Genomic DNA, 115,343 nt, shown 5'->3' on the forward strand with positions numbered 1-115,343 from the left:
GTGACGCCATGGCGTGGCTGATCGAAAAGGCCTCGGAGCGGCAGGCCACCTTCTTCAATCAGCATCTGGCCAGTTGGAGCCAGCGCTGCATGGGCGACCTGGCGGCAGTGGACACTCCGTTCTATGCCACTGTCGGGCAGCTTGGCCAGGTGTTTCTGAACATGGAGACAGAGCGACACGACGCCGCTCTCAGTGCGGTAAGGATCGTTGATCCAGCGCCCACCTGAGGTATGGATACCAGCGGTAGACCCGCTACGCTGTTTAATAATTAAGAATTCATGAGGAGAGACAAACATGCCTGACCAACACAACCCACAGCGGCGTCGTTTTCTGCGTGTGATGGGCATCGGCGGCGCCGCTGCCGGTACCGCTGCCGTAATAGGCAATGTCACGCTGGTCCAAGCCGACAATCCCGCAAGCAAGACCCAGGACGCGCCGCTGCGCTACCAGGAAACCGACCATATCCGCGCCTTCTACGCCACGCTGCGTGACTGACGCCTTCGCGGTTAACGGCCAAGAGGAATGACTCGATGCGCTTGACAAAAAAAGCCTCCACTTCCGCCATCCCGGGGCTGGGCATCTCCCGCCGCCAGTTCCTGAAGCGTAGCGGTGCGACCACCGGTGGCCTCGCCGCCGCGGGGTTCATGGGCAACGGCATGCTGCGGCCGGCCGAGGCCAGCGGCAAGACACCGGTATCCGATGCACCGGTGGAAACCAAACGTACGATCTGTACGCACTGTTCAGTAGGCTGCGGCGTCTACGCCGAGGTTCAGGAAGGCATCTGGACCAAGCAGGAGCCCGCCTTCGACCACCCGATCAATCGCGGCGCGCACTGCGCCAAGGGTGCGTCGCTGCGCCAACACGGGCACTCCACCCGCCGCCTCAAATACCCCATGAAGCTGGTCAACGGCGAGTGGGAGCGCATGAGCTGGGACGACGCCATCGAGGAGATCGGCGACAAGCTGCTCGAGTTGCGCGAGGAGCACGGCCCGGACAGCGTCTACTGGCTGGGGTCGGCCAAGTTCAATAATGAACAGGCCTACTTCATGCGCAAGCTGGCCTCGATGTGGGGCACCAACAACACCGACCACCAGGCGCGAATCTGTCACTCCACCACTGTCGCCGGGGTAGCCAACACCTGGGGCTACGGTGCGATGACCAACTCGCTCAACGACATGCAGAACAGTCGTTCGATCCTGTTCATCGGCTCCAACCCCTCCGAAGCGCATCCGGTGGCCATGCAGCACATCCTGATGGCCAAGGAAAAGAACAACTGCGACATCATCGTCGCCGACCCGCGCTTCACTCGTACCGCGGCCAAGGCCAACAAGTACGTTCGCCTGCGCCCCGGCTCCGACGTGGCCTTCATCTGGGGGCTGCTGTGGCACATCTTCGAGAACGGCTGGGAAGATAGCGAGTATATCGCCCAGCGCGTCTACGGCATGGAGGACGTGCGCGCCGAAGTCGCCCAGTTCACCCCCGAGGTAGTCGAAGATGTCACCGGCGTGCCGGAAAGCGCCATGTACGACACCGCCAAACGCCTCTCCGACAGCCGTCCGGGCTGCGTCGTGTGGTGCATGGGCGGCACCCAGCACACCACCGGCAACAACAATACCCGCGCCTACTGCATCCTCGAGCTGGCGCTGGGCAATATCGGCAAGTCCGGTGGCGGCGCCAACATCCTGCGCGGCCACGATAACGTTCAGGGCGCTACCGACCTGGGCCTCGGCTCCGACTCGCTGCCCGGCTACTACGGCCTGGCCGAAGGCGCCTGGCAGCACTGGGCCAAGGTCTGGGACGTCGACTATGAGTGGCTCAAGGAGCGTTTCGACGACACCGAGTATGCCGACGGCAAGCCGATGTACACCAGCGGCATCACCGTCTCCCGCTGGGTCGACGGCGTGCTCGAGGAGGAGGACAACATCTCCCAGCGCACCGCGCTCAAGGCGATGTTCTACTGGGGCCATGCGGTCAACTCCCAGACCCGCGGGCCGGAAATGCAGCAGGCGATGCAGAAGCTCGAGATGATGGTCATCGTCGACCCTTACCCCACCGTTGCCGCTGTCATGCACGACCGCAGCGACGGCGTCTACCTGCTGCCCGCCGCCACTCAGTTCGAGACCACCGGCAGCGTGACCGCCACCAACCGCTCGCTGCAGTGGCGCGACAAGGTGATCGAGCCGCTGTTCGAGGCCAAGCCCGACCACGAGATCATGTACCGCTTCGCCCGCAAGCTCGGCTTCGGCGATGAGTTCGTCAAGCATATCGAGATGAACGGCGACGAGCCGCTGATCGAGGATATCCTGCGCGAGATCAACCGTGGCATGTGGACCGTCGGCTATACCGGCCAGAGTCCTGAGCGTCTCAAGGAGCATCAGCAGAACTGGCACACCTTCAGCTTCAGTAACCTGCGCGCCGAAGGCGGCCCTGCAGACGGCGACTACTACGGTCTGCCCTGGCCGTGCTGGGGCACCCCGGAGTTCCGCCACCCCGGCTCCCCCAACCTTTACGACACCAGCGTACCGGTCAAGGAAGGCGGCATGGGCTTCCGCGCCCGCTTCGGCATCGAGCGCAACGGCGTGAACATGCTGGCCGAGGGATCGGCGCCAGTAGAGTCGGACCTCACCGACGGCTATCCCGAGTTCACCGCTCAGATGCTCAAGGATCTCGGCTGGTGGGACGACCTGACCGACGAGGAGAAAGAAGCCGCCGAGGGTGAGAACTGGAAGACCGACTTCTCCGGCGGTATCCAGCGCGTCGCCATCGAGCACGGCTGCGCGCCCTACGGCAATGCCAAGGCACGCGCCGTGGTCTGGACCTTCCCCGACGAGGTGCCAAAGCACCGCGAGCCGCTCTACACCACGCGCCGCGATCTGGTGGAACGCTTCCCGACCTGGGACGACTTCGACTCGATCATGCGACTGCCGACGCTCTACAAGACCATTCAGGATCGCGACAACTCCAGCGACTACCCGATCATTCTGACCTCCGGTCGTCTGGTCGAATACGAGGGCGGTGGCGAAGAGACGCGCTCGATGTCGTGGCTCGCCGAGCTTCAGCAGGAGATGTTCGTCGAGATCAATCCGGCCAACGCCAACGATATCGGCATCAGCGACGGCGACGAGGTCTGGGTCGAAGGCGCCGAAGGCGGGCGCGTCAAGGTCAAGGCGATGGTCACCCGGCGGGTCGATCGCAATGTCGCCTTCATGCCGTTCCACTTCGGCGGCATGTTCCAGGGCGAGAGCCTGCGCGATCGCTATCCCGACGGCGCCGACCCCTATGTGATCGGTGAGGCGGCCAATACCGCCACCACTTACGGCTACGACCCGGTGACACTGATGCAGGAAACCAAGTGCACCATCTGCCGGATCGAACGCGCCTGACATCGCGACCCTGACCGCTTGACGGTGCGGCTGGCTAGCCGCGCCGGTATAGGAGAACAACATGGCCCAGATGAAATTCATGTGTGACGCCGAACGCTGCATCGACTGCAACGGCTGCGTCACCGCCTGCAAGAACGCCAACGACGTGGAGTGGGGCATTCAGCGCCGCCGCGTGGTGACCCTCAACGACGGCGAGCCTACCGAGGTGTCGATCTCGGTGGCCTGCATGCACTGTGACGATGCGCCGTGCATGGCGGTCTGCCCTACCGACTGCTTCTACAAGACCGATGACGGTATCGTGCTGCACGACAAGGACCTGTGTATTGGCTGCGGTTACTGCCTCTACGCCTGCCCGTTTGGCGCCCCGCAGTTTCCCAAGCAGAACGCCTTCGGCGAGCGCGGCAAGATGGACAAGTGCACCTTCTGTGCCGGCGGCCCCGCCGACTCCAAGGAGGAAGAGTACGAAAAGTACGGCGCCAACCGTATCGCGGAAGGCAAGCTGCCGCTGTGTGCCGAGATGTGCTCGACCAAGGCGCTGCTGGCCGGCGATGCGCAAACCGTTGCCGATATCTTCCGTCAGCGCGTGGTTCAGCGCGGTCACGAAGACGGTGCCTGGTCCGAGGTCAACCGCCAGGGACCCGACACGGCTGCGGCGCAGATGGACAACCTGGCCTACGACGCCACCCGCCAAGGGTAAGGAGGCCGCCCATGTCCCTGCTCAGACATGCCTGCATCGTGCTGCTGATGACCCTGCTGACGCTTGGCGTCGGCAGTCAGGCCGTGGCCCAGTCGGCCGACCCCAACCGGGAGATCTCTACCTCGGTAGGGACCGCTGATTCTGACATCTGGCGACAGGTCAGAAGCGGTGAGGTCGATGCCAATTACCGTGACACGCGCCATGACTCCAACTACAACCTGATCAACGCCGCCGGTCAGACCTGGCGGGAGATTCGTAACCACTGGGTCACCCCCTTCGGCCTGATCGCCATGGGCGGGATGATCGTCATGATCGCCCTGTTCTACGTGATCTTCGGCCGCAAGAACCTCGATGAACGGCCGACCGGACGCAAGCTGTTCCGCTGGTCGGCAGTCGAGCGCACGCTGCACTGGAGCGTGGCCTCGCTGTTCATCATCCTGGCGCTGTCGGGGCTCAATATCCTCTACGGCAAGTATGTGTTCCGGTCGCTGTTCGGCGATGCCGTGTGGGGCGCGATGATCTCGGCTTCCAAGGTCTCGCACAACTACCTGGGACCGCTGTTCGGGATCCTGCTGCTGATCATCCTGGCCAAGTTCCTGAAGCACAATCTGCCGAAGAAACACGACCTGGCCTGGTTCAAGAAAGGCGGTGGGCTGATCGGCAAGGGGCATCCCGATGCCGGCTTCGCCAACGCCGGCGAGAAGGTCTGGTACTGGCTGCTGGCCACTGCCGGTGTGGCGGTGATCATCAGCGGCCTGGTGCTCAACTTCCCCAACTTCGACCAGTCCCGTGACACCATGATGTGGGCCAACGTTATCCATGCGGTGGCGGCCCTCGGCCTCACCGCAGTAGCGATGGGCCATATCTATATCGGCACGGTGGGTACCGAAGGCTCTCTGGAGGGCATGAAGACCGGCTATGTCGATGAAGCCTGGGCCAAGGAGCACCACAACCTGTGGTACGACGAGGTCAAGGATCAGGCGGTGGATGCCGAGACCCTCGATCAGTCGACCAGCGACGGCGGTGAAAAACCGGCGCCCAGTCAGCCTGGTTAACACTCCGTCTGATTAGCCCTGGCCTACCTAGAGCGAGGGACGCCGGCGACAGGTCGCAGAGGAGGTTCTACGCCATGGATGGCGTAGGTAGCGCCCAGGGACGGGTTCACAGCGCCTCCTCGCAGACCTGTCGGCGGATCAGTCCCGAGCGGCGCTACTGTCTACAGTGGCGATGATGAGAGACCAGCGGACACCGCCTACGGGCGGTGTCTTTTGTTATGCTAAGCCCCAAACGTCCCTGCCGGCACCATACCGGCCCTGTCACAAGGAACACCCCATGCAACATCTCGACGACGCCACCCGTACCGAACTCGAAGCCGCCGCCTTTCGGCGCCTGCTCAACCACCTCGACGAGCATAAGGAAGTGCAGAATATCGACCTGATGGTGCTCGCCGGCTTCTGCCGCAACTGCTTCTCCAAGTGGCTGGTCAACGCCGCCGACGAGCGCGATGTGCCACTCGACCTCGACGCCGCCCGCGAGTACGTCTACCGCATGCCCTACCAGGAGTGGAAGGAGAAGCACCAGACGCCGGCCAGCCCTGAACAACTCGCCGCCCTCGAGGCGCGCCACTCGGACAAGGGCTGAGCCATGAGTGACGAGCGTGGTGAACTGATACCCCTCAACGTCGCGGTGATGACCGTTTCCGATACCCGCACAGAAGAGACCGACCGCAGCGGCCAGGCGCTGGTGGAGCGACTCATAGAGGCCGGCCACCGCCTGGCCGACAAGCGCATCGTGATCGATGACGTCTACCGCATCCGCGCCCAGGTCGCCGCCTGGATCGCCGACCCTGCCGTGCAGGTGGTGTTGACCACCGGCGGTACCGGCTTCACCGGGCGCGACTCCACCCCCGAAGCGGTTCGTGTACTGCTCGACAAGCCCATCGAAGGCTTCGGCGAGCTGTTCCGCCAGCTCTCCTTCCAGGAGGTCGGCAGCTCGACCATTCAGAGCCGCTGTCTGGGTGGTCTGGCCAACGCTACCGTGGTGTTCTGCCTGCCCGGCTCCACCGGCGCCTGTCGTACGGCCTGGGATGGCATCCTTCTGGAGCAGCTGGATAGCCGCCACAAGCCGTGCAACTTCGCCAATCTGGTGATCCCGGAGCGTGGCACCCATGGCTGAGCAAGCCGACGCCCTGCAGTCCATACAGGCCGCGCTGGATGCCCTGCTCGACGGCGTAGCCAGGCTACCCGCAGAGACTCTTCCGCTCGACGCGGCCGGCGGACGGGTACTGGCCAGCGCCGTCAGCGCCCGCCTCGATGTGCCCCCCTTCGACAACAGCGCCATGGACGGCTATGCGCTGAATAGCCGAGACGCCGGTCAGTGGCTACCGGTCACCCAGCGCATCGCCGCGGGACAAGCGGCCAAGCCGCTCACGCCAGGCAGCTGCGCACGCATCTTCACCGGCGGCGAGATGCCGCCGGGGGCAGACAGCGTGGTGATGCAGGAGCGCGTTGAGCTGGACGGAGAACGGGCACTGATACCCGGGGATATCCCGGCCGGTGACAACTTGCGCCGTCGCGGCCGCGACGTCAGCGCCGGCGAGCTGCTGCTCGACGCCGGCCAGATCCTCAATGCCGCAGCGCTCGGCCACCTTGCCGGCCAGGGGTTCACCGAGGTGAGCGTGACGCGCCGGCCCAGGGTCGCCCTGCTCTCCACCGGTGACGAGATCATCGATCCCGGCCAGCCGCTGGCCCCGGGGCAGATCTATAACTCCAACCGGCCGATGCTGCGCCAGCTCCTCGAGCAGTTTGGTGCCGAGGTGGTGATGGCCACGCGCGTGGCCGACGACCTCGAGAGTACCCGACGTTGCTTGGTGGAGGCCGCTCAAGCCGATGTGGTGATAACCACCGGTGGCGTTAGCGTCGGCGAGGAGGATCACGTCAAGGCGGCGCTGACGCAGCTCGGCGAGCTCGACCTGTGGCGCCTTGCAATCCGTCCCGGCAAGCCGCTGGCACTGGGCCGCCTACCGCGAGCTGACGGCAGCGCGGCGCGCTTCGTCGGGCTGCCCGGTAACCCGGTGTCAGGATTTGTCGGCGCCTGGCTGTTCCTGCGCCCGCTGGTCGGTGCGCTGCTGGGCTGCCCAGCGCTTGCCGAGCTGCCTCGCCTGCATGCTCGAGCCGATTTCGCCGCCACCACCCAGGCCCGCCAGCACTATATGCGGGTGGCGCTGACCTTTTCCGCAGAAGGCATCACGGCCCAGGCCTTTCGTGATCAAAATTCCGGGGTGCTGTCCTCCTGCGTGCAGGCTAATGCGCTGGCGGTGATTCCGCCATACAGTGAGGTCCGCAGAGGGGATGCGATCGACTGCCTATGGCTGGGGTGATCCATCGCTGGCCAGCACCTGATGCGCGGCGGGCCATAGCTGACGGAAATCTTGTTCCAGCGCCGGATAGTCGCCATGGAGCCAGGGCACCAGCTCGGCGAGCCGGTTGGGCCCTGACAGGCGTCGCCCAATGCCGGCCACTGCGCGGCAGGTAAAGTCAAAGTCGGCATAGCCACGCAGCCAGTCATTGGCCACCAGCGGCGGCACCATGGTCGCCAGGCGAGCCGGTGCCGAACGCGCCGAGAGCAGACGATAGCAGCGCTCCACCAGCTGCTGCTGCTCGGCCAGTGGTGCGGTGTCACGCGCCAGGAAGTGATCCCACACCAGATCCAGGGCAATGCCGGCATAGCGCCGCTGAGCGCGCGGCGCGCGGTGGCGAGCCGCCAGTACCTGTGGATGGCGATCGACCCAGGCATCGACGCGGCGGTGATGGCGAATGCCTGCCGCCGTGGCAGCGGACCAGTCGGACAGGTCGCTGCCCTTGACGCCATCGGCGATCAGATTGCCGTAAAGGAAGTCGTCGCTGCCATGGCGTGCCAGCCAGGCATGGGCAAGGAAGTTCATCGGCGCTATAGACAGTTGGCGGGCTTGGGTAGCCCGGCCAGTCGTGCGCCAACCTTGGCCGGGCTATCCGGAAACAGGCGCATCAGGTGCAGCGACTTGCCCTTCTCCGGCCCCAGCGCCTGCCCCACCGCCTTGACCAGCGGGCGCATCGCCGGTGAGGCCTCGTAACGGGCATAGAAATCTCGTAGCACCTCGATCACCTCCCAGTGTTCTTCGGTGAGCGTGCGCGCCTCTTCTGCCGCGAGCGCCTCGGCGACCTCTGGCGACCAGTCATCGAGATGGATCAGGAAACCTTCAGGGTCGAGAGGCACCTGGCGCTCTTGGAGCTCAAGATAACGGTATATTTCAGCAGAGGCCATTAGAACCAGCTCACCGTCTTGTCCGCTTCCTCTGTCAGGGTGACGAAACCATCGGCATCGACAACCAGTACCGTGGCATCGCAGCGGCCAGCCAAGCCGCGCGCCTCGAGATCCTCGCGCAGCGCAAACACCCTGCCGGACACATCACCGAAGTGGCGCACCAGCGACGGGAGTGCCCCCTGCACGCCGTCTTCAATCAGCAGCAAGCGATCATCGGGTCCCATCGCCGCCAGTGCCTGACGATAGACACGGCTCTCGGTGGGCGAACGATTCAAGGTGTGCAGGATCATGACAGCCTCCCCGCCATCAGAAATTCAGTACCAGCTCATGCTCCGCCAGCGTTGCCGCCAGTTGAGACGGCGCCAGGGGCGTCACTGGCAGCAACAGGTCCGACGCCGCGAGCCCGCGCTCATCCAGCGCCTGCTGGTCGACCAGCAGTGTCTCGATATCATACATGGCGAGCATCTCCAGCGTCGGCTGAGTGCCCTTCTGCCCCAAGGGCCCTGCGCCTTGCCCCTCCACCAGCGCAGTGACGCCCTCCCCGTAGAACAGCAGCGTCACCTCACGGCCAAAGGCGGCGGCCACCAGAGCCGCATCCAGTCCCTCGCGCAGCCAACTGCTGCCGTGGGGCCCGTGCCGCAGTATCACCAGAACCTGGCTCGACGCCTTGGTAGTGTCGTCCTGCATATCATCCTCAGGGAGAAAAGGTGATGAGTCGATCATGGCTGAGACCGGCATCGATCAATTGGCCAAGCCCCGTGAGTTCGAACGGCGCCTCGAGACTGTGGCCCTGCTTACCGTGGCGAGCCGCTTCGCGCTCATCCAGCAGGCCACGTCGCAAGCCGGCGGCAATGCAGACCTTGAGCTGGGTGCCGTGATCATCGTGCAACGCGCGGAAACGATCGACCAAGTGCGGTTCATCCTGGGGCGGTGCAGCGAGACGTGCCGCGTTATACACCCCATCATGGTAGAAGAACACCGTCTCCAGGCGATGACCGCGGGCGACCACGGCCTCGGCAAAGCGCAGCGCCGAGTGCGCCGCCTGGTCGCTGTAGGGCCCACCCTGAACCAGCAAGGCGTAGCGCATGCCACTTACTCCTCTCACCACTGCAATGTCTCAAAGACCTCGCCCTGAAACACGCAGGCCCCACCGATTAGGCGGGGCCTGCACTCTCGAACACCCTTTGAATCAGTCGCTATTCATGATCCCGAGGATCGACAGCAGGCTGACGAACAGGTTGTAGATCGACACGTACAGCGTGATGGTGGCGAGAATGTAGTTGGTCTCGCCGGCGCGGTGCACGATCTCACTGGTCTGGAACAGGATCGCCGCTGAAGCGAACAGCACGAACCCTGCTGAAACCGCCAGCGACAGCGTCGGGATGTTGAAGACCAGTGCCGCCACCATGGCGAGGATCAGCACGATGGCACCCGCCAGCAGGAAGTTGCCGAGGAAGCTGAAATCCTTCTTGGTGATCAGCGCCACGGCAGACAGACCGATAAAGGTGGCACCGGTCATCGCCAGCGCGTTCATGATCAGCGCCGCGCCATTGGGCATCGCCAGATAGGCACTGAGAATCGGCCCCAGGGTGAAGCCCATGAAACCGGTGAAGGCGAAGGTCGCCAGCAGGCCAGTCGCCGAATTCGCGGTCTTGTGGACCAGGAACATCAGCCCGTAGGCACCGATGAAGAACACGAAGATGTTCATCCGCTCGACGCCCATGGCCATGGCGGCCCCGGCAGTCACAGCGGAGAACAGTAGGGTCATGGCCAGCAAGGCGTAGGTATTTCGCAACACCTTGTTGGTGCTGACAGCGCTCGCCTGGCGCTGTGTCACATGCGACTCTTGGTAAGCCATCGATCAATGCTCCCTGAAATTGTAGATCTTGCGTGAACCAAGGATGCCGTCTCGCGCGTATCGGTGCAAGACTTTCGGTTAACGCTATGATCATCAATGCCTATATGGAGTTCCACTGCAGTTGGACGAACGCGGCTCAGCGGCGTTTGGTCCGCCCCGTTGCCTCAGCGGTCAGAGGGTCTTCCGGCCATGGGTGCTTGGGATAGCGCCCACGCATGTCCTTGCGTACCTCGACATAGCCGTTGGCCCAGAAACTGGCAAGATCCCGCGTCACCTGCAACGGGCGGCGCGCCGGGGAGAGCAGATGCACCAGCGGCGTCACCCGACCGTCTACCAGCCGTGGGGTCGACTGCCAGCCGAACAGTTCCTGCAACTTGGCGGCCAGCAGCGGGTCCTCGCCATCCAGACAGGGCCGGTAGTCGAGTCGTACCGTGTTACCGCTGGGAAGCGTCATACGCTCGGGGGCCAGCGTCTCCAGCCGCTCGCGCAGCGCCCAGTCAAGGGAATCCTGCAGGTAGCGTCCTAGCGGCAGCCGGGCAACCGCATCGAGCCGTGTGATGCCATCCAGATAGGGCCCCAGCCAGATCTCAAGGGTCTCGAGCAGCGTCGCTTGTGACCAATCAGGCCAAGGGTCGCCGAATTCACGACGCACCAACGCCACCCGCCCCCGCAGTTGGTCGGTCGCTTCATCGAAGGTCAGGGTGTCGCTGCGCCGCAGAGCCGCCAGCAGCGCCTCCCGCACCGCGTCGGGAGGAAGCGACATCAGCGGTCGCGACGCGAGCGTCAGGGCCCCCATGGCACGCACCTCCTGGCCGATCAGACGCCCTTCGCTCTCCGACCACTCGACCTTGGCTTGCCACTCCCTCAGCGAGGGAAAGCAAGCCTCGAGACGCGCCTGACTGATCGTGGCGGCGCGGTAGATCCTCGCAGCAGTGGCGTCACCATCCAGTTCGGCGGCCACCAGCAGCTCGGCGTGAGCCAGCGGGTGTCCATCGGACAGCGTCGCCTGTCCGCCCCCGGCCAGCCGAAAGCGCCCCACTGACAGCTGCTGGGCGATGCGCTCGGGAAATGCCAGCGCCAGCAGCTCGCCGATCTCCTCCAGCGAATCCACCGCCAGCGCTACCCCCGCGCTGCGACACAGCCGCCTGGCCTCGCGATGCCACTGGCGGTGCTCATCGGGGCGCGCAAGACGCTGCTCGAGGCTCCGCGCCAGGTCCACTTCTCGCTCGCCGTCACGGCTCTCCAGCAGCGCGATCAGCGCGCAGGCCAGGGCGCTGCAGTGCCGTTCGCCAGCGCACTCCAGCATCACGGCCAGACGCGGATGGGTCGGCCAGCGGACACAGCGACGGCCAAGCGCGCTCAAATGGTGCTGACCATCGAGCACCCCCAGCCGCTGCAGCAGATCCCGCGCCGCGGCGAGGGCCGCCACCGGGGGCGGCGTTACCCAGCGCAGCGTATCGGCGTCGCTGACGCCCCAGCGCGCCAGCTCGAAGGCCAGCGGGGAGAGATCGGCCTGGCGGATCTCGGGTTCAGCGTGGGGGACCAGCGGCTGCTCCTCGGCCCATAGCCGATAGCAGAGACCGGGGCCTTGCCGCCCCGCGCGACCGCGGCGCTGGTCGGCGCTGGCGCGGTTGACGTGGCGGGTGGTCAGGCGCGTCATGCCGATACGCGGCTGAAACACCGGCACCCGCTCGCGGCCGGCATCGATGACCACCCGCACCCCATCCACGGTGACGCTCGACTCGGCGATGGCGGTCGCCAGCACCACCCGCCGACGCCCCTCGGGATCTGGCCGCAGCGCTCGGCGCTGCGCCTCCAGCGTCAGCCGGCCGTGGAGTTCGAACACCGCCAGCGAGGTTTCCCGCTCGGCAAGCACGCTGGCAAGCCGACGAATCTCCGCCACGCCGGGCAGGATCACCAGCACGTCGCCCGCTGCGGCGGCGAGCGCTTCATGCACCACCGCGGCCTGCTGACGCGCCGTGTCGAGAGCGTGCTTCGAGGCGCGCAGAGGACGATAGCGGGTGGTCACCGGATAGCTGCGCCCGGCGCACTCGATAAGAGGCGTTCCGCTGCCCAGCAGTCCCTGGAGGGCTGAGACGTCGAGGGTGGCCGACATCACCAACAGCCGCAGGTCGTCGCGCAGGCCCTGCTGTACATCCAGCGTCAATGCCAGGCCGAGATCGGCGTCGAGGCTGCGTTCATGGAATTCATCGAAGAGGACACCGGCCACGCCCTCGAGCATCGGGTCGGCCTGGATCTGCCGGGTCAGCACCCCCTGAGTGACCACCTCGAGGCGCGTACGCGGCCCTACCTGGCTCTCGCCGCGCATGCGATAGCCGACCGTCTCCCCTACCGCTTCGCCGAGCTGCTCGGCCATGTGCTGGGCCGCTAGCCTGGCGGCCACTCGGCGCGGTTCGAGCAGCAGGAGTCTGCCCTGGCGGCACCAGTCGCTCTCGAGCAGTGCCAGGGGAACCCGGGTGGTCTTGCCGGCGCCGGGCTCGGCGACCAGCAGTGCCGTGTTCGACTCATCCAGGGCGCCGACGATATCCGGTAGCCGCGCCTCGATCGGTAGCGCGCCCACAGGATCAGGCGGGCTGGCCGAAGATCGCCGCCAGATCGATCTGCGCCGCCTTCGGACGCAGATCGAGCAGCCCCTCGAGGCTATCGAGGTGGCGATGAATCGCGGCGCGGGCCGTTTCGCTGTCACCCGCCATCAGCGCATCGCGCAGGCGCGGGTGATCCCCTTCCAGGTAGCAGGAGGCGAGTCCAGCGTGTTTATAGAGGGCGATCACGATAGAGGTGCGCAGGATCAGGTCGGTGAGCATCGCCCCGAGGATGCGATTCGGCGAATGCTCGGCCAGGGTATGGTGCAGCGCCAGCGAGTGCTCGATGCGCAGCGGCTCGTCACCGCGCGCGTGGGCATCCGCCTCGGCTTCGCAGAGCTCGGCGAGTCGTGCGCTCCAGCCGGGAGCTCGATCGGCCGCCAGCAGCGCGACCACTTCTCCCTCGACCAGACGCCGCGCAGCGAATATTTCACGAGTCTCCTCGACGCTGGGCGCACTGACTCTCGCCACCTGATTGGGCTGCTGGGTGATCACGTGATCGGAGGCGAGACGCGTCAGCGCCTTGCGCACCACCGAGCGGCTGACGCCGAATATCTCGCCTAGCGCCACTTCCGGCAGGCGGGTGTTGGGGGGCAGACGCTGCATCAGCACCGCCTGGCGGATGCGCTCGACGATATGCTGGTCACTGATGCGGACGCCCGATGCGACATCGGCGAGTACCTCGTCTTGCCAGCGGCTACTCATGGGGGTTGTCCTCGACTAGTGGGCCATGCACTAGGCATTGTGAATATGTCGTCATGATATGATGCGACACGACTGCCCACCATTACATCATCAATTTGTATACAAAGTCAGCCTTGACTGCGCGCGGTAACCCCACAGCCTTTGAGAATCACCGTGCACAGGAATTCGGTGATCCGCTGGTAGTCCTCCTCGCTGAGCTGGGTACGATCGGTAATACCCAGCACCTGGGCCTCGAAGTCGGCGTAGTGCTGGGTCGATGACCAGATCAGGAAGATCAGCCAGACAGGGTCCACAGGGTCCATCAGACCGCGCTCGGCCCACTGTTCGAAGACCCGCGCCCGCGCCTCGACCCAGTCGCGCAGCTCGCCGCGCAGGTACTCCTGCAGGAAGGGGGCGCCGCCCAGCACCTCCGCGGCGAACAGCCTCGAGCCGCGGGGATGATCCCGGGTCAGCTGCATCTTGCTGCGGATAAACGCCTCGAGCACTTCAGCGGGATCGTCATCGACGCTGATGTCGTCGAGCATCGCGTTCCAGCGCGCCATCATGCGTTCGAGCAGGGTCACGTAGAGTTTCTGCTTGCTGCCTACGTAATAGAGCACATTGGATTTGGGCAGCCCGGCGGCTTCGGCGATGGCCTGAACGCTGGCCCCACGATAGCCGTGCTGGGCGAATATCTGCTCGGCCGCCTCGAGGATGGCTTTCTCGTTGCGCAGACGGGTGGCAGTCGATTCGGCCACAGAGGTCGCGGTCATGGCTCAAGCTCTTGCAAATGGAGCCCACAAGCTTGCCGCAGGCGCTGCCGCCCTGCAATGCCGAGAACATAGCGAGGGACGCCGGGGACAGATCGGAGAGGGGGTTCTATGCCATGGGTGAGGAGCATGCTTCGAACGGGCTGGCCATGGATGGCCAGCACCGGTCCTGCAAGCGGAGCAGGATGCGAGAGCGCAGCAGGGCATAGGTAGCGCCCAGGGATGGTTTACAGCGCCCCCTCGTAGATCTGTCGACGGATCAGTCCCGAGCGGTAGGAGCAGCTGCACTCGTCTGGCCGCGATATTTTCTATTACTGAACCTTGCGCTCCTGCCCGTAATGGGCCACGCTTATTTCAAGTTGACCATTTGGTCAGAACTCGGCAACATCTCCTTGCGTCACCTTTCCAGGCCAGCGCGGCCTGGAAAGCACAACAACGAGCGGATCCTGCGATGATCGACTTCTATCTCAACGGCAAGCGTCAGCGGTGCGACGATGTTCCCGCCGACACCAGCATTCTCGAACTCCTGCGCACCCGCCTGGGCCAGACCGGCACCAAGGAAGGCTGCGCCTCGGGCGACTGCGGCGCCTGCACCGTCGCCATCGGTGAGCCCGGCGACGGCGACACCCTGCGCTATCACGCCGCCAACGGCTGCATTACCCCCGCCCATCAACTCGACGGCTGCCATCTGGTCACCGTCGAGGGCCTGGCCCGCGGCGATGCCCTGCATCCCGCCCAGGCCGCCATGGTCGAGTGCCACGGCAGCCAGTGCGGCTTCTGCACGCCGGGCATCGTGATGTCGCTGTTCACGCTGCACGAGGAGCAGCGTCAAGCCCCCGCACCGCTGAGCCAGCAGCGACTCGAGGAGGTGCTGGGTGGCAACCTGTGCCGCTGTACTGGCTACCGGCCGATCCGCGACGCCGCCCTGAGCATGAACGACTATCCCGACACCCATCCGCTGTGGGCCGACGATCCCGACCTGGCCAACAACGTGGCGCAGCTGCGCTCAGCCAAGGCCAGCGCCAGCGCGGGTGGCCACTTCGCTGCTCCGCGTGATCTCGCCGCGCTGCGTAAGCTCAAGGCCGAGCGTCCCGAGGCCCGGTTGGTGGCCGGTGCTACCGACCTGTGGCTCGAGACCACCCAACAGCTCAAGGCGCTGGATGATCTGATCGACGTTCGCCAGGTGGCAGAGTTGAACACCATCGAGGAGACTCCCCAGGGATGGTGGGTCGGCGCTGCCGTCACCTATTCGCGCCTCGAACCGCTATTCGACCAGCACTTCCCCGCCTTCGCCCACCTGCTGCATCGCTTTGCCTCCAAGCAGATCCGCAACCGTGGGACCCTCGGTGGCAACGTCGCCAACGCCTCGCCGATCGGCGATTCGCCGCCGGTGCTGCTGGCCCTCGACGCCCGGGTGAGCCTCGACGGACCCGACGGCGAGCGCGAACTGCCGCTCGGCGATTTCTTCCTCGACTACAAGCAGACCGCGCTGGCGGCCAACGAATTTATCCGCGCGATCTTCCTGCCGCGGCCCAGCGAGGCGCAGAATCTCAAGGTCTGGAAGCTGTCCAAACGGCGTGAGGACGATATTTCGGCGGTGCTGGGCGCCTTTGTCTGGCGCCTCGACGGTGAGGTCATGCGCGACGTGCGCCTGGCCTTCGGCGGTATGGCGGCGATTCCCAAGCGCGCCGCCGCCGCCGAGGCCGCTCTCGAGGGCCAGGCCCCGGATGGCGCCGCTTTCGCCGCCGCGCGGGCCGCCCTGGCCCAGGATTTCCAGCCGATGAGTGACGTGCGCGGCAGCGCCGAGTATCGCCAAGTGGCGGCGAGCAACCTGCTCGAACGCCTGCGACTGATGATCGACGCCGCCCACCACGCCAACGCCCAACAGGAGGTGACCCTGCATGCGTACGCTCACTGAACTCTCACCCGCTTCAGCCAAGGCGCGCGCCGACCAACAGGGCCGCAACAAGGGCGATGGCCCGCTGGCCCGCGAGATCAGCGATATCGCTCGCCAGGGAGCGCCAGGAACGACCCGCCCCCACGAGAGTGCCATCAAGCATGTCACCGGACGCGCCGCCTATATCGATGACCTCCAGGCCCCGGCCGATACCCTGCACGTGGCACTGGGCCTGTCGCCGGTGGCCCACGGCCGCCTGACACGCCTCGACCTGGAGAAGGTCAAGGCCGCCCCCGGCGTGGTCGATGTCATCACCATCGTCGACGTCCCCGGCCACACCGATATCGGCCCGGTATTTCCCGGTGATCCGATCTTCGCCGACGACGAGATCAGCTACGTTGGCCAGTGCCTGTTCGCGGTGGCCGCCGACAGTCATCAGGCCGCCCGCCGCGCCGTGACCCTGGCCGAGATCGAGATCGACGAGCAGCCGGCCAGCCTCGACCCGGTGGCGGCCGCCGAGCGTGAGGAGTTCGTGCGCCCCACTCACGTGCAGCAGAGCGGTGACTGGCAGGCGGCGCTGAATGGCGCTGCCCATGTCATCGAGAGCGAGCAGTTCGTCGGCGGCCAGGAGCACTTCTACCTCGAAGGCCAGGCCTGCCTGGTGCAGCCCACCGAAGATGAGGGAGTGATCGTGCACACCTCCAATCAGCATCCCAGCGAGACCCAGAAGCTGGTCGCAGAGGTGCTCGACATCCCCTTCCATGCAGTCACCGTGGAGATGCGCCGCATGGGCGGAGGCTTCGGTGGCAAGGAGACCCAGGCTTCGCCGTGGGCCTGCGTCGCCGCCATCATTGCACGGCGCACCGGTCGCACCACCCGCGTGCGCCTGCCGCGCGCCGAGGACATGCGTGCCACCGGCAAGCGCCACCCCTTCCACAACCGCTACCGGCTGGGCTTCGATGACCAGGGCGTGCTGCAGGGCGGCGATATTACCGTGATCGGCGACTGCGGCTACTCACCGGACCTCTCCGAGGCGATCGTCGACCGCGCCATGTTCCATGCCGACAACGCCTACTCGCTGGGCAGCGCGCGAGTCACCGGCCACCGCGCCAAGACCCATACCGCCTCGAATACGGCGTTCCGCGGCTTCGGTGGCCCCCAGGGCATGATGATCATCGAGGCGGCGATGGACGATATCGCCCGGCGTCTCGGTGAGGACCCACTGACCGTTCGCAAGCGCAACCTCTATCGCGCCGGCGAGGAGCACGGCATCAAGCGTGACGTGACCCACTATGGCCAGCCGGTGGAGCAGCTCGGTCTGCTCCACGATCTGGTCGCGCAGATCGAGCAGAGCAGCGACTACTGGGCGCGCCGCGAGGCCATCACCGCTCACAACGCCGGCAACCCGATCATCAAGAAGGGCCTGGCGCTGACCCCGGTGAAGTTCGGCATCTCGTTCACCGCCAAGCACCTCAACCAGGCCGGCGCCCTGCTCCACGTCTATACCGACGGCAGCGTGATGATCAACCACGGCGGCACCGAGATGGGCCAGGGCCTGCACACCAAGGTGTGCCAGGTGGTCGCCCGCGAGCTGGGCCTCGACCTGGAGCAGGTGCGCATCACCGCCACGCGCACCGACAAGGTGCCCAACACCTCGCCCACCGCGGCCTCCAGCGGCGCCGATCTCAACGGCCAGGCCGCCCGCGACGCCTGCCTCACGCTCAAGGCGCGGCTGTTCGACTTCGCCGCCGAGCACTTCGGCACCGATCGCGGCGGCCTCGACCGCGAGGGTATGCGCCTGGAGGGCGGCGAGCTGATCGCCGGCAGCGGCGAGGCCGAGTGTCGGATTCCCTGGGGCGAACTGGTGCAGGCCGCCTACCTGTCACGCATCTCGCTGTCGGAGAAGGGCTTCTACTCCACCCCGCTGATCCACTACGACCGCGAGACAGCCAAGGGCCGGCCGTTCTACTACTACGCCTTCGGCGCCGCGGTGGCCGAGGTCAGCGTCGACACCCTGAGCGGCGAGTACCAGGTGGATCGCGTCGATATCCTGCACGACGTCGGCGACTCACTGAACCCGGCCATCGACATCGGCCAGGTCGAGGGCGGCTTCATCCAGGGCATGGGCTGGCTGACCAGCGAGGAGCTCAAGTGGAACGACGCCGGCCGTCTGGTCAGCGACGGCCCCGCTACTTACAAGATCCCCGCCTTCGGCGACCTGCCGCCGGTGTTCAACGTGGAATTGATGCAGGGCCATCCCAACTCCCAGGCCAGCATCTACCGCTCCAAGGCAGTCGGTGAGCCGCCGTTCATGCTCGGTATCGCGGTGTGGTCGGCGCTGCGCGATGCGCTGTCGAGCCTCGCCGACTACCGCGACTGCCCGCGACTCGACACCCCGGCCACCCCGGAGCGGGTGTTGATGGCCGCCGAAGCACTGCGTCAAGGCGCCAAGGCGCAAGAGGCCGAGCATGGACCGGCCTGAGGCATCGCTGCAGCAGCAAGGCAGCGCACTGCCCTGGCACGCCGCGCTGCATGCGCTGCAGCGCGAGGCGCAGCCCCACGCCCTGGCCAGCGTGGTCGGAGCGGCGGGCTCCACGCCCCGCGAGCCCGGCGCCAAGATGGTGATAACCGACGACGCCGTGCACGACACCCTGGGCGGCGGCAGCTTCGAGTTCCAGGTCATCGCCTGCGCCCGCGAGGCGCTGGTCCGCGGCGAGCATGGCACCCGGCTCGAGGCCTTCCCCCTCGGCGGACGCAGCGGCCAGTGCTGCGGCGGCTACGTCCACGTGCTGATCGAGCTGTTTGCCGGCGCCGAGATGCAGGTGGCGGTCTTCGGTGCAGGTCATGTCGGCCAGGCGCTGGCGGGGCTGATCGCGCCGCTGCCATGGCGCGTCCACTGGTTCGACAGCCGTGACGATGTCTTTCCCGCGGAGCAGCGACCGCGGCTGGCCAAGCACCACGCACCGGATCCCGCCGCCGCGGTGGCGACGCTGCCGCCAGGCTGCCACGCGCTGGTGATGACCCACGACCACGGCGAGGACTGCGCGCTGGTGGATGCCCTGCTGGCCCGCGGCGACTGCGCCTCCATCGGCCTGATCGGCTCGCACAGCAAATGGGCCAGCTTCCAGCGCCGCCTGCGCGATGCGGGCTACGCGCAGGATCGTCTCGATTCGGAGGTGCGCTGCCCGATCGGGGTGGCCGGCGCCAAGGGCAAGCTGCCCTATGAGATCGCACTCTCGGTGGTCACCGAGCTACTCACGCTCAAGCCCGCGCAGAGTCACGAGGACCGACGCGGCGCAGCACCCGAGACCCTGCGCGAGGCGTTTACGCCCCCAACAACCGAGTGACGGCGGGGGCCGAGCCGCCCGCCCAGACGGAGAACGACATGACCAACGCTGGACCCTCAGCGGAACGCGTGCTGCGCGGCCCCGTGGTGAGCTTTCTCAACGACCCGGGTGAAGGCGACACGCCAGAGCCGGGTAGCCTGCTGCATCTGCAGGATGGCGCCATCTGGCTGGTCGATGGGCGCATCCAGGCGGTCGGCGACTATGCCGAGCTGGCCCCGCGTCTGCCCGTCGGCATCGAAGTAGTGGACTATGCCGGCAAGCTGATGATGCCGGGCTTTATCGACAGCCATGTGCACTATGTACAGCTCGATATCATGGCCTCCTACGGCCGACAGCTGCTCGACTGGCTCAACGAGTACACCTTCCCGGAGGAGTGCCGCTTCGCCGAGCGTGCCCACGCCGAGAACGTTGCCGAGGCCTTTCTCGATGAGCAGTTGAGGGTCGGCACCACCACCGCCCAGGTGTTCTGCACCTCGCACCCAGTGTCGGTGGACACCTTCTTCGCCGCCGCCCAGCGCCGCGGACTGCGCATGCTGGCCGGCAAGGTGCTGATGGACCGCCATGCCCCCGAGGCGCTGACCGATAGCGTCGAGAGCGGCGTACGCGACAGCGAGCGGCTGATCGGCGACTGGCACGGCAAGGATCGTCTCGGCTACACCCTGACGCCGCGCTTCGCGCCTACCTCCAGTGCTGCCCAGCTTGATACAGTGGGCGGCATCCTGCGCAACGCGCCGGACCTGCACCTGCAGACCCACCTCTCCGAGAACAAGGGCGAGATCGACTGGGTCGCCGAACTGTTTCCGGACTGCCGCGACTATCTAGGGGTCTACGAGCGCTATGGCCTGGTAGGCCCCCGCAGCACCTTTGCCCACGGCATTCACCTCGATCAGCCGATGCGCAACCGACTGGCCGCCGCCGGCGCCAATATCGCCTTCTGCCCGACCTCCAACCTGTTCCTGGGCAGCGGGCTGTTCGACCGCCTGGCGTGCCGCGACGCCGGCCTCAACACCACCCTGGCCAGCGATGTCGGCGGCGGTACCGACCTGTCAGGGCTTGCCACGCTAAAGGCGGCCTACCAGGTCGGCCAGCTGCTCGGCCAGCCGCTGACCGCCTGGCAGGGCTTCTATCGCCTGACGCTAGGTAACGCCCGGGCGCTGCACCTCGATACGCATATCGGCAGCCTGCGCGAGGGCAAGGAGGCCGACATCGTGGTCCTCGACCCCGCCGCCACCCCGCTGCTGGCCCGTCGCAGCGCCAGAACGCGGAATCTCGCCGAGCAGCTGTTTGCGCTGATGATGCTCGGCGACGACCGCAGCGTCTACGCCACCTGGGCCAACGGTGAATGTGTGCACCAGCGCGAAGCTGCCTCTACGCCCTGATACCGCACACAGGACTCTGTGCCAGGTAGTAAGGCGTTGCGCTGATTGGGCGGCCATCCACGATGGTCGCCCCTTTTTATGCCCCGTTAGCGAGAGATCACTGACGATACCGCCAGGCATCGACCAGTCGAAACACGCACAGCGCCATCAACACTGCCAGCGCCACGCCGGGCCACAGATAATCGGCTCGCGTCAGCACCCAGAAGTGCATGACCCCCAGCCCCGCCGCCACATACACCAGCCGGTGCAACCAGTGCCAGGCGCGGGCGCCCATCGCATGACGCACCGCGGCCGGTGAGGTCAACGCCAGCGGTATCAACAGCAGCAGCCCCGCCAGCCCAAAGCGCACATAGGGCAGGTCGACCATCTCGCGGCGAATCCACGGCCAGTCCCAGTACTGATCCAGCCCCATCCACGCCAGCGCATGGAGTAGCAGCCAGGCGAAGGCCCACAGCCCGATCTGCCGACGCGCCACCATGAACCCTACCCAACGGGTCAGCCGGAAGGCAGGACTGAAGGCGATGGTGGCCAGCAGCAGAACAAGGCCGGTGCGACCGGTCATATGTACCACTGACTCGGCGGGCACAGGCCCCAGATCGCCCCACCACCACTGATAAAGCAACCACGCGCCGGGCAGGCTGCCGGCCAGGAGTACCAGCAAGCGAAACAGCATCACCCCCATCAGTAATGTGTCTCCAGATCCATGTCCGCATAGAGGTCGGCGACCTCGTCGCCATAGCCGTTGAACATCAGCGTTTCGCGGCGTCCACTCTCGCCGATGCGGCGCTCACGGGCCTGGGTCCAGCGCGGATGATCGACCCGTGGATTGACGTTGGCGTAGAAGCCGTACTCCTCCGGATTCTGTTCCGTCCAGGAGGTGGTCGGCCGCTCTTTCACCAGGCGGATCTTGACCACCGACTTGATGCTCTTGAAACCATACTTCCATGGCACCACCAGGCGAATCGGGGCGCCATTCTGGTTGGGCATCGGCTCGCCGTAGAGGCCCACCGCCATCAGCGTCAGCGGGTGCATGGCCTCATCGATGCGCAGCGCTTCACGATAAGGCCAATCGATAATCGAGCGCCGCTGGCCGCGCAGATTGTCGGGGTCATAAAGCGATTCGAAGACGACATAGTTGGCATCCGAGGTGGGCTCATGGAGGGCCAACAGGTCGCGCAACGGAAAACCGATCCAGGGAATCACCATCGACCAGGCCTCGACACAGCGTAGCCGATAGATACGCTCCTCGAGATCCATGTCACGCAGGATATCCTCCAACGCCACGCTGCGAGCCTTGTTCACCTCTCCCTCGATGGTGACCGACCATGGGTCGGTAACAAGGCGATGGGCATACACGTCGGGGTCGCTCTTGCGCGTGCCGAACTCATAGAAGTTGTTATAGGTGGTGATATCGCGACGCGACGTCAGGGCTTCGTCACCGGCCATCTCACGGCTAGGCAGGGAGTCCTCCAAGCGCGACTCGAGCAAGGACGGCCAGGCATTGGCGCGCCGGGGCCAAAGCGCGCCCGGCAGAAGTGCCGCCGCCGCCAGCGCGGCACTCCCGGCAAGAAATCGCCGGCGCTGTTCGAATAGCGCGCGCGGGGTGACCTCGGACTCGGCGATGGCGGGATATCGGTAGCGCCCCATTGACCCTCCTGTAGCTCTCGATGGCTGCTTGAAAATGCTTATCACCGCCCACCATCGGGCACGCCCTGAAGTGTTGTCCAGCGCAATATGCGGCCAATTGCATAAGGCTTGATCCAGCTCAAGGCAGCTCCCTTTGCCGACCCATTACGCTGTGGGTGAAAAACAAATGCCCGAATTACATCAGCAGGTCGGCAAGGCCCGCTACACCAAAAGGCATCGTGAGGGGAACCACCATGATCAAGAAAAGACCGCTAATTACCGCCATCGCCATCGGCTCGCTGATGGCAGTGGCAACATCCGCCAGCGCCGATGATGGCTATGGCGATTACCGAGATCGCTTCGAACCATTGCCTTACTTGCCACCCATTCCCGCCAGCAACTCGCTGACCGAAGAGAAGGTGGAATTGGGCAACATGCTGTTCTTCGAGCCGCGCATCTCCTCGAGCGGCGTCATCAGCTGTGCCACCTGCCACAATCCAGCACTTGGCTGGACCGACCGTATTCCGCGCGCCACCGGCCATGACGGTCAGATCGGTGAGCGCAATACTCCAACGGTGCTCAACTCAGGCTTCCTCGAGTCACAGTTCTGGGACGGTCGCGAACCGGATCTGGAAGGCCAGGCACTGGGCCCCATCGAAGCCGATGTGGAAATGGCCATGGACCTTGATCAGGCCCTGGAGCGACTCAGAGACTTCCCGCTCTACCACGAGAAGTTTGCCGAGGCCTACCCGGACCAGGATGACCCCATTACCGCTGACAATCTGGCCCATGCGCTGGCCAGCTTCCAGCGCACACTGAATACGCCCAACTCGCCCTTCGACCGCTACCTGCATGGCGACCTCGATGCGCTTAGCGAGCAGGAGAAGCGTGGCATGGTGGCCTTCGTCGATAATGGCTGTGCGGCGTGTCACAGTGGCCCGGCCTTTACCGACAGCAATTTCCACCGTATTCAGGTCCCGGGATCCACCGACGTCGGCCGCTACGAGGTCACCGGAGAAGAGAGCGACAAGTATCGCTTCCGGACACCGACACTGCGCAATGTCGGTGTGACCTACCCCTACATGAACAACGGCGCCACCGAAACCCTCGAAGAAGCCGTGGCCATCATGGGGACCGAAATGCTCGGCCGGGAGTTCGAGGAGGAGAAGATCAACGACATCACGGCCTTCCTCCACACCCTCACTGGCGAGATGCCAGACTTTGAGGTGCCGGCTCTGCCCTAGACACCACGTAGTGAAAAACGCCACCGGCGCAGGCCAGTGGCGTTCCCTCAGGTGGCGATCTCACCGCTCGATGGTAGGCTGGGCAGCGACACTCCTCTATCACTGCCGGAGATATGCCGATGACCGTCACCCTCAGCGCCCCTCAGGACACCGACCACGCTGCCTGGACGCAGCTCTACCGCGGCTATGCCGACTACTACGGCATGCCGATGACCCAGGAGACGCTGGATACCGTGTGGAGCTGGATACAGCAACCGGACATGGCGTTCTACTGCCGGCTGGCAAAGGATGAGGCTGGCCAGACGATCGGCCTGATGCACTACCGAGCCATGCCGTCGCCGCTGCGCGGGACCCATATCGGCTTTCTCGACGACCTCTATGTAGATCCCGTCCACCGCGGCAGCGGAGCGGTCGACAGCATGCTCGAGGCGCTGCGTGACGAGGCTCGCGGACATGGCTGGCCCTTCGTCCGCTGGATCACCCGCGAGCAGAACTACCGCGCCCGGGGTGTCTACGACCGCCTCGCCACCCACACCGACTGGCAGACCTATCAGCTGGACACCTAGTCTGCAAGTTGGGAATGCAACATGAACAGGACGTTCACTTATGCAATGGATCAGCGACAATGCCCAGGCGATCAATGCCGTCGCCGGGGTACTAACGCTCTTCGTCTGGGTGTTCTACGCCCAACTGCTCTACAACGGCTACGTGCGTCAGCGCCGGGCGCGGGTCATCATCAACCGCGGCCAGGGCAAGGACATCAACTCGCTGTGCCTGGTCAGCAATATGAGCGCCGAGGCGATCTTCATCCAGCACATCGTGGTACGTATCGAAACCTCGGACAGGCCCCTGTTGCTCGACGTCAGCGATTATCAGCAATCCAATGACGACGGCCAGACCGAGTACCGCAGCCATCAGGGGCCGCTATCATCCGGCGGCTACCTGCATATCGGCACCTTCCAGGAACTGATTCAGCGTGTCGCCGAGGCGCATAAGATCCAGCTCGATGACCATCGGCCGACCGGCGAACTGACCTTCAAGGCCATCGAGCTGAGGGTCATCGCCATCTACGGTTCCGAGGATGAGCCAATTGGCGCCAGACGCCGCTTCGTACTCGATGGCGAAGGTGCAGCCTGCTCGATCACCCCCGACGAGCTCGATACTCGGCGACTGGCTAGCCGGCGCGACCGTCGACTGGTCAAGCAGTGGATGCGCAATCTCGAGTAGCGGTTGAACGTTACGCCATACCGTCAAGACGTGCTAGCAGCTCATGGCGCCGCGCATCATCCATGAACCCTACCTCGATGGCGTTGCGCGCCAGCGTCAGCAGGGTCGCCTCGGACCAGCCGAAGGCACCCTGGCAGGCCAGGAAGTTCTCACGCATGCCGCCGCCAAAATAGGCCGGATCGTCGGAGTTGATGGTCAGCAGCAAGCCCGCGTCGAGCAGCTGTGGCAGCGGATGGTCTTCGATCCGATCGACTACCTTAAGCTTGACGTTGGAGAGCGGGCAGACCGTCAGCGGCATCTTAAGCTTGCGCAGTCGTTCGACCAGAGCGGGATCCTCGAGGCAGCGCACCCCGTGATCGATGCGACACACATCGAGCAGATCCAAGGCCTGCTCGATATAGGCCGGAGGTCCCTCTTCGCCGGCATGGGCCACACGGGCAATCCCCAGCGCACGGGCACGCTCGAACACCTCCACGAATTTCTCCGGCGGATGGCCATGCTCGGCGCTGTCCAGGCCGATGGCATCGAGCATCTCCCAGTAGGGGGCTGCCCGCTCCAGCACCTGCATCGCCTCTTCCGCAGAGCGGTCACGCAGGAAGGCCATGATCAGCGCCGTGCTGACGTCCAGCTCACGCCTTGCCACCCGGCAAGCGCGGGCGAGACCCTCGATCACCACCTCGAGTTTCACCCCTCTCGCCAGATGCGCCTGAGGGTCGAAGTGCAACTCCACATGCACAACGCCTTCGGCGCTGGCACGGCGAAAATAGTCCATGGCCAGATCGAAGAAGTCTTCGGCGCTGCGCAGTACGCTCATGCCCTGGTAGTAGAGATCGAGAAACGACTGCAGATCGTCGAACTGATAGGCGGCATGCACTTCCTCGACGCTGGCATAGGGCAGTGCGACGCCGTTGCGCTCGGCAAGGGAAAACATCAACTCAGGCTCCAGCGAGCCCTCGATATGCAGATGCAGCTCTGCCTTGGGCAAGCGGGTAATGAAATCGTGCATGATAAGTTCCTGATCAAGCAATCGAGCGGATTTACTACATCCTGCGACACTTTGACCGTTTGCGCAAAACCCTGCTGCCCCAATAGGAATTAACGCTCCCCGTCTCTCTTTTCAATCGCTCGACCGTTGCTCAGTAGATAGCTGTCATGCACTCCTAGTGCGGCCAGCGGCTGACCTTCGCGCTGATGGCAGAGCATCAGCAGGCTGCGCCCCACGAGCCAGTCGCTCAGGCGCACGGCGAGCCGCTCGGCCAAGGCCGCATCGAGCCCGGCGAAGGGTTCATCGAGAATCACGATGCGCGGCTCGGCGAGCAGCAATCTGGCCAGACACAGCCGCCGCGCCTGGCCGCCTGACAGCTGCCGCCCGCCCTCGCCGACCCGCGTTTCCAAGCCCTGAGCCTGCTGAGCCCAGCCGTCGAGCTCGACCAGTGCCAGCACCTGCCAGAGCTGGCTGTCGCTGGCCTGCGATGCGCCCAGACGCAGATTGGCCGCCAGGCTATCGTCGAGCAGCTCGCCCTGCTGTGTGAGCAGCCCCACACAGCCCCGCACTGACTCAATCGAAAGCGTCGGCAGCGCCACGTCGGCGAGACGCACCTGGCCCTGCTGGGGATCCAGCAGGCGGGTCGCCAACTGCGCCAGACTCGACTTGCCAGCACCCGAAGCGCCCAGCAGCGCCAGGCGCTGACCGGGCTCGAGGCGCAGCGATACGTCGTCCAACGCCGCGGTGAGCGCCCCAGGATAGCGCAGCGACACCGCGTCGAATTCAAGACTCGGCGTCGTAGATTCCAGAGCAGCAGGCTGCAGGGGATCGCGTATCGCACCCTGGGCGGCCCCCAAGGCGTTGAGGCGTCGCGCCGCCGCTCGGGTGGCACCGAGCTGGGTAAAAGCGCTCGGCAATAGCGCCAGGGTTTCGCCCATGGCCAGCAGGGCCAGCGGCATCATCACCAGCAGCGGCCCGCTCAAGGCGCCGCGGGCATAGGCCAGGCTAGCCAGCCACAGCACCGCCAACAGCGTCACCCCTATGCCGACGCCCACCAGCGCATTGCCGACTGCCGCGCGCCGCCCCAGCAGGCGCTGGTCATCATACAGGCGCCGCTCATGCTGACCCAGCGCCTCACGGTGCGCCGCCAGGCTGCCATAGCCGCTGAGCTCGGCGAGCCCCTGGACATGTTCGATACTGCCACTGCGCAAGCGCTCCAGGCTGGCCACCCGACGCTGGCTCGCCGCCATGCCGAGCCGCGCCTGACCGATGGTGAGCAGCCCCCATAGCGACAGCAGCAGCAGCGCCGCCACCGCACCGGCCGCCGGCAGGAAGATGCCGATCAACAGCGACACGGCGGCGATCGCCACCAGCGCCACCAGCGGTGGCGCGAGCAGTCGCAGATAGAGGCTATCGAGGGTATCGATATCGGCGGTCAGACGGTTGAGCCACTCGCTGGCGCGACGCCGTGACAGCGCCTGGCCGTCGAGGCCGGACAGCACCCGGAACATGCCCCCGCGCAGATCGGCCAGCAGTCGCAGCACGGTATCGTGGTTGTAGAGTCGCTCGAGATAGCGCGCCACGGTGCGCGTCAGGGCGAAGAAGCGGATGCCACCGCCGGGCACATAGACATCCAGGCTTGCCGATACCCCCGCCGCCAGCAGCATGCCGGTTAGCGCGGTGGCGGTGATAAACCAGCCCGACAGCGCCAGCAGCCCGATGCCGGCGAAGGCGGTGATGGCCATCAGCAGCGCCCCCAGCGCCAGCCGTCCGCGACGGCGCCCCAGCAGTCGCAGCCAGGGCCGCAGCTCGCGGTAGAGCGTCGCCACCCGGCTCATGACCCCACCTCATCGACGCGTCTACCCTGCTCGAGGCGTATCACGCGATCGGCCATCGCCATCAGCGCCGGATGGTGGGTGGCCACCACCAGCGTGCGCCCCTCTTCCGTCAACGCTTGAAGGGCCTCGACGACAAAGGCTTCGGTCTCCTCGTCGAGACTGGCGGTAGGCTCATCCAGCAGCAACAGCTGAGCGCGGGAGAGAAACACCCGCGCCAGCGCCAGCCGCTGCGCCTGACCGCCAGAGAGCCCGACACCGCGCTCACCCAGGGCGGTATCGATCCCCGCCGGCAGCGCGGAAAGCAGCTCGCCGAGCCCGGCCCGCTGCAGCGCCAACTGGATCTCATCGTCACTCGCCGCAGGGGCGGCAAGGCGCAGATTGTCGGCCAGGCTGCCATGAATCAGCAGCGGTCGCTGATCCATCCAGGCGATCTCGCCTGCCGCTCTTGTTACCTCACCGCTGTCGCTGTCGACGAAACCGGCGATCAGCTGCAGCAGCGTCGACTTACCGGCACCGGATGGCCCCACCAGCGCCACGCACTCGCCGGGCGCTATCTCGAGATCCAGCGGCCCCAGTACCCGCCCGCGGCCGAGAAAGCTCACACCGGCCTGCTGCAGCGACACTGCTGCAGGCGTCTCACCTACCCGGTTCACAGAGCCCGCCTCCGGAAGCGGCGTATTGAGCAGGTTGACCAGCGCATCCGCCGCGCCCAGCGCCGCGGCACGGTCATGGTAGTGCTGGGACAGGGTGCGCAGCGGCTGGAAGAACTCCGGCGCCAGCAGCAGGATCAGCAGGCCGCTGAACAGGGTCAGCTGCGGCGAGGGGCCGTAGTTGATATAGCCGAGCAGGCCGAAACCGATATAGATCGCCAGCACGGCGATCGCCACCGCGGCGAAGAACTCGAGTACCGCCGAGGAGAGAAACGCCAGCCGCAGGGTGCGCATGCTCAGCCGCCGGTAGTGGTCGGCGGCGGCGTGCACCTCGTCAGAGGCCTGCTCGGCACGGTTGAACAGCTGCAGGGTAGTAATGCCGCGCACGCGGTCGAGAAAGTGCCCCGCCAGTCGGCTGACGGCAGCGAACTGGCGCCGATTGAGCCGCTCGGCGCCGATCCCCACCAGCGCCATGAACACTGGAATCATGGGAGCGGCCAGCAGCAGGAAGAGCGCCGCCAGCCAGTCGAGCCACACCACCAGCGCGGCGATAATCGCGGGGATCGCCACGGCTAGCCGCAGCTGCGGCAGGAAGCGGGCGAAATAGCCATCCAGCGCCTCCACCTGCTCGACCAGCTGCCCGCCGATAGCCGCACTGTGGAGGCCCCCCAGCCGTACCGGCCCCAGGGCCTCGATATGCGTCACGAGTTCAGCCCGCGCCGCCTGGCGGATGCGCAAGCTGGCTTCCAGGCCAGTCACCTCCTGTGCCCACTGGGCGCCAGCGCGCAGCGCCAGCACCAAGACCAGCGCCAGCCCCCACCAGAGCAGCTCCTGGGGCGCCACGCCGTGTACCAGCAAGGCGCTGATCCAGCCTGCCAGCAGCGCCATCTGCACAATGGTAGCCAGTCCGACGGCGAGACCTGCTCCCACCGAGAGCCCGATCAAGCGCCGCTGCTGAGCTGCCAGCCGCTGCAGCCAGCGGCGTGGCGTCAGCGTCTCAGGAGATGCACCGCCCTGTGCCATGCCGCTAGTCCTAGTGATAGCCCTCACCTACCCTGACCTTGCCGCGGAACACCCAGTAGGTCCAGGCGGTATAGGTCAGGATGATCGGAATGACGAACAGTACGCCGATCAGCAGGAACAGCTGCGACTCCGGCGCCGAGGCGGCATCCCAGATGGTGTAGTTGGGCGGCACGATCACCGGCCACTTGCTCACCACCAGCCCGAGATAAGTGAACAGGAAGATGCCCAGGGTGGAGAGAAAAGGCATCAGCTCGCGACGCTGCCGAATCGACATCACCAGCAGCGCCATGCACGCCGTGGCCAGCCCCGGCAGTATCCAGATGACCTCGATATTGCCGAACCAGCGCTGCCAGACGACCGGGTTGACGAAAGGCGTCCACAGACTGATAGCGAAGAAGATCACCACCACCCCGATCAGCAGCTTGGGCGTCAATCGATAGGCCCACTCCTGGATATAGCCCTCCGACTTGAGTATCAGCCAGGTCGTACCCAGCAGCGCATAGCCGATCATCATGCCGATACCGGTGAGTACGGTGAACGGCGTCAGCCAGTCGAAGGCGCCGCCGACGAAGGCGAAGTTCTCGGTCTCGAAGCCCTGAATATAGGTGCCTACCACCGCGCCCTGGGCGAAAGCTGCCACCGAAGAGCCCCAGCAGAAGGCGCGATTCCACCAGCGCCGGTTCTTGCGCGACTTGAAGCGCAGTTCGAAGGCCACGCCGCGAAATACCAGCCCGGCCAGCATCAGAAACACGCCGATATAGAGTGCCGGCAAGAACACCGAATAGACCAGCGGGAAGGCCCCCAGCAGGCCCGCTCCGCCCAGCACCAGCCAGGTCTCGTTGCCGTCCCATACCGGCGCCACCGAGTTCATCATCACGTCGCGGGCGTCCTCGTCGGGCGCAAAGGGGAACAGGATCCCCAGGCCCAGATCGAAGCCATCCATCAACACGTACATCATGATGCCGAAGCCGATGATCAGCGCCCAGATCAATGACAGATCGAACATTTCCATTGTTCAGCTCCTCTCCGCCGGTGCCGGATCGTCGTCAAAAGGAATATGGCTCGCCGACCAAGGGCGCTTGGGTCGTTCGACGTCATCGACCAGCAGCTCTTCATCCTTGGGCACCATGCCGTTACGCACCACCCGGGTCAGGTAGTAGACCCCGGCGTAGAACACCACGCCGTAGACCGCGATATAGCCGAGCAGCGTGAACAGCGCCATGCCGCCGGTCAGCGATGGAGTCAGGCCCTCGGCGTGGGTCATGATGCCGTACACCAGCCAGGGAGCGCGGCCCGACTCGGTGGTGATCCAGCCAGCCAGCACGGCAATAAAGGGGGTCACGCTCATGACTCTGAGCAGCTGCAGGAAGGCACGGTGCTCATAGACGCGGCCGCCGCGACGCAGTACCAGTCCGGCCAGCGACACCGCGATCATCAGAAAGCCGAGACCCACCATCACGCGGAACGACCAGAACACCAGCGCCACCGGGGGCTGCTCCTCTGCGGCCACCTCATTCAGGCCCGGCACCTCGCCGTCCAGGTCGTGGGTCAGGATGAGGCTGGCCAGCTTGGGGATACCGATCTCGAAGCGATTCTGCTGGGCCTCCTGGTCGGGCAGCGCAAACAGCAGCAGCGGGACCCCTTCACGGGTCTCCCAGTTGCCCTCCATCGCCGCCACCTTGGTCGGCTGATACTCCAGGGTATTGATGCCGTGAAAATCCCCCATCAGCGCCTGGGCCGGGGTCAGGAACAGCAGCAGCCAAAGGCACATCGACAGCGCGCGCTTGTTGGCCTCCAAGTCGCGCCCCTTGAGCAGGTACCAGGCACTGACCCCGGCCACCACGAAACCACCGGTGATAAATGACGCCAATGCCATATGGCCAAAGCGGTACGGGAACGACGGGTTGAAGATCGCCTCCATCCACGACACCACGTAGAAGGAGTTGTCGCTGAACTCGACTCCCGCCGGCGTATGCATCCAGCTGTTGGCAGAGAGGATCCAGAAGGTCGAGATAAAGGTACCGATGGCCACCATGATCGCGGCAAACAGATGTACCCCTTGGGGCACCTTACCGCGACCGAATAGCAGCACCCCCAGGAAGGCAGCCTCGAGGAAGAAGGCGGTCACCACCTCGTAGCTAAGCACCGGCCCGAGGAAGTTGGCAGCGGCCTGGGAGAAATTGCTCCAGTTGGTGCCGAACTGGAAGGACATCACGATCCCCGACACCACCCCCATACCGAACACCACGGCAAACACCTTGGTCCAGAAAACGGCCAGGCGCTCCCAGGCGGGATTTTCGGTCTTGTAGAAGAGGCCATGCAGCAGGGCGATATAGGACGCCAGGCCGATGGTAAAGACCGGAAAGATGGCGTGAAACGAGACAACAAAAGCAAACTGGATACGCGACAGGACGAGCGGATCAAGCTCCATCATCATTCTCCCTACGAAGACACTGACTCGGATCGCCGCGATCGATGCGTTGGGGTGACAGCTCGTCACCACGTCTTGTCACTCGGGCCTGGCAAGGCCGTTGCACATTCTTGCGCGACTGGCGGGGTGCCGCAGACCTCAGCCTAGTCGCTAAGCGGCCTGCCAACACCCATGTCCGGCATATCGTTTCACCGGAAGCATCATGTTACGTATAGGAGCCGTACAACTGAAGAAGGTTTCTCCGCTAACGGTGTGTCGCGTTGCCGCAGGGCAGCACGAATCGAGGCCATGCATGCAAAGGCAGCGAGCGCCGCCAGTTTTCGTGCATGGCTTAGATGATGGCGCGCCGAACCCTTACCGACACCCACTCCGAGACCAGTACCGTGACGAAGATCATCAGGAAAATCACGCTGACCTGATTCCACGCCAGGCTGTTGATCGCCGAATTGAGCTGTAGCCCGATACCGCCGGCGCCCACCAGCCCCAGCACCGTCGACTCACGGATATTGATATCCCAGCGGTAGACGCTGATCCCCGCGAAGGCAGGCATGACCTGCGGGAGCACCGCGTAATTCATCACCTGCATGCGACTGGCCCCCGTAGCGCTGATCGCCTCCACTGGCGTGGGGTGTATCTCCTCGATGGCTTCATAGAGCAGCTTGCCGATAAAACCGATGGAGCGCAGCGCGATGGCGATGATCCCCGCCAGCACGCCGGGGCCCAGGATGGTCACCAGCAGCATGGCCCAGATCAGCGAGTTGATCGAGCGCGAGGCGACGATGATCACCAGCGCGATACTGCGCACCAGCGGATGTGGCGTAGTATTGCGCGCCGCCAGAAAGGCCACCGGAAAAGCCATGGCGATGCCCAGCAGCGTACCGAGGGTGGCGATGTTGATCGTGTCCCACATCGGTTTCCATAGGCGGTGGGCGTAGCTCCACTGCGGTGGCAGCATGCGGCTGATCAGATCGCCGCCCTGACGGCCGGCATCCTGGACGAATACCCACATGGTGTTGTCGGAAATCAGCTTCCAGCACAGCAGAAACAGCGACGCGCCTGCCAGCCAGCCGATATATCCCAGCCACTGGGCGCGGGAGGTGCGCAGGCGCCAGATCGGCTGCCCCTGCTCATTGGTCGAAACAGGCATGTATTGACTCCTTGATAAGCCGATGCAATGAGCGAGCGAAATGAAGCGCAAGGCGCTTGGGGCACAAGAACCGGAGCATATGGGTTATATGTGAGGAGTCTTGTGGTTCAAGCAACGCAGCGATTCGTTCGCGCAGCCATTGCATCACTGGGTCCAGCGCCGTACGTGACTGGAGCAGTACTCACACAGCAGCACGATGGCGATGATGATCAACAGAATCGCCGCCGAGGTGTCGTACTCGTAGCGGCTGATCGAGGTGTTGAGGGTCGCGCCGATCCCTCCGGCGCCGACGATGCCGATCACTGCCGACTCGCGGAAGTTGATATCCAGTCGGTACATGGAGAGGCCGATCAAGCGCGGCATTACCTGCGGCTGCACCGCGTGGTTAATGGTCTGCCACCAGCTAGCGCCGGTCGCTCGTACCGCTTCGACCTGCCGCCAGTCGAGGTCTTCGATGTCCTCGGCAAGCAGCTTGGCCATAAAGCCGATGGTGGCAAACGCCAGGGTGATCATCCCCGCTAGCGGGCCGAAGCCGAACATCACCACGAACAGAATCGCGATAATGATCTCCTGAAAGGTGCGCGACACCGTGATGATGCCTCGGCACACCAGATAGATCGGCAAGGGCGAGATATTGCGCGCCGCTCCCAACCCCACCGGAATCGCCAGTGCGACGCCAATTACCGTCGAGGTCAGGGTCATGGTCAGGCTTTCCAGCAGGCCGTTGACGATATCGCTGCGGCGGCTGACGAAATCCGGCTGGGCGAAAGCCGCCAGGAAGTTGAGGCCGCGGCTCATGCCCTCGGCGACCCGCGCCCAGTTGACGCTGATCGAGGCCAGCGCCAGCACCAGATAGAGCAGCACGCCGAGTGCCAACAGCCAGCGCAGTCGCGCATCGCCGATAAACGGCAGCCGTCGCCACTCGCCCTGCTCCGCCAGCCGCTCACGTGGTGCACTCATCGCTCACCTCCCACCGCAAGCAGCGGCGCAGGGGTGGTATTCGCCGGGGTGCTGTCGTCAGCCGTGCCCTCCTCGTCCCCCTCCACACTGCCCCAGTCCTCTTCGCCATAGATGGTGGTGAGGATCTCGGCGTCGAGTTCGGCGGGCGTGCCGTCGAAGACGATCTCGCCGGCACGCAGCCCGACGATACGATCAGCGAACTGACGCGCCAGCGCCACGTCGTGGATATTGATGATCGCCGCCAGATCTCGCTCGGCACACAGCTCGCGAATAAGGCGCATGATCTGGCGGGAGGTCTTGGGGTCGAGACTCGCCGTGGGTTCATCCACCAGCAGCAGACGCGGATCCTGCAGCAGCGCACGGGCGATCCCCACGCGCTGACGCTGACCGCCGGAGAGCGCGTCGGCACGCTTGTCCAGCGCATGAGCCAGGCCGACCCGCTCGAGCAGGCGAAATGCCTCGACCACATCTGCCTGGGGATAGCGGCGCAGAAAGCTGCGCCAGAAGCCGACATAGCCGAGCCGCCCGGACAGCACGTTCTCCATCACCGTCAGGCGATCCACCAGCGCGTACTCCTGAAAGATCATCGCCATGACCCTGCGCACCTCACGCAGCCGCCCAACGGAGAGGCCTGTCAAATCCGTGCCTTCAAGCTCGATGCTGCCACTGCTCGGCTCCACCAGCCGATTGACGCAGCGGATCAGAGTGCTCTTGCCGGCACCGGAAGGGCCGATCAGCGCCATCACCTGGCCGCGGGGCAGCGACAAATGGATATCGTTGAGGGCTAGATCGCCGGTGGCGTAGCGCTTGGTTACCGCGCGTAGAGTTAGCATCAGTGTCTCTCCCGTCATAGCGCACCGCCGGAAGCGTTCATCTCTCGGCGGCGCAGCCATTATCTGATCGCAGCGATCAGTCGCAGTCGTAGGTCACGCCGTTGGCGTCGGCGATGGTACGTATCACCGCCCAGTGCTCTTGATAGGTAATCGGGATGAACTGGGACTCGCCGGAGTTGGCGAACTCCTCCTCCAGCGCACTGCCCTCCCACTCGAAGGTGTCGAATGCTTCGACAACCTTGTCGGCCAGTGCCGGGTGGAGGTTATGGACATGGCCATAGGCGGTAGTGGGGAAGGTTTCCGAGGTATAGATGATGTCGTAGTCGCCTTCGTCGACCACGCCGCGGGAGATCATCCGCGTGGCCACGGAGTTGGCAATAGCGGCGGCGTCGTAATCAGCGTTGACCACGCCAAGAATCGAATTGTCATGACTCCCCGAGAACGCCGCCTCGAAGTCCTCGTCGGCCTCGAGGCCATACTCGGAGCGAAGCAGCGCCGACGGTGCGCGAAAGCCGGAGTTGGACGTCGGCGAGGTAAAGGCCAGATTGCGGCCGGCAAGGTCCTCGACGCTTTCGATCCCGCTACCCGGATAGGTGATGATCTCCATCTCATAGCCGAAGGAGCCGTCCTCGGAGGCCATCATGGTAAAGGGCACGAAGCCCGAGCAGTTGACGGCCACCGGCACGCCACCGGTGTTGAAGCCTGCCACGTGCAGGCGCCCGGCGCGCATCGCCTCTAGCTGGGCGGAGTTGGACTGCACCGGGAAGAACTGCACCCGCTTGCCGGTCACCTCCTCCATATGCTCGAGAAAATCGGCCCAGACTTCGGCATAGACCGCCGGATCTTCCACCGGGGTATAGGCGAAGACCAGGGTGTCCGGATCGACCCACTGCGACTCATCGCTGGGGGCATCGGCCACCATGTCACCATCGGCGTCGCTGAAGCGCGGTGCCAGGTCGGCGCTGGCCAGGGAGGAGCAGAGCACCAGGCCGGCGGCGCCGGTGCTCAGCAGAGTGCGATACATTGCATGGGGAAATGCCATGGGAGTGCCTCGTCGTAATAGGGTCTACGGGGCACTACCCTAGGCGGCCAAGATGACAGCCAGACAACCATCGCATGGCAATTAGACGGCAATCATATGACGATCAGGCGGCAATCACGCTATTCACCAGATAGCCGGTATAGGCAACGAACAGCGCCAGCAGTGTCGCCCCTTCGTAGCGGTTGATGCGCCCCGGACGCCCGCGCCAGCCCATGGCAAACAGCGCCAGTAGCCCGGTCATCAGCGCCATCACCCACCAGTCCCGGGCCAGCACCTCGGATCCTACCTCGATCGGTGTAATCACCCCGGCCAGCCCTACCACCGCCAGGGTGTTGAACAGGTTGGAGCCCACCACATTGCCCAGCACCAGGTCGTGCTCGCGGCGACGCAGCGCACTGATCGACGAGGCCAGCTCAGGCAGCGAGGTACCGACCGCCACTACCGTCAGGCCGATGATCAGATCGCTGACGCCAAAGGCCGCGGCAATGTCCACGGCGCCCCAGACCAGGATCCGCGAGCTCACGATCAGCAGCGCCAGACCGAGTAGCGTCCAGAATAACCCGCGCAGCAGCGACATCGACTGCTGCTCGAGACTCTCGGCGGTATCGCTGGCCAGGGCATCCTCTGCGCCGCGCTGTCGGCTGCGCCAGATACTGAAACCGATAAACAGCGCCAGCGCGGCCAGCAATACGCCGGCCTCAACGGCAGTAATCACCCCGTCACGCAGCTGCCAGGCCGCCAGGAGGGTGACCGCACCCAATATAGGAAGCTCCTGCCGCAGCACCTGGGAGTGCACCGCCAGCGGTGACATCAGTGCCACCAGGCCCAGAATCAGGCCGATATTGGCAATATTGGAGCCGTAGGCGTTACCCAGCGCCAGGCCCGGGCTGCCTTGCAGGGAGGACAACGCCGAAACCATCAGTTCGGGTGCCGAGGTACCGAACCCGATCACCAGCATGCCAATCAGCAGTGGCGACAAGCCCAGGTGTCGCGACGTCGCCACGGCGCCGTCGACGAAGCGTTCGGCGCTCCACACCAGGATCACCAACCCCACCACAACCGCCGCTGCCGGCAGCCATATCGTCATATGCCTATTTCCTATCCTCTGCACCGCGCCCGCGCTTGCACGGTACATTCAAGATTGAATGTTTAACTGTGGTGTCTCAATCGGCATAATGCCATGAATCACCACTCTCCCCCGATTCGCCTGGCTGGTACCGCTGCCCATGACCGACAACGCCTTCGACACGGCTCGAGGATCTCAACCACCGCTGCGTACGCGGCGGCGCCTGCGTGCCTGTCATGAATGCGACCTGGTCGTTGCACTACCGCCGCTGCGCGCCCGAGAGCGGGCCGACTGCCCGCGCTGTGGGCATACCCTCAGCAAGCGCCACCATCGCCCCGCCCAGCGCAGCATGGCCCTGGCCTGTAGCGCCCTGATCGCACTGATGATGGCGGTGAGTTTTCCCTTCATCAGCTTTCAAGTCGGCGGCATCGGCAACCGTATCGAACTCTCCGAGACCGCCTCGACGATGATCGGCTTTCATCAACCGCTGGTGGCGATCGCCGTGGCACTGACCATCATCGTCCTGCCGGCGGTCTACCTGTGCGGCATGATCTGGCTGCAGTACGGACTGCTCAAACGCCAGCCGCTGCCGTTCAGCCGCGGCATCGCACGCTCGCTGTCGCATTTGCACCCCTGGATGATGGCCGATGTCTTCATCATTGGCGCCCTGGTGAGCCTGATCAAGGTCGCCGGCATGGCCCAGATCGAATTCGGCATGGCGTTCTGGGCCTTCTGTGCCTTCGCCATTCTGCTGCTCTACACCACCCAGTCGGTGGACTCGGACTGGATGTGGTTCTCGCTGGCCGGTGAACCGCTGGCGCCACGCGGCGTGCGCACCGGAGAAACTGCCGCCCCGCAGAAAGTCACCGGCTGCCCCACCTGCGGCCTTATCAATCGTCTGACCGCCGAGGGACATGGCCAGTGTCGGCGCTGCGGAGAACGCCTCCACGCCCGCCTGCCCCACAGTCTGCAGCGTACCTGGGCACTGCTGGCCGCCTCGGTGGTGATGTATGTTCCCGCCAACCTCTACCCGATCATGACCACCACCACCATGGGCCATACCTCGGAGTCGACGATCATCGGCGGCGTGGTCGAGCTGTGGCAGATGGGCGACTGGCCGGTGGCCACGGTGATCTTCGTGGCCAGCGTGATCGTGCCGGTGGGCAAGATCCTGGCACTATCCTGGCTATGCCTGATGATCAATCGCAGCGACGAACTCAGCAACGCCACCCGCACGGTGCTGTACCGTATTACCGAGTTCATCGGCCGCTGGTCGATGATCGACGTCTTCGTGGTCGCCATGCTGGTGGCCCTGATCCGCGCCGGGGCCCTGATGTCGATCACCCCCGGGCCCGCTGCCCTGGCCTTCGGTGCCGTGGTCGTCCTCACCATGCTCGCCGCCATGACCTTCGATCCACGCCTGATCTGGGACGACCCGCAGAGTAAACACGCCGACACCGCCGAGCCCGACGCTCCAGGAACCGCCCGATGACCGAAGACCGCCCCGCCGCCCCCGTCCACAAGGCCAAGCGTCGCCGCCAGAGGCGCATCTCGCCGATCTGGATCGTCCCCATCGTGGCCCTGCTGATCGGCCTGTGGCTGGCCTACGACAACTACCTGCAGCGCGGCACCCAGATCACCCTGATGATGGATAATGCCGAGGGAATCGAGGCCGGCAGCACCCTGATCAAGACCCGCAATGTCGAAATCGGTCGCGTCGAGCGTGTGGGGCTCTCCGACGACCTGCGCAGCACTGAAATCATCGCCCGCATCAGCCCCGATGCCGAGCGCATGCTGGTCGACGACTCGCGCTTCTGGGTGGTCAAGCCACGCATCGGCCGTGAGGGCATCAGCGGCCTTGGCACCGTACTATCCGGCGCCTATATACAGCTTCAGCCCGGCAGCAGCGCGTCGCCGCGTCGCGAGTTCGATGTACTCGATCAACCGCCGGTGGCCGCGCAGGACGCCGAGGGCATTCGCATCAATCTGCTTAGCCAACTGGGCAACTCGCTGCGGCTAGGCGATCCCGTCACCTATCAGGGCTACACCGTTGGCCGCGTCGAGGCCACCGAGTTCGACGCCGAGAACCGCCAGATGCGCCAGCGTCTGTTTATCGAGAGCCCCTACGACGTACTGGTCACCGAGAGTACCCGCTTCTGGTCGGCCAGCGGCATCGACCTGCGTCTCGATTCCGAGGGGGTGCGCGTCAACGTCGAGTCCTTCGAAGCCCTGCTCGGTGGCGGCGTGACCTTCGGCGTGCCCGAGGACGTTCCGCTAGGCCCGATGGTCGAGCCCGACACCACCTTCAATCTTTATCCCGACGAGGACAGCGCCCAACAGGGCAGCTTCAATCGCTATCTGGAGTACGTGTTGCTGATCGATGACACTGTGCGCGGCCTGTCCCGCGGCGCCCCGGTGGAGTTCCGCGGTGTACGCATCGGTACCGTCGCCAGCGTGCCTTGGAACTTCAGCGCCACCCAACCGGAGGGACGTGAGGGCTTCGCGATCCCGGTGTTGGTGCGAATCGAACCACAGCGCCTCGCCAATGATGACGACGACGCCAATTTCGACCTCAACGAGTGGGAAGAGCGCTTCGAGCGGCTGTTCGACATCGGTCTGCGCGCCTCGCTCAAGGCCGGCAACCTGCTGACAGGCGCCATGTTCGTCGACCTCAACTTCCAGCGTGACCTGGAGGGCGAGTATATCGCCGAGGTCTTCGAGGAGCGTCGTGTATTCCCCACCACCTCTGGCGGGTTTGCCCAGATCGAGGCCCAGGTCGGCAACCTGCTCGACAAGCTCAACAACCTCGAGATCGAACCGATTCTCAGCGGCCTGGACCGTAATCTGGCGCAGTCCGAAGCGATGCTCGAAGAGGTCCGCGAATTGACCGGTACCTTCCAGGCCATCGCCGACGATCCGGCCACCCGCGAGATGCCGGACAACCTCAATCGCAGTTTGATCGAACTGCGTGAGACGCTCTCCGGTCTGTCGCCAGAATCCGACGCCTATCGCGAATTGACGGGCGCCATGCAGCGCCTCGAGCGTCTGATGCGCGACCTGCAGCCCGCCGCCCGAACCATCAGCGAGCAGCCAAGCGCACTGATCTTCGATCGCCGCAGCGGTGATGACCCGGAACCTCGAGCGCCGCGCGATTGATGAAAACTGACGCACGATAGACCATGATAGCGCCCAGCGGCACGGCCTCGACCGTGCCGCCTGACAGGGAGATCACCACGTGCCGAACCTTCGCTCATGCGACCGCTCCACTCCGCTCAGACCACGCTGGCTTGCCACCGCCACGCTGCTGCTGATCCTCGTCCTGCTGGCCGGCTGCGCCAGCGGCGGCGGCACCAGCGCCCAGCGCTACAGTCTGCCGGAGGGCGCCCAATCCCCCCCGATCAGCCGCGGCGAGGCTCCCAGCCAGCGACTGGTCGTCGCGCGGGTCCGGATCACTGACTACCTCGATGCCGAGGGCATCGTCATGCAGCTCGACGACATCACCCTCAACCGCGCCCGCCAACACCTCTGGGCCGAGGACCTGCCGCGCCAACTGCAGCGGGGTCTCCGCCAGCGGCTCGCCGAGCGCCTGCCGGATACCCAGGTACTGGGCGAGGACGGACGCCGTGACGGCGCCTATGAACTGCGTCTCGACGTCACCCATTTCCAGGGACGATACGATGGGCGCGCCATCGCCCGCGGCGAGTGGCAGCTGCGCGATGCGCAAGGCGAGGTCGTCACCCTGGAACCATTTTCCGCCATCACCACCCTCGATGCCGACGGTTACCCGGCCCTGGTTCGCGCGCTGGGCCACAGCTGGGACGCGGTGGCCGATCAACTCGCCGACCGCCTGCAGGAATTGCGCTAGGCTATTGAGGTGTTCACCACCCCGCCAAAGGACTCATGACATGGACGATCAGCGTCAACAGCAGCACGCCCTGGCCCTCGACCTCAAGGCCCGAGCAGAGCGGGTCGAGCACGCCCTCACCCAGGCCATCGACAGCCAGGACACCACCGAAAAGCGCGCCCTGCTGGGCCAAGCCCTCGAGGACATCGTCGCTCTCGAAGCCTTGACCCAGGCGCACCCCGAGATCCAGCTGCCGCCGCTGGCGCGAATCCGCCAGGGCATGGCCGGTCTGGCCCTGATGCTTTATCAGCAGGGCGCCTGCGATGGCCTGAGCGAGGACCAGCAGCACGCCTTCCTCGACGCCCATGCCGCCCCGCTCACTGCCGTCGACGGTGTCGGTACGGTCACCGCCCGCCGCCTGCTGCTGGCCGGCGTGACCAGCATTGAAGCACTGCGCGCGCTATCGCGTGAGCAGCTGGAAGCCATCCCCGGCATTACCAATGCCACCCTGGCGCGCCTGCAGGCCGGCCTTAGTCAGTAAGGGAGCAATTGCCCCTAAGCGAAGGGCGCCGGGGACAGGCCGAAGAGGAGGTTTCGATGCCAGGGATGGCATCGGTAGCGCCCAGGGATGGTTTACAGCGCCTCCTCGCAGGCCTGTCGACGGATCAGCCCGAGCGGTGCCACCCACCTGCAATAGCATTGGAAACAGCTAATCCTTTAGTGCAAGACAACGCGATGTCTGTCATCATGACGCGCTGCGGCACTTCACGGTCCCTTCTTGCCGCGCCTGTCATCGATTTTTCCCACGATGTGTCCCGGGACTCACGCTTCTCACACCCAGGAGAGGCGAGCGGTCACCTCGTGATATCCGGAGTTTGCATGAGCTTTTCCGACCTCGGCCTACGGGCCGAACTGCTGCGCGCTGTTGACGAACAGGGCTACACCACCCCTACGCCCATTCAGCTGAAAGCGATCCCTGCGGTGCTCCAGGGCCGCGATATGCTCGCCAGCGCCCAGACCGGCACCGGCAAGACCGCCGGCTTCACCCTGCCGTTGCTGCAGCGCCTCGCCGACGGCCCGCGCCCCAAGCCGCGTCAGATCCGTGCGCTGGTGCTGACTCCAACCCGTGAGCTGGCCGCGCAGATCGGCGAGAACGTCACCGGCTATGGCCGCTACCTCAAGCTGCGCTCCCACGTGATCTTCGGCGGCGTCGGCCAGCAGCCCCAGGTCGACGCCATCCGCGGCGGCCTGGATATCCTGGTGGCGACGCCGGGCCGACTGCTCGACCTGCATCAGCAGAAGCACGTCGATCTGTCGCAAATCGAGACCCTGGTGCTCGATGAAGCCGACCGCATGCTCGACATGGGCTTTATCCACGACATCAAGAAGATCCTCCGCGTGCTTCCCAAGCAGCGCCAGAACCTGCTGTTCTCGGCGACCTTCTCCGACGAGATTCAGCGTCTCGCCGGCGGCCTGCTGAACAACCCGGAGATGATCGAGGTGGCGCGTCGCAACACCACCGCCGAGCTGGTCGATCAGGCCGTCTACAAGGTCGACCGCGAGAAGAAGCGTGAGCTGCTGGCCCACCTGATCAGCACCCAGCAGTGGAACCAGGTGCTGGTATTCACACGTACCAAGCACGGTGCCAACCGGCTCGCCGAGCAGCTCTCCAAGCAAGACATCCCGGCCATGGCGATTCACGGCAACAAGAGCCAGTCGGCACGCACCAAGGCGCTGGCATCGTTCAAGGCCGGCGACCTGCGAGTGCTGGTCGCCACCGATATCGCCGCCCGCGGCCTGGATATCAGCGAGCTGCCCCACGTCGTCAACTTCGAACTGCCCAATGTTGCCGAAGACTACGTGCACCGCATCGGGCGTACCGGCCGTGCCGGTAGCGAGGGCAAAGCGGTATCGCTGGTCTGCGTCGACGAGCACGGCCTGCTCAAGGGCATCGAGCGGCTGATCAAGCGCGACCTCGAGAAGCACATCGAACCCGGTTTTGAGCCCGACCCCAACGCCAAGCCCGAGCCGATCGAGAACGGCCGTCGCGGCCAGCAGAAACGCGGCAACGGTGGCGGCCAGCGTGCCAGCGGCAATCGCAACGACCAACCCCGCCGCAGCGCTGATGACACCCGCGCGCCACGCCGTCGGCGCGGCGGTCGCTCGCAGCAGGCCTGAATGGGCTGGATATGCTGATCACACGGCCACCCTCCCGGGTGGCCGTTTTTTTTGAGTGGAAATGCGTTCGGCATGCGAGGCGTTCACCGTGGCCGGCGCCAACGCCCCTTAGTTCGCACTAGCCAAATTGTCAGTGTCGACGGTGACGAGTAGTATCCTACTCATCCCCCAGGATGAGAACGAGGCATGACAGTCCGCCATCGGGGCCCGACCGGATCGAACGCAGGGAACCAACGTGCCATCACGCAGCGACACTCCTCTGGCCAACGCGATCGCCAGCGATGACCTTGCCGAAGACAGCTACTGCATTGCGCTGCAGCCGGTGTGCGATGCCGATTTACATCACATCGGCGACGAACTCCTCTACCGCGCCAGCGCTAGCGACGACAGCGCCACTATCACCGATCCGCTGCTGGCCACCGCTCGAGCCAGCAGCATGGCTATCTACGAGATCGGACTCGACAAGCTGATTGGTGAACGGCTGCTGTTTCTCAAGGTGTCCAGAGAGTGGCTCGAACGGCCGGAGCTGCTGCCGTTTCCGGCCAACAATGTGGTCATCGAAGTCCTTGACGACGGCACGCCACTCAACGACCTTACCAACGCCTTGGCGCAGATCAAACAGCGCGGTTACCAGCTGGCCCTGGACGCCAGCGCCGTGCTTCAGGGAGACATCGAGACCCTCAGCGGTATCGCCGATATCATCAAGTTCCGTCTCGACGAGGGCATCACATCCGAGCGCCTCGACGCCTTCCGCTCCGCCGACTGCCAGCTGCTCGCCCAACGCCTCGAAACCCGCGATCAGATAGACGCCGCGCGTCGGGCCGGCTGTTCGCTACTGCAGGGGTTCTTCTTCGCCCAGCCAAGCAATGTTGCCCCTCCCACCGCGAGCCGGCGCAGCAATCCCAGCATTCAGATCAAGCTGATTCGCGAGCTCTACCGCGAGATGGTCAACACCGAGCGCCTGGCTGACATGATCGCTCAGGACCCACACCTGTACCTGATCGTCATCAAACGCGCCAACTCAAGCTACTACGCCCAGACTGGGGGTAGCAGCCTGCGCAGAAGCCTGCACGTGCTCGGTATCAATGAACTGCGCACCCTGGTCGCCACGGTGATGCTGGCCCAGAACGGCCCGGTGTCACGCCTGGCGCTCAAGCACGCCCTGACCCGCGCCACCATGTGCAAGCATCTGGCCGCGCCCTTCCCCCAGCTCGATCCGGAAGACGCCTTCACCACCGGCCTGTTCTCGCTGATGGACACCATGCTGGGAATCGGGATGAGCGCGCTGCTCGACGAAGTCGAACTGAGCGATTCCATAAACGCCGCGATTCGCGACGGCAGTGGCCAGCTCGGCGCTATTTTGACCATCGCCCGCGACTACCAGGCCTTCGTCGCTCTCGATGCAGAAGATTCAGGGATGCCGCCCAATGCGCAGTTGAGGACGGCCTATCTGGGAGCGCTGCAGGAGACGCAGGCGCTGATGAGCAGCCTGCAGGAGGAGTAGCGGACGTCGCGGTCCGCCAGGGATCAGGTCAGCCGCGCCTTGAGACGCGTCACTGCCTGACTGTGCAGCTGGCAGACCCGCGATTCACTGACGCCGAGTACCGCGCCAATCTCCTTGAGGTTGAGCTCTTCTTGATAGTAGAGGCCCAGGAGCAGTTTCTCGCGCTCGGGGAGCTGTTCAATCGCTTCTACCAATCGCTGGCGCTGCTCGCCATCGACCAGTGCAGCAAAGGGTGACGGCGGTGCGCCCTCGCCGTTCCCCGGCTCCACGCCCTCTGCCACCATCTCCTCGTAGGGCAGCAACTGGCCGCCGTTGGTGTCGCCTAGCAGCTGATGGTACTCAGCAAGTTCGACGCCCATCTCGTCGGCGATTTCCTGCTCTTCGGCGGCACGCCCCAGGCGCTGCTCGGCTCGCCGCAGGGCCTCGTCCAGGGCTCGCGCATTGCGCCGAACGCTGCGCGGCACCCAATCGCGGCTGCGCAGCTCATCGATCATCGCCCCACGAATGCGCTGACTGGCATAGGTGGCAAAGCTCGCCCCCTGCCCCGCATCGAAACGATTGAGACAGTCGAGCAGCCCGACCATGCCGGCCTGGATCAGGTCGTCGAGTTCGACGCTCGCCGGCAACTTGACCTGCATGGCCAGCGCCTGGCGGCGCACCAGCGGCAGATACTGCTCAAGCAGTGCGCCTTGATCGATCTTGCCCTTTGCCGTGTACATCGCTATCGCTGCGACCTCAGTCAACCTGGAAATCGAATCGCACCCCTAGGGGCAGAGCCATCATGCTGGCATTATCCCGCGATGGGGCAAACCGCCATGCCAAGAATAGCCTCACTGCCCGACGGTTTTTTGCGCCTTTGCCTCGACCGGCCGACGATAGTCGACGAACACCTGCAGCTCGCTGATCTGTGCCGGCCGGCTCCCCGCCCCAAGCCGAAAGCGAAACGTCAACGGCTCGCTTGCTGACAGTCCCGCCAGCGCCTCGCTGCGACCCCGCGAGCTGCCAAGACGCATGCAACGCTGCGGATGGCATAGCCAGGCCTGGTACGCCGTGCCCGGTGGCGTGGCGTACTGCCAGCCCACCTGGGAAATCTGCGCCCGCGCCGGGACGCCTGGCCCCGGCGCCAGCGGCCGACTATGCGTGTCGCGACCGGGTACCGCCACTCGTACGCCATCGGTCTCGGCAATCCAGCTGCCCGACACCGCGGCGGTATCCGCCATGCCCCACTGCGCGCAGGCAGCCAGCACAGCCAGCGCACCCAGTCTGGGCACCCACGCCGCCCTCATGTACCGCTCCCCGCGGCGCCGGGCTTTACCAACAACAGACGGATGCCGAGAAACTCGGCGGCGGCCTGACGCAGATTGTTGAGCAGGCCGCGTGACGTGCTCAGGCGTGGATGCAGCGCCATCAGACAGCTCGGCCCGCCACGCTCGGCGAGCTGCTTGAGCAAACGGTAGCTACGCCGAAAGGCCTCGGGATCGCTGTCGATCCATAGCGCCCAGCGCATCTGCTGTTCCGCCAGCACGGGCAGGTGGTGACTGTCAGTGGTCAACGGCACCACTCGCCAGGCACTTGGCTCGCCGACCCAGGCTTGTCCCTGACGCCGCCACGACTCCAGCAGACGGTAGACGGGTGCCGCATCGTTAGCAGGCAGTCCTACCACCATCAGGGTACGCCGGGCCATGGCAGACTCGACCTGCCGGGTACGTGACGCCCCGGGCGGCGATGACGCCACCGGCTCCGCAGCGGAGGATTCACCCGCCCACTGGCGCAACCCTGCCGCCTGATCCTTGAACGACATGCTCGACATCTCAGGCGGCCACCTCACGGAAGACATCCCGCGCCGTCAACAGATGGATCAACGCATCGAGCAGGGACGCCGCCTGCCGGCTGCGTTTACTGCCCAGCAGTGTCAGCAACTGAGCGCGCACATCCATCGCCCACTCGCCCTCGTCCTGAGCCAGATTGAGCGCTACGCAGGCCAAGCCGTAAGCAAGCTGCAAGCGCAGCTCGGCGTCGCCGGCGCCGAAACCGGCGTCGATCACGCCCTGCCAGGCCCGACGCGTCAAGCCAGGCATCTCCGCCAGCATCAGCTGCTGGGCAATCAACGACTGCGGCGGAGTATCGGATGCTAGTGATGTCAGCCAGTAGCGGCATGCCAGTCGCTTACCGCTGTCGAGATCCACTGGTATCGCAGTCAACAGCGATAGCGGCGGCACCTCCAGGCCACTGCGGGCGGCATGGCTGACCGGCAGCTGATGCAGCGCCAGCGACAAGCGTCGCCCCTGATGGCGAATTGTCACCTCACTGTGTGGCGACGCCTGCGTCACCAGCGCACCTACCGGGATCCGCTGGCCGTCGACCAGCACTCGCTGGTTCGGTTTGGTTGCAGCCAACCACGGCAGCTGCCAGGCGCTGAGCCAGCTCAGCGCATCTCCCGTCGGCAAGGAGGCCAGCACGTGGGCCTCAGGCCCCAGCTGCTGAGCGCTCCACTCGAACCGCTCGAGATCCCCCGCCGGAAGGCGTTGGGTCTGCCAGCCGCTGGCCAACAGCCGACCATCGGCGCTGGTCGCTCCACACGGCAGCCGCCAGTCGCAGCCGTTCACCCGCTGAGTGCCCCACAGCAGGGTCAATCCGTGACTGTCACCGGTCTCACGAGCCGCTGCCAGCTGAGCGGCATGCAGTCCATCCAGGGCGCCGCGCTGGCGCTCCAGGGGCTGGCACGCCAGCTGCCAGGCGCCCTCGACCAGCGCAAAGCCGGGCTGATGAGCGCGTAGCGCATCGAGCGCTGCCCGCAGTGCTCGGCCCTGGCCCAACAGCCCCCGCGACAGCGCCGTCAGGCGCTTCTGGCCACTCGCCGCCGGCTCGCGCAGCGCACTGAACTCGGGGGTAAACGGCGAATCTCCCTCGACCCGCAGCGCCTCGGCGACCAGCGCCGCCGCGTCGGCCAGGCTCAGGTCCTCCGGCACCTGCTGACCATGCGACTCATAGTGCAGCGACAGGCCGTGGCGAATCACGCTATCCAATAGCGGCCCCAGCCTTGCCGCCTCATCGCGCTTGGTCAGAATGCAGTCATCGAGGCGATTGTTGGCCGCCCGCGCCGCCTGACGATAGCTGACAATGACGTCCTCGAGCGTATCGCCATGGCTGGCGGCGTTGAGCAACAGCAGCAGCCGCACTCGGCGACCGCTGGCGGAGAGCTGCTCGATCTGTTGCACCAGACGCCCGTCGCGCTGGCTCATGCCGACGGTATCGATGATCACCAGGCGTTTATCGGCAAGCCGCGCCAGGGTCTCGTCGAGCGGCGCGTCGGCGTCCTGTGCGTGCACCTCGACGCCCAGCAGGCGCGCATAGATACGCAGCTGCTCATGGGCGCCGATGCGATAGCTGTCGGTGGTCACCAGCGCCACACCGTCGCTGCCGTGACGCATCACGTAGCGCGCGGCGAGCTTTGCGGTCGTCGTCGTCTTGCCAACCCCGGTGGGGCCGACCAGGGCAATGACCCCGCCTTCATCGAGCAGCGCCGCTTCATCACGCGGTGCGCTGAGGCGTGCGCTGAGCTGACGTGCCAGCCAGGCGTCCTGGGCATCGCTGTCGGTGGCCGCATCCAGCTCGGCCGGCAGTTCGGCCAGCAGCTCAGCCGCCAGCCGCGGACCGACCCCGGCCGACCACAAGCGTTGATACAGCCGCGCCAGGGGGTCGCGATCGCCGTGCTGTTCGCGCTGCTGGCGCCCCAGCATGTCACGCATCTCCTGCATTTCACCGAGCAGGCGCTCGCTGAGCGCAGCAAAATCTGGCTGAGCGGGCGCTGTCGGCTCGGCGGCGGGACGAGTCTGCGGTTCGGCTTGACGCGGCGCTGCCGTGCGCGCCGCCGCCTGGCTGGCATAGGCCCGCGCCTGGCGCGACGCATCGGCGGGAGAGCGCAGCCCTGCCACTGGCTCACGGGAAGACGTCTCAGCGGAGGGCGACGGCGCCTCATTCGGCGAGGTCATCCGGCCATGGGCCTCGTCGGCCAGGGCAAGCACCTCAACGCCACCCTCGACGTCGCGGTTGGAGAGGATCAGCGCATCGTCGCCCAGGGCGGCGCGTACCTGGCGCATCGCCTCGCGGCTATTGACGCCGAGAAACCGTTGAACACTCATCGCACAGTCCTCGCTTGCTGGCATTTAGTGACATGATCGAGCAGGCGGCTCATCCGCGGGCTCCCACCGTGCTGGTGACACGCAGGGTGCGATCGTCGGGAATCTCGGCCTGGGACAGCACCACCAGGTGGCGTAGGCGACGCCGCAGGAAGCGCGCCAGCACCGCGCGCAGGTTGTGCTGCACGACCAGCACCGGCGGCTCGCCGGCCATCTCCTGATGGCTCAGCGCCTGCTCGGTCTCGGCCATCAGGGTATCGGCCAGGCCGGGCTCCAGGGCCCCGCCGTTGTTCATCGCCTGCATAAGCACCTGCTCGAGGTTGGCATCCAGGCCGATCACGTGCAGCTCCTCGTCGCCGGGGAACCACTGCTGTGTAATCGAGCGACCCAGCGCCACCCGCACCACCTCAGTAAGGCTGGCGGCATCGCTCTGCGGACCGGCATGCTCGGCCAGGGTATCGAGAATGGTACGCATGTCGCGAATCGACACATCCTCGTCGAGCAGGTTCTGCAGCAGCCGCTGCAGGGTGGTGAGGGTGATCGCCTTGGGCACCACATCCTCGACCAGCGACTTATTGTCCTCGCCGAGCTTGTCGAGCAGCTGCTGCACCTCGCTGCGGCCAAGCATCTCGCTGGCGTGACGATGCAGCAGGTGATTGAGGTGGGTGGCGACCACGGTGCCGGCATCGACCACGGTATAGCCATACACCTGGGCGTGCTCGCGTTGCGCGGTATCGATCCACACCGCCGGCAGGCCGAACGCCGGATCAGTGGTCGCGGTGCCCTCGACGTGACCCGACACCTGGCCCGGATCGATGGCCAGCCACTTGCCCGGGAAGGCGTCGCCGCGTCCTACCTCGACACCCTTCAGCGAAATCACGTAAGTGTTGGGACCCAGCTCGAGGTTGTCGCGGATATGCACCACTGCCGGCAGGAAGCCGACGTCCTGGGCAAATTTCTTGCGCACGCTCTTGATGCGCCCCAGCAGCTCGCCCTGCTGGCGATGATCGACCAGCGGAATCAAGCGATGACCGACTTCCAGGCCCAGGGTATCGACGAGTTGCACATCGTCCCAACTGGCCTCCGGTGCCTCGGGTGGTGGTGGCGGTGCAGCGCTGATCTCCTGCTCGGCCAGCTCGGTCTCCTTACGCCGCATCAGCCACCAGGCCAGACCGCCCAGTAGCACAGTAAAGAACAGGAACACGAAGTTAGGCATCCCCGGCACCATACCCAGCATGCCCATCACACAGGCTGCCAGGATCAACACCTGGGGATTGACGAACAGCTGACTGATCATCTGCTGGCCGACATCTTCATCGGTAGTGACGCGGGATACCGTCACACCTGCCGCAGTGGAGATCACCAGTGCCGGGATCTGCGCCACCAGGCCATCGCCAATGGTCATCAAGGTATAGGTACGCGCAGCGCTACCGAAATCCATGCCGTGCTGGAGCATGCCGATCAGCAGGCCACCGATGATATTGACCACCATGATCACCAGGCCGGCCATGGCGTCGCCGCGCACGAACTTGCTGGCACCGTCCATGGAGCCGTAGAAATCGGCCTCCTGAGCCACCTCGGCGCGCCGCTTGCGGGCGTCGTCTTCGCCGATCAGACCGGCGTTGAGGTCGGCGTCGATGGCCATCTGCTTGCCGGGCATGGCATCCAGCATAAAGCGAGCGCCGACTTCGGCAATCCGCCCGGCCCCCTTGGTGATGACCATGAAGTTGATGATCACCAGGATCAGGAACACCACCAGGCCAACCGCGAAGTTGCCGCCGACCAGAAACTGGCCGAACGCCTCGATCACCTTGCCCGCCGAGTCTCCACCGCTATGCCCTTCCATCAGAATCACGCGGGTCGAAGCCACGTTCAGCGACAGCCGCAGCAGGGTGGTGAACAGCAGAATCGCCGGGAAAGCGGCGAAGTCGAGCGGCTTCTGGGTAAACATGCTGACCAGCAGCACCATCACCGCTAGCGCGATATTGAAGGTGAAGAACATGTCCAGTGCGAATGGCGGCAGCGGCAGGATCATCATCGACAGGATCATGAGGATCAGGATCGGGCCGGCCAGCAGTTTCATGTGCACGTCGCCCATCCAGTCGCGACGGCCCAGCAGATCAGTCAGCGCTCTCATCGAGGCTCCTCGGTAACATCATTCTCTCCAGATGCCGCGCCATTCGGCGCCTTGGCATCGAGTTCAGCCGGGACCGGCAGGTCACTGGGCGTATCTGGCATTTCCTCCACCCCGTCATGGGCACGCTTGAGGCGGAACGCCCAGGCCAGGACCTCTGCCACCGCGGTATACAGCTCAGCCGGAATCTCACGGTCGAGATCGACATGGTGATAGAGCGCCCTTGCCAGCGGCGGCGCCTCCAGCAGCGGCACCCCGTGCTCCTCGCCTAGCTCGCGGATTCTGCCGGCCACCGCATCGGCCCCCTTGGCCACCACCCGCGGCGCCGACATCAGCCCATCGTCGTAGCTCAGCGCCACCGCGTAATGGGTCGGGTTGGTGACGATCACGTCTGCCTCGGGCACCTTGCTCATCATGCGGTTGCGCGCCATCGACTGCTGCTGGGAGCGGATCCGCGCCTTGAGATGCGGGTCACCCTCGGTCTCCTTGTGCTCGCGCTTGACCTCCTCCTTGCTCATGCGCAGCTTCTTGGCATGGCTCCAGAGCTGGTACGGCACGTCGATCAGGATCACCACCACCAGTGCCAGGATAGCCAGCCCACAGGCCAGCGCCGCCAACTGCATGGCACTGGCCAGGGCCTGCTGGATCGGCTGATCCATCAGGCTCAAGTATCTGCCGCGGTTGGTGTAGAGAAAGGTCAACGCCACACCGCCCACCAGCGCCGACTTGGCGATCGCCTTGAGCAGCTCGATCACCGCCTGCACGCCGAACATCCGCTTGAGGCCCTTGAGCGGGTTGAGCTTTGACAACTGCGGCTTGAGCGACTTGGCCGAAATCAACCAACCGCCGAGTAGCGCCGGGGCCACCAGCGCCACCAGCATCAGCAGCAGGAATAGCGGCAGCATTGTCAGCAGCGTGTGCTGGCCGATATTGAATATGTGCGTCAACATCGGCATTACCTCGAAGGCGTGCCGACGCTCGAACAGAAACGCCTGCTCCATGGCCAGCCCCAGCTGGTCATAGAGCATCGCCCCCATGGTATAGAGGCCGATCACGCCGCCCAGCAGCAGCATGAAGGTGGTCAACTCACGGGAACGCGCGACCTGACCATCATCGCGCGCCTTCTGCAGGCGTCGCGGCGTGGCTTCTTCGGTCTTTTCCTGATCGCTGTTCTGGTCGGCCATGGCGCGTAGGCGTCTTCACGAAGCTGAGGGGTGGACGCTGGCCATTGTCGAGAAAGAGAGGCAAGGGTGATACGCCAAAAAGCGCGGCGAATCGTGGCTTTATTCACGACTACCGCGCTGCGGGCGCTATCTGGGGGAGAGTATCTACTGCCGGCCTAGAAGCCGAGGTCGTCTAGCAGGTCGTCGACCTGGTCCTGGGAACTGACCACGTCGGCACCTTCCGGCTTGATCTGCGGTCCGTTGAGCAATGACTCCTCGCGCTTCTTGGCATCGGCTTGCCACTGACCATCGGCGCGGCGCTGGAGCTTCTCGCGCTCTTCGCCTGCGGGCACGCTATCGAGCAGCACCTGCACCAGCTGATGCTCGATCTCACGGATCATCTCCATCATCTTCTTGATGACCTGGCCCGTCAGATCCTGGAAATCCTGTGCCATCATGATTTCCATCAACTCAGCATTGGTGGCCTGAGTCTGGGCCGGCACCTTGCCGAGATAGGCGCGGGTATCCTGGACCAGTGCCTTGGCCTCGTCGAGCTCCATGGGATTCTCGAACCAGGCCTGCCACTGCTTGTCGAGCGCCTCGGCCTGTTCGCCCATCGCATCCTGAATTGGCTGAGCGCGGTCAATCGCATTGAGCGCCCGTTCGGCGGCCTGCTCGGTCATCGACGCCACATAGCTCAGACGGTCGCGAGCGTCGGGAATTGCCTCCGCAGCACGCTCGATCTCCTTCTCCAAGCCCAGCTCGCGCATGCTTTCGCGCAGCATTCGGGTCAGGTGGCCGATGCGCTGAACCAGATCATCGCTGCCGGCCGCCCCCTGGGCAGACGCACGCTGTGCATCGCTCATAATCGTTTTCTCCTTGAGGCCGGCTAATGGCCCACGGTGAGTGAATTCACCCCGCTCACATACCCAGCTTTTCGAAGATCTTGTTGAGCTTCTCTTCAAGGGTCGCGGCAGTGAACGGCTTGACGACATAGCCGTTGGCGCCGGCCTGAGCGGCGGCAATGATATTTTCCTTCTTGGCCTCGGCGGTCACCATCAATACCGGCAGGTCCTTGAGGGCATCATCGGCGCGGATCTGCTTGAGCATCTCCAGACCATCGAGGTTGGGCATGTTCCAGTCCGAGACCACGAACTCGAAATTGCCGCTGCGCAGCTTCGACAGCCCGTCCTGACCGTCTTCGGCCTCTTCCACGTTGGTGAATCCCAGCTCCTTGAGCAGGCTACGTACGATCCGACGCATGGTCGGAAAATCGTCCACCACCAGAATACTCATGTTCTTGTCGGCCATTGGTCTTCCTCGTTACGTCATGGCGGTCAATCAGGGCCGGCGGCGCCGGCCCGCTTAGGTCATTGCGTCGTTAGCGACGCGATCAGAACTCTTCCCAGTCGTCTTCGGTCACGGCTTCGCGGCGCGAGCGCTTGGCTGGCTCAGGCGCCTTGGACGACGGTTGCGCCAGTCGGGCAGGCGTCTCACGGTCGGCGTCACGCTCACCCACAGGCAGCGCCTGGTGCTGAGCGCCGCCCTGGATGCGGAACACCGCCACCGCCTGCTCGAGACGATTGGCCTGGTCTTCAAGCGATACCGCCGCTGCCGCCGCCTGCTGCACCAGCGCAGCGTTCTGCTGGGTCACCTCATCCATCTGACTGACGGCCTGGCTGACCTGCTCGATACCGTCACTCTGCTCCTGAGAGGCCGCCGAAATCTCATCCATGATATCGGTGACGCGTTTGACCGCGGCCACCACCTCCTGCATGGTCTCGCCGGCCTGCTCGACCAGCGTCGACCCCTCCTGCACCTGGGATACCGAGCTCTCGATCAGCCCCTTGATCTCCTTGGCGGCATCGGCACTGCGCCCGGCCAGGTTGCGCACCTCACCAGCCACCACGGCAAAGCCACGGCCCTGCTCGCCGGCCCGCGCCGCCTCCACCGAGGCGTTGAGCGCCAGAATATTGGTCTGGAAAGCGATCGAGTCGATCACCCCGGTGATATCGGCGATCTTCTTGGAACTGCCGGAGATACCATGCATGGTGGTGATGACACGATCAACCACCTCGCCGCCGCGGCCGGCTGTGCTCGAGGCCTCGAACGCCAGCCCGCTGGCCTGACGGGCGTTGTCGGCATTCTGCTTCACCGTCGCGGTCAACTCTTCCATGCTGGTGGCGGTCTCCTCGAGGGAAGCGGCCTGCTGCTCCGTACGCGAGGAGAGGTCGGCGTTACCGCCAGCGATCTCGCGAGTGCCGACATGGATCGAATTGCTGCTCTGGCGCACGTCGCCGACGATGCGCATCAGACTCTGCTGCATATTGCGCATCGCGTTGAACAGCTGGCCGATCTCATTGCGGCCCTTGACCTGAATCTCCTCGGAGAGGTCCGCCTCGGCAATCCGCTCCAGGCTCTCCACCGCCCGTCCCAACGGTTTGACCAGCAGCGCCCGCAGCACCACGAACAGCACCATGACCAGCAGCGCCACCAGCACCAGCATGGCGATCTCGAACCAGGCAAATAGCTGGGACTGACTGTCATAGGACTCACGCTGCTCCGCGATGCGCTGGTCAGCATGCGTCACAAACGCTTCGGACGCCTCGGCCAGTTGGGCACCGGGCGCTTCCATATCCGCCCTTACCTGGGCAAAGCCACTGGTATCCATCTGGTCCAGGCTCTCGACCTGCTCTGTGGCCATTACCAGCAGCGTCTCGAAATGGGTAATGACAGGCGCGGCCAGGGTCTCTCCCTCAGGGCTCTTAGGCGCGTCGATAAAATTCTGGAGCCGTACCTGAGCGCGCGCCAGGAACTCTTCGGCGGTCTCGCCCGCCTCGCGAGCGTCCCCCATACGGCCAACCATCATATGCCCCAGACCCGCCTCCAGGTTGACCCGCCCCTGGTTAAGCAACGCCTCGGCGCGGTTGAACTCGTTGAGCTGATGATCGCTGACCAGTGTTTGCAGATCGATGGTCTGGTTGGCGCTGCGCGATTCCAGCGTACTCAGCACCAGCAGCGCACCGAACATCACGATAAAGGCGGCCAGTACCACGTTTACCAGCAGGCTGATCTTGAGGTTGCGCAATAATCCCATCATCCCGGCGTTTCCTTAATGGTATTTTTTATGCCAATCCGGCCGCTAAGCGACAGACTGGCGTTGTTCTCATGGGTGGGGCGTACCACCCTATACGCGCTGGGCACGGCCCGACGCTGCCACTAGCGCCATCAGGCGCGGGGCAACGTCATCGAGGCTGACCACCTCGGCGGCACCGCCCAGGGCAATCGCCTCGCGAGGCATGCCAAACACCACGCAGCTCGCTTCGTCCTGGGCCAGGGTCACTGCGCCGGCCTGCCGCATGGTCAACAGGCCCTTGGCGCCGTCCTTGCCCATCCCCGTGAGCAGCACGCCGATGGCGTTGCGACCCGCCTGCTTGGCCGCCGAATCGAACAGCACATCCACCGACGGCCGATGGCGATTGACCGGCGGTCCATCGTTGAGCCGCACTACATAATTCGCGCCGCTGCGCGCCAGCTCGAGATGCTGATCACCGGGGGCGATATAGGCATGCCCAGGCAGCACCCGCTCGCCCTCCTGGGCCTCCTTGACGGTGATCCGACACAGCTTGTCGAGACGCTCGGCAAACGACCGAGTAAACCCCCCGGGCATGTGCTGAGTGATCAGAATCGCCGGACTGTTGGCGGGCAGCGGTTCCAGCACATGCCGAATCGCCTCAGTACCACCGGTTGAGGCGCCAATGATCAGCAGCTTCTCACTGCTGATCAGAGGCGCCTTGAGCGCCTTGGGCGCCGGACTGTCACTGCGTCGCGCCTGACGCGGCCGTGAGCGTGCCGCCGCACGTATCTTGTCGGCGATCAGCTCGGCGTAATCGAGCATCCCACTGCGAATCCCCAGAGCCGGCTTGGCCAGGAAGTCCACCGCACCAAGCTCCAGCGCGCGTAGCGTCACTTCCGAGCCGGCCTGGGTCAGCGACGAGACCATCAGTACCGGCATCGGCCGCAGCCGCATCAGCCGCTCGAGAAAATCGAGACCATCCATGCGCGGCATCTCGACATCCAGGGTCAACACATCAGGGTTGTGCTGCTTGATCAGATCGCGTGCGGCGAGCGGGTCAGGTGCTACCGCGACCACTTCCATATCGTCATGGCTATTGACGATTTCGCTGAGCAGATCACGAATCAACGCAGAATCATCGACACATAGCACCTTGATCTTGGCTGCACTCAAGGCAGACCTCCTTAACAACAACAAGCCGCGGCCACACCTCGTGAGGCACCATGACTCGAGATATCGGCGCGTGTCAGGAAGACTTTAGGCGTTTGCGGAAAATCCGTATGGAAAGTGCGGGGTGAGGAGCCCATTCTGCCCCTAGCGTCCAGGACGAGATGGCCCGCGCCGATGTAAGCATGCGGATTGGGTCTCTACGCCATGGCTTGCGCTGCTTGCTGGTACGGCGCACCCGCCAGGACTGGACCCGATACGGATGCGCAAGCGAGTGCTTGCTATTAATGCATATGAGTCATAGGCGAACGACACATGAGCCGAATGGGGAATAGACTCCACGGCTATCAATCGGTTTGATGATATGGATAGCGACAGCCATTTCATCACCCTCTCGTTCGGACCCTCAACGAATGATAAATATTATCTTGAGTATAATGATCATTCGTTCTTAGAGGGCCAGCACCAGTCTTACGCACGGCTGCAGCACGCTGCGGCAGAGGACTAAACGTGAGGATAAAGAAATTCTTTTACCACGCCGGAGGTAGTGCATGCACTCGCATGAACACCATATGATAACTTCACTTATCCACACCAAACACGATAGAAATACCGCGACTAGCATTCGGAGCTGTGGTGTCTCTTACAAACCTGCGGCAGTGGTATCTGGGCATGTTGAAACTGATCGCCTGCCGGAGAAATCTCGCCCTCTTCCATGATCTGTTATCGTCGGTGATGACGTGGCATCCTCGTCACCACGAGCAGGGGCAGACTCAATAGCGGGTGGAGCTTGAGACCGCCAACCTGTTCATGTGTAGCTCACATTCGAATTTATCAGCTTGCTGCTGTACGCGCCTAGAGGAGGTGGCACGCCAAGGTGCTGCCTTGCCCAGTTGGCCGCCTGAAGACGGTTGTGAACATTGATCTTGCGAAATATGTTATAAAGGTGTGACTTGACAGTATGCTCGCTAACGAATAGCTGATCGGCCATTTCCACGTTGGAAGCCCCAGAGCCGAGCAATCCGATGATCTCTAGTTCGCGCTGTGTAAGTCCACAAGCGGGACGTCGGTAGGAATTAATATGATGGAGACGGTAGTTGTCGATCAATCGTGCCATCAATGAGCGTGACATCCACATGTCACCCACCAGCAGCGTCTCGATTCCCTTGCAGATTAATTCCAGCGTATCATTTCGATAGAACACGCCATGCAAGTTCATGAACATCGAAAGCTCTTGGGCGTGGTCTTCGTCCTTGAGATTCAACGCCGTCAGCATCCATTCAGGATGGTCAAAGTAGGACGTCTGCCATGCTTGCATGACACTCCCTTCCAGATGGTCATGATCCAGAAGCACCACGGTTCTCCCCCCACCACCTACTTCCATGAAATCATTGGTGGATACGATTAGTACGGGGCATTCGAGTTGACGATGAAGATAGTCGACAAATAGTTGTGACTGAGGATTGTGCTCCGTGACCAGCAGGACCGTTCCTTTGCCTTGGCTCATCGTACCTGTCTCCGGTGATGTGAATGTAGCCGGGCTTAGACGCACGGCGCGAGATACACCCCACTAAACGTCATGATGGCTCAGCAACCCATATTAGTAAAGTTATGTTACCTAGCGTGTTTTTACCATACTGCAGTACCACTTTTCTAATACCAGAGTTTTTTCCATTAAAAACATGCAGATAACACGGATCAGCGCAGTGGTGCAATGCAACGACACCCTCCATCATCACTTTTTCGTAACAGATGTGTTAGCGTCGCGTGTTTGACATCCTCTCTATTCAGCAAGTTCGGGGCGCTCTATCGCCGAGCGACATACCGTGTTATCTACCAAAATGGCAATATTGATAATCATTCACAAGCGCCGACGCCGCCATTGTCGTCGGCCCTACGCTGGGGCCGTCTGGGCGATGGGGTGAGTTGCAGTGATGCGGAGAGAGCCGTTAGAGGAGGCAGCCCCTACGACAGAGGGGCCGCCACGCTCAACGCGCCGGGTTGAGCACGTAGACGGTTTGGCCTCGCAGCCGAAACGCCTCGCTGATATAGGAAAAGTTCTCGGAATGTCCTGCAAACAGCAAGCCGTCGGGCTTCAACAGCGGAGCAAAACGCGCCAGGATCTTGGCTTGGGTCGTCTTGTCGAAATAGATCATGACGTTGCGGCAGAAGATCGCGTCGAAGGGCCCCTTCACCGACCAGTTCGGCGCCAGCAGGTTGAGCGGTTCGAAGTCGACCATCTCAGTCAGTTCGGGACGCACCTTGGCCAGGCCAATCCGCTCTCCTCCGCCTTTGAGAAAGAAGCGCTTGGCCCTCGCCTCATCGAGCTTACGCACCTGCTCCATTGGATAGATGCCGGCGCGGGCGCGCTCCAGGGCGTCGGTATCGATGTCGGTTGCCACCACCCGTGCCTCCTTGGCCCGTGGCCCAAGCGCTTCCGTCAGACACATGGCAATCGAATACGGCTCCTCGCCGGTCGACGCTGCCGCGCTCCAGACCCGGACCGGGCCGCTCTGACGCGCCACATGCTCGGCCAGCAACGGAAAGTGATGCGCCTCACGAAAGAACGCGGTGAGGTTAGTAGTCAAGGCGTTGGTGAAGGCCTCCCACTCCTTGGCCGCCGGCTGACGCTCGAGCCGCGCCAGATAGTCCCCGAAGCGCGTAAGGCCGTGATGGCGCAGACGCTTGGCAAGACGACTGTAAACCATCTCGCGCTTATGTTCGGCAAGTACGATACCGGCGCGCTGGTAAATCAGCTCACGGATGCGGGTAAAATCGCTTTCAGTGAGCTCGAGATCCCGCTCCAGTAGGCTACTACTTGAGGCCCAGCCGGATCCGCTGGCCTCCTGTCGCGGCGGCAGTCTGCTCAAAACTCCTCCCAATCATCAGCGGTAGCCGGCTGAGACGCCTTGGCGGTGGGTTTATGCCGTGCCTGGGTATCACGCGCTTCGCCATCATCGATGCGCTCGACCTGACGCTCGATGCGCTCTGCTCGGGCCTCGACGCGCTGTTCCAGATGCTGGAGCGAGGCGTTCGCGGCCTCGGCGCGCTTTACCTCCTCCATACCCGCACCACGCAGGCGGAAGGCTGCCACCGCGTTGGCCAGCATCAGTGCCTGGCTCTCAAGCTCGGCGGCAGCATGCGCCGAGGCCTGAACCCGGGCGGCATTCTGCTGGGTCACTTCGTCCATCTGGGCGATGGCCTGGTTGATCTGGGTGATCCCGCCACTCTGCTCGTCCGAGGCGGCGGTGATCTCACCCATGATGTCGTTGACCCGAGTGGCCGAGGACACCACCTCGCCAATCGACGTCTCGGCACGCTTGACCAGCTTGGCACCGCTGTCGATCTCGGCGTTCGAACCGTCGATCAGCTGGCGAATCTCGCGGGCGGCATCGGCGCTACGCCCGGCCAGGCTGCGCACTTCGCCGGCGACCACGGCGAAGCCGCGGCCCTGTTCACCGGCCCGTGCCGCTTCCACCGAGGCGTTGAGCGCCAGGATGTTGGTCTGGAACGCGATCGAGTCGATCACACCGATGATCTCGCTCATCTTGCGCGAACTCTCGGTGATGCGCTGCATGGTCTCGACCACGTCGTTCATCACCTCACCGGTGCTACGCACGCTGCTGGCATTTTCCACCGCCAGGCCGCTGGCCTGTCGCGCATTGTCGGCGTTCTGGCGCACGGTGGCGGTCATCTCCTCCATGCTCGACGCGGTCTGCTGGAGCGAAGCGGCCTGCTGCTCGGTGCGCGACGACAGATCCTCGTTACCACTGGCGATATCACGCGCCGCCGGCGTTACCACCTTAACGCCCTGATTGACGTCGCCGACGATACTGCCAAGACTCTTGCGCATGGTATCCAACGCACCGAGCAGTCGCCCGACTTCATCGTTGCGGCGCGCCGGCACTTCAGCGGCAAGGTTGCCACCGGCAATCTGCAGCGTGAAGTTCATCGCCTCGCGCAACGGCCTGACCACCGCGCGAATGGTCATCAGCCCCATACCGATCAGTAGCAACAACCCTGCCAACAGCACCCCAGCCTGAGCCACCAACATCATCTGCTGGCCGGCCTCGGCTTCGGCGGCCAGCGCCTGGGCATCGGCCTGCTTGTCGGCAATCAGCGTATTGATATCGCCGGCCAACTCCTGGCCCACTTCGTTACTGATCTCGTTGTGGGCGGTGTAAGCCTGATAGTAGTCGCGCTCTTCCAGATAGTGCACCGACATCATCAGGCCATCTTGCATGACGTGCTCGAGCTGTTCGCCGAACGCTGCCACCTCAGGTGTCTGGTTGATTTCGCGGGCAGTGAATTCGGCCCAGATCTCGTCGATGCGATCAACCACCGCCTGAGTATCACGTCTCGCGGCCTCGACGTCGGCGCTCATGGCGTTGCTGATCGGTCGATCCATGCCTTGCCGCCCCTGGGTCAGCAGCTGGTCGACCTGCTGCAGGCGCGCGACATCCCCGAGACCGTCGCGGTTCAGCGTCTGCAAACGCTCGCCGGAAACCTGCAGCCCGTAGAGCCCCAGGCTACCGCTAGCCACCAGCAGCGTCACCGCCACCACCACCATGCCGGTCATTCTGGCGCGTAGGGTGCGCAGGTTGATCCGCGCCGCCATTCCCGCCAGCCCACGCCGCCGCAGCGCGCCACGCTCCAGGGTCAGATGCTTGCCCTGGCCTTCGCGGAGCTGTCGATAGGCGGTCTCGGCACGCTCGATCGCGTCACGCTCGGCCTTGATCCGTACCGAGGTATAGCCGGCCACCTGGCCGTTCTCGATGATCGGTGTGACATTGGCATCGACCCAATAGTGGTCACCATCCTTGCGCCGGTTCTTGACCAACCCGCGCCAGGTCTCGCCGGCCTGCAGCGTCTGCCAAAGGTTGGCGAAAGCCTCGGTCGGCATGTCTGGATGGCGCACCAGATTGTGCGGCGCCCCAATCAACTCCGCCTGGGTAAAACCGCTGACCTCGATAAAGGCGGGATTGGCGTAGGTAATACGCCCCTTGAGATCAGTGCGCGAAATCAGGAAATGCTCATCGTCGAGCACATATTCACGCTGCGTAACTGGCTGATTATTCTTCATTCTATTTCCCCCGGAACTGCCGCGACGATGATCGTTGACATGGTTTAAAAGGCTTCCCACTCGGTTTCTGGCTGGCGCGAGCTGGCCCGTGGCGACCGCGGCCGCTCCTCGGGCGCACCCAGTGCCGGACGCGAGGCCTCCAGGCGAGCGGTACTGGCCCGCTCGGCCGTCTGAGCCAAGCGGAAGGCCGACACGGCCTCACGCAGCCGGCTCGATTCCAGCTCGAGTTCGCTTGCCGCACTCGCCGCCTGCTGTACCAGCGTGGCGTTCTGCTGGGTCACCTGATCGAGTTGGGTGATAGCCTGATTGACCTGGCCGATACCGTTGCTCTGCTCCTGGGAGGCCGACGCGATCTCATCCATGATATCGGTGACCTTCTGCACCGAGTCGACGATCTCGGTCATGGTCTTGCCGGCCTGATCCACCAGCGTGGTACCCGCCTCGACCTTGCTCACCGAGGCCTCGATCAGCGTACGGATCTCGCGGGCCGCCTCGCCGCTGCGCCCTGCCAGGTTGCGCACCTCACCGGCGACCACCGCAAAGCCACGGCCCTGCTCGCCGGCGCGCGCCGCTTCCACCGAGGCGTTGAGCGCCAGGATGTTGGTCTGGAAGGCGATCGAGTCGATCACCTTGATGATCTCGGTGACCTTGTGCGAGCTCTCACTGATCTCGCGCATGGTGCTGACCACGTCGCCGACCACCTCGCCCCCACGGCTGGCAGTCTGCGAGGCAGTGGTAGCCAACTGGCTGGCCTGGCGAGCGTTATCGGCGTTTTGGCCGACTGTCGAAGTGAGCTCCTCCATGCTCGAGGCGGTCTCCTCGATGGACGCGGCCTGCTGTTCGGTGCGCGCGGAAAGATCATTATTGCCGTGCGCGATCTCCTGGGAGCCGGAGAAGATCGACTGGCTGCTGGTGCGCACACTGCTGACCGTGGTCGAAAGCCCCTCCTGCATATGCTTGAGAGAGGCGAACAGCTGGCCGATCTCGTTGTTGCCGCGCTGCTCGATGGATGCCGACAGGTCGCCCTTGGCGATCTGCTCGAAGTGCGCCACCACTCGCTTGAGCGGACGAATCACATTGACGGTCACACCCCACAGTACGATCACGATGGTCGCGGCCGAGGCAAGCAGCACGGCGATGATGGCGTACTGCACCAGATCCGCGACCCGATTGAAGCCTTCATAGAGAGACGCTCCTTCCGCTTCGGCGGTGTGGAAGAAGGCCACTGAATCGCTGTAGAACCGCTCGGTAAGGCGATTGCTGTCCGCCTGAAGATCGCGATAATCCGCTAACCGATTGGCGGCCAGTGCCGCTTGCTGGGGACGCAGCGCGTCCTCCATCAGGGCCCTGTAGCTGGCCTCGACCTCCTCGATCAACACCAGATGCTGCTCCCGCACCGGCAGTGCCAGAAATTCGTCGAACACCGCATCGACACGGTCAAGCTCGGCAGACATGCCGGCGGCGCGCTCACGGGCCGTCTCGGTCTCACCTCGGCCGGAAGCAGCTTCGAGTGCCTCCCCCACATCCGCCATCGCCAGGCGTGCCGACAGCAGCTGAGAGTTGGCACGATTGAGCGTCGACTGTTGATCGACGTTGACCTGATTGAAGGTCGCCATCGCCCCCTGCCCGTGATTCACGGCATACAGGCCGAGTGCACTAAGCACGCCAACCAGCACCGCAAACACGGCCAGTACCAGGCCCCAGCTCACTCGTACCGTCATGTTGTCGAGTAACTTCACGTCAGTTGTTTCTCCATTTCGACATTACCAACCCCCATCGGCGCTAGCTCGCCAGCGCACAGGCATGCTTAAAAGGGCCACTTATCAACTATCGGCAATAAAGCCCAGGTCTTTAGACTGAAAGGGAAATATCCAAATAAAACAGGAGGCCGAAGCCTCCTGAGGTGGTCACGAGCAGCCACGCTGGTGATCAGGTGGTCGCCTCGGGCAGCTGCAAGCGTGCAGTAGGCTGCCACTGATAGTCGCCAGCCCGCGACTCGGCATCCGCAATGCGAAAGCGTGCGATGTGCTGTCGTAGCTGACTGCTCTGCGCCTCCATGCGCTGGGAGGCCGACGCGCTCTCCTGCACCAATCCCGCATTCTGCTGAGTCATTTGATCCATCTGGGTGACGGCCTCGTTGACCTGCTCGATGCCGTGACTCTGTTCGACAGAGGCAGCCGAGATTTCGCTGACCAAGGTACTCAGTTGAGTGATGCTATCGACCATCCCGGTGATGATGGCACCGGTATCACGGGCTTGCTCGCTGCCTGCCGCGGTCTGGTTATCAGAGTTCTCGATCAAGGACTTGATCTCGCTCGCCGCCTCGGCGCTCCGGCTGGCCAAGTTGCGTACCTCTCCAGCCACTACGGCAAAGCCGCGCCCCTCCTCGCCAGCACGGGCCGCTTCGACCGAGGCATTGAGGGCCAGAATATTGGTTTGAAAGGCGATTGACTCGATGGTATCGACAATCGTGCTCATCTGGCTGGCACTGGCGTTGATGCTCTCCATGGTGGAGACCAGAGTCTCCATGGACTGCCGGCCGCGATGGGCGCTGTGTGACGTATCCTCGGCCAGCGAACGCGCATGCTCGGCGTTCTCGGCATTCTGCTTCACTGTCGCCGTCAACTCTTCCATGCTCGAGGCCGTCTCTGCCAGGGAGGCCGCCTGCTGCTCGGTGCGAGCCGACAGCTCATCGTTGCCTGCAGTGATCTGCACCGCAGCCGAGCTAACGTCATCGGCGCTGCGGTTAATATCGCCGATAGTGCTAACCAGCGCCTCGCGCATGCGGTTGATATCGTATAGCAGACTGTCGCGATCACCCTCTCTAAGTGCAGCTTGATGCGTCAGGTCACCATCTGCGATGAGCGTTACCACTTCAGCCGCATAGCGGGGATCGCCGCCTAGACGCCTGGAAACATCGCGAATCACCAGCCCCATCAGCAGTGTCAGGGGCACCCCGATCGCCAGCAGGATGACTGCCGAGCGCAACAGACCGGTTATGAACGCAGCGTTGATGTCGTCGATATAGACACCGGTGACGACATACCAGTCCCACTCTGGAAAACGCTCTACATAGCTGACCTTGGCCGATTGCTCCTCACCCCCTGCGCGACGCGAGTAATACTCGACGAAGCCGCCCCCCTCACTGCGTGCTATATCGAGTAGATTGGCATAGGTACGGTTACCCCGTGGGTCCTCGAATCCACTCATGTCATCGCCAGCGCTGCGCCTGGCGTGGGACACGATATGCATCTCGCTGTCGAAAGCGAAGATATATTCGTCTTCCCCGAAGCGTACGCTATCCAGATTGGCCAGTGCACGCTGCTGAGCCTCCTCCTCGCTCAGCTCACCGGCCACGACACGCTGCTGCAGCGATTCCAGCTGACTCATGACGCTCTCGATGACGTAGCGTACGCTATCGCGCCGTTCGCTCTCGATCGTCTGGCGATTCTCCCAATTCATCCATCCAACCAGCATCAGCATTGCCAGCCAGATTCCTCCAAGCAAACTCCACAACTTCTTGTTCGTCGTCATCTGCATTACTTCACGATTCCTCTACGACAAGCCGTGACGTTTGCGCCTTACTCGGCGACATGATCGACCAACGCCATCTCTTCACTGGTTAGCAGCTTCTCGATGTCGACCAGCACCAGCATGCGATCCTCGAGACTGCCCAGCCCGCTGAGATAGTCAGACGACAGGGTGACGCCGAACTCGGGTGCCGGCTTGATCTGTTCCGGCGTCAGGCTCATCACGTCGGACACCCCGTCGACCACGATGCCGACGATACGCTCGCCGACATTGACCACGATCACCACGGTCTGGCCGCCGTACTCGACGCTGTCGAGGTGGAATTTGATGCGCAGGTCGACGATCGGCACGATCACACCGCGCAGATTGGTGACGCCCTTGATGAAATCTGGCGCATTGGCAATCCGCGTGACGTTTTCGTAACCGCGAATCTCCTGCACCTTGAGGATATCGACGGCGTACTCCTCTTCGCCCAACGAGAACACCAGAAATTCACGGCTGTGCGCATCGGCGGCAGCGACGTTAGCGGCATTGAGGTTGCTGGTCATGACGGTTCTACCTCCTTGAAAGGCACGGGGGCGTTGACGCCCGCGGGAAAACGTGAGGCGTGACGCGCCTCTTTCTTGGTTCGACTCAGGCGGTGCATGTCGGCGATATCGAGGATCAGCGCAACACTGCCATCGCCGAGGATGGTCGCGGCAGACACGCCGGGGACCTTGCGATAGTTGGTTTCGAGATTCTTGACCACCACCTGCTGCTGACCGATCAGATCGTCCACCAGCAGCGCATAGCGACGCCCCTCACCCTGCACGATCACCGCAATCGACTCGGTGAGCTTGGTTCGCGCATTTTCGACATCGAGCACCTCATGCACGGCGATCACCGGCAGGTACTCATCGCGCACCTTGAGCAGGATGTCGTCGCCGGCCATGGCGTACAGCTCCTCCTCGGTAGGCTGCAGTGACTCCAGCACCGCCCCCAGTGGCAGGATGAAGATCTCTTCTCCGACCTTGATCGACATGCCGTCGAGGATCGCCAGGGTCAGCGGCAGCACGATGCGCGTGGTGGTACCCTCGCCGGGACGTGACAGAATCTCGACGTGACCGCCCATTGTCTGGATATTGCGTTTGACCACGTCCATGCCCACGCCGCGTCCGGAGACGTCGCTGACTTCCTGGGCAGTGGAGAAACCCGGCGCGAAGATCAGCTGCCAGACCTCGTCGTCGCTCATGCTGTCCGATACGCTAAGGCCATTCTCGCGGGCCTTGGTCAGCAGTTTTTCACGATTGAGGCCGGCGCCATCATCGATGACCTCGATCAGGATATTGCCGCCCTGATGCTGAGCGGAAAGGGTCAGCCGGCCGGTGCGTGGCTTGCCTGCCGCCTCGCGCTTGTCGGGCGTCTCGATGCCATGGTCGAGGCTATTGCGGACCAGGTGGGTCAGCGGATCGATGATGCGCTCGGTGAGGCTCTTGTCGAGCTCGGTGGACTTGCCCTCGGCGACCAGCTCCACATCCTTGTCGAGCTTGGCTGCCAGGTCGCGCACCAGTCGCGGAAAGCGGCTGAACACATAGTCCATCGGCACCATGCGGATCGACATCACGGCCTCCTGCAGATCCCGCGCATTGCGCTGCAGCAGGCTCATGCCGTTGACCATCGCCCCATGCGCCACGCCATCCAGCTCACTGGCGGTCTGGTCGAGCATCGACTGTGTGATGATCAACTCACCGACCAGATTGATGATCTGGTCGACCTTGTCGACCGGGACCCGTATCGAGGTCGACTCGCCGGCGCCGCCCTTGGCCTTGGGCTTGCTGCTCGGCGGCTTGGCGGTCACGGTCTTCGCTGCTGATGCAGCAGGTGTTTCGGTTTCGGTTTCGGCCTCGGCCTCGGCCTCGACCTTCGCCGGTGGTTGTGTCGGCGCCGGCGGCGGCGGTGTATCGCCCTGCTCGCCCTGAGCAGCAGCTGCAGAAAGCGTACGCACCTCGACCTGATCGGGGTCGATGATGAAACACATCACCGCCTCGATATCATCGGCGCTGGCACTGGTGTCGAGGGTTACCAGGTAACGCTCGCCGTCGCTGCGCTGTGACAGCACTTCGCCCAGTTGCCCCAGCTCCTCGACCAGCAGCTCACGATCCTTGTCGGCCACCTTGACCAGCGCCACCTCGAGATGGTCGCCGCTTGGCGCCGCATCGCCAGTCTCTTCGGGTTCCGGCTCAGCAGCCGCCGTCAGCGTGGGTTCCGACTTGGCTGCCGGTGCCGGCGCGCCCTCATCCACATCGACGCCCATCTCATCGAGCGCCATCTTTTGCAGAGTCTGACAGATCCGTGCATAAGCTTCGGCGTCAGGCTGTGCGCCGTTTCGGTAGGCATCCAGCTGGTCGTGAAGCATATCCTTGGTTTCCAGAAAGGTGTCGACGATGTCGCGGCGCAGCGCCAGCTCACCGCGACGAGCATGATCGAGAATGTTCTCGAACAGATGGGTGGTGTGCTGCAGCACATCGAAGCCGAAGGTCCCGGCGCCGCCCTTGATCGAGTGGGCGGCACGGAAGATGGCATTGAGCTGCTCGGCGTCTGGATCGTCGAGATCCAGCTCCAGCAGATGCCGCTCCATATCGCCGAGAAGCTCTTCGGCCTCTTCGAAAAATGTGTCGTAAAAGTCGGTGATATCCATGCGCGTTCCCTGAATAGTTAAACCGCTAGTCGTCGCCCAGCGTCTCTTCTAGCCCTTGACGAAACTCCTCGACCGGCGAGGTATCGATCTCATCGGCAAGCCGGGAGGCAGCTGGTGACGGCACGCTCCCCCCACCTGGCAGCCCCTGAGAGCGGATCGCCTCGGCCGAGCGCTCATCGAGCACCACAATGGCGATACGACGATTGACCGGGTCATCGGGTGCCGTGTCGGAAAGCGGCACACGATCCCCCATGCCGGCCACCCGCAACAACTTGTCGGGGTCGAGTCCACCGGCCACCAGCTCGCGACGAGACGCGTTGGCACGGTCGCTGGAGAGCTCCCAGTTGCTGTAGCCGCGGTAACCGCCAACATAGGGCAGACTATCGGTATGCCCACTCAGACTCAGTGGATTGTCCATCTCGTTGAGCAGCGGTGCGATGGCGCGCAGCAGGTCACGCATGTAGGGCGCCACGGCATCGCTACCCACCTCGAACATCGGTCGCTGCTCGGTATCCACCAACTGCACTCGCAGCCCTTCGGGGGTCATGTCGAAGCGGATCTGGCGGCGCAACTGACGCAGCTGCGGATCCCCTTCGATCAGGGTCTCCATACGCTGCTGAAGATTGCGGAAGCGCCGGATCTCATCGCTGCTGCGACTCTGGGTGCGCATGTCGATGCGCATCCGCTCACCCTCTTCATGCGCCGGATCAGGACCACCACCAGGAATCGCGCTGTCGCTGGAGGAGGTGCGATCGCCGCCGGCAATCGCCACCGACAGGGGGGTACTAAAATACTCGGCAACGCTTTGCAGCTGCTCCTCGCTGGCCGTGGCCAGAATCCACAGCACCAGGAACAGCGCCATCATCGCAGTCATGAAATCGGCCAGGGCAATCTTCCAACTGCCCCCGTGATGCGCGTGGACGACCTTCTTGCGCTTGATGATGATTGGGCGGCGATCCTCGCTCATGCGCCCCCCGTACCAGTGCTCTTGGCAGCGCGGACGTGATCTTCAAGCTCATTGAAGGTCGGACGCTCGGCGGTATGCAGCGCCTTGCGCCCGAACTCCACTGCCAGTTGGGGAGCGTAGCCGTTGAGACTTGCCAGCAGCGTCACACGAATGCACTGCAGCATCTTGACCGCTTCATTGACCTGGCGGTCGATGCGACTCGCCAACGGATTGACGAAGCCATAGGCGAGCAGAATACCCAGGAAGGTCCCCACCAGCGCATGCGCGATCATGTAGCCCATCTCATCGGGCCCCGCATCGGCAGCACTCAATGCCTTGATGACCCCGAGCACCGCCGCGACGATACCAAATGCCGGCAGCGCATCGCCGACCTTGGCCAGCGCATCGGCAGGAATATGCGCCTCATGCTCGAACGCCTCGATCTCATGCTCCATCAACTCATCGATCTGGTGCGGATCCATGTTGCCGCTGATCATCAGCCGCAGGTAATCGGTGAGAAAGCCCATGATCATCGGATCGGCCTGAATCTTGGGATACTCCGAAAACAGCGGGCTCTCCTGGGGGTTATCGATATCTCGCTCGATGGCCAGCATGCCGTCGCGGCGGGCCTTGGCCAGCAGCTTGTACTGCAGGGCCATCAGCTCCATGTAGGTTTCCTTGTTGTACTTCACCGTGCGCTTGAGCTTGGAGGTAGTTCGCAGGGTCGCGATCATCGCCTTGCCGTTGTTGGCAGCGATGAAGGCACCTAGCGCCGCGCCACAGATCATCAGGATCTCGGTGGGCTGGTAAAGAGGCCCGAGGTTGCCGCCGGCAAGCGCAAAGCCGCCGAATACGGAGAAAGCAACGATCAAAAATCCAATAGGTATCAGCACGACCTGTATCCTTTGCTACGGCATGGGTGGCTTAAACACAGTTATCGGCATAAACCCGGCTGGCTTGAGGGCGAGTCGATAAAAACTTGTGTCGCTGCAGCCACCTTGGAAACGAAAAGCCCCGCGCCGGAAGGCGCGGGGCTGGCATGGCACCGGGAGAATCAGCGCACGGAGGTAACTATCGCGGAGGGCTCGAATGACGAGACCGCCTTGGCCTTGGCCGCGGCCAGGCGCTTGCGGGTCTTACCCGCCCGCGAGGGGGGCTGGCAGATACCGCATACAAAGTCATGGCATGGGGTATGAGCGTGGGCCACGAAATGGCCACCGCAACTAGTGCAGGGGTTCAGCTCGAGCATTTCGCTCTCGAAGAATCGAATCAGCGTCCAGGCACGAGTCAGACCCAAGACCGGCTCGGCATCGTCCAGCTCGACCTGTTCGAGATAGAGCCGGAACGCTTTGACGAACGCCTCCATTCGATCACAACCGTGATCCTGCTTGAGACGTAGATAGATGTTGTAGAACAGCGAGGAGTGGACGTTGGGCATCCAGGTGATGAACCAGTCAGTGGAGAACGGCAGCATCCCCTTGGGCGGTGACATGCCGCGCACCTCCTTGTACAGGCGAATCAGCCGCGCCCGACTCAGATCAGTCTCGGTCTCCAACACCTGCAGGCGGGCCCCGAGCTCAATCAACTCGATAGCCATCTGCACCTGCCGCATCTCGGTCACCAGGCTCTTGTCCGCCATGACTACCCCTCCCGAAGCGCAGTCAGGCCCGCTGGCGCAGCCGCCATCAGCAGCGCCGCGTGGGTCTGGGAGAGGCCCTGCTCGCGCTGATTATGGGTCAGCTTACGCAGTTGATCGGGATCGTCGTAGCAGAGTCGGCACAGCAACTGATTGGTACGCGACAGCTTGCTCAGCTGCTTGGCTGAGAGTGTCGCCAACAGGTCAGCCATCTCTTCGGTGAGTTTTAAACGGAACATCGCCGATGCACGGTCTTCGCTGATCAGGCGCTGCACCAGCAGCAGGTAGGACAGGTTGAGGTCCTGGATTTCGTCCAGAATGGTGTCGGTAGTCATGTAAGTGTTCCCTGCGATTATTCGTTTTCAGGCCGAGCTCTCGTGGCTCTGGGCAGTTCAGATGCTATGCCCTTATAATTTTTTGCCCTTTAGGCTCCCGCCTCGAGTACCAGCAACTGGTACAGATTAGGATGGACATAGTGTGAGACTTTTTCATGATGCCTTTCAACACCCAGACTCAACGGCCTGATGAAAACGTCGCACGGCTTGACCTGGATCAGATGCTACATAAGGAAGGGAAAACAGGACGTTAAGCGAAATTGCAAAATTTCGCCGTATCGAATTAGCGACATCACGCCTTGTATACAGAGACAATTTATTACAATTTGTCTCCCATCACTGACGCTTTTCTTCCTCCACCGACAGCTCACGGGCCCAGATCAGCAGCTCCGCGATCACTTCATACAGGGTCGGCGGTATCCGCTCATCGATGTCGAGCTGCATCAACAGGCTGACCAACTCCGGGGCGTCATGCACGAAGAGGCCCTGACGCCGCGCCTCGGCAATGATGCGCTCAGCCAGATCACCATACCCCCGCGCCAGCACCCGCGGCGCTCCATCGCTCTCCTGATAGGCCAACGCGACGGCCTGGCGTCGCCGGGGCCTTCCGCGCTCACTCATATCGCTCCTCCTCGTCTACCCGCAGCCGAGCCAGCAGCGATACCTGGCTGAATCCACGCGCGGTCAGGCGATCGTGCAAGACCTCCTTGCCCCCCTCCAGGCGCTCCACCACCTGCTGCGAGGCGCTCTCCAGCGTCAGCGCTACCCGCTCCCCCTTGAGACGCAGGTCGACCTGGATCTCGCCCAGCGCGGGCAGCGTCAGCGACAGCGTAGAGTGCCAAGCCGGCTCCTCATCCGCCTGGCCGGCGTCCTCGTCACCCTGCGAGCGACGCTCACGCTCATCGGGCAGCTGAATCATCAGCGCCATGAAAATGCCCGACCACACATCGCCTTCCCAGCGCAGTACCGGCGTCACCAAGACTTCCAGCTGGTGTCGAATCATCCCCTGCAACAGCTCATTAGCCGACTCGACAAGGCCGCCGCCGGCGCGCATAGCGCTCGGCTCGGCAATCTCCGCGGCCTGGGCGGCAAAGGCTGCGGCGGCTTGGGCCGGCAACATCTGCGGCGGCGAATTGGCACTGAGTGGCGCGCCTGAAAGGCCTTGCTGGACAGACGGAGGCGCCGGCGTAGATAACGGTATATTTCCCATCATGGCGCCTGCGCCAGCGGACGCCGCCCCGCCCTGCTGCGGGGCTGATGCGGCGCCCAGCCCGGCCAGCGTAGCCGGAGTACTCACCGGCAAGAAGGGGCCGCTGAAGACCAGCGCACCGCGCGGCGACTGGGGCGCCGCCGGCCACTGCATGACACTCCCGGGAGGCGTCACCAGCACCGGTGCAGCAGGCACCGCCCGCGCCCCCTGGCTGAGCTGCATCTGGGGCTGGGCCTCGAGCGCCTGGCGCGGCAACTCACCGCGGTACCAGCGCCCGAGGTGAGATTCGTAGAACAGACCGCTCTGGTTGATCGACGCTTTCAGCTGCGCTGCCAGCTGTCCGGCGGAGACGTCTGCCTGCTGAGCCGAGGCGATCAGCGGCACGGCGGGGCGCAGCGCCGAGGGCGGTGCGGGAAACTTCATCAGAATATCGGCAATGGTACGTGCCGACTGGCTGAAGTGGGTATGGGTGGAGGTGGGGGCATTGCCGGTGGGCATCGCCGGCCCGGGAAGGCTAGTGCCTTCGCGCGCGGCAGCACCGCCCAGCCCTGGCAGACCAGGCTGGCGCGAGTCGAGGCGCGAGTCACTATGTACCGCCCGAGTGGCACGACTCGGGTCGGTAGGACGAACCGGCTCATTCAGCTCACGCTGAACCGGCACATCGACGCGCTTGCCCAGCACCTGATGCAGCAGAGTGTCGAGCAGCGGAGTGATGCCACTCACGAGGCGCCTGGCGTTTCACGGTTGCCGACGAACACATACTCGGCGTCGACGACGTTAGTGCCGCTGGCGGTGCGATAGGCCCGACTCAGGTCGCGCCTGCGCTGACTGGTGCCAATCAGTGCTCCCAGCTCGTCACGGCGCGCCACCAGTCGCTCCCGCACCTCGCGGTCACGTTCGAGAATGGCCTCGAGCAGCGCCGCCTTGCGTTGGCGATGAGGGGCGTCGAGCACCAGCTCCTGCTCCATCCGCGACAGGCGCTCCACTTCGATCACATAGCGTGATTGCAGCTCGATGAGCTCTCCCCACGCTTCATCACGCGCCAGCTTCAGCATGTCATCGGCCTGTGCACGCAGCGCTTCATAGCACTTGATGACCAAGGCCTGCTTGTCTGCCGCCGACAACCCATGGCGATCCTGCCCGCTCACTGGCCGCTCGCTTGCATGCCAGGCTGGGTGCCAATATCACGCCAAGCGGTGCCAATATCGTCGAGCAGCTTGGACGCTTCCTCGAGACTCTGCTCATCGTTACGCAGATTGGCCGCCAGCAGCAGGCGGGCAATATAGTCGTAGAGCGACGCCAGACGCTGCGCGACCTCACCGCCGCGTTCGGCGTCCAGCGCGGCCATCAGGCCGTTATTGACGATATCCAGCGCCTTGGAGATGGCCTTGCCCTTCTCTGCCGCATTGCCGTTCTGCATATGAATCCGTGCCGCCCGAATCGATGCCAACGCACCATCGAACAGCATCACGATCAGCTGGTGTGGGCTGGCTGACATCACGCCACTCTCGACGCCGACCTTGGCGTAGGCATTAGCTCCGCGGCCATAGGCGGCCGCTCCACGCATCGCACTCATGTGAGGGTTCCTCTTTATCGATGGCTACCTTTTTACCAGCCTTGCTGACAACCGGTCATGGGAAAAGGCTTGGCGTTGGTGGTCAATTCAAACTATCGGCCCCGCTTCACCGATCTTTAGCCATGTTCGACCACAAATGGCTGCGCCCGGCCAAGGCCGGGCGCAGCGTCACCTCCACCAGCGAGACAACATCAGCCGGGCGTCACCCCACGCAGGCGCTCACCGCGCCGGCGCAGCAGCTCGAGGGTGGTAAGCATCATCATCGACAGCAACACCAGCAGGGTCGCCACGGCCAGAATGGTCGGGCTGATCTGCTCGCGAATCCCCGACCACATCTGGATCGGCATGGTGCGCTGCTCCGGCCCGGCAATGAACAGCACCACCACCACCTCGTCGAAAGAGGTGATAAAGGCGAACAGCGCCCCCGATACCACTCCTGGGGTCACCAGCGGCAGCACCACCTTGAAGAAGGTCCGGGTAGGATTGGCGCCCAGGCTGTGGGCCGCGCGAATCAGCGTGGTATCGAAGCTCGACAGGGTCGCAGTGACGGTAATCACCACGAACGGAATGCCCAGCGCGGTATGTGCCAGGATCACGCCGAGGTAGGTCTGCGCCAGATTGATACGCGAGAAGAAGAAGAACATTGCAGCCGCGGAAATGATCAGCGGCACGATCATCGGCGAGATCAGCAGCGCCATCACCAGGCCCCGAGCCGGCATATGTCGGCTCGACAGCCCCAATGCGGCAATGGTGCCCAGCACGGTTGCCAGGATCGTCGATGCGATACCAATGATAAAGCTGTTCTTGATCGCATTCAGCCAGCGACTGGAGGTGAAGAAGTCCTGGTACCAGCGTAGCGAATAGCCTGCCGGATCGAAGGTCAACATCTCCTGGCTGAAGGTGAAGTAAGGCTGCGCATTGAACGACAGCGGGATGATGATCAACAGCGGGCCGATCAGAAAAAGAAAGATCAGCGCGCAGATCCCACGAAACACGTAGTACCAGATTCGCTCACCGCGAGTGGCATAGGAAGGAATCGCCATGTCTTACCCCAGTTTGACCTTGTCGACGCCGATCAGGCGATTGAAGACCATGTAGAACACCACCACCACGAGCAGCAGAATCGATGCTATCGCTGCCGCCAGGCCCCAGTTCAAGGAGGTCTGCATGTGATAGGCGATATAGTTGGTAATGAAGCGTCCCGACTGTCCGCCCACCAGCGCCGGCGTAATGTAGTAGCCGATCGACAGGATGAATACCAGGATTCCCCCGGCCGCCATCCCCGGTATGGTGAGCGGGAAATAGACGCGCCGAAAGCTGAGAAACGGTTTCCCGCCCAGCGACCTGGCCGCACGCATGTAGCTCGGTGGGATGGTCTTCATTACCGAGTAGAGTGGCAGAATCATGAACGGCAAGAGGATATGCGTCATCGCCACCACCGTACCGATCTTGTTGTGAATCATCTGCCAACGCGCCTCATCGGCAATCACACCGAGGAACACCATCACATCGTTCAACACCCCCTGGGACTGCAGAATGGCGATCCAGGTAGTCGTACGCACCAGCAGCGAGGTCCAGAACGGCAGCAATACCAGAATCATCAACAGGTTGGAGTGTCGCAGCGGGAGACTCGCCAGCAAGAAGGCAATCGGGTAGCCGAGCAGCAGCGTCATCAGCGTGATCAAGCCACTCATCCAGAACGTCCGCCAGAACAGATTGACGTGAATCTGCAGATTGTCAGGGGCTCGGGTAATCTGCCCGTCCGGTGACAGTTGGCGGTCGACTGCCGCCAGATAATAGGAAGGCGTGTACAAGCGCGCCTCGCGCTGAATGATCTTCCAGGTATCCAACTCTCCCCAGCGCGCGTTGGCCTCGATGACGCCCTCGCGATAGGGTGGATCCATGGTCCGCAGCCCCCGCGCCGTGCGGTTGATCGCCGAGCGCATGCCGGAGCGTTCATAGTTGAGGCGGCTGGCCAGCAGCCCCAGATTGCGGGCTTCCTGCCCCTCGAGAAGGTCCTCGACCAGCGCTTCGAACACCGGCTCACCGGGAACGTCCTGGCGGTCCCAGTCTTCCAGCGCTGCAACGGTGCGCGGCAGATGATTGACCACCTCAGGATTCGCCACGCTACGCGAGAGCATCTCGAAGATCGGAATCACGAAGGCAATCATCAAGAACAGCAGTAACGGCGATACCAGCAGCAGCGCCTTGAATTTGGAGCGTCGTACAGCGCGACGCAGGCTGACCTTGAGCGGCACACCATCGGCCGTGGTCAGCGGAGCAGCAGAGTCAGACACGCGGACCTCACCATCAGTCAGTCGGCAGGAAAAAAGACGCCGCGCCACTCGAAGAGTGGCGCGGCGTGAGGTCTTACTGTGCCAGCCAGGCGTCGAAGCGCTGGCTCAACTCGTCGAGGTAGTCGGCCCAGAACTCGTCGTCCTTCTGAATCGCCGTGGCGAAGTTGGGCTCGTAGGTCGGCATGTGGGTTTCCATCTCAATGCCGCTCTCTGCATGGGTCGAGACCAGGTCAGAAGAGGACAGCCGCGCCGGGCCATAAGAGATGTACTGGGCCTGATCGGCCAGCCGCTGAGTATCGGTGGCGAAGTAGAGATAGTCGCGGACCTTGTCCAGCTTGCCGGTAGGCACGACCCAGCCGTCCAGCTCGAACACCTGGGCATCCCAGATGATCTCGAACGGCTGATTCTCGCTGACCATGGCGTCGAAGATACGGCCGTTATAGGCCGAGGCGAAAGCGACCTCCTGGTCAGCCAGCAGCTGTGGCGGCTGAGCACCCTCTTCCCACCAGATCACGCTGTCCTTGATGGTATCGAGCTTGTCGAAGGCGCGCTGAATGCCCTCCTCGGTCTCGAGCATGTCATAGACGTCGTCGCGGTCCACACCATCGGCGATCAGCGCCCACTCGAGGTTATTGATCGGACGCCGCATCAAAGCACGCTGGCCGGGATAATTCTCGAGATCGAAGACGTCCTCGATGGTGCTGGGCTGAGCATCCTCCGGGAACATGTCGCTATTGAAGGCGACAATATTCGAATAGACGATCGAGGCGACAAAGCACTCACCCAACGCGCCGTCGACGAAGTCCTCGCTGGGCGGCGTACCGTCCGGTGCATCGGCCAGTAGCTCGTCGTGATCCAGCGGTTCGATCAACCCCTCGGCGCAGGCGATCATGGCATCCGCCGGCAGCATGTCGACCAGGTCCCAGGTCACATTGCCCGCCTGGGACTGAGAGCGCAGTCCGGCCAGGGCATTGGCGCTCTGGTCGATATTGACGATCTCGTCGCCGGTCATCTCCATCCACGGTTCATGATAGGCGCGCTCCTGGCTCATGCTGTAGGCGCCACCCCAGGAGACGATATTCAACGTCTGCCCTTCGGCATGGGCGGCGACCGCCACTGCCAGCGCCGAGAGTCCGGCAACAGCGACACCGGTACCTTTAACGACACGCTTACGAATAATGCTCTTCATGGTGATTCTCCAATTGTTGTTGTTGCCACTTGCCGCCGGCACCGTTGGATGCCGCATCACGGCGATCGACTGACGCCCCCTCAGGCATCCAGTGCGCGACAGTCGGCGCTCGACCAGCCCACCTGAATCTGCTGACCGGGACGCATGACGCCAAATCCCTGCGCATTGGGCGTCTTGAGAATGAATTCATCGTTGCCACACACCGAGAGGCGAGTGCGCAAGTGATCGCCCAGGTATATGACCTCCTGCACCGTGGCGGTAAACTGATTGTCAAACTGCTCCGCGGCATCGCCGTGCAGGATGCTGACCCGTTCAGGGCGCAGCGACAAGGTGGTACGCGAGCCCACGCCACCTACCGCTACCGGCTTGGCGATCACCGTGTCACCGCTGTCGAGACGCACCTTGCAGTCGTCACCGACGCGTTCGCTTACCTCGCCCAAAAGGCGATTGTTCTCGCCAATGAAATAGGCAACGAAGGCATTCTCCGGCCGCTCGTAAAGTTCATCCGGGGAGGCCAGCTGCTGGACCACGCCGTCGTTGAAGACCGCGATGCGATCGGACATGGTCAGCGCTTCGGTCTGGTCGTGGGTAACGTAGATCATGGTCACCCCGAGGCTGGCATGAATGCGCTTGATCTCGTACTGCATCTCCTCGCGCAGGTTCTTGTCGAGCGCCCCCAGGGGCTCATCCATCAGCACCAGTTCGGGCTCGAACACCAGCGCCCGAGCCAGCGCCACGCGCTGCTGCTGACCGCCGGAGAGCTGCGCCGGCCGACGGTCGCCGAACTCCTCGAGACGCACCATCGCAAGCGCCCGAGCCACCTTCTCCTTGGTCTGCGCCTTGCTGAGATGGCGTACTTCGAGGGGAAAGGCGAGGTTCTCGGCTACGGTCATGTGCGGAAACAGCGCATAGTTCTGAAACACCATGCCGATGCCGCGCTTGTGGGGAGGCAAACCGCTGATCGGTTCGCCCTTGAGAAGAATTTCGCCGTGGGTAGGCGTTTCGAAACCCGCCATCATCATCAGGCAGGTCGTCTTGCCGGAGCCCGACGGCCCCAGCAGCGTCACGAACTCGCCCTTGCGGATGTCCAGGTTGAAATCCTTGACCACCAGTTCGACGCCGTCATAACTCTTCTGGACGTTGGTAAAACGCGCAAAGATTTCGTGGGCGTCTGCCTGGTCAGACGTCGCGGACGCCACCGACTCAGCTTCCGAAGTATCGATCATGCCACTTCCCTGAATTTGTCGTTGTTTTGTAAACCACTGCGTCGACATTAGTCGCAGCCGGGGGGGACCACAACCCCACCAGGGGACAATCAACGTTGAATATTACCTGTGCTGCATTTATGCATGTTGACTAACGAACGCCTGTTTACATCTCGACACGGGTCAGTGCCTTGATGCGTGGTAGAATTAAGTCCCATTTCCGCCGAAGATCTCGCTGCATGCTCGACTGGTTCAAGCGCAACAAGTTACCTGAGGCCTGGGCCGTCAAGCAGATCGACAACGACCTGCTGCATCTCTGTGGCCGTGGCCAGCTCGAGTCCCACGAACGCAACGCCCTCAAGGCACTGCAAGAGAACCGTTTCGACGGTGCAATTCGCATGCACGACAGTGCCCTGGTGCTCAATACCCGGCTATTTGCCGCCCTCGCCCCCGTCGAGGAGCTGACCTTGGTTGGCCAGGATCAGGCCGAGTGGCAGGGCAAACGCTATTGCGTCTCCTGGGTCCCCCAGCGCTGCTGGGTCTACGAGGGCCGACTCACCGTCACCCATGGCCAGATCAATGGTATTCCTCAGCGCATCAGCGTCGAGGACGTCTCGGCGATTCGCGACAAGGCGGCATCCGTCAGTCATGACGAGTCCAACGTCCAGTTCACCTCCCTCGACGCCCTGGAGATACTTCCGCCGCTCGACAAGGACCCCGACCGCCGCCGATGAGTGACGCACCTCTCCCCGCGCAGCGTGGTGCTCACCGCTTGGCCGCTTTCATCGGCCTGATGGTGCTGGTAGGGCTCAACCTGCGACCGGCCCTCTCCTCACTCGCCCCGCTGCTGGGACGTATCCAGCAGGAAGCTGGCCTGACCCCCTTGGGGGTCGGTGCCCTGACGACCCTGCCGGTGCTATGCCTGGGACTATTTGCACCGCTGGCGCCGCGGCTATCACGCCGCCTGGGACCGGAGCGCGCACTCTCCCTGGGCTTGCTGACGCTAGCCGTAGCACTGGTGATTCGCGCCTTGCCCCACCTGTGGCTGCTGTTTATCGGCACGCTGCTGGTGGGGGCGGCTATCGGCGTCTGCGGCAGCCTGCTACCCGGCCTGGTCAAACGTGAGCTGCCTCGCGGCGCCGACCTGATGACCGGCGTCTATACCATGGCGCTGTGCCTGGGGGGCGCTCTCGGCGCCGGTATCAGCGTGCCGCTGGCCAACCTGCTCGGCAGTTGGCAGCTGAGCCTGGCCAGTTGGTCGATGCTGGCGCTGGCCGCCTGCCTGGCCTGGCGACTCGGCATGCCTCAGCCCCGTCCTGTCGCAATCTCTGCTGGCCAGGCAACGGTGCCGATCTCGCTGCTGCGTTCACCGCTGGCCTGGCAGGTCACCGGCTTCATGGGCAGCCAGTCGTCGCTGGCCTACATCGTGTTCGGCTGGCTGCCGGTATTGATGCAGCGACGTGGCCTGAGCGAGGGCGAAGCCGGCTGGCTGTTGGCAATGTCGGTGATGTCTCAGCTGCTCGCCGCCCTGGCTGCCCCCTGGCTGGCCCGCCTGGGGCGCGACCAGCGCCTGGCGGCGCTGCTGCTGCTGGGGGCAAGCGCCGCCGGCCTGCTGATCCTGCTGCTTGGCTCACTGGAAGCACGCTGGCTCGGGGCCGCCCTGCTCGGCATTGGCCAGGGCGGTTGTTTCAGTCTGGCGCTGACCCTCATCGTACTGCGCAGCGGCACCTCCCAGCTGGCCGGCCAACTCTCCGGCATGGTCCAGGGCATCGGCTACTGCATGGCCGCCGCCGGACCGCTCAGCGTCGGCGTGATGCTGCAGTTCGGGGCCAGCAACCGGCTGATCAGCCTGCTGTTGATGCTGATCACCGGCGTCGCCGGGAGCTGCGCGATGCTGGCCGGTCGCCAGCGGCGGCTCGATATCGAGCAGGGCCAGTTGGTCACCCGCCCGGCGCCGTGACCCGTCGCTGCGATACCGCCACCCCGAGCAGGATCAGTACCAGTGCCAGCAGATGATTCCAGGCCAGGCGCTCGGCCATGAACAGCGTACCGATCATCACCGCCCACAGTGGGATCAGATAGTTGATCAATGAAAGAAAGGTCGGCCCGGCAGCGGCAATCAGCTTGAAATAGACCACGCTACCCGCCGCCGTGCTCATGACCCCGAGCAGCACCACCGCCCACAGCGCCGCAGCGGAGGGGTCAGGCATCGGCAGCGCCACGCTCCACACCGGTGCCAAGGCCATCGGCAGCGTCAACAACATTGCCATTCCCAGCACCACCGCCGAGGTGGCATACACGTCGCTTGCCGGCTTGCGCCGTGCCACGATGGTGTTCACCGCATAGCAGATCGAGGCACCCAGCACGGCCAGTTGGGCGATCAGGGTTTCCCCCTGCCCGCCCAGCTCGGCCAGAGCAGCCGGTCCGATCAGCACCACGATACCGGCGAACCCCACCACAAAGCCCACGACTCTATGCCGCGCCAGGCGCTCACCATCGATGAAGAAGTGTGCCAGCACCAGGGTAACCAGCGGCATCGCCGCCATCAGGATACCGGCCAGACCGCTGTCGATCCGCTGCTGCCCCCAGCTGATCAGCAGGAACGGCATGGCGTTGCCGATCACCGCGATGACCGCCATATAGCCCCATACCCGCCGGCCCCTTGGCAGGCCGCGACGCCATACCAGCAGCAGACCACATAGCAGCAGCGCCGCCACCGCATTACGCCCCATTACCACCATTGACGGCGTCAGCTGTGCCACGGCAATCCGCGTCAGCGAGAACGAGCTACCCCACAGCATCACCAGGCTGAGCAACAGCCCCCAGTGCGACCAGGGGCGTCCTGCAGGCGTCACTCAGAGTAGACGCCAGGGGAGCGTCTCACCTGCCAGCAGCGGCACGATCACGCCATCACCGACATAAGGTAGCGTCTCGGGCAGCTGCCAGCTCTCGTGCGCCAGGGTTATCTGACGCGGGTTGCGCGACAGCCCATAGAAGTCCGGCCCGTGGTGGCTGGCGAAGCCTTCCAACTGGTCGAGCTTGCCGGCCTGTTCGAACGCCATGGCGTACAGCTCGATGGCCGCCGGCGCCGTAAACGCCCCGGCGCAGCCGCAGGCCGACTCCTTGTCACCACGCGCATGAGGAGCGCTGTCGGTACCGAGGAAGAACTTGCGGCTGCCCGAGGTCGCCGCCGCCAGCAGTGCATCACGATGCCGCTCACGCTTGAGCACCGGCAGGCAGTAGTAGTGCGGCTTGATGCCACCGACCAGCATATGATTGCGGTTGAACAGCAGGTGGTGGGCGGTGATGGTGGCAGCGATATTGGCCGAAGACTCACGCACGAAGCTCACCGCATCCTCGGTCGTGATGTGCTCGAACACCACCTTGAGTTGTGGAAAGCGGATCAACAGCGGCGCCATCACCCTTTCGATGAAGACCGCCTCACGATCGAAGATATCGATCTCGGGACTGGTCACCTCACCGTGCACCAGCAGCGGCAACCCGACCCGCTCCATGGCCTCGATCGCCCGCGAGCAGTGGTCGATATCGGTCACCCCGGAGTCCGAGTTGGTGGTCGCCCCAGCCGGATATAGCTTGACCGCATGCACGATGCCGCTGGCCTTGGCCCGCTCTATCTCGTCCGCTGGCGTATTGTCGGTGAGATACAGCGTCATCAGCGGCTCGAAGGTACTGCCCTCGGGGAGCGCCTCGAGGATGCGCTGGCGGTAGGCGACGGCCTGTTCGGTGGTGGTCACCGGCGGCGTCAGATTGGGCATGATGATGGCACGGCCGAACTGGCGCGCGCTGTAGGCCAGCACCGCGGCCAGGGCGGCACCATCACGCAGGTGCAGGTGCCAGTCGTCGGGTTGGGTCAAGGTAATCTGAGTCACGGGCGGCCCTTAGTTGAAAAATACGCTGTCGTTATACCATCGCATGGCGAAAATCCGGGCCATTATAGACGAACGCTGTCGCGCTGTTTATCGTCGCGACATTTCTTCTTGCCGCCCTCCTGCCAAGCGCCGCGGCAAGGTGGTTGAATGAGGCCATGAACCCGCTGCAGTGGCTTGGCTGTGCCCTGATCTTTACCGCATTGCTGATCAATCGCTGGCACTGGGTGCGCCGGCTATGGCATAAACGCTCCGCAACATAAGGTAGGCTGGTCGCGATAAGCAGAGACAGGACACGATAATGCTAGCGGTACGCACGTCGGGCGATTTCGTCGCCCTGTTAGAAGGTGGCCTCTGGCTGTTGCTGGCATGGTCGGTCAGTTATTCAGCAGCGATTGGCGAGCCGCTGCCCAGCGTCGCCATGCTCAGCGTCACCGCCACGCTGGTATTCGTCTGCTGGGCGCATCGACCGTTTCGTCTCACCCTGCAGCGCTACCGCATCCGCCGTCGGCGCACCGAGATGCTGATGCACATCATTGCACTGCCGCTGCTGCTGGCCCTGTTCTTTGGTGCATTGATCGAGGGTCTGTTGACGCCGCTCAGTGGCCAGCAGAAAATGCTCATGTACAATGTCTTGGCCACGTCGGGGTGGCTGGTATTCGCCCTCACGCTACTGATCAAGTACCTGCTGTTCCGACTCTCGTCGCGCTAAAGCAGCCGACTGATTGGAAGGTGGCCGCCAAACAGACTAAGGTAGTAGCACTGTGTCGCCATAACGTGACACGCAACGCATACCCGGGTAACCCATGAATAGCTCGCTTCATCGTCTATCGCGCTACGCGCTGATACCGGCCATGGCACTTGCCATGGGGGCCGCCTTGGCCGATGAAGACGCCATACCCCATCACGTCAACGGTGACTTTACCGAGCTGGCGATACTCGACAACGGCGTGGTGCTGGAAGGGGCTGAAATGGCCATGCCGGACGGCGCCACTTCAGGTTTTCGTCTGCTGGCCGGCTACATGCTGCCCAAAATGCCCAACCTAGGCATCGGTGCCGAAATCACCTACCTGGTCACCGACGAGGCCCCTACCGCCATCGACAACCAGCCGGTGCTACTCAACACCACCAGCCTGCAGGGAGCCGTAACGGCCGGCTTGCACCTGGGCAGATTCAGTCTGTTCGCCAAATCCGGCCTGACCGACTGGAGCGGCGACCTGGAGACCACCCTGGCCGGCAGCGACTCCCAGGAAATGGATATGGCCATGGGCGGCACCGCTCAGGTCCACGGCTTCGGCGCACGCATGAACTTCACCCCCCGCACCGTGGCACACCTGCAGTATGAACGCATCGATGCACCGCGCCTCGAGCACCTCAATCTCACCACGGCCATGATCGCTTACCACTTTTAGCCCTCCCCCTTCAGCGTCCCCTGATACGGGAAGCTACCGGCCAGAAGCATCTGCCAACCTGTCAATACATGCATCTATGATCGAGCAGCGGCATCGCCTCGAAGAATAAGTCATAACAATGGCAGGTATTTCAGATGCTCATCAGGCAGCGGTGATCCGCATGCTACCATCGTTTGATTATTACAAATCACACCGCTGGGGACATCACAATGCCACGTATCTCGAAAACATTACTGGTTTCCGCCATTGCCATGACGGCTTCTTTCGGTCACGCCAACGCCGATGAAATCGTCGTAGGCGGGTTAAATTATACCGAGCATTTACTGCTCACTTCGGCTACCGCCCAGTACCTCGAGCATCATGGCTATGAGGTCGATCAGCGCGAAGGCCTTGGCACCAGCGTGCTACGTCAGGCGCAAGAAAATGGTCAGGTCGACCTGTATTGGGAATACACCGGCAACTCGGTGATCCTGTTCAATGAACAACCCCAACCCGAGAACGCCGAAGAGACATATCGCATTGCCAAGGAATTGGATGCCGAAAAAGGGCTGGTATGGCTCGACCCTACCGATACCAATAACACCTACGCCCTGGCCATGCGCGAGGACGACGCCGAGGCCCGTGGCATCGCTACCATGAGCGACCTGGCCGACGCACTGAACGCCGGTGAAGAACTGGTACTCGCCTCGAATGCCGAGTTCTATGCCCGGGACGACGGCCTGCGTCCTCTCCAGGAGGCCTACGGTTTCGAGTTTCCCCGCGACCGTGTGACGAGAATGGACTCCGGCCTCACCTACAATGCCCTGCGCGACGAGAATGCCGATGTCGCGCTGGTATTCGCCACTGACGGCCGTAACGGCGCGTTCAACTTCCGTGTACTCGACGATGACCAGGAATTCTTTCCCGTTTATGCGTTGGCGCCGGTCGTGCGCGAAGAGACTCTCGCCGCACATCCCGAGCTAGAGGAGCTGCTCAACGCCATGGCCGCGACACTCAACGATGACCTGCTGATCGAGCTCAACAGTCGCGTCGATGTCGAAGGCGAAGAAATCGGCCGCGTGGCGGCCAGCTACCTGGCAGAGCACGGCCTGATCGATTGATTGACATGCAATGCCCCAGGGGGCACCGCTTATCGCGCCGCTCCCTGGTCATACGTCCCGGCCAAGAGTCTTATCCCTATGTTCCCCAGCGGTGCTCAACCCGATAGCCGCGAAGTGCAGGCATTCCCCCTGCCGATTACCGAGACCCCCAACCTGTGGATTCCGCTACCCGATGGCACGCGACTGGCGGCCCGGCTATGGCGGCCTGCGGAAGGCTCACCGGTACCGGCCATCATCGAATGCATCCCCTACCGCAAGCGCGACGCCACCAGTATCGACGACGAGCGCACGCACCCCTACTTTGCCGGCCACGGCTATGCCGCGCTACGAATCGACCTGCGCGGCAGCGGCGAGTCCGATGGTGTACTCGAGGACGAATACCTGCCCCAGGAGCAGGATGACATCATCGCGGCCATCGCCTGGATCGCCGAGCAGCCCTGGTGCAGCGGCGAGGTCGGCATGATGGGTATCTCCTGGGGCGGCTTCAATTCGCTGCAGGTCGCCTCGCGACAGCCGCCAGCACTCAAGGCCATCATTGCCGTCGGCGCCACCGTGGACCGCTACCACGATGACGTGCACTACAAAGGCGGCTGCGTGCTCAACGAGAATTTTGGCTGGGCCGCCACCTCGCTGTCATTCATGTCACGCCCTCCCGACCCAGCGCTACGAGACGACTGGCGTGAGCAGTGGCGGCACCGGCTCGAACGCCAACCGTTCGTTGCCGAAAACTGGTTCGCACACCAGACCCGCGACGCCTACTGGCAGCATGGCTCTATCTGTGAAGACTACCGCCGCCTGAAGACGCCGGTCCTGGCCGTGACCGGCTGGGCCGATGCCTACGTCAACTTCGTGGCCGAGCTGATGCAGCACGCCACCTGCCCACGACTCGGCATCGTTGGCCCCTGGCCGCATGCCTACCCGCATGTTGCCATGCCGGGCCCCACCATCGGCTTCCTGCAAGAAGCCCTGCGCTGGTGGGACTACTGGCTGAAAGGCCGGAACACCGGCATCATGGATGAGCCGCTCTATCGCGTATATTGCCAGCAATTTTCCGGCGCAGACCCCGACAGCCTGCACACCCCGGGGCACTGGCTCGGCGAGCCGAGCTGGCCGACGCCCAAGGTGGCCGACACGACCTACCCGCTGGGCGACGGTACTCTGCACGCCACGCCTCCCGACGATACAACCTGTCCACCGCTTACGCTGCGTGCCCCGGCCGACAACGGCCGCCAGTGTGGGGAATACATTCCCCACTGCAGCGGACCAGAAATCGCCGGCGACCAGCGTCAGGACGATGCCCACTCCCTGGTCTTCGATAGCCAGCCGTTAAGCGACACCTTGACCCTGCTTGGCCGTCCACGACTCGCCATGCGCGTCAGCGTGGATCAGCCCCAGGCCAACCTCATCGTGCGGCTGTGCGACGTCTCGCCAACCGGTATTTCACAGCGCATCAGCTACGGCGTGCTGAATCTCTGCCATCGGAACAGTCACAGCGAGCCACAAGCGGTGCCCTGCGACACGCCCCTTGACGTCGAGGTCTCGCTCAACCAGGCCTGCCACCAGCTGGCTCCGGGCCACCGACTGCGCGTCTCCGTGACCACCGATTACTGGCCGCTGGTATGGCCCAGCCCCCGTCCGGTTACCCTGACGCTCTATCCCGACGCGTCGCAGCTTCATGTACCCGAACGCAGCTCGCCCGCGATAGAGATCCCCGTGCACTTTGCGCCAGCAGAACATGGCGGGCCACTACACAGCCGGCAAACGCGGCACGGCAGCCACCGCCGCGATGTCGTGCACGCCCTGGCAGATGGCCACACCCGACACGAAATCGTCGACGACTTTGGCGAGGTCACCTACGACCACGGCCTGGTCAACACCGCCAGCGCCGATGAGCGTTACCTTATCGATCCACGCCACCCGGACAGCGCGCGGATGAGCAAGAGCTGGACCCAGCACTTCAGTCGCGGCGACTGGCAGGCCCACACCGAAACCTGGGCGGCACTACACTGCGACAGCGAGTGGTTCTATCTCGAGGCCCGGCTTCAGGCCTACGAGAACGGCGAACGCTTCATGGACCGGCGCTGGAGCACCAGGCGCAAACGCCACCATGTCTAGAGGGTCACTCTCCCCGTTCCACCCGCGCCCGACGTGCCATCAACGAGGCCACCAAGGGCGTATCGGCATCACGGTGGGTCGGCATGGCAAAACGCGCCGCCTCGATATCGGCCATGTCGAGGTCAGCCGACACCACCCCAACGCCGTCCTCGGCGCGGGCCAGCACCCGGCCGCCCGCATCGACGATACAGCTGCCGCCCCAGAACCAGGCATCACCCTCGGCGCCAGAGCGGTGCGCCATTACCAGCGGCGTGCCGTACATCATGGCGTAGAAGCGCAGGCACATCTGCCAGTTGGCCTGATCATCGAAATCACCATCGACCATGCCAGTGGCCGAGTTGATCGAGGTCAGCAGCACATCGGGCCGCTCGAGCATCGCCGCATGCACCAAGCCGGGATTCCACAGATCCGCACAGATCGTCACACCACAGGCCAGCCCCCGCGAGGTTACCTGCGTAAGGCGCTGCCCCTTGCTGAACACCTTGCCCTCTTCATGCGCCCCATAGGTGCAGAGATTGACCTTGCGATGCACCGCCAGCACCTCACCGTTCTGCACACACGCCACGGCGTTGGCAAACTCACCGCGCCCGATACGTTCGACGAACCCGACTACCGCCAGCATCTCGCCCGCCTCTCGGGCCAGTCTCAGCAGGCGTGGATCATCGGCTGCCATCGCCACCGCCGGTACCCGCGCACCGAGGCCGTAGCCCGTCAGCGACAGCTCGGGGAACACCAGCACATCGGCCCGTTGCGACCTGGCCTCGGCGATCAGTTCACGATGCACCGACATATTGGCCTCGAGGTGTCCCAGCTCGCAGTTCATCTGGGCAGCGGCGACACGGTAGCCTTCGGCGGAGTGGCTCATGGCGGGGTTCCTTCACAAAGCAACTGGCGAATGGGCCCTCTACTTACCACGCCCAGCCATCAGTCGTCACTCACCGCTATCAGGGATGAAGCTCGCCATGCACGTCAATGACATGAATTTCACAGCGATCGACTGGATCCTCAACGTCGACCTGGAGGCCTTGGGCGAAGAGCACCTGGCCCAGGCCAAGCGCGCACTCCTCGACACCCTCGGCGTTGCCGCTGGCGCAAGCCGCACCTCACTGGCAAAGCATGCCGAACGCTATGTGGTCAGCCAGCATGGGGGCAATCGACCGCTGCTGTTCTCCACCGCCACGGCGTCGGCATCCGGCGTTGCCCTCCACGGCGCCTGGATGATCGATGCGCTCGACGCACACGACGGCCAGGTCCTCACCAAGGGCCACTGTGGGGTTGCTCTGGTGCCGGGCATCATGGCACTGCCAGAGGCCGAAAAACTCTCCGGTCGCGAACTGCTGGGCCTGCTGGTGATGGGCTATGAAGTCGCCACCCGCGCTGGCATCGCCCTGCATGCCAGCGCCTGCGATTACCACACCTCGGGCGCCTGGAACGCCATCGGCGTGGCTGCGGTTGCCGCGAGGCTGCTACGGCTCGACCGGCAGCGCCTTCACGAGGCCTTGGGCATTGCAGAGTTCTACGCTCCGCGCAGCCAGATGATGCGCTGCATCGATCACCCCACTATGGTCAAGGACGGTTCAGGCTGGGGCGCGCAAGCAGGCATCGCCGCGGCGCTTCTCGCCCAGGATGGCTTTACTGGAGCCCCCGCTATCACCGTGGCGGGGAGCGATGTCGCACAACATTGGCAGGACCTTGGCAGTCGCTGGTACCTGCACGAGCAATACTTCAAGGCGTATCCGGTCTGCCGCTGGGCACAACCGGCCACCGAAGCCGTGCTCGAACTCGCTCACGACGGCCAGGATCTCGCCGACATCGAGCGCATCACCATCACCACCTTCCATGCAGCCAAGCGGCTCCATGTCGTGCGTCCCACCACCACCGAACAAGCCCAATACAGCCTGCCCTGGTCGGTCGCCTGCGCGCTGGGCTTTGGCACCATCGACGTGCACGCCGTAACCGACGCCCTCGACGATCCTGGCATCCAGGCACTGGCCGAGCGTGTCGAGATCATCGAGTCCGAGCGCTTCAATGCCCTCTTCCCCGCCGAGCGCTGGGCGCAAGTCACCCTCGAGATGCGCGATGGCAGCCGTCACAGCAGTCGCGAACACGAAGCCCGGGGCAATCCCCACAACCCCCTCAGCGATGACGAACTGACGCGAAAATTCCATGCCCTTGCGACACCGGCCATCGGCCGGACTCACGCCGAGGATCTCCACGGGCTGATCATGACGCTTGAGTCGCACTCGGCCAGGCAGCTGCTGGAACGGCTGTAAGAGGAACCGCTAGTAAAAATGTCGCATGATCCTCGAACTCGCTAGCAGTGACCAAGCGTTGGTAACCACTTGAAAGAATTCGACTAGGCTAGGAGCTACCAGAGAATAATAATGGGGAATGGACATGGGCGACGGCTGGCGCAAGAAAAGCGCCCAGGCTTTTATCACCTGGTGGTGTGCCGCTCTAATGGTGAGCCTAACGCTCCCGACCATGTCCGAAACGCTCCCCATCTCCCCCCTCTGGGTTGCCAATGCCCTGGCCTACGGTAGCGTCCTCGCCCATGGCATCCGCCTGGTGCCTGCTTTCGCCCTCGCGGCGCTAGTCTGGAACATCGCTCGCGGAGACACTCCGCAGGATATTCTCGTCGGTACCGGGGCTTTCTTGATTGTAATGCTCTTCGTGGCCGGCTTTTCAACATGGCTGGAGCAGCACATTGATCAGGATCGCGCCCGGCGACTATTACGGGTCCCGATCATTGCCCTGTTCAGCGCCTCGCTTTTCACACTGCTTGGCGTCTGGCAGTTCACAGAGGGTGCTCCCAGCATCGAGTTGATGACGGGGCTATGGCTGTCTGAGGTCACCTCGGTGCTGCTGTTCACGCCACTGGCACGCCAGTGGCATAGCCAGGGACGCAGCCTGTTAACCTTCCGCCCCAGCACGCATGTTGGCCAAATGGCGCTCGCCACCTGGATCATTGGCGCGGTGCTGACCTTGATCATGCTGTGGCTTTTCAGCGCCAGCGAACAAATACCGCAGCGCTGGGTGCCCTATGCGGCACTCTGCGTCCCTATTCTGGCCGTCTATCTGTTGCCGACCGGCCTGTCACGCCTGCTTGTCCCCATTTTCATGCTGGCTTGGACCGGGGTTCATCTATACCTGTTCACCAATGTCCCCAGCGGGTTCGACGACCTCGCCATGCTCAACAGCCAAATGGTCATCTTCACGGCAGCGCTCATCGGCTTTATCGCCATCGAAGCGGTCCACTCCCATGAGATCACCAATCGCCAATTGAAGACCGCCCGTCTACACGATGGCTTGACGGGCCTGTATAACGACCTCGGGCTAACCGCACGAATCCGTCATCATCCTGCCGCCGAGCAATGCGCGATGATCGGCATTCAGATCCCCGATGTCGACGACCTCGCCACCCTCACCGGGGTCGACGAAGTACATCAGCTAGAGCAGCGAATCGCAGACACCTTGCGTTACTGTATTCCGGCCAGCGAAGGCCTGGGAGCGCGGCTTCAGCCCGGGCTCTTTGCGGTGCTGATGATCAGCAAGCAGGGCCCCACTCCGCTGACGCTTACTCGACGTCTACAGCACGCCTTGCACCAGTCCCTACAGCTCTCGTCAGCACGACTGAACATGCGGATCGCCCTGATCGATCATTTGACGCCTGACGACTTTCGCCACCTCACTTCACTGCTGTTGATCAGCTGTCAGCGCACCAGCCAACCTGATCACGCCGGTTTTTATCACCATCAAGCGCCAGCGTCTGAGCTGATCGACCAACACCGCGACACCTTGAATTGGGCGAGTCGCCTGCGTAACGCCCTGGCCGGAGATACCTGCGATGGCCAATTCACCCTCTTCGTTCAGCCCATTCTCGAGTACAAGCATCCCGACAGGCACCGCGCCGAAATTCTGATTCGCTGGCAACGATCAGATGGCAGCCTCGACCAGGCCGACGCCTTCCTGGGTATTGCGGAGACCTTCGGCCTCATGCACCAGCTCGACGAGTGGGTGCTGAATCATGCCCTTGCCAAGCTCGCGAGCCATCCCGGCGGCCAGCAGGTGGCGATGATCGCCATCAACCTCTCGGGCCACTCCATGGCCAGCACCCACCTGCCCGATATCATCGCAACAATCCTGGCAAAGCATGCCTGGCCACCCCAGCAGCTCTGTCTGGAGATCACCGAAACCAGCAACATCGGCGACACCCAAGTCGCTCAGCGCAATATCGAGGCCCTCCAATCGCTGGGGGTCAGCCTCGCCATTGACGACTTCGGCACCGGGCTCGCCACTTTCGATTATCTGAAGCACTATGCCGTGGAAGAGATCAAGATAGACGGGAACTTCATCCGCGATATCGCCACTTCCGGCCTCGACCGGGAGATCGTGCGAAGCACCTGTGCACTGGCCAACTACCTCAACGTACGGGTCGTCGCCGAATTCGTCGAGACTCAGGCCCAGATAGAGATCCTCGTCGGGCTAGGCGTCGACTTCCTGCAAGGATTTGGCATTGCTCGCCCCATACCACTGGATGACTACCTGGATCGGCTTGTCGAGGGGGCTATGGTCACCTCGCCCCCGGAGTGACCACCTCAACGCCCCACCGCATACCCCTGCATATGCCGTGCAGAGGCGCCAGCGTGGAGCATGCCGTCGCGGCGTGCCACAGCGCAGACGCGGCCCAGCGCCCACGCATCCTGGATTGCCAGGTCATGGCCTTTCGCGCGCAGGGCCGCCAGCGTCTGGGCCGAGAAACGGTTCTCGATCAGCACCCGACCCAGTACGCACTCACGCGGATGAAACGAGGCGGGGAAGTGGCGAATCTGGAACTGCGGCGCATCGATCGCCCGCTGCAGATCGTAGCCGTAGTGAACGATCCGCAAGAACGTCGTCAGGCTCCACTGATCCTGCTGATCGCCGCCCGGCGAGCCAAGTGCCATGACCGGCTTGTCATCGCGGGTCACCAGGGTCGGCGTGAGCGTCGTTCGCGGGCGTACGCCAGGCCGCAGGGAGCTGGCCAGCCCCGGGGTCAGCCAGGTCATCTGCGCACGCGTGGAGATCGAAAATCCAAGCCCCGGTACGCTGGGTGAGCTTTGCAGCCATCCCCCGCTGGGGGTCGCCGACACCATGTTGCCGAAGCGGTCGACGATATCCAGATGCACCGTATCGCCCTCGACGCTTGGCAGCGGCGCAAACGTCGGTTCACCGCCCCCGGGCCCGATGGTCGGCTCGCTGCCGGCCAGCGCCATGATCGCCGCCATTCGCTCATCCCCTCCGGCAAGCCCCGGACGGAGCTCGAAGGAGGCCCGGTCGCCGATCAACTGACGACGGCCGGCGTTATACTCTGGACTTAGCAGTGTCTCGAGCGGCACGTCGGCCGCCGCCGGATCCCCGTACCACGCCTCGCGGTCGGCATACGCCAGCTTCGCCGACTCCGCGATCAGGTGGACGAACTCGGTACTTTCCGGCCCGAAGGCCGAGAAATCCACCCCCTCGAGCAGCGCCAACTGCTGGAGAAAGACTGGCCCCTGGCTCCAGGGGCCAGCCTTATGGACCCGATAGCCGGCATGTTCAGCGCTCACGGTGGCCTCATCGGTCGCCGACCAGCGCGCCATATCGTCGCCCGTCAACACGCCGGCATGACGCTCACCGGTACTATCCATCACCGGCTTACGGTAGAAGTCGTCGATCGCCTCGGCCACGAAACCTTGATAGAACGACGCCCGGGCTCGCTCGATCTGCGCCTCACGATCGGGGCCCGCGAGCGTCGCCTCGGCCAGAATGCGTCGATAGGTCAGCGCAATCCCCGGCGAGCGGAACAGCGCATCGGGGCGTGGCGCAGCGCCACCTACCAGCCACTGCTCGGCGGAACTCGGCCACTCCTGCTTGAAGAAGTCGATCACCGGCAGGATTGAGGACACCGCACGGCTCAGCAGCGGAAAGCCTTGCTCCGCATAGCCGATGGCAGGCTCGAGCACCGTCGCCAGCGGCAAGCTGCCGTAATCTCGCAGCAGTTGCATCCAGGCACCGAAGGCCCCTGGCACCACTGCCGGCAACAGCCCGGTGCCGGGCACCATCTTGAGCCCCAGCCCGGCAAAGTGTTCCGCGGTGGCCCCAGCAGGCGTCACCCCCTGGCCACAGATCACTCTCGGCGCCGTATCGTCATGACGCATGGCAATGATCGGCACCTCGCCTCCCGGGCCATTCAGATGAGGCTCGACGATCTGCAGCACGAATCCCGCCGCCACGGCCGCATCGAAAGCGTTCCCGCCTTTCTCCAGCATCGCCATTCCGACGCTGGAGGCAAGCCAGTGCGTGGTACTGACAGCACCGAAGGTGCCCTTGATCTCGGGACGGGTGGTGAACGGCGGCAAGCTGGACATGGTAGTGGGTTCCTTATTGTCAGGCGCGGCGTCGATATTGCGCGGCTCAGGTTGTGCTTGAACTTAGCATGTTTTACAGTCGGTCTCATTAGAGCTATATAGCTATATTTACTACAACAGCAACGACAACTGAATAGCACTCGCCCATGACACTCGACAAGATCGTCAGCGCCTGCCTGCCACACTTCGAGAACGACCGCATCGGCGTACCGAAGTACGCGCGTTTCTATAACGCCATCAAGGAAGCCGTGCATGCCGGCCATCTGATGCCCGGTGACAAGCTGCCTTCTGAGCAGGAACTCTCGGCGCGGCTGCCGGCGAGCCTCGGCACCCTGCAGAAGGCGCTCAAGGCGCTATCCGACGACGGCATCGTGGTACGCGAGCACGGCCGGGGTACTTTCATCCGCGATCAGGAGATCAAGTTCGAGGACATCCGCGTCTTCCGCTTTCTCGATAACGGCCGCCCCCTTCCGCTGACCCTGCAGGGCCTGGCCATTCAAGCCGTGACGCTCGATTCCGAATTGGCGGCATTCTTCGGTCGCCGCGAAGCCGCCGTCGTCAAGCGCCTGGTCCAGGTCGAAGGCGAACCCTGGACATTCAATGAGTTCTTTCTGCCGCTGGAGTACGCCCACGACCTGATGGACAAGCCCGCCAGCGACTTCGATGGCCTCTCGCTCCACGAGCACCTGTTCCAGACTCAGCGCATCCTCACCAGCTACTTCATGCATCGCCTCGGCGTCGCCCCCTTCTCGGCGGATGCTCGGCACTTTCTAGACCTGGCCGACGACGTCCGGCACGGCATGCAGTGGCGCGTGCACGGCTATGATCGGGATGGTCAACCCACCACCTTTCAGCGTTTTGAAGTACAACCCGGCCATCGCGATATCGAACTCAGCACCCAAGCAGGTCAGGGACGCGGCACCTGATGCGATCTGCGTAACGCCGCCATCGGTATGACCCAACCGCTCCACCAACAACAAAGGCAGCAACATGACCCAGAATATCAACCGCAATGCGACTACCCCTCTCGACGCCCGCCGTCGTCAACTGCTCAAGGCCGGTCTTGTCGGTGTCGGCGTCGCCATGTTCCCCGGCATCCTGGCCGCATCGACCACCCGCGAGATGCGCTGGGGCTCGGCGAGCCTGGGATCGACCGGCTATATCATCATCGAGGCACTCGCCCAGGCCGTGCAGCGTAACAGCGACATCCGCAGCACCACCCTGGCCACCTCCGGCGGCGCCGAGAACATGGTGATGGCCAGCCGCGAAGAGATCGAATTTGGCCAGACCACCTCCACCGACTGGCCGCCGGCCACGCAGGGCGAGCGCCCCTTCCCCGAGCCCATCGATGCGCGCCAGATGTTCGCCTATACGGTGTGGAACATTCCGCTTATCGTGCGCGCCGATTCCGATATTCAATCCCTGTCGGACCTCGCCGGTAAGCGCGTGATGCCCTCCACGGCGGGTGGGGCCACCGCCATCATGCACCAGACGATTCTTCAAGCGGCCGGCGTAGCGGACGACGTCGACTGGACCTACGGCTCCTGGAACGACACCTTCAGCGCCTTCCAGTCGGGATCCGTCGATGCGATCCCCTCTACCTTGACCAACGGCCGCGCCTCACCGGCCCTGGCGGAGATCGACAGCAGCGTCGAATTCCGCGTACTGCCGATCGACCCCGAGGTACTGGAGCGTGCCCAGGAAATCAACTCAGGCCTGCTGGCAACCACGGTCAGTGAGGAGCAGTGGGACAAGGTCGACGGCGAGATGTTGATGCCCGCCATCTCGGGCATCCTGGCGGCTCGGCCCGGCGTCACCGATGACGAGGCCTACGCCGTCTGCAAGGCCATCTTCGATGACCCCGAGCAGGTCCGCCGCGTCGGCTCGCAGCTACAGGACATCGGCGTGGAGTTCGCGGTGGAGTACCTGCTGGCGGAGTACCCGGTCAATGCAGGTGCGGCGCGCTACTTCCAGGAGCGCGGCGTGTGGCGCGACGAGCTGATCATTGCCGACCCCGTTACTGCATAACCCTGCCCCCTGCCATGCACTGCGGTGCATGGCAGCCGTTCATCGACGAGGATGAAGGCCCCCATGACAACCAAGCTGCTCAACGAGAAGCGTGGCTATCTCAATACCGCCAATTTGATACTGCTCCTGACACTGGTCATGGTCGCCACTCACCTGATGCAGGTATTCAACTACTACCTGCCGTCAGGCCAGTTCAAGACCCTTCACCTCGGCATGGCACTACTGATCATCTTCACCAGTGCCGCGGGGCATTCGCGCCACTGGCTCGCCCGGCTGGCCTACCTCGGCTGCTTCGGCGTCGCTGCGCTCGCCGCCGGCTACGTGTTCCTGGAGTACGAAGGACTGATCACCGATCGCGTCTTCGGCCCCGAGCCGCTGGATGTGGTGATCGGCTGCCTGCTGATTGCGGTCTGCCTGGTTGCCGCCTGGCAGCAGTGGGGGCTGACCATTCCGCTGATCGGCGTCATCGGCCTGCTCTACGGCTACTTCGGCAATAGTCTGCCGACCCAGCTGCTCTATCACGGCGGGATGGGGCTGGAGCGGTTGGTCTCCTATGCCTCGATTCCCAACTTCCAGGGCGTACTGGGCTCCCTCACCGAGCTCTCTGCCGGCACTATCTTTATTTTCATGGTGTTCGCCGGGCTGCTCAAAGCCACGGGCGGCATCGACTTCATCATGGGGTTCGCCACCAAGCTGGCGGGCAATTCGCGCGGCGGACAGGCCAAGATCGCCGTACTGGCGAGTGCCTTCATGGGCATGATTTCCGGCAGCACCGTCGCCAACATCGCCAGCACCGGCACCATGACCATCCCCACCATGAAGCGCACCGGTTTCAAGGCGCCCTTCGCCGGTGCAGTGGAAGCCGTCGCCTCCACCGGCGGGCAGATGACACCCCCGGTGATGGGCCTTACCGCCTTCCTGATGGTTGGTGTCACCGGTCTGGCCTATGACCAGGTGATTCTCGCCGCAGCGATCCCGGCCGGTCTCTACTATTTCTATCTGATTCTGGCCGTGCATCTGCAGGCGGCTCGCGACGGCCTGGTACCCCACCGACAGGATGAGACGCCTACGCTGCCCGCCAGACAGCTGCTGGCCCGTTACGGCCACCTGCTGATTGCCATCGGCGTTCTCGTCTACCTGCTGGTCAGCCGCATGCCACCCTCCTATGCCGCGGCCTATGGGTGCCTTGCGATCATCGTGCTCGAACTCGCCAGCAGCCTGCTGCGCCAGTACCGCAATCCGTTCAAGGCTCTCGCTGACGCCTTCACCCGCCTGATAGATGGCCTACGCGAGGGCGGCTTCAGCGGCGCCACCATTGCCGTCATCGTTGCCGTGATCGGGATCTTCGTAGAAGTGCTCACCGCTACCGGCTTCGCTCAAAAGCTCTCTTATTTGATGCTCGGCATTGCCGATGGCAGCCTCGGCGTGCTGCTGCTGATTGCCGCCGTCGCCTGCCTGATCTTCGGGCTGGGCCTGCCCACCTCGGCGGCCTACATCCTGGTCGCTCTGCTGACCGCCCCAGCGCTGATCGACATGGGCCTGAGCTTGATGGCAGCCCATATGTTCGTGCTCTACTTCGCGATCTTCTCGGCGCTCACCCCGCCGGTAGCGGTTGCCTCGCTGATCGCCGCCAGGATCGCGGAGGCTCCCTATTTCACCACTGCCATCCAGGCGGTAAAAATCGGCCTGCCGGGGTTCTTCCTGCCGTTCCTGTTCGTCGCCAGGCCCGAATTGCTGCTACTCGAAGGCTCGCCCCTGGATCAGCTCATGGTGGTGGCCATCAGCCTTGTGGCACTCGCCGCACTGAATGTCGCGATGGTAGGCCAAGGCTTTATTCGAACCACCTGGCCGGTTCGACTGATACTGCTGGTCGCCGCTACGCTGACCCTGGTCCCCGGCCTGCTCGGCACCCTGGTCGGCTGCGCCGCCATTCTGGTGGTCTTCGGCTATCAGTTCACAGTGAAGGACAACCAGCCCGTCACCCGCGCCGCCTAGCGAGATGGCGCTGATGCATATGTCAACAGCAGAGTGGCCAAGTACGCCAGGTTGTCACGCCCCTTGCCGATCAGTACCAAGGTTGGCGCCTGGCGACGGAACGTCTGGGTCACAATGGATCCACTAGGCGTCCACTGTATCAATAAGCAGCCATCCGGCGCCTCCTCGCTCAATATGAACCCCTTGGCGCGCAGAAGAATCTCACCAGCGGCATCGAGTAACTGCGCCAATCTGCGAGCGTCAATAGTGCCTGGAAGAGTAAGTGTGAATGTGGCTAAAACACCTGGCACCAGCTGACCTAGTTCCGGGAACACCGACTCGCCAAGGGACGCTTGACGGGGTGTCGGCATGCCAGACTCCCTCGAAGGAGACCAGGATAGCGTCACATCCGGATTCAAGGCCTCCAGCTGCTTTACGCTTGCGTCGCGCTCCCCCTCGTCCAACACGTCCCATCGATTGATAAGGATGACCGGCACCTCAGCGACCTGATAGCGCACCAGCTCTCCCACTGTCGAATCTTCCAATAAACGGCCGATAAGCGATAGATCGACAAGCAGCTCAACCTGAGCCAGACAGTAGCCTGGCGCCGAATTGAATAGCTGCATCAGGGACCTCGGTTGAGCCACACCACTCGCCTCGACCACCAACCGCCGCGGCGGATCAGGCCAGCGGCGTATTTGCGTCAGCTGTGATGAAAGGTTCCCGGACAGCCCACAGCAGACACAGCCGTTGGTCAGCCGTATGACGCCCCCCTCTCTCGAATCGATCAGATCGGCATCGATATTCATACTGCCGAAATCATTGATCAAGAAAAGCGCATCACTGATCTCGCCACTCGCAATCATGTCATTGATCAAGGTGGTTTTACCGCTGCCAAGAAAACCACACACAAGATGCACACCGATAGAGTGATCGCTATCACGCATCCGTTGGTAGCCCCCCGAGCAGGGTGCCATGAACCCGAATATCTTTCAGGGCAATACGCTCATCCAATGGATCGTCATCGAGAATCGCTACGTCCGCCCACTTCCCCGGCTCAAGACTGCCAATACGCTTATCGAGTTGCAGGGTCCGCGCAGCACCCAATGTAATCGCTTCAAGCGCCACATGGCGGTCGATGGCCTCCGCCATACCCAAGACAGTACCGGATGCCGTTTGCCGACGGTGAGCACAGTGAGCCGTGAAGAGCGGCGAGAGCGGTGTGACAGGAGCATCACAATGAATGCCGAATGTGATCCCAAGGCGGCTGGCGCTGGCAGCAGGCTCCAGTCTCTGACAACGATCGAACCCCAGGGTGCGAGACAAGTGAATATCGCCCCAATAGTAGATATGGTTGGCGAAGATATTGAGACAGGCCTCCAGCATTTTTACCCTGTACAGTTGATCCTGACGAATCAGCTGTACGTGTTGCAGGGTATGCCGATGATTCGGACGAGGCCATAAACAGAGGGCTTCCTCTAACGCATCGAGCATCAGCTCAACGGCTTCATCCCCGTTGGTATGAATATGTAGTTGAAAGCCTGCTTGATGATAATGCAGCACCATGTCGTGGAACGTTTGTGGAGGTGCGTTCCACACACCATTGCCCTCAACGTCCAGGTAACCCGGCCACTGTAATCGCGCGGTATAGTTCTGGATCGCGCCATCGGTCACCAGCTTCACAATACCGAAGAACAGTTTATCGTGGCCCTGCGTCATCGCCTTGGCCAGCTGCTTGCTACCCTCCTCGGGCGCCCACCCCAGAGCATTGAGCGCTGGCACCAGACGCACAGGGAAGCTAGGCTCCAAGGTCGTGCTGCGCATCGAATCGATAGCATCATCACTAAGTGGGTTAAGCAGGTCTGTGATGGTCGTGATGCCTTCACGTCGGGCTGCTCGAGCATACTGACGCAGCGCCCCTGGTTGGCTCGCTTGCTCGAAAAAATCGATCCCATAGCGGTCGAAGACCAGGTGCATGGCCGGCATTTCCTGCAGCTCGCCCACACACTCACCGCCAGCATTTCTTACGATACCGTCGATCTCTTTGCTGGCAATATCGGCCTGCTCGATCACCGCCGAATTGATCGTCATGACATGAAGACTCGCATGCATGACGATAATCGGTACCTCATCACTGACCGCATCCAGCAACCGCTTGTCGAGGCGTGCGCCGCTGAAGTAGATGGGATCGAACCCCCAGGCGATCAACGGCGCCCCCGGCGCCAACCTTGCCAGACCTGCAGCCAATCGCTCCTGAATGGAGGCCACATCTCTCAGGCCCTGCCAGTGCTCCCCCTCCGGTGATTGTTTGTCAAACCAGCCCAGATAGACATAATCCCAGATTACGCCTTCCAGCGCGTGGCTGTGTCCCTCCACGAATCCTGGCATCAGCACCTTGTCGGCATAGCGATCATCTACCGATACGTCGCCAAAAGCACTTGCATGTTCCATGGAGCCCACACTCAGCACCCGGCCGTCCTTGACCGCCAAACAGTCGCCTTCTGGCTGAGAGGGATTCATGGTGATAATACGTCGCGCCGGGTAGATCGTAATGGTCATATCAATCCCTTTGTGGAGTCAGTGCAATCAACCGGCCAGTCGACGTTCGACCATGCGTGCCATGATGCTGGCCCCGACAGGCAGAATCCCGTCGTCTAGCACATAACCAGGATTGTGCAGCGGAATCGAGCCTGCATGACCCACCCAGCAGTAAGCCCCGGGAATCACCTGCAGCATATCGGCGAAGTCTTCACTGCCGGTTACCCGGCGATCCACCAGGCGCGCATTCTCTTTGCCAACGATATCCGCGGCCGCGTCGATATAGGCGCTGGCACACTCGGCGTCGTTGACCAGGACATTGAAGATATTGCGCAGGTCGATGTCGATACGCACATCATGGGACAGTTCCAGTCCCTTGCAGATACGACGCATGCGCTCATGAACCATCTCGCACAGCTCATCTTCAAAATAGCGGACAGTGCCCGATATGGTGGCGCTATCGGGTATGACATTGTACGCAGACCCGGCATGGACCTGGGTGACAGAGAGCACCAGAGGACTGGTAGGTGGCGCATTACGACTCACCACCGCTTGCAGCTGCTGGACGAGCTCATTGGCAATGATGATAGGGTCGCGGGATTGATGCGGCATGGCGGCATGTGCGCCGTCACCATGTACCGTAATATCGAAGAAGGTAGCCCCCGCCATGGCGGGACCCGGGGTAATCGTGACCTGTTCCGGCTCACTCGTCGGATCGTTGTGCAGGCCATAGACCTCGTCACAGGGAAAGCGCTCGAAGAGACGGTCGGCAAGCATGCGGCGGGCACCCCCCAGCCCCTCCTCCGCAGGCTGGAAGATCAGTACCACCGTCCCCGAGAAGTTGCGGCTCTCCGCCAGGTACCGTGCTGCCCCAAGCAGGATCGTGGTATGGCCATCATGGCCACAGGCATGCATCTTGCCGGCATGTTGGGAAGCATAGGGGAGCCCGGTCACCTCATGGATCGGTAGCGCATCCATATCTGCCCGCAGCCCGATGCAAGCACCATCGCCACGCCCCTTGATGATTCCCACCACACCGGTGCCGGCGATCTCAGTGTGTACCTCGTCAAGGCCCCACTCACGCAACTTCTCAGCGACCAGGGCCGATGTGCGGGACTCCTCGAAACCGAGCTCAGGATGCGCGTGAAGGTCATGACGTATCTCGACCAGTTCATCCTGGAATTCTTTAATACGACTGATAGTTGGCATGATTCACCTTATTGGCTTGTGATCGTTGTTATCGTCATGGGAGATACGTCGGGATCATGCCGTAAGCAGCTCACAGCAATTGGCAAAATCCCATTCGCGGCCAGGCGCTGCGTCGATAAGCAACCGGGTATAGTCATGGCGTGGTCTCGACAGCACCTCTCTGGCACTGCCATATTCGACGATCGCCCCATGCTGCATGACGATGACCTCATCACAGATCTGGGCGGCGACCCGCAAATCGTGGGTGATGAAGAGAATCGCAATACCCAGTCGTTCCTGCACCTCATCGAGCAGGTCCAACACCTGCGCCTGGACCGACACATCCAGTGCCGACACCGCCTCATCGGCCACCAGCAAGTCCGGGCGCATCATCACAGCCCGAGCAATGGCGATCCGCTGGCGCTGACCACCAGAGAACTGGTGGGGATAGCGCTTTAGCGCATCAAGCGGCAAGTCCACGAGCTCCATCATCTCCAGCGCCCGCTCGTACGCTTCTTGATGAGGCGTGCCAAAGTTGACCGGCCCCTCGATCAGACTGCGACCAACCGTCCAGCGCGGGTTGAGGGAGCGAAAGGGATCCTGAAAGACCACCTGAAAGTGCTTGCGGTGTGGCCTTAGGGCACGCCTAGACAGGGTGGCTATTTCTTTTCCGGCAACCCGGATAGTCCCCGATGTAGGATCGACCAACCGCATGATGCTGCGCGCGACGGTGGTCTTTCCCGACCCGCTTTCACCCACAATACCCAGCGTCTGGCCGCGTTTGACGGTAAAGCTGATATCCCGCGCGGCGTGCGTGCCGGGTTTTCGAAAGAACATGCCGCCCCCGCTGTACACCTTCTGCATATCGCTGACTTCCAATACCGGCTCCGTGCTCTCCTGTGAGCGCGCATCCCTGGGCACCAGACTCGGCACCGAACGCAGTAGCCGCTTGGTATACTCATCCGAAGGGTGGCGAAAGAGCGTTTCGACCGGCGCCTGCTCGACGATCTTGCCATGCTTCATGACATGCACCGCATGGGAGACTTCCGCGACCACCCCCATATCATGGGTAATGAACAGTACCGCCGTGCCGTGCCGCTCCTGCAACTCGGCGATCAGCGACAGAATCTGTGCTTGGGTGGTGACATCCAGGGCAGTAGTTGGCTCATCGGCAATCAGCAACTTTGGCTCCAGCGCCAGCGCCATGGCGATCATGATGCGCTGACGCTGCCCGCCCGACAGCTGATGGGGGTAAGAGCCATAAATACGCGCCACATCAGGTAGATACACCTGCTGCATCACATCCAGCACTCTATCCCGGCAGTCTCGCCTCGATAGCTCGCGATGCGTTTGCAGTACTTCAGCAATCTGATCCCCGACGCGCATGACCGGGTTTAACGCCGTCATCGGCTCCTGGAAAATCATCGCCATGCGCTGCCCACGCAGCCTGCGCATCTGCGACGGCGTCAGCGTGAGCAACGATTCACCGTCCATCTCGATCTCGCCGCCGGAGACCTCCAAGGCCCCCTTGGGCAGAAGCCCCATCACCGCCAGAGAGGTCACCGACTTGCCGGAGCCACTTTCCCCCACAAGGCTAACGGTTTCTCCTTCATGTACCTGCAGGCTGATGTCATCAAGCACCAGGCCATCCGGGCCCTCCTCACCGCTCAGCCGAACCGAAAGGTGGCGGACATCCAGTACCGCTTTAGCACTGCTCTTGTCGTTGTTCTTGAAACGCATCATCAAGCCTCCCGTTTCTTGAGCCGCGGATCCAGCATGTCTCGCGCAGTATCACCCAGCAGGTTGATCGACAGGATGCAAAGCGACAGGATGGCACCGGTCCAGAAGATCAGGCCGGGCTTGACCTGGAAGTAGGTACGACCCTCGGCCATGATATTGCCCCAGGTAGGAATATCGGTACTCACACCAGCCCCCAGGAACGACAGTATCGCTTCGGTAAGAATGGCCGACGCGCATATATAGGTACCCTGGACGATCATCGCCGGCACGGTGTTGGGCATTAAGTGCTGCCAGAGGATCTTAGGCATAGAGCTGCCAAGCGCGATCGCCGCTTCCACATACGGCTCCTCACGCGCGCCAAGCACCACCGAACGTACCAGCCGGACCACCCTCGGCACCTCGGGAATGGTAATGGCAACGATCACCGACCAGACACTGGGTCCGCTCAAGGCAACCAGTGCAATGGCCAGCAGAATGGCGGGGATCGCCATCAGGCTGTCCATAATGCGCATGATCACCGCGTCCGCGGTACGGAAGAAGCCAGACACCAGGCCGATGATCATGCCCACCACAACGCTGAACAGCGCGGCACCGACGCCTATCATCAGCGACACTCGTCCGCCGGTCATGACGCGGCTGAACAGATCCCGGCCATACTGGTCGGTACCCAGTAGATGCTCTGCGCTGGCCGGCTGAAGCCGATTGAGCGAGCCCATCTGCATCGGGTCGTAAGGCACATATAGCGGCGCCAGCAGCGCCGAAAGCACGATCAGGAACAACACCACAGCGGCAATCAGCGGCCCGGCACCGAGGCGCCATTGACGCGGCAGCGACAACATTCCCAGCACGCTCTGCATCGCGGCGGAGGGTTGAGTAGTATGAGCCATCAGTAGCGAATCCTTGGATCGATGATCGTGTAGGAAATATCAATCAACAGATTAACCAGCACATACAGTCCGGCCGTCAGCAGAATCATCGCCTGTATCACTGGATAATCGCGCGCCAAGATCGCATCCACCGTCAAACGGCCCACGCCAGGTATATTGAAGACACTTTCGGTCACCACTACCCCAGCGATCAACAGCGCGAACCCGGTACCAATAATGGTCATGATCGGCACCGCTGCATTGCGTAGCGCATGGCGGAACAAAATCGTACCTTCACGCAGCCCCTTGGCTCTGGCTGTGCGAACATAGTCCTCTCCCAGCACATCCAGCATGCTGGCGCGCGTCATCCTCGCAATCAGCGCCACATAAATAGTGGCTAGCGTAAAAGACGGCAATATTGCTCGCTGTAAAAAACCTATAAAGTCCTGTGTGGGAGCCGTATAGCCCTGTACGGGCAGCCAGCGAAGTTCGATGGCAAAGATTTGAATAAAGATGTAGCCAATCACGAACACCGGCACCGAAAAGCCTAAAACGGAGAAACTCATTACCGCATAGTCGATCCAGCTGCGGTGGCGCCAAGCGGCAAGCACCCCCATTGGCACCGCTATCAAAATAGAAATCGTGATCGTCAGCATGGCAATATTGAGCGTTGGCCAGATGCGCTGTCCTATCATGGTACTGACGGAGGTATTGGAAATCAGGGAGACGCCTAGATCCCCCTGAAGCATCATCTTTACCCACTGAATGAATTGCTCATAGATAGGCAGGTTAAGCCCCAAGCGATCACGTATTCTCTCTAGTTGAGCAGGTGTCGCTGAGTCACCGGCCAGGATGGCTGCAGGATCCCCCGGTGTGAGTCGTAGTATCAGAAACACAAAAAGGGCGACGATAACCATGACCGGAATGACAGCCAGTAATCGCCTGATGATATAGCCAAGCATCCGCGACTCCTTCACATGCAGATGTGATAATCGATCAAAGCATGATAGGGCGGCGAGACGTATCTCGCCGCCCTACTTGGCGATTACTGCTTATCAATATTCCAGAAAACGGGCACCGGCGAAGGAATCATGTCAGTGATATTATCCCGGCGTGCTTGTGGCATGATGTACTGCCCCAGCGGGATATAAATCACCTCATCCAGCGTGTGCACCTGGAGCTTACGTGCGGCCTCCAGCTGCTCTTCATCTGACTCGGCAGCGATAAACTCGCGACGCAGCGCCTCGAGCTCTTCATCTTCAGGCCATCCAAACCAGCCATCCTCACCACGCCCATTGAGCATGACGTTGATCAGCGGCGAGGTAATCTCCGGCACCATCCAGTTGGTAAAGAAGATGTTCCAGCCGCCATCCTCCGGTGCTGCCATGCTTGCGCGGCGATTGACCAGGGTTTGCCAATCCATGGGCTGCATATCTACTTCGAAACCCGCCTCACGCAGCGCCTGAGCGGCAACCACCGGCTGGGCGGAAAGGCTGGTGACATCGGTCGGCTGCATCAATACCACCGGGGTGCCGTCATAGCCGGCCTCCTCGAGCAACTGCTGTGCGGCTTGCGAATCGCCACCGCTGGTCAGCGACTCCGATCCACTCTCATCGGCCAAGGGGGTCCCACAGCCAAAGATGGCACCGCATATCTCGTAGTACTCCGGATCCCCCATCATGGTCGCCAGCACGTCCTCCTGGCTCAGCGCCATGAGTGCGGCTTGACGTATCTGCTTGTTATCAAAAGGCGGATGCTTGAAATTGAGCCGGCCCATGGTTTGATAGCCTAGCGGATCACGATTCTCCACCACCACATCCGGACTCGCTTCGAGAATCGGCAGCAGATCGACCTGCACCTGCTCGATATAGTCGATCTCGCCGGCCATCAGCGCATTGATAGCAGTCTGGGAATCCGGCATGGTCGTCCACACGACCCGGTCGACGTTGACCACCTTGCCGCCCGCCATCCAGCTAGGCGCTTCCTCCCGCGGCACATAGTCATCGAAACGCTCGTAGGTGACGCTCACCCCCGGCTCGTACTCGTCTTCCAGGAAGCGAAATGGCCCTGAGCCGATATGTTCGGAGATCGACGAATCGGCGGATGTCTCCGCAATACGCGCCGGCATGATAAACGCAGGCACCGCAGACTGCTTGGCCAACGTATCGATCAAGGGAGGATAGGGTTCGGAAAGCGTCCAGGTAATCGTCTGCTCGTCGCTAGCCTCTAAACTCTCGGTGACATCGAATATCAGTTGCCCCCCCGAGTCGCGCTCACCCCAGCGCTCAAGAGACGCCACGGCATCCTCCGCAGTAACGGGCTCGCCATCGTGGAACGTCAAGCCGTCGCGCAGCGTCAGGGTATAGGTCAGCGAATCATCGGATATCTGCCAGTCCGCCATCTGCGGCTGAGGATTGAAGTCTTCATCCGATGCCAGCAGCACATCGTAAATCATATAGCCATGATTACGGGTGATATGCGCGGTAGTGATGATCGGGTCCAGCACGCGCAAGCTGGAGTGCATCACGGCGGTTATGGTGGTGTCATCACTCTTGGCGGTCATCGGCAAGGCCAGTGCCACAGCGGTGACCGCTGCCACCGCTGCCGACATGGGCCTGAGGCGTAACGTATTGCGTAGATTGGGTATTGTCATTAGTAGTCCCCCTATGATTGCTTTCCCGTCGTTGGGAATGAAGCCATGTCCTCCATCGTCGGCATCATCAGAAATGCCGCGACTGCAGTCAGTCGACTGGATGGAAGGCATCGCCAAGTGGGCCTAGACGCATGCCGGGCGTCAGATGCTTCCAGGGAAGATCGGAAGGACTGAACGCCATCGGGCCGGGCGCCAGGCAAATCAGGATATGCGCGGCAATGGAAGTGAAGTCGGCGCGAAAGTGCGTAGAGCTCTTGACCACTAAGATATCGGTCGTTTCTGGTTCGATACCCACGAAGCGAAACATCTCACGATCGGCTAGCTGCGCTTTATGGGTCGTCACCACGACTCTGACGCCACCAATCCGCAGGCAGGCAGAAGGGCCGAGATTAAGTGATGCACCGCCGTAGTAGGGGCCTTGTGCGACCAGGCGACCATCCGACAATGTCTCGACGGTTGCTGTCACGTGATAAGGACCATCCCCCACCACCCCAGAGTGACCTCCCAGGTCAAATGCCAAACTCGCTCCTGCGCCAGCCGCATGGGCGTTAAGCGCGGACTCGGGGTCCACCAGGAGGCCCAGCGCGGCATCCGGCGCGTCCGCCTCGATCAGCGCCCGCAGCATCCCGGTGGTATTGGAATCACCGCCAGCGCCCGGGTTGTCCTGAGTATCGGCAAGCACCACCGGCCCCACTGCGCCAGCCTTGACGCGCTGCAAGGCCTCCGCCACCCCTTCTGATGCAGAAAATACCGGCCCCGCAAAGCGCGCTTCAGCCTCAGCAAATTCAGTAGCGAGCTGCTCTAACGCGGCCTTGGCACCAGGACCATAGGCCACCAGACTCGGGCCACACTCGTTAAAATCGGCCGCCGGAAAGCCCATGAATAGCGAAGCACTGATGACGGCCTCACCCTCCAGCTCAGCGAGCCGCGCATAGAGCGACGCGGCCGGCTCGAGATCGGTGGACTGCCAGGGAATGGGAATCAAGTAATCAAGGCGACGAAAGGCCTTGGCGGGCGGGGTACCCGACGTCATCAAATACTCCAGGCCCTCTGCGGCACGCCGGCCGGTTTCCGCCATATCCACATGAGGATAGGTGCGAAATCCCACCAGCATGTCCGCCATCTCCACCATGCGGGCAGTGATATTGCCATGCAGATCAAGGCATGCCACCACCGGTACCGAAGGCCCTACGACCTCTCGTACACGGGCCAGCAACTCGCCCTCACCATCATCGAGGTGTTCACACACCATGGCACCGTGGAGGTCGAGAAACACGCCATCCAGTGGACCCGCAACCGACAAGCGGGTCACCAGTGCATCAGCGATATGCTCGAAAGCATCCTGGGTCACATGCGCTGAAGGAATAGCTCCCGCCCACAGCAGCGGCAACATCTGCCAATCACCCTCACGACCGCGCTCAACAGCGCCGGATATCCCCAGGTTTATCCCCCGGCACGCGCTGAACATGGCGTCGCCATGCACCATTGGCATATAACCACCGCCCTGGACGAAATCAGCATAGGTCGCCCGGGTCGGTGCAAAGGTATTGGTCTCATGCAGGAAACCACCCATTGCTACGCGGTAAGTCATTGTTATTGTTTCCTTTACCTGAAACGAAGCAGCACCTTATCGAAACTGCCACAGCATCAAAGTGGTGATATCGGCAATGGACACACTGTATCTCTCAGCGATACACTCATATTGATTTATCGATCACCATCAACCTTAGTCGCAGCACCACGTTCGTGCAAACATAACGGTAGGAATTATGAAGCGAACCACAAGATCGCTTTTAAATCATAGAGTTATTACTGAAGATCAGAAAAAGGATCCGCTTTTTCTGCAGTCCGTTTCCAGAGCGATGCAGGTCCTCTCGGCGTTTCATTCGGCTGACGGCGCCATGAGTCTCTCGGAGATAGCCAAAGAGGCGGGTATCGACAGAAGCGCCGCACAGCGAATCGTTCACACCTTGCGCGAGCTGGGCTACCTCAGGCGTGATAATGAAGACAACGGCTTTCTTCCTGACATCAGGGTGCTCGACCACACCCTCGACTACTTGAGCCTCAATCCCGTCATACGCAATGCCACCCCCGTACTGCTAGAACTCAGGCGTAATATTCGCGAGCGGGTCGACCTCAGCCTCTTCGATGACACCCGTGTGGTTTACGCTGCGCGCATGCAAAGCAAGCGGGAAACCTTTTATGCCACACTGGTCGGCCATAGCGTGCCCACCTTCTGCAGTTCGGGGGGGCGAGCCATACTCTCGCGCCTGGAGGATGACGAGGTGCGCGATGTCATTGCGCGGTCCCAATTGATGCCAGTCACGCCACGCACGATTACCGACCCCGTCGCCATTCTCGAGAAGGTTCAGGAGGCCCGAGAGCAGGGGTATGCATTGGCGAGAGAAGAAATTCTGATCGGCGAGATCGCACTGGGCGTCGCCATCACCGACAAGCATGACCGCCCGTGCGGCGCCATACATGTGGCAGGCTCGCTCAGTGAATGGACGCCCGAAGCATTTCGAGAGCGCGTCTTCCCTCTTGCTTCGGAAGCCGCCAGGGCCATATCGCGCTTTTAGCCGAGCTACGTCTTCACGCCTTCCCCAGTGTAGGAGCAACTTCAATTGCGATGCCGCACTCAGCGATCTCTTGGCAGACTCACGGAAGACGACCTGCTGAAGCGCCCCAAGTACCGTATTCGCTGCACCGGAAACCCCTCGCAGCCGCTGAAACATTAGTCCGGTGTGAAACGTCATCGATCAGTCACAGCCCCCAGCTTGCCGCTTCGCCAATCCTATGCCAGGGTAAGTGTTGTCAAATAATCAACAAGACAAGGAGGTCCCACCATGGGTACCACTTCATCCAGAGTAGCTATTGCCACACTAATGGCGGCGGCACTGCCGGTCAGCGGCGCCGTTGCCAGCGACACATCCAGCGGCAGTGTACGCAACCTTTACGATGGCAGGCTGATGCCTGACGAACAGGTTAATGCCTACCGCAATATCGATGCTCTCTTCCCTACCAGAGTGGTGCCAGCATCATCCAGTCCGCATAAGTTTGGTGAGCGCAGCGTAACACTCGACGATTTCACCTTTACCGATGATGACACCACCTACGACCTCTACGACTTCATGTCACTCAACCGCGTCAGCGGGCTGATCGTAGTGCACGATAACGACATCGTGCTTGAGCAGTACGCACTGGGTAACGATCGCGACACCCCCTGGATGTCGATGTCAGTGGTCAAGTCCATCGCCTCCACGCTGATTGGCGCCGCGATTCAGGATGGCCATATCGGGAGTCTCGACGACAACGTAGTCCAGTACGTCCCCGAACTGGAAGGCAGTGCCTACGACGGCGTCAGCGTTGAGCATATCCTGCTGATGGCCTCAGGCGTTGCATGGGATGAGACGTACGACGACCCGGATTCCGACCGTCGCGAAATGCTGGAGCGTCAGATTAGCCAGGAGCAGGGATCAATCATCGAGCAAATGGCCACTCTGGAGCGCGTGGGCGACCCCGGCGAAGTGTGGAACTACAGCACCGGCGAAACCCAGCTGCTAGCGGCAATTATCGAGGGAGCCGTGGGCACCAGCGTCTCTGACTATCTCTCCGAAACGCTCTGGGCAAGCTACGGCATGGAGCATGACGCCGAGTGGTGGCTAGACGCCGAAGATGGCCAGGAGATTGGCGGCAGCGGCCTGCTCGCCACCCTCAGAGATTACGCAAGATTCGGGCAATTTATCCTCGATGAGCGGCATAACGACAATGGCCAAGGCGTCCTGCCCGACGGCTGGGTAGACACCGCAGGCCGCACCCACGAGGTCGGCGGTGAGACCGTGCCCTACGGCTACTCCTGGTGGCCAGTCGGCGATGAAGGCGCGTTCGCCGCCGTCGGTATCTTCGGCCAGTGGGTGTTCGTCCACCCCGACAAGAACATGGTGATTGCCATGACCGGTGCACAACCCAAGTCACTCGGCTTCGAGATCGTACCGGTCAGCCGCTTCTTCCACGCGCTAACGGACGTCATTACCGAGTAAGCCTCAACATTATAACCACCCGGCAGCACCATGCTGGCTACCGCTACTTGGCCGCGTAACGCTCGGCGGTAGCCAGCATTTCCGGCAGGCCGATACTCTCGTTGAGCTCGTCGAAGGCTGCCATGCGGTCGCGGAACGGTTCGGTGGTGCCGTGGCGCTTGAGGCTCTCGAAGTACGCCGAGGCCTGGCGAATCACCGCGCGGGCAAGCCCTCCTGGGAAGATCACCAGCTTGAAGCCAAGGTCGGCCAGTTCGTCGGCGCTGCCCGCCGGGGTGCGTCCGCCTTCGACCATATTGGCGAGCAGCGGGACACGCTGCTGGAAGCGCTCGGTGATCATCAGCTGCTGCTGGCGGCTCTGCGGCGCCTCGATGAACAGCACATCGGCGCCCGCGTCGAGATAGCGTTCGGCGCGCTCCATGGCCGCCTCGATCCCCTCTACGCCAATCGCATCGGTACGCGCGATGATCCGTGTCGTGTCGCTGCGGCGTGCGTCACAGGCGGCCTGAATCTTGCCCACCATTTCATCGGCGGTAATCAGCGTCTTGCCACTCAGGTGGCCACAGCGCTTGGGGAAAGTCTGGTCCTCGAGCTGGATCGCCGAGGCCCCGCTACGCTCGAACACCCGCACCGTGCGCTGCACGTTGAGCGCATTACCGTAGCCGGTATCAGCGTCGACGATCAGGGCGATATCGACACGGTCTCGAATCGCCGCGATGCTATCGGCCACCTCGGTCATGGTCACCAGGCCCAGGTCAGGACGGCCCAATTGGGTGTAGGCCAGGCTGGCGCCGGACAGGTAGACACACTCGAAGCCGGCCTGCGCCGCCAGGTTGGCCGTGAACGGGTCGTAGACCCCCGGTGCGACCAGGGCACCCTGGGTTTGCTGGATCAAGTCGGCGAGCGGAGTCATGGCATTTCCTCAACGATGAAAATCACGCGTCCCAGACGCGCTTGTTATTGTGGGTCTTGCGTCCCAACGACATCTGATGCTCGTAGGTGTCGGGGCAGTAGAACCCTTCGATGTACTCGACCGGGCGATCGTCCTCGTCGAACACGGTGCGGCGGATGCAAAGCAGTGCATCACCCGGCTCCATATCGAGGAGGCTGGCTTGACTGGGCGTGGCCAGCTTGGCGGTGATCGCCTGCTCGGCACGAGCCACCTTGGCACCGGCACGCTCCAGTAGCAGCAGCAGCGGCTGGGACGCCATGTCCTGCTCGCTGAAGGTGCGCCCTATCGCTTCCGGTACATAGGTGGTCAACAGCGAGAACGGCGCCCCGCGATGACTACGCACCCGGGTCGCCTTCTGGACGACACTCCCCGCGTCCACTGCGAGGGCTTGTGCCACTTCGGCAGAGGCTGCCACATAGCCAAAGTCGAGCACCTTGACCTCGGTCTTGAGGCCCATGGCGATCAGGTTTTCGATCACTCCAGAGATACTCGCCTGCACCGGCGACGACTCGTTGGACGCCACCGGGAAGGTGCCCTTGCCGCGGTAGCGGACGACCAGACCTTCGCGATCCAGACGCTCCATCGCCTTGCGAATGGTGATCCGCGACACCTGAAACTGCTCGGTCAGCAGTATCTCGTTGGGCAGCGGCTGCTCGGGGGTATAGCGCCCCTCCAGAATCTCCTGGCGCAATACGAGATAAACGCGATGGTGCTTCGGCCAGGGGTCACTGGCATCCCCACTGAGCTGGCGTTTCGAGAGGTCTGTCACTGCGCCTCCTGTAAACCTGAGTGTGCGAGCCACTGGCTCGCGTTTATCGGACTTCATGTCCTATTGACATGACAAAATTACCATGCATGAATAACCCTTGCCAATGCATGATCCATCACAAAGGGCTCAGATACCCATAACGTATACCAAGGACCCTGCATTCGCAGGGCGCAGCGGCACCAGCGCCCACGCCACTGAGACCCTACGTCCAACAATAACGACTCCGGAGACGCCATCATGAACCATCGACACACCCCCCTCACCGCCGCCGTCAAGCGCAGCCTGCCCACTCTCAGCGCCGGTATCTCTTGCCTGGTATTGAGCGTCGGCTTAGCCAGCGCCGCCCACGCCGACTGGCCGCAGGATCCCATCGAGATCGTGGTTCCCTTCGATGCCGGCGGCAGCGCGGACCGCATGGCCCGTGGCCTGGCCGAGCACATGTCACCACGCCTGGATGTACCGATCAGCATCGTCAACCGCCCCGGTGGTGCTGGCGCACTGGGTGCCACCTACTTTCAGCAGCAGGCCGCCGACGGCCAGACCCTGCTGGTGATGCAGGCCACCCCCTACCTCGCCAGCGCCATCGAAGTCGGCGGCGCACCGGTCGAGTGGGAGGACTTCCAACTGCTCAGCGCCCAGTGGAACGACTACGGCATCGTTGCAGTACACAATGACAGCCCCTATCAGTCCCTCGAGGAGCTGATCGAGGCCATGCGCGAGGCCGGCCAAGTCAGCTCCGGGATCATCGTCGGCAACGGCGGTCACCTGCAGACCCTGGTGCTGATGGACGCGCTGGATATCGAGCATGACAACGTGCGCTTCGTCACCTACAGCGGCGGCGCCCCGCTGCGCGCAGCACTGGCGGGCAACCAGGTCGACTTCGAGATCCTCGCCGCCGAAGCCGCGCTCTCGATCAGCGATGAAGTCCGCGCCCTGGCAGTGGTCAATGACGAGCCCAGCGACAACTGGGACGCGCCGCTGTTCAACGACGAAATGCAGAGCCTCGGCGTCGACCCGTTACCGCTGATAGGCGGCAATGTGACGGGCCTGATCGCCCACGCCTCGCTCCAGGAAGAGTATCCAGAGCGCTATGAGCGCCTGATCCAGGCCTACCAGGAAACCCTGGAGAGTGATGAATTCCAGGAGTGGGCAAGTGACGCAGGGATTGGCGCCGACTGGGTTTCGCCCGAGGAGAGCCAGGCGCTAGTGGATGAAGGCTATCGCGCCGTGCAGCAGTACGCCCCGCTACTCCAGTAAACGTGGCCCATCGTCCCAGTCACCTCGGATCGACAACGCGGGAGGCAAGCATGACAACCTCGCCACGACAGCACGGCTTTCCTGTCGGTAGCGTGCTGTTCTCACTGAGCCTCGCGGCCGTCTTCGGCTACTACGCCCACGGGGTCCATGCCGCCGCCCGCGGCGTCACCGACTGGCTACTGATCGTGCCGGCCGCCGGTATCGGCATCACCGCGCTGCTGGTGATCGTCGGCACCAAGGTCATCGACTGGTACCGCCAGCGCCATGCCACCATCGCCGCCGAGGACGACCCCTCGGCGTTACCTGCGGTGCTGTTCATGGGCCTGCTGGCCATCTACGTGGCAGCGATACCGATCATCGGCTTCGACCTCGGCAGCCTGCTGTTCCTGTGCCTGGCGCTTTACCTCCAGGGCGAGCGGCGCTGGTGGGTAATCGTCGGCTTCGGCGTGGTGGTCTCGGCCACCATCGTGCTGCTGTTCATCGAGCTGCTGGGCATTCGCCTGCCGACCCTGCTGCTGTGAGCGCCACTCTCCTAACCGACAAGAGGCATCCTGCGTCATGATCAACGCCGAGGCCTTTCACGCCGCCCTCAGCCTGTTGGGTAACACCCCTGCGGCCTGGCTGGTGGTGCCGCCGGGGCTAATCATCGGCCTGTTCTTCGGCTCGATCCCTGGCCTCTCGATCTCGATTGCCATGGCGGTGTTCCTGCCTGCCACGCTGTACATGGACTTCCTGCCGGCGATTCTGTTTCTCACCGCCATCTTTACCGGCGGCGGCTTCGGGGGCGCGATCCCCGCCATAATGCTCAACATTCCGGGCACCTCATCGTCGGTGGCCACCGCCTTCGACGGCTATCCCATGGCGCGCCGCGGCGAGCATGCCCAGGCGCTCGGCATCGGCCTGGTGGCCTCGGTACTCGGCACCCTGGTCGGCTATCTGCTGCTGCTGTTCACCGTGCAGTCGATCTCACAGTGGGTACTGCGCCTGGGTCCCACCGAAATGCTGGTGGTGGCGATCTGGGGCGTCACCCTGATCGCCGTGCTCAACGATGCCAGCATCTCCAAGGGCATCGCCGCCGGGATCCTGGGCATCCTGATCAGCACCATCGGCTACAGCGACGCCGGCCAGATGCGCGGCACCTTCGGCAGCATGTATCTGCTCGACGGCATACCGGTGATTCCCGCGCTGATCGGGTTCTTCGCCGCCTCGGAGCTGTTCAACCTGGTCGGCAAGCGCTACATCGTCGATGACAGCGCCCTGCGGGTGGTGCGCTTTCGCCATATTCTCGACGGCATGGGCCAGGCCGCCAGCAAGCCGTTTCAGCTAATGCGTGGCGGCAGCATGGGCGCAGTGATCGGCGCCATTCCCGGGGTTGGCGCCAGTATCGCCAACCTCGCCGCCTACGCTACCGCCAAGCAACGCTCCAAGGACCCCGACTCGTTCGGCAAGGGCAACCCCTCGGGCCTGATCGCCGCCGAGTCGGCCAACAGCAGCTCCGAAGGCGGGTCGATGATCACCCTTCTGGCCCTGGGATTACCTGGCGGTGCCGGCACCGCGGTGCTGCTCGGCGCCTTCGCCCTGCACAACGTCACCGGCGGGCCGCGCTTCATCCGCGAGAACACCGATATCGTCTATGCCCTGATCATCGGCAACATGGCCCAGGCAGTGCTGCTGCTGATAGTCGGGGTCGGGTTTATCTTCCTCGCCGGCTATATCGTCAAACTCTCGCTCAAGCTGATGATCCCCATCGTCATGGTGTTATCAGTGGTCGGCTCCTACGCCATCACCGGCAATATGGTCGGCCCCATCACCGTAGTGGCCACCGGCATCATCGGCTGGCTGATGCGTCGCTACGGCTTCCCCGTGGCCGCCACCGTGGTTGGCCTGCTGGTCGGCGGCATGGCCGAAGGCGAGCTGGTGCGCAGCATGCAGATCAGCGGCGGCAACCTAGGCTTCATCGCCGACCGGCCCATCACCCTTGCACTGCTGGCGTTGCTGCTGCTGTCGGTGCTGCCGCGGGTCATCGGCAGCATGCTCAAGCGTCGCCGCGCCACCCCTAGACACTCACCGAGGACGCCGTCATGACTCAGCCCTCCCTCACCCTGTTCGAGAAGATCTGGCAGCAGCACAGGATCGCCAGCGCAGGGGAGCTCGACCTGCTCTGGGTCGACCGCCACTTCGTCCACGAAGGCTCCTTCCACGCCTTCGACAAGCTCGACGGGAGCGGCCGACCGCTGGCCTATCCGGAGCTCACCTTCGGTATCGCCGACCACTACGTGCCCTCCAATCTGGACCGCCTCGACGACGACCCCGAAGTGGCCGGGATGATTCGCCTCCTCGAAGACAACACCACCAAGCACCAGCTCACCTATATGGGCCTCGGCCATGCCGATCGCGGCATCGTGCACGTTGCCGCCCCGGAGCTGGGCCTGACGCTACCCGGCTTGATCATCGTCTGCGGCGACTCGCATACCACCACCCACGGCGCCTTCGGCGCACTGGCCATGGGCATTGGGGCCACCGAAGTGGCCCATGTACTCGCCACCCAGACCCTGT

The 115,343-nt window shown here is 63.0% G+C and carries 102 protein-coding genes (2 of these 102 cut by a window edge); 38 read left to right on the forward strand and 64 right to left on the reverse strand.

Annotation, left to right across the window (positions count from 1 at the left end):
• The 8 genes from IEI94_RS00815 to glp all read left to right on the forward strand — a co-directional run.
• On the forward strand, positions 1–227 hold the end of the coding sequence (locus IEI94_RS00815) for a molecular chaperone (RefSeq protein WP_191164636.1). 400 nt of this gene lie to the left of the window's left edge; the window shows 227 of its 627 coding nt (coding positions 401–627); the start codon falls outside the window, past its left edge; the stop codon is at positions 225–227.
• Between the two features lie 67 nt (positions 228–294).
• Positions 295–495: a twin-arginine translocation pathway signal gene (locus IEI94_RS00820; RefSeq protein WP_191164638.1), complete on the forward strand. Its 201-nt coding sequence runs from the start codon at positions 295–297 to the stop codon at positions 493–495.
• Positions 496–530: 35 nt separating this feature from the next.
• Complete coding sequence (locus IEI94_RS00825; protein WP_191164640.1) at positions 531–3,383, forward strand: molybdopterin-dependent oxidoreductase; 2,853 nt, start codon at positions 531–533, stop codon at positions 3,381–3,383.
• Positions 3,384–3,444: 61 nt separating this feature from the next.
• Positions 3,445–4,080, forward strand: a complete 636-nt coding sequence (gene fdh3B / locus IEI94_RS00830) for a formate dehydrogenase FDH3 subunit beta (RefSeq protein WP_191164642.1) — start codon at positions 3,445–3,447, stop codon at positions 4,078–4,080.
• An 11-nt stretch (positions 4,081–4,091) separates the two neighbouring features.
• The gene (locus IEI94_RS00835) at positions 4,092–5,135 is read left to right on the forward strand and encodes a formate dehydrogenase subunit gamma (RefSeq protein ID WP_191164644.1); all 1,044 of its coding nucleotides are present in this window, start codon (positions 4,092–4,094) and stop codon (positions 5,133–5,135) included.
• A gap of 277 nt (positions 5,136–5,412) precedes the next feature.
• Positions 5,413–5,721 (forward strand): DUF1244 domain-containing protein, encoded by a 309-nt coding sequence (locus IEI94_RS00840; RefSeq protein WP_191164646.1) that lies wholly within the window; start codon positions 5,413–5,415, stop codon positions 5,719–5,721.
• A gap of 3 nt (positions 5,722–5,724) precedes the next feature.
• Positions 5,725–6,255 (forward strand): molybdenum cofactor biosynthesis protein B, encoded by a 531-nt coding sequence (moaB, locus tag IEI94_RS00845; RefSeq protein WP_191164648.1) that lies wholly within the window; start codon positions 5,725–5,727, stop codon positions 6,253–6,255.
• Entirely contained in the window at positions 6,248–7,459 is a 1,212-nt protein-coding gene (gene glp / locus IEI94_RS00850) for a gephyrin-like molybdotransferase Glp (RefSeq protein WP_191164650.1), read from the forward strand. The genes moaB and glp overlap by 8 nt, the downstream gene beginning before the upstream one ends.
• Here glp and IEI94_RS00855 read toward each other — a convergent pair.
• The 9 genes from IEI94_RS00855 to IEI94_RS00895 form a co-directional block, all read right to left on the reverse strand.
• Positions 7,445–8,023, reverse strand: coding sequence for an ACP phosphodiesterase (locus tag IEI94_RS00855; protein WP_191164652.1), 579 nt, complete (start codon positions 8,021–8,023; stop codon positions 7,445–7,447). The two genes, glp and IEI94_RS00855, sit on opposite strands and share 15 nt — an antisense overlap.
• 5 nt (positions 8,024–8,028) lie before the next feature.
• The gene (locus IEI94_RS00860; protein ID WP_191164654.1) at positions 8,029–8,382 is read right to left on the reverse strand and encodes a TusE/DsrC/DsvC family sulfur relay protein; all 354 of its coding nucleotides are present in this window, start codon (positions 8,380–8,382) and stop codon (positions 8,029–8,031) included.
• Positions 8,382–8,672: a sulfurtransferase complex subunit TusB gene (gene tusB / locus IEI94_RS00865; protein WP_191164656.1), complete on the reverse strand. Its 291-nt coding sequence runs from the start codon at positions 8,670–8,672 to the stop codon at positions 8,382–8,384. The genes IEI94_RS00860 and tusB overlap by 1 nt, the downstream gene beginning before the upstream one ends.
• Positions 8,673–8,688: 16 nt before the next feature.
• Positions 8,689–9,069, reverse strand: a complete 381-nt coding sequence (gene tusC / locus IEI94_RS00870; protein ID WP_191164657.1) for a sulfurtransferase complex subunit TusC — start codon at positions 9,067–9,069, stop codon at positions 8,689–8,691.
• Between the two features lie 7 nt (positions 9,070–9,076).
• Positions 9,077–9,469, reverse strand: a complete 393-nt coding sequence (gene tusD, locus IEI94_RS00875; protein WP_191164659.1) for a sulfurtransferase complex subunit TusD — start codon at positions 9,467–9,469, stop codon at positions 9,077–9,079.
• Positions 9,470–9,571: 102 nt separating this feature from the next.
• Positions 9,572–10,240: a Bax inhibitor-1/YccA family protein gene (locus IEI94_RS00880; RefSeq protein ID WP_191164661.1), complete on the reverse strand. Its 669-nt coding sequence runs from the start codon at positions 10,238–10,240 to the stop codon at positions 9,572–9,574.
• A gap of 136 nt (positions 10,241–10,376) precedes the next feature.
• Entirely contained in the window at positions 10,377–12,821 is a 2,445-nt protein-coding gene (gene hrpB / locus IEI94_RS00885) for an ATP-dependent helicase HrpB (protein ID WP_191164663.1), read from the reverse strand.
• A 4-nt stretch (positions 12,822–12,825) separates the two neighbouring features.
• Entirely contained in the window at positions 12,826–13,548 is a 723-nt protein-coding gene (locus tag IEI94_RS00890; RefSeq protein WP_191164665.1) for a GntR family transcriptional regulator, read from the reverse strand.
• Positions 13,549–13,655: 107 nt separating this feature from the next.
• Positions 13,656–14,300 carry a TetR/AcrR family transcriptional regulator gene (locus IEI94_RS00895; protein WP_191164666.1) on the reverse strand — a complete coding sequence of 215 codons (645 nt, stop codon included), beginning with the start codon at positions 14,298–14,300 and terminating at the stop codon, positions 13,656–13,658.
• Positions 14,301–14,748: 448 nt separating this feature from the next.
• Here IEI94_RS00895 and xdhA point away from each other — a divergent pair, with 448 nt between their 5' ends.
• From xdhA to guaD, 4 genes are read left to right on the forward strand one after another with little or no spacing between them, the layout of a single operon-like run.
• The gene (gene xdhA, locus IEI94_RS00900; protein ID WP_191164668.1) at positions 14,749–16,215 is read left to right on the forward strand and encodes a xanthine dehydrogenase small subunit; all 1,467 of its coding nucleotides are present in this window, start codon (positions 14,749–14,751) and stop codon (positions 16,213–16,215) included.
• The gene (gene xdhB / locus IEI94_RS00905; protein WP_191164670.1) at positions 16,199–18,676 is read left to right on the forward strand and encodes a xanthine dehydrogenase molybdopterin binding subunit; all 2,478 of its coding nucleotides are present in this window, start codon (positions 16,199–16,201) and stop codon (positions 18,674–18,676) included. The genes xdhA and xdhB overlap by 17 nt, the downstream gene beginning before the upstream one ends.
• Positions 18,663–19,541 (forward strand): xanthine dehydrogenase accessory protein XdhC, encoded by an 879-nt coding sequence (gene xdhC, locus IEI94_RS00910; RefSeq protein WP_191164672.1) that lies wholly within the window; start codon positions 18,663–18,665, stop codon positions 19,539–19,541. The genes xdhB and xdhC overlap by 14 nt, the downstream gene beginning before the upstream one ends.
• 38 nt (positions 19,542–19,579) lie before the next feature.
• Positions 19,580–20,920: a guanine deaminase gene (gene guaD / locus IEI94_RS00915; RefSeq protein ID WP_191164674.1), complete on the forward strand. Its 1,341-nt coding sequence runs from the start codon at positions 19,580–19,582 to the stop codon at positions 20,918–20,920.
• Positions 20,921–21,017: 97 nt separating this feature from the next.
• On the opposite strand, the gene IEI94_RS00920 is transcribed toward guaD, so the two are convergent.
• On the reverse strand, positions 21,018–21,593 hold the full coding sequence (locus tag IEI94_RS00920) for a sulfite oxidase heme-binding subunit YedZ (RefSeq protein WP_224749848.1): 576 nt from the start codon (positions 21,591–21,593) through the stop codon (positions 21,018–21,020).
• A gap of 8 nt (positions 21,594–21,601) precedes the next feature.
• The gene (gene msrP, locus IEI94_RS00925; RefSeq protein WP_191164678.1) at positions 21,602–22,567 is read right to left on the reverse strand and encodes a protein-methionine-sulfoxide reductase catalytic subunit MsrP; all 966 of its coding nucleotides are present in this window, start codon (positions 22,565–22,567) and stop codon (positions 21,602–21,604) included.
• 281 nt (positions 22,568–22,848) lie between these two features.
• Here msrP and IEI94_RS00930 point away from each other — a divergent pair, with 281 nt between their 5' ends.
• From IEI94_RS00930 to IEI94_RS00940, 3 genes are all read left to right on the forward strand, one after another.
• Complete coding sequence (locus IEI94_RS00930) at positions 22,849–23,790, forward strand: cytochrome-c peroxidase (protein WP_224749879.1); 942 nt, start codon at positions 22,849–22,851, stop codon at positions 23,788–23,790.
• A gap of 119 nt (positions 23,791–23,909) precedes the next feature.
• Positions 23,910–24,356 carry a GNAT family N-acetyltransferase gene (locus IEI94_RS00935; protein ID WP_191164682.1) on the forward strand — a complete coding sequence of 149 codons (447 nt, stop codon included), beginning with the start codon at positions 23,910–23,912 and terminating at the stop codon, positions 24,354–24,356.
• 40 nt (positions 24,357–24,396) lie between these two features.
• Positions 24,397–25,017, forward strand: coding sequence for a hypothetical protein (locus IEI94_RS00940; RefSeq protein ID WP_191164684.1), 621 nt, complete (start codon positions 24,397–24,399; stop codon positions 25,015–25,017).
• Between the two features lie 10 nt (positions 25,018–25,027).
• On the opposite strand, the gene IEI94_RS00945 is transcribed toward IEI94_RS00940, so the two are convergent.
• The 10 genes from IEI94_RS00945 to IEI94_RS00990 form a co-directional block, all read right to left on the reverse strand.
• Positions 25,028–26,023, reverse strand: coding sequence for an adenosine deaminase (locus IEI94_RS00945; RefSeq protein WP_191164685.1), 996 nt, complete (start codon positions 26,021–26,023; stop codon positions 25,028–25,030).
• Between the two features lie 89 nt (positions 26,024–26,112).
• Positions 26,113–27,840, reverse strand: a complete 1,728-nt coding sequence (gene cydC / locus IEI94_RS00950) for a thiol reductant ABC exporter subunit CydC (RefSeq protein WP_191164687.1) — start codon at positions 27,838–27,840, stop codon at positions 26,113–26,115.
• A complete protein-coding gene (cydD, locus tag IEI94_RS00955; protein ID WP_191164689.1) occupies positions 27,837–29,513 on the reverse strand; it encodes a thiol reductant ABC exporter subunit CydD in 1,677 nt (558 codons plus the stop codon). Before cydD ends, cydC begins: the two co-directional genes overlap by 4 nt.
• A 10-nt stretch (positions 29,514–29,523) precedes the next feature.
• Positions 29,524–30,525, reverse strand: coding sequence for a cytochrome d ubiquinol oxidase subunit II (gene cydB, locus IEI94_RS00960; protein WP_191164691.1), 1,002 nt, complete (start codon positions 30,523–30,525; stop codon positions 29,524–29,526).
• A gap of 3 nt (positions 30,526–30,528) precedes the next feature.
• The gene (locus IEI94_RS00965; protein ID WP_191164693.1) at positions 30,529–31,944 is read right to left on the reverse strand and encodes a cytochrome ubiquinol oxidase subunit I; all 1,416 of its coding nucleotides are present in this window, start codon (positions 31,942–31,944) and stop codon (positions 30,529–30,531) included.
• Between the two features lie 331 nt (positions 31,945–32,275).
• Positions 32,276–33,091 carry a phosphonate ABC transporter, permease protein PhnE gene (gene phnE, locus IEI94_RS00970; RefSeq protein ID WP_191164695.1) on the reverse strand — a complete coding sequence of 272 codons (816 nt, stop codon included), beginning with the start codon at positions 33,089–33,091 and terminating at the stop codon, positions 32,276–32,278.
• Positions 33,092–33,235: 144 nt separating this feature from the next.
• Positions 33,236–34,051, reverse strand: a complete 816-nt coding sequence (phnE, locus tag IEI94_RS00975) for a phosphonate ABC transporter, permease protein PhnE (RefSeq protein ID WP_191164697.1) — start codon at positions 34,049–34,051, stop codon at positions 33,236–33,238.
• A complete protein-coding gene (phnC, locus tag IEI94_RS00980; protein ID WP_191164699.1) occupies positions 34,048–34,884 on the reverse strand; it encodes a phosphonate ABC transporter ATP-binding protein in 837 nt (278 codons plus the stop codon). The genes phnE (IEI94_RS00975) and phnC overlap by 4 nt, the downstream gene beginning before the upstream one ends.
• 76 nt (positions 34,885–34,960) lie before the next feature.
• Complete coding sequence (gene phnD / locus IEI94_RS00985; RefSeq protein WP_412030887.1) at positions 34,961–35,926, reverse strand: phosphate/phosphite/phosphonate ABC transporter substrate-binding protein; 966 nt, start codon at positions 35,924–35,926, stop codon at positions 34,961–34,963.
• 103 nt (positions 35,927–36,029) lie between these two features.
• On the reverse strand, positions 36,030–37,007 hold the full coding sequence (locus IEI94_RS00990; RefSeq protein ID WP_191164943.1) for a calcium/sodium antiporter: 978 nt from the start codon (positions 37,005–37,007) through the stop codon (positions 36,030–36,032).
• 145 nt (positions 37,008–37,152) lie between these two features.
• On the opposite strand from IEI94_RS00990, the gene IEI94_RS00995 reads away from it, so the two are divergent.
• The 6 genes from IEI94_RS00995 (at position 37,153) to IEI94_RS01020 (ending at position 44,518) form a co-directional block, all read left to right on the forward strand.
• Positions 37,153–38,484, forward strand: a complete 1,332-nt coding sequence (locus IEI94_RS00995; RefSeq protein WP_191164701.1) for a paraquat-inducible protein A — start codon at positions 37,153–37,155, stop codon at positions 38,482–38,484.
• Positions 38,481–40,148, forward strand: coding sequence for an intermembrane transport protein PqiB (gene pqiB / locus IEI94_RS01000; protein ID WP_191164703.1), 1,668 nt, complete (start codon positions 38,481–38,483; stop codon positions 40,146–40,148). The genes IEI94_RS00995 and pqiB overlap by 4 nt, the downstream gene beginning before the upstream one ends.
• Before the next feature lie 79 nt (positions 40,149–40,227).
• Positions 40,228–40,857, forward strand: coding sequence for a membrane integrity-associated transporter subunit PqiC (locus IEI94_RS01005; protein ID WP_191164705.1), 630 nt, complete (start codon positions 40,228–40,230; stop codon positions 40,855–40,857).
• A gap of 40 nt (positions 40,858–40,897) precedes the next feature.
• Positions 40,898–41,377: a helix-hairpin-helix domain-containing protein gene (locus IEI94_RS01010; RefSeq protein ID WP_191164707.1), complete on the forward strand. Its 480-nt coding sequence runs from the start codon at positions 40,898–40,900 to the stop codon at positions 41,375–41,377.
• A 338-nt stretch (positions 41,378–41,715) separates the two neighbouring features.
• Positions 41,716–43,014, forward strand: coding sequence for a DEAD/DEAH box helicase (locus IEI94_RS01015; protein ID WP_191164709.1), 1,299 nt, complete (start codon positions 41,716–41,718; stop codon positions 43,012–43,014).
• A gap of 235 nt (positions 43,015–43,249) precedes the next feature.
• Positions 43,250–44,518: an EAL and HDOD domain-containing protein gene (locus IEI94_RS01020; protein ID WP_191164711.1), complete on the forward strand. Its 1,269-nt coding sequence runs from the start codon at positions 43,250–43,252 to the stop codon at positions 44,516–44,518.
• A 23-nt stretch (positions 44,519–44,541) separates the two neighbouring features.
• Here the strand turns inward: IEI94_RS01020 and IEI94_RS01025 are convergent, their stop codons facing one another.
• The 29 genes from IEI94_RS01025 to IEI94_RS01165 all read right to left on the reverse strand — a co-directional run bounded on the left by IEI94_RS01025 (position 44,542) and on the right by IEI94_RS01165 (position 77,903).
• Positions 44,542–45,237, reverse strand: a complete 696-nt coding sequence (locus IEI94_RS01025; RefSeq protein WP_191164713.1) for an RNA polymerase sigma factor FliA — start codon at positions 45,235–45,237, stop codon at positions 44,542–44,544.
• A 111-nt stretch (positions 45,238–45,348) separates the two neighbouring features.
• On the reverse strand, positions 45,349–45,804 hold the full coding sequence (locus IEI94_RS01030) for a flagellar protein FlhE (RefSeq protein WP_191164715.1): 456 nt from the start codon (positions 45,802–45,804) through the stop codon (positions 45,349–45,351).
• Positions 45,801–46,319: a hypothetical protein gene (locus IEI94_RS01035; protein ID WP_224749851.1), complete on the reverse strand. Its 519-nt coding sequence runs from the start codon at positions 46,317–46,319 to the stop codon at positions 45,801–45,803. The genes IEI94_RS01030 and IEI94_RS01035 overlap by 4 nt, the downstream gene beginning before the upstream one ends.
• Positions 46,320–46,329: 10 nt before the next feature.
• Entirely contained in the window at positions 46,330–48,660 is a 2,331-nt protein-coding gene (flhF, locus tag IEI94_RS01040) for a flagellar biosynthesis protein FlhF (protein ID WP_191164719.1), read from the reverse strand.
• Positions 48,661–48,709: 49 nt separating this feature from the next.
• Positions 48,710–50,794, reverse strand: coding sequence for a flagellar biosynthesis protein FlhA (gene flhA / locus IEI94_RS01045; protein ID WP_191164720.1), 2,085 nt, complete (start codon positions 50,792–50,794; stop codon positions 48,710–48,712).
• A complete protein-coding gene (flhB, locus tag IEI94_RS01050) occupies positions 50,791–51,975 on the reverse strand; it encodes a flagellar biosynthesis protein FlhB (protein WP_191164722.1) in 1,185 nt (394 codons plus the stop codon). The genes flhA and flhB overlap by 4 nt, the downstream gene beginning before the upstream one ends.
• Positions 51,976–52,130: 155 nt before the next feature.
• The gene (cheZ, locus tag IEI94_RS01055) at positions 52,131–52,820 is read right to left on the reverse strand and encodes a protein phosphatase CheZ (RefSeq protein ID WP_191164723.1); all 690 of its coding nucleotides are present in this window, start codon (positions 52,818–52,820) and stop codon (positions 52,131–52,133) included.
• Between the two features lie 55 nt (positions 52,821–52,875).
• Positions 52,876–53,265 (reverse strand): chemotaxis response regulator CheY, encoded by a 390-nt coding sequence (gene cheY, locus IEI94_RS01060; RefSeq protein WP_191164724.1) that lies wholly within the window; start codon positions 53,263–53,265, stop codon positions 52,876–52,878.
• 82 nt (positions 53,266–53,347) lie between these two features.
• Positions 53,348–55,054 carry a methyl-accepting chemotaxis protein gene (locus IEI94_RS22485; RefSeq protein WP_191164725.1) on the reverse strand — a complete coding sequence of 569 codons (1,707 nt, stop codon included), beginning with the start codon at positions 55,052–55,054 and terminating at the stop codon, positions 53,348–53,350.
• An 87-nt stretch (positions 55,055–55,141) separates the two neighbouring features.
• The gene (locus IEI94_RS01070; RefSeq protein ID WP_191164726.1) at positions 55,142–56,203 is read right to left on the reverse strand and encodes a protein-glutamate methylesterase/protein-glutamine glutaminase; all 1,062 of its coding nucleotides are present in this window, start codon (positions 56,201–56,203) and stop codon (positions 55,142–55,144) included.
• An 802-nt stretch (positions 56,204–57,005) separates the two neighbouring features.
• Entirely contained in the window at positions 57,006–57,704 is a 699-nt protein-coding gene (locus IEI94_RS01075) for a LuxR C-terminal-related transcriptional regulator (RefSeq protein ID WP_191164727.1), read from the reverse strand.
• A gap of 481 nt (positions 57,705–58,185) precedes the next feature.
• Positions 58,186–59,058, reverse strand: coding sequence for a CheR family methyltransferase (locus tag IEI94_RS01080; RefSeq protein WP_224749882.1), 873 nt, complete (start codon positions 59,056–59,058; stop codon positions 58,186–58,188).
• 5 nt (positions 59,059–59,063) lie between these two features.
• Entirely contained in the window at positions 59,064–61,280 is a 2,217-nt protein-coding gene (locus IEI94_RS01085; protein ID WP_191164728.1) for a methyl-accepting chemotaxis protein, read from the reverse strand.
• Between the two features lie 44 nt (positions 61,281–61,324).
• Positions 61,325–63,019 (reverse strand): methyl-accepting chemotaxis protein, encoded by a 1,695-nt coding sequence (locus IEI94_RS22840; RefSeq protein WP_318153332.1) that lies wholly within the window; start codon positions 63,017–63,019, stop codon positions 61,325–61,327.
• Between the two features lie 190 nt (positions 63,020–63,209).
• Positions 63,210–64,820 carry a methyl-accepting chemotaxis protein gene (locus tag IEI94_RS01095; protein ID WP_318153333.1) on the reverse strand — a complete coding sequence of 537 codons (1,611 nt, stop codon included), beginning with the start codon at positions 64,818–64,820 and terminating at the stop codon, positions 63,210–63,212.
• Between the two features lie 41 nt (positions 64,821–64,861).
• Complete coding sequence (cheW, locus tag IEI94_RS01100; RefSeq protein WP_191164729.1) at positions 64,862–65,359, reverse strand: chemotaxis protein CheW; 498 nt, start codon at positions 65,357–65,359, stop codon at positions 64,862–64,864.
• Positions 65,356–67,488, reverse strand: coding sequence for a chemotaxis protein CheA (cheA, locus tag IEI94_RS01105; RefSeq protein WP_191164730.1), 2,133 nt, complete (start codon positions 67,486–67,488; stop codon positions 65,356–65,358). Before cheA ends, cheW begins: the two co-directional genes overlap by 4 nt.
• Positions 67,489–67,513: 25 nt before the next feature.
• Positions 67,514–68,455, reverse strand: coding sequence for a flagellar motor protein MotB (gene motB / locus IEI94_RS01110; RefSeq protein ID WP_191164731.1), 942 nt, complete (start codon positions 68,453–68,455; stop codon positions 67,514–67,516).
• Positions 68,452–69,327: a flagellar motor stator protein MotA gene (motA, locus tag IEI94_RS01115; protein ID WP_191164732.1), complete on the reverse strand. Its 876-nt coding sequence runs from the start codon at positions 69,325–69,327 to the stop codon at positions 68,452–68,454. The genes motB and motA overlap by 4 nt, the downstream gene beginning before the upstream one ends.
• A 161-nt stretch (positions 69,328–69,488) precedes the next feature.
• Complete coding sequence (gene flhC, locus IEI94_RS01120) at positions 69,489–70,073, reverse strand: flagellar transcriptional regulator FlhC (RefSeq protein ID WP_191164733.1); 585 nt, start codon at positions 70,071–70,073, stop codon at positions 69,489–69,491.
• Positions 70,074–70,075: 2 nt separating this feature from the next.
• Positions 70,076–70,405, reverse strand: coding sequence for a flagellar transcriptional regulator FlhD (flhD, locus tag IEI94_RS01125; protein WP_191164734.1), 330 nt, complete (start codon positions 70,403–70,405; stop codon positions 70,076–70,078).
• A gap of 336 nt (positions 70,406–70,741) precedes the next feature.
• Complete coding sequence (locus IEI94_RS01130) at positions 70,742–71,026, reverse strand: EscU/YscU/HrcU family type III secretion system export apparatus switch protein (protein WP_191164735.1); 285 nt, start codon at positions 71,024–71,026, stop codon at positions 70,742–70,744.
• Positions 71,019–72,338 (reverse strand): flagellar hook-length control protein FliK, encoded by a 1,320-nt coding sequence (locus IEI94_RS22845; RefSeq protein WP_191164736.1) that lies wholly within the window; start codon positions 72,336–72,338, stop codon positions 71,019–71,021. Before IEI94_RS22845 ends, IEI94_RS01130 begins: the two co-directional genes overlap by 8 nt.
• Entirely contained in the window at positions 72,335–72,763 is a 429-nt protein-coding gene (locus IEI94_RS01140) for a flagellar protein FliT (protein WP_318153334.1), read from the reverse strand. Before IEI94_RS01140 ends, IEI94_RS22845 begins: the two co-directional genes overlap by 4 nt.
• Positions 72,760–73,191 carry a flagellar export chaperone FliS gene (gene fliS, locus IEI94_RS01145; RefSeq protein WP_191164737.1) on the reverse strand — a complete coding sequence of 144 codons (432 nt, stop codon included), beginning with the start codon at positions 73,189–73,191 and terminating at the stop codon, positions 72,760–72,762. The genes IEI94_RS01140 and fliS overlap by 4 nt, the downstream gene beginning before the upstream one ends.
• A gap of 191 nt (positions 73,192–73,382) precedes the next feature.
• Complete coding sequence (locus IEI94_RS01150; protein WP_191164739.1) at positions 73,383–74,234, reverse strand: ABC transporter permease; 852 nt, start codon at positions 74,232–74,234, stop codon at positions 73,383–73,385.
• Positions 74,235–74,237: 3 nt separating this feature from the next.
• Positions 74,238–75,488 (reverse strand): ABC transporter permease, encoded by a 1,251-nt coding sequence (locus tag IEI94_RS01155; protein WP_318153335.1) that lies wholly within the window; start codon positions 75,486–75,488, stop codon positions 74,238–74,240.
• Between the two features lie 73 nt (positions 75,489–75,561).
• Positions 75,562–76,677, reverse strand: coding sequence for an extracellular solute-binding protein (locus IEI94_RS01160; protein WP_191164741.1), 1,116 nt, complete (start codon positions 76,675–76,677; stop codon positions 75,562–75,564).
• 80 nt (positions 76,678–76,757) lie between these two features.
• The gene (locus tag IEI94_RS01165) at positions 76,758–77,903 is read right to left on the reverse strand and encodes an ABC transporter ATP-binding protein (protein WP_191164743.1); all 1,146 of its coding nucleotides are present in this window, start codon (positions 77,901–77,903) and stop codon (positions 76,758–76,760) included.
• A gap of 218 nt (positions 77,904–78,121) precedes the next feature.
• Here IEI94_RS01165 and IEI94_RS01170 point away from each other — a divergent pair, with 218 nt between their 5' ends.
• Positions 78,122–78,616 carry a hypothetical protein gene (locus tag IEI94_RS01170; protein WP_191164745.1) on the forward strand — a complete coding sequence of 165 codons (495 nt, stop codon included), beginning with the start codon at positions 78,122–78,124 and terminating at the stop codon, positions 78,614–78,616.
• A complete protein-coding gene (locus IEI94_RS01175; RefSeq protein ID WP_224749852.1) occupies positions 78,613–79,842 on the forward strand; it encodes an MFS transporter in 1,230 nt (409 codons plus the stop codon). Before IEI94_RS01170 ends, IEI94_RS01175 begins: the two co-directional genes overlap by 4 nt.
• Here IEI94_RS01175 and IEI94_RS01180 read toward each other — a convergent pair.
• Together IEI94_RS01180 and pyrC are read right to left on the reverse strand one after the other, a co-directional pair.
• Entirely contained in the window at positions 79,823–80,737 is a 915-nt protein-coding gene (locus IEI94_RS01180; protein WP_318153336.1) for a DMT family transporter, read from the reverse strand. The two genes, IEI94_RS01175 and IEI94_RS01180, sit on opposite strands and share 20 nt — an antisense overlap.
• Positions 80,738–81,772: a dihydroorotase gene (gene pyrC, locus IEI94_RS01185; protein ID WP_191164747.1), complete on the reverse strand. Its 1,035-nt coding sequence runs from the start codon at positions 81,770–81,772 to the stop codon at positions 80,738–80,740.
• A 298-nt stretch (positions 81,773–82,070) separates the two neighbouring features.
• On the opposite strand from pyrC, the gene IEI94_RS01190 reads away from it, so the two are divergent.
• The 4 genes from IEI94_RS01190 (at position 82,071) to IEI94_RS01205 (ending at position 86,396) form a co-directional block, all read left to right on the forward strand.
• Positions 82,071–82,481: a hypothetical protein gene (locus IEI94_RS01190; RefSeq protein WP_191164749.1), complete on the forward strand. Its 411-nt coding sequence runs from the start codon at positions 82,071–82,073 to the stop codon at positions 82,479–82,481.
• 94 nt (positions 82,482–82,575) lie between these two features.
• The gene (locus IEI94_RS01195) at positions 82,576–83,181 is read left to right on the forward strand and encodes an outer membrane beta-barrel protein (RefSeq protein WP_191164751.1); all 606 of its coding nucleotides are present in this window, start codon (positions 82,576–82,578) and stop codon (positions 83,179–83,181) included.
• A gap of 251 nt (positions 83,182–83,432) precedes the next feature.
• On the forward strand, positions 83,433–84,281 hold the full coding sequence (locus IEI94_RS01200; RefSeq protein ID WP_224749853.1) for a glycine betaine ABC transporter substrate-binding protein: 849 nt from the start codon (positions 83,433–83,435) through the stop codon (positions 84,279–84,281).
• A 78-nt stretch (positions 84,282–84,359) separates the two neighbouring features.
• Positions 84,360–86,396: a CocE/NonD family hydrolase gene (locus IEI94_RS01205; protein ID WP_191164755.1), complete on the forward strand. Its 2,037-nt coding sequence runs from the start codon at positions 84,360–84,362 to the stop codon at positions 86,394–86,396.
• Between the two features lie 4 nt (positions 86,397–86,400).
• Here the strand turns inward: IEI94_RS01205 and IEI94_RS01210 are convergent, their stop codons facing one another.
• A complete protein-coding gene (locus IEI94_RS01210) occupies positions 86,401–87,261 on the reverse strand; it encodes a nitrilase-related carbon-nitrogen hydrolase (RefSeq protein WP_191164757.1) in 861 nt (286 codons plus the stop codon).
• A gap of 97 nt (positions 87,262–87,358) precedes the next feature.
• On the opposite strand from IEI94_RS01210, the gene IEI94_RS01215 reads away from it, so the two are divergent.
• Both IEI94_RS01215 and IEI94_RS01220 read left to right on the forward strand, forming a co-directional pair.
• On the forward strand, positions 87,359–88,669 hold the full coding sequence (locus tag IEI94_RS01215; protein WP_224749854.1) for an MmgE/PrpD family protein: 1,311 nt from the start codon (positions 87,359–87,361) through the stop codon (positions 88,667–88,669).
• 211 nt (positions 88,670–88,880) lie between these two features.
• Positions 88,881–90,989, forward strand: a complete 2,109-nt coding sequence (locus IEI94_RS01220; RefSeq protein WP_191164758.1) for an EAL domain-containing protein — start codon at positions 88,881–88,883, stop codon at positions 90,987–90,989.
• Between the two features lie 5 nt (positions 90,990–90,994).
• Here IEI94_RS01220 and IEI94_RS01225 read toward each other — a convergent pair whose 3' ends face one another.
• A complete protein-coding gene (locus IEI94_RS01225; RefSeq protein ID WP_191164760.1) occupies positions 90,995–92,785 on the reverse strand; it encodes a gamma-glutamyltransferase family protein in 1,791 nt (596 codons plus the stop codon).
• A gap of 146 nt (positions 92,786–92,931) precedes the next feature.
• Here IEI94_RS01225 and IEI94_RS01230 point away from each other — a divergent pair, with 146 nt between their 5' ends.
• From IEI94_RS01230 to IEI94_RS01240, 3 genes are all read left to right on the forward strand, one after another.
• Complete coding sequence (locus IEI94_RS01230; protein ID WP_191164762.1) at positions 92,932–93,711, forward strand: GntR family transcriptional regulator; 780 nt, start codon at positions 92,932–92,934, stop codon at positions 93,709–93,711.
• A 64-nt stretch (positions 93,712–93,775) separates the two neighbouring features.
• A complete protein-coding gene (locus tag IEI94_RS01235) occupies positions 93,776–94,813 on the forward strand; it encodes a TAXI family TRAP transporter solute-binding subunit (protein WP_191164764.1) in 1,038 nt (345 codons plus the stop codon).
• A 63-nt stretch (positions 94,814–94,876) separates the two neighbouring features.
• On the forward strand, positions 94,877–96,808 hold the full coding sequence (locus IEI94_RS01240; RefSeq protein WP_191164766.1) for a TRAP transporter permease: 1,932 nt from the start codon (positions 94,877–94,879) through the stop codon (positions 96,806–96,808).
• On the opposite strand, the gene IEI94_RS01245 is transcribed toward IEI94_RS01240, so the two are convergent.
• From IEI94_RS01245 to IEI94_RS01280, 8 genes are all read right to left on the reverse strand, one after another.
• The gene (locus IEI94_RS01245) at positions 96,805–97,734 is read right to left on the reverse strand and encodes a CobW family GTP-binding protein (protein WP_191164768.1); all 930 of its coding nucleotides are present in this window, start codon (positions 97,732–97,734) and stop codon (positions 96,805–96,807) included. The genes IEI94_RS01240 and IEI94_RS01245 overlap by 4 nt on opposite strands.
• Complete coding sequence (locus IEI94_RS01250; RefSeq protein WP_191164770.1) at positions 97,727–99,346, reverse strand: amidohydrolase; 1,620 nt, start codon at positions 99,344–99,346, stop codon at positions 97,727–97,729. The genes IEI94_RS01245 and IEI94_RS01250 overlap by 8 nt, the downstream gene beginning before the upstream one ends.
• Before the next feature lie 27 nt (positions 99,347–99,373).
• The gene (locus IEI94_RS01255; protein WP_191164771.1) at positions 99,374–100,534 is read right to left on the reverse strand and encodes a M20 aminoacylase family protein; all 1,161 of its coding nucleotides are present in this window, start codon (positions 100,532–100,534) and stop codon (positions 99,374–99,376) included.
• 54 nt (positions 100,535–100,588) lie between these two features.
• Positions 100,589–102,256 (reverse strand): ABC transporter ATP-binding protein, encoded by a 1,668-nt coding sequence (locus tag IEI94_RS01260; protein WP_224749855.1) that lies wholly within the window; start codon positions 102,254–102,256, stop codon positions 100,589–100,591.
• Complete coding sequence (locus IEI94_RS01265) at positions 102,256–103,140, reverse strand: ABC transporter permease (RefSeq protein WP_191164773.1); 885 nt, start codon at positions 103,138–103,140, stop codon at positions 102,256–102,258. The genes IEI94_RS01260 and IEI94_RS01265 overlap by 1 nt, the downstream gene beginning before the upstream one ends.
• A complete protein-coding gene (locus tag IEI94_RS01270; protein WP_191164775.1) occupies positions 103,140–104,081 on the reverse strand; it encodes an ABC transporter permease in 942 nt (313 codons plus the stop codon). Before IEI94_RS01270 ends, IEI94_RS01265 begins: the two co-directional genes overlap by 1 nt.
• Before the next feature lie 83 nt (positions 104,082–104,164).
• Positions 104,165–105,772 (reverse strand): ABC transporter substrate-binding protein, encoded by a 1,608-nt coding sequence (locus tag IEI94_RS01275; protein ID WP_224749856.1) that lies wholly within the window; start codon positions 105,770–105,772, stop codon positions 104,165–104,167.
• Between the two features lie 88 nt (positions 105,773–105,860).
• Positions 105,861–107,363: a M81 family metallopeptidase gene (locus IEI94_RS01280; RefSeq protein ID WP_191164777.1), complete on the reverse strand. Its 1,503-nt coding sequence runs from the start codon at positions 107,361–107,363 to the stop codon at positions 105,861–105,863.
• 178 nt (positions 107,364–107,541) lie between these two features.
• On the opposite strand from IEI94_RS01280, the gene IEI94_RS01285 reads away from it, so the two are divergent.
• Both IEI94_RS01285 and IEI94_RS01290 read left to right on the forward strand, forming a co-directional pair.
• Entirely contained in the window at positions 107,542–108,351 is an 810-nt protein-coding gene (locus IEI94_RS01285) for an IclR family transcriptional regulator (RefSeq protein WP_191164779.1), read from the forward strand.
• A 267-nt stretch (positions 108,352–108,618) separates the two neighbouring features.
• Positions 108,619–109,812, forward strand: coding sequence for a serine hydrolase domain-containing protein (locus IEI94_RS01290; protein ID WP_191164781.1), 1,194 nt, complete (start codon positions 108,619–108,621; stop codon positions 109,810–109,812).
• A 43-nt stretch (positions 109,813–109,855) separates the two neighbouring features.
• Here the strand turns inward: IEI94_RS01290 and IEI94_RS01295 are convergent, their stop codons facing one another.
• Both IEI94_RS01295 and IEI94_RS01300 read right to left on the reverse strand, forming a co-directional pair.
• Positions 109,856–110,722, reverse strand: a complete 867-nt coding sequence (locus tag IEI94_RS01295) for an isocitrate lyase/PEP mutase family protein (RefSeq protein WP_191164783.1) — start codon at positions 110,720–110,722, stop codon at positions 109,856–109,858.
• A gap of 22 nt (positions 110,723–110,744) precedes the next feature.
• Positions 110,745–111,530, reverse strand: a complete 786-nt coding sequence (locus IEI94_RS01300; RefSeq protein WP_191164785.1) for a GntR family transcriptional regulator — start codon at positions 111,528–111,530, stop codon at positions 110,745–110,747.
• A 237-nt stretch (positions 111,531–111,767) separates the two neighbouring features.
• Here IEI94_RS01300 and IEI94_RS01305 point away from each other — a divergent pair, with 237 nt between their 5' ends.
• The 4 genes in view from IEI94_RS01305 to leuC are tightly spaced (at most 50 nt apart) and all read left to right on the forward strand, a layout consistent with a single transcriptional unit that may run on beyond the window.
• Positions 111,768–112,787, forward strand: coding sequence for a Bug family tripartite tricarboxylate transporter substrate binding protein (locus IEI94_RS01305; RefSeq protein WP_191164788.1), 1,020 nt, complete (start codon positions 111,768–111,770; stop codon positions 112,785–112,787).
• Between the two features lie 50 nt (positions 112,788–112,837).
• Positions 112,838–113,308 carry a tripartite tricarboxylate transporter TctB family protein gene (locus IEI94_RS01310; RefSeq protein WP_191164789.1) on the forward strand — a complete coding sequence of 157 codons (471 nt, stop codon included), beginning with the start codon at positions 112,838–112,840 and terminating at the stop codon, positions 113,306–113,308.
• A 37-nt stretch (positions 113,309–113,345) separates the two neighbouring features.
• Complete coding sequence (locus tag IEI94_RS01315) at positions 113,346–114,872, forward strand: tripartite tricarboxylate transporter permease (protein WP_191164791.1); 1,527 nt, start codon at positions 113,346–113,348, stop codon at positions 114,870–114,872.
• Positions 114,869–115,343, forward strand: the 5' end (the start) of a protein-coding gene (gene leuC / locus IEI94_RS01320) for a 3-isopropylmalate dehydratase large subunit (protein ID WP_191164793.1). The gene runs 914 nt beyond the window's last position; the window shows 475 of its 1,389 coding nt (coding positions 1–475); the start codon lies at positions 114,869–114,871; its stop codon lies beyond the right edge, outside the window. The genes IEI94_RS01315 and leuC overlap by 4 nt, the downstream gene beginning before the upstream one ends.

Origin of the sequence: Halomonas sp. ML-15, assembly GCF_014779595.1 — a bacterium.
Classification (GTDB): Bacteria; Pseudomonadota; Gammaproteobacteria; order Pseudomonadales; family Halomonadaceae; genus Franzmannia.

Excerpts from the sequence above, each read along its gene's own strand:
- IEI94_RS01210 (WP_191164757.1), bottom strand. The coding sequence starts at position 87,261 with ATGAGCCACTCCGCCGAAGGCTACCGTGTCGCCGCTGCCCAGATGAAC.
- IEI94_RS01205 (WP_191164755.1), top strand. The coding sequence starts at position 84,360 with ATGTTCCCCAGCGGTGCTCAACCCGATAGCCGCGAAGTGCAGGCATTC.
- IEI94_RS01170 (WP_191164745.1), top strand. The coding sequence starts at position 78,122 with ATGCTCGACTGGTTCAAGCGCAACAAGTTACCTGAGGCCTGGGCCGTC.
- phnD (WP_412030887.1), bottom strand. The coding sequence starts at position 35,926 with ATGGCATTTCCCCATGCAATGTATCGCACTCTGCTGAGCACCGGCGCC.
- cheZ (WP_191164723.1), bottom strand. The coding sequence starts at position 52,820 with ATGAGCGATGCACAGCGTGCGTCTGCCCAGGGGGCGGCCGGCAGCGAT.
- IEI94_RS01315 (WP_191164791.1), top strand. The coding sequence starts at position 113,346 with ATGATCAACGCCGAGGCCTTTCACGCCGCCCTCAGCCTGTTGGGTAAC.
- IEI94_RS01015 (WP_191164709.1), top strand. The coding sequence starts at position 41,716 with ATGAGCTTTTCCGACCTCGGCCTACGGGCCGAACTGCTGCGCGCTGTT.
- IEI94_RS01130 (WP_191164735.1), bottom strand. The coding sequence starts at position 71,026 with ATGAGTGAGCGCGGAAGGCCCCGGCGACGCCAGGCCGTCGCGTTGGCC.
- IEI94_RS01190 (WP_191164749.1), top strand. The coding sequence starts at position 82,071 with ATGCTAGCGGTACGCACGTCGGGCGATTTCGTCGCCCTGTTAGAAGGT.
- cheA (WP_191164730.1), bottom strand. The coding sequence starts at position 67,488 with ATGGATATCACCGACTTTTACGACACATTTTTCGAAGAGGCCGAAGAG.
- motB (WP_191164731.1), bottom strand. The coding sequence starts at position 68,455 with ATGAGCGAGGATCGCCGCCCAATCATCATCAAGCGCAAGAAGGTCGTC.
- IEI94_RS01280 (WP_191164777.1), bottom strand. The coding sequence starts at position 107,363 with ATGACTTACCGCGTAGCAATGGGTGGTTTCCTGCATGAGACCAATACC.
- IEI94_RS01200 (WP_224749853.1), top strand. The coding sequence starts at position 83,433 with ATGACGGCTTCTTTCGGTCACGCCAACGCCGATGAAATCGTCGTAGGC.
- IEI94_RS01095 (WP_318153333.1), bottom strand. The coding sequence starts at position 64,820 with ATGCAGATGACGACGAACAAGAAGTTGTGGAGTTTGCTTGGAGGAATC.
- cydD (WP_191164689.1), bottom strand. The coding sequence starts at position 29,513 with ATGGCACAGGGCGGTGCATCTCCTGAGACGCTGACGCCACGCCGCTGG.
- IEI94_RS00940 (WP_191164684.1), top strand. The coding sequence starts at position 24,397 with ATGCAATGGATCAGCGACAATGCCCAGGCGATCAATGCCGTCGCCGGG.
- cheY (WP_191164724.1), bottom strand. The coding sequence starts at position 53,265 with ATGGCCGACAAGAACATGAGTATTCTGGTGGTGGACGATTTTCCGACC.
- IEI94_RS00825 (WP_191164640.1), top strand. The coding sequence starts at position 531 with ATGCGCTTGACAAAAAAAGCCTCCACTTCCGCCATCCCGGGGCTGGGC.
- IEI94_RS01075 (WP_191164727.1), bottom strand. The coding sequence starts at position 57,704 with ATGAGCCAAGGCAAAGGAACGGTCCTGCTGGTCACGGAGCACAATCCT.
- tusB (WP_191164656.1), bottom strand. The coding sequence starts at position 8,672 with ATGATCCTGCACACCTTGAATCGTTCGCCCACCGAGAGCCGTGTCTAT.
- xdhC (WP_191164672.1), top strand. The coding sequence starts at position 18,663 with ATGGACCGGCCTGAGGCATCGCTGCAGCAGCAAGGCAGCGCACTGCCC.
- IEI94_RS01265 (WP_191164773.1), bottom strand. The coding sequence starts at position 103,140 with ATGGCTCATACTACTCAACCCTCCGCCGCGATGCAGAGCGTGCTGGGA.
- IEI94_RS00995 (WP_191164701.1), top strand. The coding sequence starts at position 37,153 with ATGACCGACAACGCCTTCGACACGGCTCGAGGATCTCAACCACCGCTG.
- IEI94_RS01310 (WP_191164789.1), top strand. The coding sequence starts at position 112,838 with ATGACAACCTCGCCACGACAGCACGGCTTTCCTGTCGGTAGCGTGCTG.
- phnC (WP_191164699.1), bottom strand. The coding sequence starts at position 34,884 with ATGCTAACTCTACGCGCGGTAACCAAGCGCTACGCCACCGGCGATCTA.
- flhC (WP_191164733.1), bottom strand. The coding sequence starts at position 70,073 with ATGGCGGACAAGAGCCTGGTGACCGAGATGCGGCAGGTGCAGATGGCT.
- IEI94_RS00855 (WP_191164652.1), bottom strand. The coding sequence starts at position 8,023 with ATGAACTTCCTTGCCCATGCCTGGCTGGCACGCCATGGCAGCGACGAC.
- glp (WP_191164650.1), top strand. The coding sequence starts at position 6,248 with ATGGCTGAGCAAGCCGACGCCCTGCAGTCCATACAGGCCGCGCTGGAT.
- fdh3B (WP_191164642.1), top strand. The coding sequence starts at position 3,445 with ATGGCCCAGATGAAATTCATGTGTGACGCCGAACGCTGCATCGACTGC.
- xdhB (WP_191164670.1), top strand. The coding sequence starts at position 16,199 with ATGCGTACGCTCACTGAACTCTCACCCGCTTCAGCCAAGGCGCGCGCC.
- flhA (WP_191164720.1), bottom strand. The coding sequence starts at position 50,794 with ATGAGAGCGCTGACTGATCTGCTGGGCCGTCGCGACTGGATGGGCGAC.
- IEI94_RS00895 (WP_191164666.1), bottom strand. The coding sequence starts at position 14,300 with ATGACCGCGACCTCTGTGGCCGAATCGACTGCCACCCGTCTGCGCAAC.
- cydC (WP_191164687.1), bottom strand. The coding sequence starts at position 27,840 with ATGAGCCGGGTGGCGACGCTCTACCGCGAGCTGCGGCCCTGGCTGCGA.
- IEI94_RS01255 (WP_191164771.1), bottom strand. The coding sequence starts at position 100,534 with ATGCCAACTATCAGTCGTATTAAAGAATTCCAGGATGAACTGGTCGAG.
- IEI94_RS01245 (WP_191164768.1), bottom strand. The coding sequence starts at position 97,734 with ATGCGTGATAGCGATCACTCTATCGGTGTGCATCTTGTGTGTGGTTTT.
- IEI94_RS00835 (WP_191164644.1), top strand. The coding sequence starts at position 4,092 with ATGTCCCTGCTCAGACATGCCTGCATCGTGCTGCTGATGACCCTGCTG.
- xdhA (WP_191164668.1), top strand. The coding sequence starts at position 14,749 with ATGATCGACTTCTATCTCAACGGCAAGCGTCAGCGGTGCGACGATGTT.
- IEI94_RS01025 (WP_191164713.1), bottom strand. The coding sequence starts at position 45,237 with ATGTACACGGCAAAGGGCAAGATCGATCAAGGCGCACTGCTTGAGCAG.
- IEI94_RS00820 (WP_191164638.1), top strand. The coding sequence starts at position 295 with ATGCCTGACCAACACAACCCACAGCGGCGTCGTTTTCTGCGTGTGATG.
- fliS (WP_191164737.1), bottom strand. The coding sequence starts at position 73,191 with ATGAGTGCGATGCGTGGAGCGGCCGCCTATGGCCGCGGAGCTAATGCC.
- IEI94_RS01030 (WP_191164715.1), bottom strand. The coding sequence starts at position 45,804 with ATGAGGGCGGCGTGGGTGCCCAGACTGGGTGCGCTGGCTGTGCTGGCT.
- IEI94_RS01305 (WP_191164788.1), top strand. The coding sequence starts at position 111,768 with ATGAACCATCGACACACCCCCCTCACCGCCGCCGTCAAGCGCAGCCTG.
- IEI94_RS00930 (WP_224749879.1), top strand. The coding sequence starts at position 22,849 with ATGGCAGTGGCAACATCCGCCAGCGCCGATGATGGCTATGGCGATTAC.
- moaB (WP_191164648.1), top strand. The coding sequence starts at position 5,725 with ATGAGTGACGAGCGTGGTGAACTGATACCCCTCAACGTCGCGGTGATG.
- cheW (WP_191164729.1), bottom strand. The coding sequence starts at position 65,359 with ATGACCAGCAACCTCAATGCCGCTAACGTCGCTGCCGCCGATGCGCAC.
- IEI94_RS01285 (WP_191164779.1), top strand. The coding sequence starts at position 107,542 with ATGAAGCGAACCACAAGATCGCTTTTAAATCATAGAGTTATTACTGAA.
- IEI94_RS01150 (WP_191164739.1), bottom strand. The coding sequence starts at position 74,234 with ATGGCGATTCCTTCCTATGCCACTCGCGGTGAGCGAATCTGGTACTAC.
- IEI94_RS01230 (WP_191164762.1), top strand. The coding sequence starts at position 92,932 with ATGACACTCGACAAGATCGTCAGCGCCTGCCTGCCACACTTCGAGAAC.
- IEI94_RS00880 (WP_191164661.1), bottom strand. The coding sequence starts at position 10,240 with ATGGCTTACCAAGAGTCGCATGTGACACAGCGCCAGGCGAGCGCTGTC.
- phnE (WP_191164695.1), bottom strand. The coding sequence starts at position 33,091 with ATGCCTGTTTCGACCAATGAGCAGGGGCAGCCGATCTGGCGCCTGCGC.
- cydB (WP_191164691.1), bottom strand. The coding sequence starts at position 30,525 with ATGGAAATGTTCGATCTGTCATTGATCTGGGCGCTGATCATCGGCTTC.
- IEI94_RS00860 (WP_191164654.1), bottom strand. The coding sequence starts at position 8,382 with ATGGCCTCTGCTGAAATATACCGTTATCTTGAGCTCCAAGAGCGCCAG.
- tusC (WP_191164657.1), bottom strand. The coding sequence starts at position 9,069 with ATGCAGGACGACACTACCAAGGCGTCGAGCCAGGTTCTGGTGATACTG.
- IEI94_RS00945 (WP_191164685.1), bottom strand. The coding sequence starts at position 26,023 with ATGCACGATTTCATTACCCGCTTGCCCAAGGCAGAGCTGCATCTGCAT.
- IEI94_RS01275 (WP_224749856.1), bottom strand. The coding sequence starts at position 105,772 with ATGACAATACCCAATCTACGCAATACGTTACGCCTCAGGCCCATGTCG.
- guaD (WP_191164674.1), top strand. The coding sequence starts at position 19,580 with ATGACCAACGCTGGACCCTCAGCGGAACGCGTGCTGCGCGGCCCCGTG.
- pqiB (WP_191164703.1), top strand. The coding sequence starts at position 38,481 with ATGACCGAAGACCGCCCCGCCGCCCCCGTCCACAAGGCCAAGCGTCGC.
- IEI94_RS01290 (WP_191164781.1), top strand. The coding sequence starts at position 108,619 with ATGGGTACCACTTCATCCAGAGTAGCTATTGCCACACTAATGGCGGCG.
- IEI94_RS00920 (WP_224749848.1), bottom strand. The coding sequence starts at position 21,593 with ATGCTGTTTCGCTTGCTGGTACTCCTGGCCGGCAGCCTGCCCGGCGCG.
- flhB (WP_191164722.1), bottom strand. The coding sequence starts at position 51,975 with ATGGCCGACCAGAACAGCGATCAGGAAAAGACCGAAGAAGCCACGCCG.
- IEI94_RS01010 (WP_191164707.1), top strand. The coding sequence starts at position 40,898 with ATGGACGATCAGCGTCAACAGCAGCACGCCCTGGCCCTCGACCTCAAG.
- flhD (WP_191164734.1), bottom strand. The coding sequence starts at position 70,405 with ATGACTACCGACACCATTCTGGACGAAATCCAGGACCTCAACCTGTCC.
- IEI94_RS01225 (WP_191164760.1), bottom strand. The coding sequence starts at position 92,785 with ATGTCCAGCTTGCCGCCGTTCACCACCCGTCCCGAGATCAAGGGCACC.
- IEI94_RS01235 (WP_191164764.1), top strand. The coding sequence starts at position 93,776 with ATGACCCAGAATATCAACCGCAATGCGACTACCCCTCTCGACGCCCGC.
- phnE (WP_191164697.1), bottom strand. The coding sequence starts at position 34,051 with ATGAGTGCACCACGTGAGCGGCTGGCGGAGCAGGGCGAGTGGCGACGG.
- IEI94_RS22485 (WP_191164725.1), bottom strand. The coding sequence starts at position 55,054 with ATGATGGGATTATTGCGCAACCTCAAGATCAGCCTGCTGGTAAACGTG.
- IEI94_RS01260 (WP_224749855.1), bottom strand. The coding sequence starts at position 102,256 with ATGATGCGTTTCAAGAACAACGACAAGAGCAGTGCTAAAGCGGTACTG.
- flhF (WP_191164719.1), bottom strand. The coding sequence starts at position 48,660 with ATGAGTGTTCAACGGTTTCTCGGCGTCAATAGCCGCGAGGCGATGCGC.
- IEI94_RS01165 (WP_191164743.1), bottom strand. The coding sequence starts at position 77,903 with ATGATCGATACTTCGGAAGCTGAGTCGGTGGCGTCCGCGACGTCTGAC.
- IEI94_RS01220 (WP_191164758.1), top strand. The coding sequence starts at position 88,881 with ATGTCCGAAACGCTCCCCATCTCCCCCCTCTGGGTTGCCAATGCCCTG.
- IEI94_RS01085 (WP_191164728.1), bottom strand. The coding sequence starts at position 61,280 with ATGAAGAATAATCAGCCAGTTACGCAGCGTGAATATGTGCTCGACGAT.
- IEI94_RS01295 (WP_191164783.1), bottom strand. The coding sequence starts at position 110,722 with ATGACTCCGCTCGCCGACTTGATCCAGCAAACCCAGGGTGCCCTGGTC.
- IEI94_RS01270 (WP_191164775.1), bottom strand. The coding sequence starts at position 104,081 with ATGCTTGGCTATATCATCAGGCGATTACTGGCTGTCATTCCGGTCATG.
- IEI94_RS01160 (WP_191164741.1), bottom strand. The coding sequence starts at position 76,677 with ATGAAGAGCATTATTCGTAAGCGTGTCGTTAAAGGTACCGGTGTCGCT.
- IEI94_RS00840 (WP_191164646.1), top strand. The coding sequence starts at position 5,413 with ATGCAACATCTCGACGACGCCACCCGTACCGAACTCGAAGCCGCCGCC.
- tusD (WP_191164659.1), bottom strand. The coding sequence starts at position 9,469 with ATGCGCTACGCCTTGCTGGTTCAGGGTGGGCCCTACAGCGACCAGGCG.
- IEI94_RS01175 (WP_224749852.1), top strand. The coding sequence starts at position 78,613 with ATGAGTGACGCACCTCTCCCCGCGCAGCGTGGTGCTCACCGCTTGGCC.
- IEI94_RS01250 (WP_191164770.1), bottom strand. The coding sequence starts at position 99,346 with ATGACCATTACGATCTACCCGGCGCGACGTATTATCACCATGAATCCC.
- IEI94_RS00965 (WP_191164693.1), bottom strand. The coding sequence starts at position 31,944 with ATGGAGCTTGATCCGCTCGTCCTGTCGCGTATCCAGTTTGCTTTTGTT.
- IEI94_RS01240 (WP_191164766.1), top strand. The coding sequence starts at position 94,877 with ATGACAACCAAGCTGCTCAACGAGAAGCGTGGCTATCTCAATACCGCC.
- IEI94_RS00935 (WP_191164682.1), top strand. The coding sequence starts at position 23,910 with ATGACCGTCACCCTCAGCGCCCCTCAGGACACCGACCACGCTGCCTGG.
- IEI94_RS00890 (WP_191164665.1), bottom strand. The coding sequence starts at position 13,548 with ATGAGTAGCCGCTGGCAAGACGAGGTACTCGCCGATGTCGCATCGGGC.
- msrP (WP_191164678.1), bottom strand. The coding sequence starts at position 22,567 with ATGGGGCGCTACCGATATCCCGCCATCGCCGAGTCCGAGGTCACCCCG.
- IEI94_RS01035 (WP_224749851.1), bottom strand. The coding sequence starts at position 46,319 with ATGTCGTTCAAGGATCAGGCGGCAGGGTTGCGCCAGTGGGCGGGTGAA.
- IEI94_RS01215 (WP_224749854.1), top strand. The coding sequence starts at position 87,359 with ATGCACGTCAATGACATGAATTTCACAGCGATCGACTGGATCCTCAAC.
- IEI94_RS01195 (WP_191164751.1), top strand. The coding sequence starts at position 82,576 with ATGAATAGCTCGCTTCATCGTCTATCGCGCTACGCGCTGATACCGGCC.